The sequence below is a fragment of the Arthrobacter sp. KBS0702 genome, from assembly GCF_005937985.2.
GTDB lineage: Bacteria > Actinomycetota > Actinomycetes > Actinomycetales > Micrococcaceae > Arthrobacter.
In genome coordinates this window covers 1,079,456-1,192,703 of sequence record NZ_CP042172.1, presented here as the reverse complement: position 1 = coordinate 1,192,703, position 113,248 = coordinate 1,079,456, and the positions used below count along the sequence as shown (strand labels likewise).

Below are 113,248 nucleotides of genomic sequence, written 5' to 3'. Positions count from 1 at the left end.
CGCCTTCCTCGATGACAACCTCGGAGAGCGGCTTGCCGTCTACCTCGGTGGCCAGCAGGGTGTCGAGGTCGGCAGCGCCGGACTCGACAGCAACAGCGAGCACCTTGTCGGCGAGCTGGATGAACTTGTCAGCCTTGGCGACGAAGTCGGTCTCGCAGTTGACCTCGATCATCACGCCGACGCCGCCGTCGACCTTGGCAGCAACCAGGCCTTCTGCGGTGGAGCGGCCTTCGCGCTTGGTAGCGCCCTTGAGGCCCTTGATGCGGATGATTTCGATGGCCTTCTCGGCGTCACCGTTGGCTTCGTCAAGAGCCTTCTTGACATCCATCATGCCGGCGCCGGTGCGCTCGCGCAGAGCCTTGATATCAGCGGCAGTGTAGTTCGCCATGTGAACCCCTCTGTCTAGAAATTTGTGTGGTGTACGGACTGACAGGACGGCCGCTCACCTTCGGTGAGCCGCCATCCTGTCAGTACCCCGTCCGCTGCAGGCAACGGTTGGGGAGATCCAGATTTATTTGTCTGACTACTTGGCTTCGTCGGCGGCCGGAGCAGCCTCGGCAGCGTCAGCGGCCGGAGCCTCTTCAGCGGCGGGAGCCTTGGCGGCCTCCGGAGCAGCAGCTTCAGCGGCGGCCGGAGCGGCGGCCTCTTCGGCCTTGCTGCCTTCGAGGAGCTCGCGCTCCCACTCGGCCAGCGGCTCTTCCGGAGCTTCCGTGGTGCCGGTGGCGCGCTGGTTGCGGGCGATGAGGCCCTCAGCAACGGCGTCGGCGACAACGCGGGTCAGCAGGTTGACGGAGCGGATGGCGTCGTCGTTGCCCGGGATCGGGAAGTCGACTTCGTCCGGATCGCAGTTGGTGTCCAGGATGGCAACAACCGGGATGTTCAGCTTCTTGGCCTCGTCAACGGCGAGGTGTTCCTTCTTGGTGTCGACAACCCAGAGGAGCGAAGGCGCCTTGGTCAGGTTGCGGATACCGCCGAGGTTGGTCTCCAGCTTGGTCAGCTCACGGCGAAGGAGCAGCAGTTCCTTCTTGGTGTACGCGGAACCGGCGACGTCGTCGAAGTCGATCTCTTCGAGTTCCTTCATGCGCTGGATGCGCTTGGAGACCGTCTGGAAGTTGGTCAGCATACCGCCGAGCCAACGCTGGTTGACGTAGGGCTGGCCGACGCGGGTTGCCTGCTCGGCAATGGCTTCCTGTGCCTGCTTCTTGGTGCCGACGAAGAGGACGGTGCCGCCGTGCGCAACGGTAGCCTTCACGAACTCGTAGGCACGGTCGATGTAGGACAGCGACTGCTGCAGGTCAATGATGTAGATGCCGTTGCGCTCCGTGAAGATGAAACGCTTCATCTTCGGGTTCCAACGACGGGTCTGGTGTCCAAAGTGGACGCCGCTGTCAAGCAGCTGGCGCATAGTTACGACGGGCATGCCGACGCTCCTTCCGGCAGGTCATTCATGAGAGGGCCCAAAGGCTCTCTTACCCTGCCAATAGTTGACGGTTATTTAGCAACACCCGGTCGGGTGTTCCTCCTGGCATCCACCGCACCCCTCATCCGGACCCTGGGGGCCGGACCGTAAGAGGCGCAGTCCTCCGCACCCGGAAGCCGGGCTTCGGACAGGGAGGGCTGGATACGCGTAGTCAGCCACTGCTCCCGCACTCCTGAATGAGACGTGCTGCTTCTGCCCGCGTAAGCGGACGGGGCATGAGGGCACAGCAAACTGCTCCACCAAGTGTACTACAGCGGACCCGCCCGGAAGGACGGATTCCGGGCGGCCCCGGGGCCCGGAATCCACGGCGGAAATCCACATAGGCCGACCGGGATCTACTCCGTCACGGCCGGCCGGCCGAAGCTGGCGGCATGAGGGTTTCGATCGTCCCGGCAGCGCTGCTGCTTATGCTGGTCCCGGCGCAGGCGGTGGCGCCCGAATTCCCGGCCGGAGGCTGGAGCTGGCCGCTCTCCCCCAGGCCGGCCGTGCTCCGCTCCTTCGAGCCGCCGGACCGCCCGTGGCTCAGCGGCCACCGCGGCGTGGACCTGCGGGCGGCGTACGACGGCGCCCCGGTCACCGCTCCGGCGCCGGGCCGCGTCAGTTTCGTGGGCGTTGTGGTGGACCGCCCGGTGCTCACTATCGACCACGGCAACGGCCTGCGGAGCAGTTTCGAACCCGTGGAAAGCACCCTCCGGCCCGGCGACGCCGTGGCCGAGGGTGCGGTGTTGGGACGGGCGCTGCCCGGCCACTGCGGCGGAACACCGTGCATCCACTGGGGCGTCCGGGAGGCTGATGCGTACCTCAATCCGCTGGCCTTCGTGATGGACCTGCGGCCCTCCATCCTGCTTCCGCCCGTGGACCCCGGCTCGGGGCTGGGCGGCTCCGGATGAAGGTCCGCAAGGGTGTTGCGCGGAACGGCCGGCGTGGTCCGCCCGCCGCCGGCAGCTTAGACCATTGCCGCCTAGACGATGGCCGAGATACCGGTGATGGCCCGGCCGGTGACGAGGGTGTTGATCTCGTGCGTGCCTTCGTAGGAGTAGATCGCTTCGGCGTCGGAGAAGATCTTGGCCATCTCGTAGTCGGTGACGATGCCGTTGCCGCCGAGGAGGCTGCGGCCGATGGCGACGCTTTCGCGCATCCGCGCCGTGGTGAACGCCTTGGCCAGGGCGGACTGCTCGTCCTTGGCCTCGCCGGCGTCCTCGAGCTGGGAGAGGCGGACCATCATGCCCATCGAGCTGACGGCGTTGCCGAGCATTTGGACGAGCTGGTGCTGGACCAGCTGGAAGGAGGCGATCGGGCGGCCGAACTGGCTTCGTTCGACGGCGTAGCGGCGGGCGACGTCGAACGCGGCGAGCTGCTGGCCCACGGCCTGCCAGGCGACGGCCAGGCGGGTGACCTTCAGGACCTTGTTGGTGTCGCGGAAGCTGTTGGCGTTGGCCAGCTTGAAGAAGTCCGGCACCACGACGTTTTCCAGGGTGATGTCGGCGTTCTGGACCGTGCGCAGCGAGATCTTGTTTTCAATCTTGGTGGCGCTGTAGCCCTCGGTCTTGGTGTCCACGAGGAAGCCCTTGACCTGGTTGTCGGCAAGGTCTCGGGCGTAGATGACCACCCAGTCGGAGAAGGTGGCGTTGCCGATCCAGCGCTTGGCGCCGTTGAGGATCCAGCTGTCACCCTCGCGCCGGGCCGTGGTGCGGGTGCCGCCGGCGACGTCGGAGCCGCCGAGGGGTTCGGTCAGTCCGAAGGCTCCGATCTTCTTCAGCGAGTAGATGTCCGGCAGCCAGGCCTCCTGCTGCTCCTGCGAGGCGAGCGCCTCGATCGAACCGGTGAAGAGCCCGTCGTGCACACCCATGAAGGTGGCGATGGAGGTGTCGGCGCGGGTTGCTTCCGCGTGCAGGATCCCGGCGAAAAGGTTGGAGTAGCCCTGGCGCTTGACCGGGCTGACCAGGTCGATTTCCGCAAGCTTGGGAATCAGTTCCATTGGGAACTCGGCGCGGTTCCAGCAGTCCACGGCGATCGGCTTGACCTCACGGGCCAGGAATTCGCGGACCTCCGCCAGCCGGTCCTGCTCCTTGCCGCTGAGCAGCTGCTCGAACGCGAAGAAGTCGCCGTCCGCGTAGGGCAGGTTGTTGATGTCGATTGCAGCTTTGGACATGTCGTTCCTTCACTCGTGATCAGCAGCGATCAAAAGGGCGCGGGCAGCACGCCGCAGGTATGTTACTCGTGAGTAACTTACCGCAGTGTTCGGCCGGGTGGCAAGTGAAAGAGTGATGAGCCAGAGGCCAGAAGGGCCGCACTTCCACCGGAGTAGGTGAGGGCAGAATCTGCACCTCGCCTTGCAGCACCATTGTGACGCTGGTTGGGCGGGAGTACGCTGATGCTCCATTCAGCATCACGAACGGATACTGCGGCCGTATCAAGGTTCCGCGCCCGCTCGTTCAAGACTCTCGTCTGAGAGCAACAAACACCTGTGAGGGGCAGGCATAAGCCGCCAAGGCTCGTGCACGGAGAAATTCGAACCAATTGGGGCCTCGTGATGATCCTGCGTTCCTCATTTCGTGTCTACCCATGTTTCATTCGCGCCTTCAATGCCGAGGGTTGCCTCGCCAAAACGGACTGCGAACGTGGCACGCGAAAGGTGGGGCAGCCCGGTGACTACCTCACGCCGCTCTGATCCACACCGGACGTTCCCTTGTCCGGCAGACGGGAGAACCCACAATGAGACCTAAAATCACCGCAGCTTTGATGTCCCTGGCGCTCGCGTTGCTCGGGGCTGTTGCCATCGCACCCCCGGCAAATGCATCATCCGGAGGCACTTTTTGTTTCCACCAACAGGACGATTCCCCCTTCGCTAACAAACCCGTTTCCGTTGATCTGAGTTCCGATATGAACAACTGGTACACCGTGCTTGCTCTTCAGACCGATGAGAACGGGTGTAGCGGGTTCACGCTCTCGGGAAGCTACACCGAGTACTACGTCCGCGCGTCAGTGGACTGGTACTGGACGGGCGACGCAGGGGAAGTCTTCCAGCATTGGTTTGGAACCACAGGGTACTACCAACCGGGACAGCAAGCTGACTGGATGTACAGCAATGTCGTCTACTGCGCGAGCGTGGACCGTTCAACCCCCTGCCGCTAGCCGCTCGAATCCGCACCGGAGACACCCTCCGACAGAGAGAAGACCATCATGCTCCGCAAGATCATCACCGCGCTTTCCGCTTTCGCTTTGCTCGGGGCTGGCACAGTTGCTCTAGCCCCGGCAGCAAATGCAGCGACTTCCGGGGGCTACTGCTTCGCCTACGAGACAAACAACTACCCCTACGACACTCAGCCCGTCTATATCCAGGTGAGTGACGACGGCACCAACTGGGTGGAGGGGATCACTGTGCAGTCCGACACCTTCGGGTGCGGCGGGTTCACCCTGTGGGGTAGCTGGACGATGAAATACGTCCGTGCTGTCGCAAGGCAAGAAGTCCGCACCAGCCTCGGCGGGGTTGCCGCCGTCTGGTCAGGGCTGGCACCGATCATGGCAAACCCGGGAAATGGTTACGTGGACCTCGGAACCGGCGTGGTCAGGTGTGTATCCCGGTCCGTATTCCCCTGCCCATAAAGACCGCAGCAGAACCCAGGCAGAGTCAATTGCACGGTAGGGCTACTCGGACTTGAACCGAGGACCTTAGGATTATGAGTCCCGCGCTCTAACCAGCTGAGCTATAGCCCCGTAGGCCCGGACGGCCGACCCTGGCGGGCCGGTCCATCCCGGGCAAAAACACTTTAGCAATAGTAGTCACCCCACGGGCGCACGGGCGCACGGGCGCCGCGGGCGACGCGTCGGCCTGTGCCGCGAGTGCCGCGTGCCGCCTAGACGACGAGGTCGTCGTAGCTGGCCCCGCGGTAGATGTCCTCGAAGGTCTGCAGGGTGCGTTCGATGCTGTGGCTTTCCACCATGCTCCGGCTCGCCTTGCCCATGGCAGCACGCTCGTCGGCGGGCAGCGACAGCACACGTTCGATCTTGGCAGCCAGGTCGTCGCTGTCGTTCGGGGTGAACAGGAAGCCGTTCTCGCCGTCGTGCACCAAGTGGGGCAGGGCCATAGCGTCGGCCAGCACCACCGGGGTGGACGCGGACATGGCTTCCAGGGTCACGAGCGACTGGAGTTCAGCGGTGCCGGGCATGCAGAACAGGTCCGCGCTCAGGTAGGCGCGGCGCAGGTCCTCGTCGCTGGCCAGGCCAAGGAACTTCACACGGTCCTGCAGGCCGAGACGCTGGACCTGGGCCTCGAGGGCGGGCCGCACCTCGCCGCCGCCGACGATTTCCAGGTGGACGTCCAGCGCGGGCGGAGTCTTGGCCACGGCATCGATCAGCACATCGATGTGCTTCTCCTCGGCGAGGCGGCCGACAAACAACACGGTGGGGCTGGCGTGCGGCGCAGCTTCCTCGCCGGGCTGCAGTTCGTAGGCGGCGGCGTCGATGCCGTTGGAGAGCGGCAGCACCTTACGGAGGAAGGCGTGCTCGTGCATGGCCTTCGCCGCGAGCGGCGTGGGGGTCGTCACGACGTCGGCCTGGCCCATGACCTTGCCCATGTCGCGCCAGGACACCCGGCCCACGATGTCTTTGAACCACTGCGGGAACGGCAGGAACGGGTTCAGGTTCTCGGGCATGAAGTGGTTGGTCGCGACAATCCGGATTCCGCGCTTCACCGCTTCGTAGAGGACGTGCTCGCCGATCATGTAGTGGCTCTGGATGTGCACGACGTCGGGCTGGACGCGGTCGAACAGCAGGGCGATTTCCTTCTTGATCTCCCACGGGAAGGTGATCCGGAAGTAGTCGTGGGTGGGGACCGAGTGTGAGCGCAGGCGGTGCACGGTGGCCTCGTCGCGGAACTCGCTGTAGCTTTTGCCCTTGTCCGGCCGGCACGCGAGGACGTGGACGTCATGTCCGCGGCCGGTCATGCCCTTGGCCAGGCGGTAGCCGAACTGCGCGGCGCCGTTGACGTGGGGCGGGTAGGTGTCCGCGGCAATCAGGATGGTCAGTCGTTTGCCGGGTTTGTCGTTCTGGGGCATGGTCACGGGGATAGCTCCTGGTGGTCACGGTGCGGTCAGCGGGTCCTGTGGTGGCCGGCTGGCCGTGGGCGCAGGCGCCGGGCCTGCGCCTGAAGTCTGTGGCGCCGCCCTAGGACGGCCGTCCCGCGGCCTTCCGCGCATCCTTCTTGCGCTTGGTGACCTCGGGGTGGTGCCGGGAAAGGGCGATCACTCCCACGATAGCAAGGGAAGCGGCCGCGCCCATGGCAATCGCCGTCACGGCGTGGACGTCCGGGCGCAGTTCGCCCAGGATCACGATGCCGATTGCGATGCCGATGATCGGGTCGATCACGGTCAGCCCGGCGATCACGAGGTCGGGCGGGCCCCCCGAGTAGGCGCTCTGCACGAACCACGATCCCAACCCGCCGGCTGCTGCCATCGCCAGGAGCGTGTACCACTGCACATTAAGCAGGAACAGCCCGTTCGGGTCGAGCAGGTGCTTGCCGATGATGCGGGTCAGGACCGCAACGAAACCGAAGAGGACACCCGCCCCGAGGATGTAGACGAAGGCGCTCATCCGGTGTTTGAAGAGCAGCGCCAGCGTTCCGAAAAGGCTCACGGCCAGGGCGAGCAGCAGCACGATGGTCAGTTCGTCGGAGCCGCTGACATGGTGGTTTTCCTGCGTAACGGTCACGGCGAGGATCACGAAGAGGGCCGAGCCGGTGACGCAGGAACTGATGGCCACCACGGTGGCCCGGTTCATGCTGAGCCCCTGGTCCTTGGCGTTGATGATGGTGGTGATGACCAGGGCGATCGCGCCGATCGGTTGCACCACGGTGAGGGGGGCAGAGACGAGGGCGACGGCGTTCATCGCCGTCCCGACGGCCAGCAGCAGCAGGCCCAGGACCCAGCGGGGGTTCCGGATCAGGCGGAGCAGGCCATGGGAACTGAGCGCCAGGCCGCCGGTATCGGCCTTGACCGCGCTCCCCTGCCGCTGGGCGCCGAAGGCCAGGAAGAAGGCGCCCGACACCGCCAGCAGCACTGCGAACCAGACCATCAGCTGATGCCGCCGTCGTCGGTGTTCCGCGCCGTGGAGTCCGCCGCGGCCGGTCCGGCGGCAGTGGCGCCGGCCTTGCGCTCCCGGCCCTTGCGGATGATGGCCCAGAAGTAGTTGTAGGCCGCGATCCAGTGCCCGACCAGGCCCAGTCCCAAGCAGATCCAGGCGGCGACGAAGTAGGCGTCGGTCCCCGCGACCGGGAGCTTGGAGAGCACCAGCAGCGGCGTGCCGAGCAGCAGCAGGCCGGTACGGATCTTGCCGATCCGGCTGACCGGAAGGTCGGGGTGGCTGTGGAAGTAGAAAAGCGAAATGGAGAGCAGCACCAAGTCCGGGACAAGGAGGGCAGTCAGGTACCACCACTCGACGACGCCGGCGATCACCAGCGTGACCGCGACCGCAATCAGGGCCAGCCGGTCCGCGATGGGATCCATGATGCGGCCCAGGTTGGACATCTGGTTGAAGCGGCGGGCAATGTAGCCGTCCACCCAGTCGGTGCTGCCCATCACGGCCAACACGAGCGCGGCGGTGCCGTACTCCTGCTTGGCCAGGACGAGCCAGATGAAGAGCGGGACACCCAGGAAACGGACCACGGTCAGCAGGTTGGGAACCGTGAAAACGACGTCGTGATGTGTCTGGGGCTGCCCGGGGCGTGCCCCGGCGCCGATGAACTTCATCAGTTCCCCCTTTCCACGGCCGGCAACGGGTGATCGTTTGAGTTCAGGGTGTTGCCTAGCCCTTGAGCAGTCGGCGCAGCAGGAAGACGAGGGCGGCCGTCGAGGCGGCCAGGGCGGCCAGCGGCTTCCAGCGCTTGCCGAGTTCGGCCGCGGCACCGGATTCGCCCGGCGTGCCGGTCGCGCCGGCGGTCTTCGGCGCGGCCGAAGCGTCTCCGTGGCTGCGGAAGGCGGCGATACGGTCGTTCACAAGGTCCTTGCCTTCCTCCAGCCGGTGGGCGGTGGCGGCGAGCAGGGCCTGGGCCTGGGTCTTGAGGTCGAGTTCCTCGCCGAGTTCGTCGCGGACTCCGGTGAGGTGGCGGCGCCGCTGGTCGAGGCGGCGGCGCAGCTCGGCCTCGGTCGGGGCGGGGCCGAGGTCGGGCTGCTCGGCGGCCTTTTTGGCTTCCTTCTCGGCCTTGGCCTTGGCGGCGGCCTCTTCCTTGGCGGCCTTGGCAGCTTTGGCCTGCGGGGACTCGGGGTCCAGGACGGCGGCGTCGAACGAGGAGCCTTCCTTCGCGATGCCGAGATCGTACTTGAGGCCCCGGATCGTTTCCTCCGGCATCAGCGGCATGGCTTTCTTGAACCGGCCGTAGCCGATCAGGCCCACGATCAGGGCAATCACCAGGAAAGCCGCGCAGACCAGCAAGGCAGCGAGCCAGGCCGGCATGATGGTGGCCAGGCCCATGATGGCAGCCACGATGAGCCCGATCACGAGGAAAGCGACAAAGATCAGGGCGACGGCGAAGAAGGCGGCGGCGACGCCGAGCTCGATCCCCTTGCGCTTCAGTTCGGCCTTGGCGAAGGCAATCTCGTCATTGAGCTGCCGCGGTGCGAGCTTGAAGATCAGTTTCAGGGTCTTGGGCAACGCGGAAAGGCGCAGCCCTCCGTTTGTCCTGCCGGTGTGCCGTCCGCTCATCTGTGCCGCCTCACTGGTTCCATCTACGATTGCGCTGGATTGCCGGGCCTGCGCGGCCTCACGCATCCCCAAGGGTCAAAACTATCATTCAGGGTCCCGGCGGCGTCCCGCACGGGCCCGCGGCGGTCGTGGCGTGCCTGCCGGCTGTGCTGAGGGGTGGCTGCGGCGGGGTGGGCCGGGCGGGCCCTAGGATTGTCTCCTGTGCAGACACGCAGCAATCCCGGGGATTCCCTCAGCCGCCGCCGCAAGCTCCTCTACATTCTGATGCTGGGCGCCCTGACGGCCCTTGGGCCGTTCACGGTGGACCTCTACCTGCCGGCGTTTCCGGCCCTGGAGGCGAGCCTGGGCGTGAGCGAGGCCGCAGTGCAGCTGACTCTGACCGGCACTACGGTCGGTTTCGCGTTGGGCCAGCTGGTGGTAGGGCCGCTAAGTGACAAGTTCGGACGGCGCCTTCCGCTGATCCTGGCCACCGCCGTGCACATCGGGGCCTCACTCGGCGCCGCCTTGTCCACGGACATCGGCACGCTGGGCTTGTTCCGGGTGCTCATGGGTATCGGCGCGGCCGGCGGAGGCGTGGTGGCGATGGCGATGGTGCGGGACCTGTTCAGCGGCTACGCGATGGTCCGGATGTTCTCCCGGATGGCGCTCGTCAACGGCATGGCCCCGATCCTGGCGCCGCTGATCGGGTCCCAGCTGCTGCTGCTGATGCCATGGCCGGGGATCTTCTGGTTCCTGGCCGGCTACGGGAGCTGCGTGATCATCGCGGCCGTGTTCGTGGTGCGCGAGACCCTGCCGCGTGAGCTGCGCGGCACCTCCGGACTGACGGTCCGCCAGCGCTACGGTGTCCTCTTCGCGGACCGGATCTTCGTAGGCATGCTGCTGCTGGCAGGGATGAACTTCGGTGGCCTTTTCACCTACCTCTCCGCATCCCCGTTCCTGTTCCAAAACGTCTACGGCTTCTCGCCGCAGCAGTACGGCCTGCTGTTCGGGATCAACTCGCTGGGGATCGTCGCGGGCGTGCAGACCAGTTCCCGGCTCATCAAACGTGTCCCGCCGCAGTGGATCCTGGCCTGCTCGACGACGTGGATGGTCCTGATGGCCTCGCTGATCGTGGCCTTTGACCAACTCGGCTTCGGGCTGTGGGGCGTGATGGTGCCGCTCTGGCTTTACATCCTCGGGGCCGGGTTCACCTTCCCCTGTGTGCAGGTGCTGGCACTGGCCAAGCACGGCGCGCAGGCCGGGACCGCCGCTTCCCTGCTGGGCGCAGCCACGTTCCTGATGGCCGGCATCATCTCCCCCGTCGTCGGCTGGCTGGGCCTCGGCTCCGCAACGCCGATGGGCGCGGTCCAGGCCGGCTGCATCCTGCTCGCCGCCGCGGCGCTGTGGCTGGTGGTCCGGCCCCGTACCGTGCCGTCCATCCACTGACCCGGGCCCCTTCGGGGACACGCCCAACGCTCGGCGCGGGCGGTGGGCATGCTCGCCAGTCGAGACAACTGGGCGGGCATGCCCACTCCCCTCAGCCAGGAATGGACATAACGGGCATATGTCCACGCTTCGGCGCAGACAAAGGGCATGTCCGCCGCTGGCGGGCACCTAGGAGCATGTCCATCGGCCGGCTTGAGCGAGGGGCATGTCCGGCGGGGACCCGGACCGCGGGGCCGTGCTGCCCTGTTCGCAGCAGACGGCGGGCGATAAAGTTGTTCTGTGCCTGACTGGCAGGACCCTCCTCCCCTACCGGCCACGTGGCAGCGGTGCGACGACGGCATTCTGCCTCTGTGGTGGGAGCGGCTGTGCTCCCAGACGAGCCCGCAGTCGGCGGCACTCTTCGCGGCCGGGCTGTTCACCGAGGACCGGCGCAGGCCGATCGCCCAGTGGTACAACCCCGCCTACGACTCGGCGCTGCTGGTAGCCCCTGAGACCTCCGCGGAATGGCCGGTACAGCGCTTTGGCATCTTCTACGCTCCCCCGCGGGGCGGCTTCACCCGTGTGCACTCCTCCGCCCACGAGTGGCACCCCCGGGAGCCCCGGCAGTCCCCCACGGAGGATGAGGCGTTCCGGGCGGCTGTGGCGGAGGCAGAGCGCTTCCTGCAGGTCGAGATGTTCTTCGTCTAGGCGGGCAGGCACGCACTGGGAAACGCCGCCACCATCCAGGCAAGAAAAAAGGCCCCGCGGCCGGTAGATTACCGGCCGCGGGGCCTGTGCGCTCCTCCTGCTGGACTTGAACCAGCAACCCTTCGATTAACAGTCGAATGCTCTGCCAATTGAGCTAAGGAGGAATGAAGCAGGTACGACATTAGCAAAGGTTTTACCGCTAAGGAAATCGGCGGCCCGGGCCGCCCCGCACCCGCGCCGTGACCCCGCCGGATACCCCCGGCGGGTATACAAAAAGTCCCCGTTCCGGTGACCCGGAACGGGGACTGTGCGCTCCTCCTGCTGGACTTGAACCAGCAACCCTTCGATTAACAGTCGAATGCTCTGCCAATTGAGCTAAGGAGGAATGAAGCGGCTATAAGCCTAGCAAACACCGCGCCGGGAAGTGAAATTGGCCTCCGGCTGGACCCCGCGCGGGAGGCTCAGGAGTCCATCCGGAGCGAGCGCCGCTGCATCTCCAGTTCCATCAGCTCACGGTTCAGCCGCTGGAATTCCTCCGGGTCCGCCGCGGCGTCCAGGCGCTGCAGCTGGCCCATCTTGTCCGCCTTGACGCGGGTGATCTGCAGCTCGAACAGCCGCGCCAGAATGTCGCGGCAGTAGCGCTGGACAGCCTCGGCGGTGCTTGCGGGCAGCGGCACGACGGCGAGCTCGGACACCAGCGGCCGCAGCGGCTCCGGGACCTCCTGCAGCAGCTGCTCGACCCATCGGGCAGGGTCGCCGATGGAACCCTGTCCGGTGGCCCGGATCGCTTCGTGGATGGCGAGGTAGGCCGGGGTGGAGAACCGGGCCTCGGCGAAACGCTGCCAGGTGGCCCCTTCGAGGATTGCCGGCTCCTGCAGCACCACCTCAAGGGCCTGGCGTTCCATCGCGGCCACCGGGTCACGCGGGTCCGGCCGGTTGAAGGCGGGCAGCGCGGGCGACGCCGGCAGGGGCGCCACGCCGGGGGCGGACCCCTGGCCCGGTCCGGCGGAGCGGCCCGGGTTCTGGCCGGGGTTCTGGTTGTAGCCTTGTCCGGCGCCTCCGGACGGTGCCTGGGCGAGGCGTTTGGCTGCGGCGCCGACCGCGCGGCTGACTTCTTCGACCGGCATTCCCAGCCAGCCGGCGAGCTCCCGGGCATAGGCCGGCCGGATGCCGGCGTCCCGGATTTGCGCGACCACGGGGGCCGATTCGCGCAGTGCCGCGATCCTGCCCTCCACCGTGTCCAGGTTGTGCCGACGCAGGGTGGCGCGGATGGCGAATTCGAACAGCGGGCGGCGGGTTCCGATCAGGTCCCGGACGGCCGAGTCGCCCTTGGCCTGGCGCAGCTCGCAGGGGTCGGCTCCGCCGGGTTCCACCGCGACGTAGGTTTGCGCCACGAAGCGCTGGTCCTCTTCGAAGGCGCGCAGGGCGGCCTTCTGACCCGCGGCGTCGCCGTCGAAGGTGAAGATCACCTCTCCCCCGCTGCCGTCGTCGGAGAGCAGCCGGCGGGCGATCTTAATGTGCTCGGTGCCGAACGCGGTGCCGCACGTGGCCACCGCCGTCGTGACCCCGGCCAGGTGGCAGGCCATCACGTCGGTATAGCCCTCCACCACCACCAGCTGGCGTTCCTTGGCGATGTTCCGCTTGGCGAGGTCGATGCCGTAGAGGACCTGGGACTTCTTGTAGAGCGCGGTCTCGGGGGTGTTCAGGTATTTGGGGCCCTGGTCGTCCTCATAGAGTTTGCGGGCGCCGAAGCCGATGGTATCGCCGGCGATGTCGCGGATCGGCCAGATCAGCCGGCCGCGGAAGCGGTCGTAGATCCCCCGGCCGCCTTCCGAAAACATGCCGGTGAGTTTGAGCTCGGGGTCGGTGTAGCCGCGGCCGCGGAGGTGCTTGAGCAACGAGTCCCAGCCCTGCGGGGCGTAGCCAACGCCGAACTGCTCTGCCGCGGCCCGGTCGAAGCCGCGGCCGTAGAGGAAGTTCCGCCCTTCGGTGGCGCCCGGGGTCAGGAGCTGGGCGCGGAAGAATTCGTCGGCGATCTTGTGTGCGTCGAGCAGGCGCTGGCGGCGGCCGATTTCCTCGCGGTTGGGGCCGGATCCGCCGTCCTCGTAACGCAGTTCGTAGCCGATCCGGGCCGCGAGCTTTTCCACGGCTTCGTGGAAGGTGGTGTGGTCCAGTTTCTGCACGAAGGAGATGACGTCGCCATCCTCGCCGCAGCCGAAGCAGTGGTAGCGGCCCACCTGGGGGCGCACGGTGAACGAGGGCGAGCGCTCGTCGTGGAAGGGGCAGAGGCCCTTGAAGGACCCCAGCCCGGCGCCCTTGAGGGTCACATAGCCGTCGACGACTTCCTTGATGTCGGTGCGCTGGCGCACTTCGTCGATATCTTCACGTTTGATCAGGCCGGCCACAGAGCCATCCTAGTACCCGGGTACGACGCCGGACGGCGGCCTATGGCACCCGTCACCAGCGCCGTCACCACAGCGACGGCAGGCTGCCGACGAGCCGTTCGTACATGGCCAGCGCGGAGCCGTCCGTCAGCGAGGCGACCTGGTCGATGACAACGCGCAGCCGGGCGCCGTCGTCCGCCGCGGCGCGCCAGTCGGCGGCGAACATCGGCTCCAGGTGGCGGTCGCCGCTGGCGTTGAGCGCGGTCACCAGCGCGTGCAGGACCTCGCGCTGGCGTTCATAGATCGGCTGCCGGTGTTCGGTGGTCATCACGAAGGTGGTGGCCAGGCCCTTCATCACGGCGATCTCCATCACGGTCTCGTCCGGGACGATGAGTTCGGCGTTGTAGCGGGTGAGGTTCTCCGGACCGTAGACAGCCCGGGTGGTCTCCAGCGCGCTTTGGCAGAACCGGCCGATCAACTGGCTGGTCATGTCCTTCAGGGCCGCCATGGACCGGCGGCTGCCGTCGGCCTCCCGCACCCACACGCTGGTCGCCTCCAGCCGCGCGAGGGCGGCATCGATGGCGGCCGGGTCGTTGTGCGGCAGGTACCACTGCTTGGCGTAGCCCACCACCCGGGCGCGGTGGTCCGGGTTGTCCATCCAGCGCAACTGGAAGTGCCCTGCGACGATCGCGTCCTCGACGTCGTGCACCGAGTAGGAGATGTCGTCAGCGAGGTCCATGACCTGGGCTTCGAGGCAGGAGCGGCGCTCGGGCGCGCCTTCCCGGATCCAGTCGAAAATGGGCAGGTCATCCTGGTAGGCGCCGAACTTGCTGGTGCGCTGGCCATGGATCACCGGGGCGTTGTCCGCCGACCACGGATATTTCGCGGCGGCGTCGAGGCTGGCGCGGGTCAGGTTGAGGCCTGCTGGCGTGCCGTCCGCAGCGAGGACCTTGGGCTCGAGCCGGGTCAGCAGGCGCAGGGTCTGGGCGTTGCCCTCAAAGCCGCCGATCGCGTGGGCTACCTCGTTCAGGGCCGACTCGCCGTTGTGCCCGAACGGGGGGTGGCCAAGATCGTGGCTGAGGCAGGCCGTGTCCACAACGTCGGGGTCGCAGCCCAGGGCGCGGCCGAGTTCGCGGCCCACCTGGGCCACCTCGAGGCTGTGGGTCAGCCGGGTCCGGACGAAGTCGTCCGTGTCCGGGGCGACCACCTGGGTCTTGGCGCCGAGCCGGCGGAGCGCCGAGGAATGCAGCACGCGAGCGCGGTCGCGTTCGAAGTCGGAGCGGTAGGTGCTCTTGGGCGGTTCCTCCACCCAGCGGGCGCAGTCCCGGTCCACGTAGCCGTCCAGCACGGGCGCCGTCGTCCTGGTTTCAGCCACCGGAGACGTCCAGTTCCGCATGGCAGATTTCGCGTGACTGCTCGGCGTCCATGCTGCGGTCCAGCAGCCAGTCCTTGGGCAGGGCGGGCTTCTTGGGCGAGCCCGCGCGGCCGCGGGGGCCCTCGGCGTCGATGCCGGGGTACGGCGAGTCGAGGTCCAGCTGGTCCAGCGTCGCGCGGAGCACTTCGAGGCTGGTCACCATGGCCAGTTTGGTCCGCAGTTCGCTGCCGACCACGTAGCCCTTGAAGTACCAGGCCATGTGCTTGCGGATCTCCCGGAGGGCCTTGCCTTCGTCGTTGCCAAAGGTTTCCACCATCAGCTCGGCATGGCGGTATACGCCTTCGGCGACCTGTCCCAGGCTCGGCTTGTGCCGGACGTCGCTGCCCTCGAAGGCGGCCATCAGGTCGCCGAACAGCCACGGCCGACCCTGGCAGCCTCGTCCCACCACAACGCCGTCGACGCCGGTTTCGCGGACCATGCGGATGGCGTCCTCGGCGGACCAGATGTCGCCGTTGCCGAGGACCGGGATATCCGGGAGCGCTTCGCGCAGGCGGGCGATGGCGGACCAGTCGGCCTGGCCGGAGTAGAACTGCGCGGCGGTGCGGCCGTGCAGGGCGACGGCGGCGACGCCGGAGTCGCGGGCGATCCGTCCGGCGTCCAAGTAGGTGAGGTGGTCATCGTCGATGCCCTTGCGCATCTTGATGGTCAACGGGACGTTGCCCTTGGACGCTTCCTTGACCGCGGTCTGGACGATCGAGGTGAAGAGGTCGGTCTTCCAGGGCAGCGCCGAACCGCCGCCGCGCCGCGTCACCTTGGGCACCGGGCAGCCGAAGTTGAGGTCGATGTGGTCCGCACGGTCCTCCTCGACCAGCATCCGGACCGCCTGCCCGACGGTCACCGGGTCCACGCCGTAGAGCTGCACCGAACGGACTTTCTCGTCCTCGTCGTGCGAGATAATGCGCAGCGATTCCGGCGTGCGTTCGACCAGGGCGCGGGAGGTAACCATCTCCGCGACGTACAAGCCGCCACCGTATTCACGGCACAGCCTGCGGAACGCGGAGTTGGTAATGCCCGCCATCGGGGCCAGGATCACGGGGGTGTCCACCGTGAGGGGGCCCAGCTTCAGGGGCGGCAGTTCCAGCTTGGGGGCGGGAGGCGTTGCTACAACAGTCACCCGACCATTGTCTCAAAGCCGGGCAAATCGGCCGGATCGCGGCCGGCTATGTGGAAACCCCGGCGGGCCGGATGTGCCGGACCGGCCCGTCAGCCGGGGACGGCGGCCCGGCGCCCGCGGCGGCTCTCCGCCGCCGGGCCGGCACCCCCGTCGGAACTGCCGCCGTCGGAACTGCCGCCGTCGGAAGTGCCGCCATCGGAAGTGCCGCCATCGGAAGTGCCTGCGCCGGGCGCGTGCCGGGCGGCGGCCCCGTCAGAAGTGCCGTCGGCGGCCCGGACGACGTCGTCTGCCGTGGCCGCGTCGCCCCTGAGGCCCGTAGCCTTGACCACGAGCACGGCGATCAGCGTGGTGACCGGAATCGCCAGGACGAGCCCGATGGAGCCAACGAGCGTGCGGATGACTTCCTCGGAGAGTTCGGCGCTGGTGAGCGCGTCGCCCAGCGGGCGCTCGTAGAGCATCACGATGATCAGGATGGGCAGCGCCGCCCCTGCGTAGGCGAACGCGATGGTGTACACGGTCGAGGCGATGTGGTCCCGGCCGATCCGCATGGCCGAGGCGAAGAGCTTGCGCGCGGACGTCCCGGGGGCGAGCTCCCAGAGCTCCCACACCGCGGAGGCCTGGGTGATCGTGACGTCGTTCAGCACACCGAGGCCGGAAATGATGAGCCCGCACAGGATGATCCCCGAGATGGAAATGTGGTCCGAGACGTTGGCAAGGGTGGCGGCGTCGTGGTTGCCGACGCCGGCCAGGTTGGCCGCATCGGTGGCCCAGGCGGCGAGCGCAGCGGTGATGCCCAGGCCGAACATGGTGCCCAGCAGCGCCGTCGAGGTCCGGGCGGTGAAGCCGTGGGCGAAGTACAGCACGCCGATCATGATCACCGTGGAGCCGACAAGTGCCAGCAGCAGCGGCGGCTTGCCTTCCACCAGGCCGGGAAGCATAAAGGAGACCAGGACGGCGTAGGCGCCGGCCAGGCCGATGAGGGCGCGCAGCCCGCGCCAGCGGGCCACCGCGATCACCACGACGGCGTACAGGACCGCGAGCAGGATGATCGGCAGCGTCCGGACAAAGTCAACGAACACGTAGGCGGGTGTGCCGCCGGCGTTGGCGCCCTGGGCCTTCGAGAGGTTCAGGTAGCGGATGTTGTCGCCGACCTTGACGCCGTGGGACTTGGCGACGTCGGGGTTGATCACCACCTTCACCGGGTTACCGCCTTTGTCCGGCTCGGTGTAGGCAAAGGTGCACTGTGATCCCTGCCCGACCCCGGCCTCCGGCTGTGCACCGGTCTGGGCGCCCGGCTGCGCACCCGGCTGTGCACCGGGCTGCGCCCCTTGCTGCGGGGCGCCGTCCATGCAGTTTCCAACGACGACACGCTGGATCTTGCCGGTGTCGAAGGTGACGCCCGGGGCGGCCGCATAGGGGCTGGACAGCGTGATGCCTTCCTTGCTGCCCGAGGGCCACAACAGCACCATCGCGGCTATGGTCAGCAGGGTCAGCGGGACCAGGACAGCGGCCAGGATCCAGTTGGCCTTCCGCCGTGCCGCGAGCGCCCGGGGGGTGGGTTCGTGGTGCCCCTGGGGGGTGTGTGAATGTCCGGCGCCCATCAGCAGTTCAACCTCATGCCGAAGACTTTACGGTGTCCGGGCGGGCCGGCGCGCGCGGACGCCTCCGCGCCCGCCAGCCGCGCCCGCCGGCCGCGCACCCATCCGCGCGCGCCACCCGGTCACCCATCCGCCGGCCGCACGGCAGCGAATGCCGTGTGGGTATGCGCGCAGTCAGCACGGGCAGCAACCCGGCGGCAGAATCTGCCGGGAACGCCGGCGGGCAACTTATTGTTGGTAATTGCAGGGACAAGACGATGTTTTGGAGGACACCAGCCGTGGCCAGACGCAAGACCGACGACCGGGAGCACGGGATGGCCGGAGCCGGGCCCGCGGCCCGGGCCGAATTGAGCATCGCCGATGCCGCCGGGAAGACCCGCGGGGTGGCCCTGGTGCTGCACGGCGGACGCTCGGACAGCTTCGAGGCGGTGCGCGCCCGGCATCTCAGCCCGGCCCGGATGCTGCCCTTCGCCCAGTCGCTCCGCAACCAGGGCGGCCCGCACGGCCTGGCCGTCTGGACCCTCCGCAACCGCTACCGGGGCTGGAACGGGCCGGAGATGTCCCCCGTCCAGGACGCACGCTGGGCACTGTCCCAGATCAGCCTCGAGCACCCCGAAGTCCCCATCTACCTGCTGGGCCACTCGATGGGCGGCCTCACGGCTCTCTGCGTCGCGGACCACCCGCAGGTGGAGGCCATCGTCGCGCTGGCCCCGTGGCTGGACGGCTCCACCCCGGTGGACCGGGTCGCCGGACGCCGGATCCTGATTGTGCACGGCAGCGAGGACCGCTGGACCAGCCCGAAGAATTCCCTTGCCTACGCCCGCCGCGCCGAGGGCGTCGCGGCCTCGGTGGACTACGTCTCGCTCACCGGCGCCGGACACTTTATGTTCCGCCGGGTGCGGCTCTGGAACACGCTGGCCAATGGCTTCATCCTGGACGCCTTCGCCGGCAGCGCCGGCACCGAACTGCGCGGCACGGACACACTCCGGCAGGTCCTGCCCGCCGCGGCAGCCCTCCCGGTGGTGCTGTAATGGCCGGCTTCCCGTTGGACGCCTTCCTCGCCAGCCTGCCCTGGGTCGCCGTGGGACTCGTGGCGCTGCTGGCGGGGACGTTCGCCGTGGCCGTGCGGCAGCAACGCCACTCCGTCATCGACACCGTGTGGGGCCTGGGCTTCGTGGTGGCGGCCGCGGTCTCCTGGGCCCTGTCCGCCGGCCACGGCGACGCCGGCCGCCGCCTGCTGCTGCTCGCCCTCGTTGCGGTCTGGGGCATCCGGCTGGCCGTCCATATCGGCCTCCGGGCCCACGGCGGCCATGAGGATCCGCGCTACGTGGACATGCTCTCCTCGGCGCCCGGCTCGCGCAACACCTACGCGCTCCGCCGCGTGTACCTGCCGCAGGGCATCGTGATGTTCTTCGTCTCGCTCACCATCCAGGTCGGCATGTTCAGCACCGGCCCCCTGGGCTGGCTGGCGCTGCTCGGGGTGCTGCTGTGGCTCGTCGGCTTCGTCTTCGAAACCGTCGGCGACTGGCAGCTGGCCCGGTTCAAAGCGGACCCTGCCAAACGCGGCACCGTCCTGAACACCGGGCTCTGGCGCTACACCCGGCACCCGAACTACTTCGGCGATGCCGCCGTGTGGGCCGGTCTGTTCCTGGTCGCGGCCGACTCCTGGCCGGGCGTGCTGACCATCCTCTCCCCCGCCCTGATGATCTGGACGCTGGCGGGCAAAACCGGCAAGCCGCTGACGGAGAAGGCCATGTCGGCTAGGCCCGGATACAAGGAATACGTCGAATCCACCTCCGGTTTCCTTCCCTGGCCGCCCCGCCGGCCGGCGGGGCGCTGAGATGCGCGGTTGCGCATGAGCTGGCGGCCGGCGCCCAGCGACCGCTTCTACCGCGTCATCGTCAGGACCGGTCAGGCGCTCCGCTGGCTGTTCCGGATCCGCGTCATCGTCACCGGACGGGAGCACCTCCCCGCCGCGCTGCCGGAGAATACCCGCGACGGGGCCGCGCAATCTTCGCGGCGCGCCGCCGCGGGTGCCGGCGCCGTCGTGGCGATCACCCACTTCGGCTACCTTGATTTCGCGTTCGCGGAGCTGCTGCTGTGGTGTCACAACCGTGCCCAGATGCGCTTCCTGATCACCCAGGGCGCGGCCGACCACTGGTTCGCAGGTCCCGCCGTCAGCGCCGCCGGCCACGTCGTCGTCGGCTATGACACCGGCGCCCATGCCTATGACGCTGCCGTGCAGAAGCTCCGTGACGGCGAGTACATCGCGATCCTGCCCGAGGCCGGGGTGAGCCGCAGCTTCGAGGTCCGGGAATGCAAAACCGGCGCCGTGCGGATGGCCGCCGAGGCGGGTGTCCCCATCATCCCGGTCTCCGTATGGGGCGCGCACCGGATCATGACCCGGCACCACGGCTTCTCCCCGCGTCGGGCCTGGCGGGCACCGGTGCGCGTTCACGTGGGCGAACCCTTCAGCCCGGACCCCGGGCTGGACGTCCCGGCGGCCACCGAGGCCTTGCGGAGAGCCCTCCAGGCGGGGATCGACGCCGGCATCGCGGACTTCCCGCTGAAACCTGCGCCGGGCGCCTGGTGGATGCCGGCCGCTCTTGGCGGCGGGGCACCAACCGAGCAGGAGCGGCAACGGCTGGACGAAGCCGAGGGGCCGCGGCGCGCACGCGGCAGGCGCCGATAAGCACGACCCCCGCCGCCGTCGTGGCTAAACTCCATCGGGTAGAAAAACGCACTCAATGGAGAGGTACCCCTCTGTGGCAAACACAGTCCTGACTAAAAGCGGCGTCGGCGAAGAACGCGGCCTCGCCCGGATAGCCCAGCGAATGGCGGCGTGGACCGAGAAGTGGTTCCCGGACGCCTACATCTTCGCCCTCGCCGGCGTCATCATCATCGCCCTCGCGGCGCTGGCCATTGGCGCGTCGCCGCAGTCGATCGCCGATTCCTTTGGCAACGGCTTCTGGGACCTGACCGCCTTCACCCTGCAGATGGCCATGGTGGTGCTCACGGGCTACGTTGTGGCCACCTCGCCGCCCGTGGCCCGCCTGATCGGCCGGCTGGCCGTCGTTCCCGCGACCGCCCGCACGGCCGTGAGCTTCGTGGCGCTGATGTCCATGTCGGTGTCCTTCCTCAACTGGGGCCTCAGCCTGATCTTCGGCGGCCTGCTGGCCCGGGCCATCGCCCGCCGCAAGGACCTCACCGTGGACTACCGCGCCCTGGGCGCGGCCGCGTTTATGGGACTGGGCGCCGTCTGGGCGCTTGGCCTGTCCTCCTCCGCCGCGCAGCTGCAGGCGACGGCGGCCTCGCTGCCGCCTGCCCTGCTGAAGATCACCGGCATCCTGGACTTCGGGACCACCATCTTCACCTGGCAGTCGTTGCTGACCCTGGCCATCCTGATGCTGCTGACCACGGTGATCGCACACTTCTCGGCACCGCAGGGCGGCTCGATCCGCACCGCTGAGGACCTCGGCGTCGACCTCGACGACGAACCCAGCGAGCCGGCGCCGCGGTCGCGCCCGGGCGAGTGGCTCGAATACAGCAAGATCCTGCCGATCCTCGCCGGCCTCCTGACCCTGGGCTGGCTGGTTTCGCAGTTCCTCACCAAGCCGTTCTTGACCGTGGTGAGCAGCCTCAACGGCTACTTGCTGGTGTTCCTCATCCTGGGCCTGGTGCTGCACGGCACCCCCCGGAACTTCCTGCAGGCCGTCACGAAGGCCGTCCCGGCGACCGCCGGCATCCTCGTGCAGTTCCCGCTCTACGCGGCGATGGCCGCGATCCTGACCAAGGCCACAGGGCACGGAGGGATGACCATCTCGGCGCACCTGGCCGAGTTCTTCTCGGGCATCGGCAGCGGCGGTGGCTTCGCCGTCGTTATCGCGCTGTACACGGCCGTGCTGGGCTTGCTGGTTCCCTCCGGTGGCGGCAAGTGGCTGGTCGAGGCGCCGTACGTGATGCAGTCCGCCACCGATGTCCAGATGAACCTCGGCTGGACCGTGCAGATCTACAACATCGCCGAGGCGCTGCCGAACCTGGTCAACCCGTTCTTTATGCTCCCGCTGCTCGCGGTGCTGAAGCTGCGCGCCCGCGACCTGGTCGGATTCACCTTCCTGCAGTTCGTCTTCCACCTGCCGGTGGTGCTGCTGCTCGTCTGGCTGCTCGGCATGACGTTCGATTTTGTCCCGCCGGTGATGCCCGCGGGCAAGTAACCGCTTAAACCAACTGACCCGCAAGTTGTTGTCGTTATCACGCATGAAAACGACAACAACTTGCGGGTCACTTGCGTTGGTGGGCTAAGCGGCGTCGGAGACGATCAGGGTGTCCGCGCCGACTTGCCGGGCCTTGCCGCTCTCCAGCAGCGGCTCGACGACGGCGCGCAGCGCCGTCATCGAATCGTCCAGTTCCAGCAGGACCGGGTACTGGTACGCGATCAGCGCCAGCAGGTCCCGCACCGCGGCCCGCGCGTCCTCGGCGGACAGCTCCGGGTCGTGGCCGAGGAACACGTCCGACGGCTCGCCGGCCTTGGAGGCGTGGCCATCTTCCGGGCCGCCCATTTCCGGGCCGCCCTGGGCGTAGCTGACCGCAAACGCCTGCAACCGGCCCTTCTTGCTCGCCGGCACGCCCGCACCGAACGCGCTTGCTTTGGGCGCGCGCAACACAATGGCCCCGTGGGCGCCGCTGAGGTCGTCCAGGAAGAGCCGCTGCACGGTGGCGATGCTGAGTTCGCCGGGGCTGTCCCAGTCGTGCACGGCGGTGTAGTACCGGCCCACGACGTCGCTGAGCTCCACTGAACCGGTGGCCAGGTCCTCCACCTGCTCCGAGGCGGCAGCCTCCGAACCGTCGCCGAAAACCGGCAGCTTCAGGGCACCGGGTTCCACAACGACGAGGCGGGAACGCTGGATCGGGGCGAGTCCGGCGGCCTCGGCGAAGGCGGCGCCGGGTGTGCCCGGCTCCACCTTGGTCCGGAGCCGGGACACTCCCGACGGCGACTGTTCGGCTTCGTGCCGGAGCATGGCCAGCAGCGTGGAGCCGATGCCGGACCGGCGGTGGTCGCGGGAGACTTCGACGTACACCCAGAGGCGCTCCGGGTGCAGCGAGGCCTCATGGACCACACCGGCCGCGACGGGGATGGCGACGCCGTCCACGACGTCCTCGGCCACGATGCAGCGGCGCCACGGGGCGTTGCCCGAGGGGGCCAGGGTGCCGCGGAACTGCCGGGCCTGCTCGGTCTCCGGGCCGCCCCACATTTCCAGCAGCGCGAGGTCGTCGCCGTCGCGCCATTCACGGTATGCGATCGCCATGATCAGGCGCCGATCAGCCGTGCGGCCAGGTAGCCCTCCACCTTGTCCAGGGCGACGCGTTCCTGGCTCATGGTGTCGCGTTCGCGGATGGTCACGGCCTGGTCCTCGAGCGTGTCGAAGTCCACCGTGATGCAGAACGGCGTGCCGATCTCGTCCTGGCGACGGTAGCGGCGGCCGATCGCGCCGGCGTCGTCGAACTCGATGTTCCAGTTCTTGCGCAGCTGAGCGGCGAGGTCCTTGGCCTTGGGCGACAGGTCCTCGTTACGGCTCAGCGGGAGCACGGCAGCCTTGACCGGGGCCAGCCGCGGATCGAGCTTGAGCACGGTGCGGACGTCGACGCCGCCCTTGGCGTTGGGTGCCTCGTCCTCGGTGTAGGCGTCGATCATGAACGCCATGAAGGAGCGGGTGAGGCCGGCGGCGGGTTCGATCACATACGGGGTGTAGCGCTCGTTGGTGGCCTGGTTGAAGTAGCTCAGGTCCGCACCGGAGGCCTTCGAGTGCGTGGACAGGTCAAAGTCGGTGCGGTTGGCGATGCCCTCGAGCTCGCCCCACTCCGAACCGTGGAAGCCGAAGCGGTACTCGATGTCCGTGGTGCCCTTGGAGTAGTGGCTGAGCTTCTCCAGCGGGTGCTCGAAGAAGCGCAGGTTTTCCTCGCGGATGCCCAAGCCGGTGTACCAGGCCATGCGCTCCTTCATCCAGTACTGGTGCCACTGCTCGTCGGTGCCGGGCTCGACGAAGAACTCCATCTCCATCTGCTCGAACTCGCGGGTGCGGAAGATGAAGTTGCCCGGCGTGATCTCGTTGCGGAAGGACTTGCCGATCTGGCCGATGCCGAACGGCGGCTTCTTCCGCGAGGTGGTGAGCACGTTGGAGAAGTTAACGAAGATGCCCTGGGCGGTTTCGGGGCGCAGGTAGTGCAGGCCCTCTTCGCTGGCGACGGGACCCAGATAGGTCTTGAGCAGGCCGGAGAATTCCTGGGGCTCGGTCCATTCACCGCGGGTGCCGCAGTTGGCGCAGGCGATGTCCTTGAGGCCGTTCTCGGCGGGGCGGCCCTTCTTTTCCTCGTACTCCTCCTCGAGGTGGTCCGCGCGGTAGCGCTTGTGGCAGGAGAGGCACTCCACCAGCGGGTCGGAGAAGACCTCGACGTGGCCGGACGCTTCCCAGACCTGGCGCGGCAGGATCACCGAGGAATCCAGGCCGACGACGTCCTCGCGGCCGCGGACCACGGACTGCCACCACTGGCGCTTGATGTTTTCCTTCAGCTCGGCACCGAGGGGACCGTAGTCCCAGGCAGAACGGGAGCCACCGTAGATTTCACCGGCCTGGAAGACGAAACCCCGTCGCTTGGCGAGGGAAATGATCTGGTCGAGTACGGATTTTGCTGCCATGGGAACTCCAGTTTCTGCAGGGCCGCTGGGTGCGGTCCGTGCTGTCAGCCCCGTGCCACCGGCTGGTTGCCGGGCGGGGTGTTGGGGACGGTGTGATGCAAACTCCTAGCCTACCCGGGCTACCGCCGCTTGAGGGTCCCGCGGGACCAGGGCAGGCTGGCCAGGACGATGGCGGCCAGGGTCAGCAGCGTGCCCAACACGGTGGGCAGCGCGACGACGGTTCCCGGTGCGGGCAGCGCCAGGTCGAGGGCCAGGGATCCGAGCAGCTGCCCGGCGATCATGCCGAGCCCGGTGACCAGCACGCCCAGGCTGCGGACCAGGAAGGCGGCGACGGCGATGAACACGCAGCCCATCGGGCCCCCCAGGTAGTACCACCATTCGGCCGGAAGCGCGTGGCCTGGTCCGGCCAGGGCCAGCTTGATCAGCCAGGCGAGCCAGAGCACGATGCTGCCGGCGACGAAGTTGACCAGGGTGGCCGTAATGGGGGTGCGATAGTGCACCGTGGCGGTGCCGTTCATCGCCTGCTGGAAACTCATCAGGAATCCGGCGAGCACCGGGAGCAGCACAGGCAGCACCAGCGCCATGGGGTCGGACCCGCCCGAGCCGCCTGCACCGCCGGACGCGAAGCGCGGCGACACGGCCCACGCCACGGCGGCGACGGTCAGCACGCTGCCGAGGACCCGGATGCCGGTGATGGACCGCTTGCCAGCAGGGCCGATGCCCATCCGGTCCACCAGCAGTCCGCTGAGGGTTTGGCCGGTAACCGCGGCGACGGTGAACAGGGCGACGCCGAGCAGCCCGACGGTGAAGGACTGGGCAAAGACAAAGAGCGCGCCGATGCCGCCGGCCAGCACGTAGTAGCGCGGGAAGCGGCGTTCGCGCAGAGCCGGCAGGACCTCGGCCAGCCCGGCGCGCCCCTTGGGCAGGAGCAGCGAGATGGCGATCATCAGCGCCAGGCCGGTGCTGAAGCTCACCACGGCGGCGGCGAGGCCGTCGGCCAGGGTTGTTCCGAGGGCGCCGTTGATCCGGCCCTGGACGGGGACGAGTAGCCCGGCCGAAACGGCCAGGAGCAGTCCGACGGGCAATGGGAGCCGCGGTGCGTGGGTCATTGGTGCCACCTTTGGTCAGGCATTATTGCTTGTATGAGCAACCCGGAAATCGAAGACATCCCCATCCGCGACGACATGATCCGGCTGGGCCAGCTGCTGAAGCTGGCCAACCTCGTGGAGGACGGGGTGGAGGCTGCGGAACTGATCAACAACGGGCTCGTGAAGGTCAACGGCGAGATCGATGACCGCCGCGGCCGCCAGCTTCACCACGGCGACACCGTCACCGTGAACGGCCAGACCGTGCGGATCAGTACGCCCGCCGGCGGCGGGGCCTAGCGACGGCGGCCGGGGCGCCGCCGCCGTCGTCGGCCCTATTTGGCGAGCACCTCGTGGGTGAGGAACTCGCCGACGTGGCCGATCTCCTGCTGGTTGATGCCGTGCCACATGCCGGTGTAGAGCACCTTGGTGAGCTTCACGTGCTTGCGCACCCAGCCCATGGTGAACTCGATCTTGTCCGGCGTGATCACGGGGTCCTGCTGGTCGCGTCCCCAGAACATCGGCACGGTGCCGTCCAGTTCCGCGTCGCGGAAGCTCGGGTCACCGCCGGCGTCGACGGCAAAGCCTGAGAGCCCGACGACGGCGGCGTACCCGTCCGGCCGCTGCCGCAACAGGGTGGTGGCCATGGCCATGCCCATCGAGAAGCCCAGCAGGGTGACCGAGGGGTGGTTGGCCCGGACGGAGTCGATCCAGTCCTGCACATACGCCGCGGCGTGCTTGACGGCCTCGAGCGAATAATCGATGGATGCCGTCAGCGGGAACCAGGTGAACCCCGGTCCGGAGACGAGAGGTGCGCGCACCGAGGCCACCACAAATTCCTCCGGCAGCATGTCCGCCAGGCTCAGCAGATCCTGTTCGTTGGCCCCGTAGCCGTGCAGCAGCACCAGCAGGGGTTTGCCGGCTCGGGCCTCTTCGGGCCTGGACCAGAGGACGACGGGGTCGGGGAACGCAGCGGGATAGCGAGCGGCTTCAGTCATGGCTCCATTCTTGCAGTTACCAGCCGGTAACAAGCTACGGTGGCGTAGCTTTGCGGGGAGAGTGCAGGATATGAAGGTGAGCGAAACAGAAGCCATGGAGAATTTTCCGGACCGCACCGTCAACCACCCCTGGACCCGCTATGTCGCGATGGGCGACTCCTTCACCGAGGGGATCGGCGACCCGGAACCGGCGAGCCCCGGCGGACACCGCGGCTGGGCGGACCGGGTGGCCGAGGAATTGAGCCGGGGCCGCGACGACTTCGCCTACGCCAACCTCGCGGTCCGGGGCAGGCTCCTGCAGCAGATCGTGGACCAGCAACTGGCGCACTGCCTCTCCCTCAAGCCCGACCTGGTGACCCTGTCAGCCGGCGGGAATGACCTGATCCGGCCCGGCGGCGACCCCGATGTCCTTGCCGAACGGCTGGACTCGGTGGTGCAGATCCTGAGCCTGGGCGGCGCCACCGTGGTGCTCTTCAACGGCCCCGACACCGGCTCCACCGTGCTGGGCCGGATCCGCAGCAAGGTGGCGATCTACAACGAGAACCTGCGCACCGTGGCGGCCCGGCACGACGCCATCATCGCCGACATGTGGTCCCTGCGCCAGCTCAACGACCCGCAGATGTGGGACGTGGACCGGCTGCATTTCTCGCCGCTGGGCCACCACACCATCGCGGCCATGGTGCTGGATTCGCTGAATGTGCAGCACACCCTCGAGCCCCTCGCCCCCAAGCCGCTGCCCCAGCGCAACTGGCGGGAGGCCCGCACCGGGGACCTCATCTGGGCCCGCGAGCACTTCGTCCCGTGGGTGGTCCGCCGGCTCCGGCACCGTTCCTCCGGCGACGGCATCACTGCCAAACGCCCGCTGGCCGGTCCGGTGTTCGGTCCAGGGGTGCCGCTGGGCTCGGGCGAGGGACCTCCCGGCTCGGGCGAGGGCCTGCCCGGCGCCGAGGACGCCCTGCGCTCCTGAGCAAGCGGTCCGGTCCGGCACCCTTGGCGGTGCGTGCGCGTTAAGCTGGAAGATCATCTTCTGAGAGGCCCGGTACCGTGAGTATTTTCTTCTGGATCATCATCCTGTCCCTGCTGATTCCGGCCGCGATGCGCTACTACCGCCGCTCGGTGCAGAACAAGAGCCAGGGCCAGGATCCTTATCAGGGCACGCCGGGGGGTTTCCCGGGCATGTTCCCGGGCCAGGGTCCCGGGCAGCAGAGCAACCAGCCGCGGGACGGGTTCACCCAGCGGGACTACTATGGCGGGTTCGGCCAGCTGGGCGCCCCGCAGCCGCCGGCCAACCAGCAGTATCCCGTGCCGTACGAGGACAGCCCGGACTACTTGAAGAACCCGCCGCAGGCCGGTTCGCCGCAGCAGTGGCAACCGCAGCCAGCCGCGGCACCGGACGTTCCGCCGGTGCCGCCGGTTCCGTCCGGCCCGCAGGGCTACCGCGCGCGCAAGCTCGCCGAGCTGGACCAGAAGTACAGCAACGGCGAGCTCGCGATGGAGGACTACATGGCCCAGCGCGCGGAGATCATGAAGGGCTAGGCAGGCGGCAGCCTAGTCGACCTGCGGGAAACCGAGGTCGATCACCGAGGTGGACGGGTCCGGCCAGCGCGTCGTGACCACCTTGCCCCGGGTATAGAAGCGGATGCTCTCCGGGCCGTACATGTGGGTGTCTCCGAACAGCGAGTTCTTCCAGCCGCCGAAGGAGAAAGTTCCCACCGGCACCGGGATCGGCACGTTGACGCCCACCATGCCAGCCTCGACGTCGAACTCGAACTGCCGGGCGGCGCCGCCGTCGCGGGTGAAGATTGCCACGCCGTTGCCGAATTCATTGTCGTTGACGAGCTTGACGGCGTCGGCGTAGCTTTCGACCCGGACCACCGAGAGGACTGGCCCGAAGATCTCGTCGTCGTAGACCTTCATGCCGGGCTTGACGTGGTCGATCAGGCTGACGCCGATGAAGAAGCCGTTGGAGTCGAACTCCTGGTCCCGGCCGTCCACCACCACGGAAGCGCCCTCGTCCGCGGCGCCCGCCACGTAGGAGGCGACCTTGTCGCGGTGCTCGGCGGTGATCAGCGGCCCCATCTGGGAGGCCGGGTCGGTGCCGGGGCCGATCTTGAGGGTGGCCATCCGGGTCTTGATCGCGTCCACGAGTTCGTCCGCGATGTTCCCGACGGCGACCAGGACGCTGACGGCCATGCAGCGCTCCCCCGCGGAGCCGTATGCGGCGGAGACGGCTGCGTCGGCGGCCATGTCCAGGTCCGCGTCCGGCAGCACAACCATGTGGTTCTTGGCCCCGCCGAGCGCCTGGACCCGCTTGCCGTGGTCCGCGGCGCGCTTGTAGATCGACTGGGCGATCGGCGTCGAGCCGACGAAGCTGACGGCCTTGACGTCGGGGTGCTCCAGCAGCACGTCGACGGCTTCCTTGTCCCCGTGCACCACGTTGAGCACACCCGCGGGCAGGCCGGCCTCGGCGAAGACCTGGGCGATGAAGACCGCGGAGGACGGATCCTTCTCGCTCGGCTTGAGCAGCACGGTGTTGCCGCACGCCAGGGCGCTGCCGATCATCCACAGCGGCACCATGGCCGGGAAGTTGAACGGCGTGATGCAGGCGACGACGCCGACCGGCTGGCGGACGGAGTGGACGTCGACGCCGCCGGAGACCTGCTCGGACCGTTCGCCCTTGAGCGCGTGGGACAGGCCGGTGGCGAATTCGATGTTTTCCAGGCCGCGGGTGATCTCGCCCTCCGCGTCGGAGAGGACCTTGCCGTGTTCGCTGGTCAGCAGGGCCGCCAGTTCGGGCCGGCGCTGCATCAGCAGTTCGCGGACCTTGAAGAAGATGCTGGTGCGCTTGGCCAGGCTGGTGGCCCGCCAGCCGGGGAGGGCGGCGCGGGCGGCGGCGATGGCCTCCTCGACGCGGGCGGCGGAGGCGAGGGCCACCTCTTTTTCCTGCTCGCCGGTGGCCGGGTTGAAGACGGGGCCGTAGCGCTCGGCGTCGGAGACGAGGGCGCCGTTGATGAAGTGCGGAATGCGTTCCATGGGCAGAATCTCTCTCAAAAAAGTTGGGGCTAAAAAGATGGGGCTACTTGGCGGACTCGAACGAGCCGTCGACGAGCTTGACGATCGCGGAGCAGTCCGTGCCGGACTGGCCGCCGTCGATAAGCCGCTGGAAGAGCTGCTGGACGTGCTCGCCGATTTCGAGCGGGGTGCCGGTGTCCTTGGCGGCGCTGATGGCCAGGCCGATGTCCTTGTTGGCGAGCTCGGCCGTGAAGGTCGGCGCGAAGTCGTTGTTAGAGGCCGCAGTGGGCACGACGCCGGCCACCGGGTACCAGGTGCGCAGCGCCCAGCTGTCGCCGGAGGAGACGGAAGCGATGTCCCAGAAGACCTGCTTGTCCAGGCCCAGGCGGTCGGCGAGCACCGCGCCCTCGGCCGTGGAGGCCAGGTTGATGAACAGCATCAGGTTGTTGCAGATCTTGGCGGCCTGGCCGGTGGTGGCTCCGCCGGTGGGGATGATGTTGGCGGCCATCGGGCGGATGAATTCGGTGGCGTCGGCGACGGCGCCGGCCTCGCCGCCGATCATGAAGGTCAGCGTGGCGGCCTTGGCGCCGCTCATGCCGCCGGAGACGGGCGCGTCGACAAAGCGGAAGCCGGCCTCGGCTGCGGCGTCGTGCAGGGCCTGGGCGGAGGCGATGTCGATCGTGGAGGAGTCCACCAGCAGGGTCCTGGTGTCCGCGTGGGCCAGCACGCCGTCCTCGCCGAGGTAGACGGCGCGGGCGTGCTCGCCCTTGGGGAGCATGGTGAAGACGACGTCGGCGCCCTCAACCGCCTCGGCGATGCTGCCGGCGGGCTTGACTCCCCCGGCTTCGGCGGCCGCCACGGCCTCGGGGTTCAGGTCGAAGCCGCGAACCTCGTTTCCGGCTTTGGCGAGGTTCACCGACATGTACCCGCCCATGTTTCCCAGTCCGATCCAGGCGACAACTGCCATGGCATAAGCTCCTTTGCTTTGCATTGTGTCCGGCGAAAACTACCGGGTTCCGTGTCCAGCATCACACCCTGATACAGTGCAATCAAGGTAAAAAACTACAGACGGTATGTGCATGGATGCACATACCGTCGGCCCAAGGAGTCATCGTGGACTTGAAGCGGCTCCCCAGTCCGGACGACCTGCTGATCCTGCTGACCGTGGCCCGGCTGGGCAGGTTCAACGCCGTCGCGGAGACGTTGGGCACCACGCACACCACCATCTCCCGGAGGATTCTCGCCCTGGACAAGCAGCTCGGCGGCCGGACGCTCGAGCGCAGCCCGCACGGCTGGGAGCTCACCGAGCTGGGGTCCGAGGCGGTGGCGGCGGCGGAGGCCATCGAGGGGACGCTGGGCGCGTTGTCCGGCCGGATCGCCCGGTCGGAGGACGTGCTCTCCGGCCTGGTTCGGATCAGCACGCCGGACGGCTTCGGCGCGGAATTCGTCGCCCCTGCCCTGGTCCGGCTGCAGCAGGAACACCCGCACCTGAACGTGGAAATGCTCAGCGCCACCCGCAAGGTCAGCCAGAACCGGTCAGGGGTGGATTTGGAGGTGGTGGTCGGCAACCTCGACGTCAGTAATGCGCAGACCATTTTCCTGTCCAACTACTTCCTCCGGCTCTACGCGAGCCCACAGTACGCGCGCGAGCACGGCCTTCCGGAAACGCTCGACGACGTCGGGCGGCACGGCTTTGTCTCGTACGTCGAGTCGGCGCTGCAGGTCGCGGAACTGGGCCACCGCTCCACCCAGCTGCCGATGCCGCGCTCCAGTTTCCAGGCCACGAGTATCTTCGCCCAGCTTGAGGCCGTCCGGCGCGCAGCGGGGATCGGCCTGCTGCCCAACTTCCTGGTTGTTGGGAAGCCGGGGTTCGTGCCGGTCCTGCCGGACGACTTCCAGCGGCAGCTGCCCATCTGGGCGGCGGCCAGGGCGGAGTCGCTGCGTTCGGCCCCGGTGCAGGCCGTGCTGGCTGCCGTCCGGACCGAGATCGCCGAACGCCAGGACGTGCTGGCCGGCTGAGCCGGGCGCTGCTCAGAGCGGCTGCGTCCAGCCCGGTTGATGTCGTCAGGCAGCCGGCGCGGCCGCGGCCTTCTTCCCGAGGGCTTGGGCAGCTTTCTGGATCCGGGCGCCGTATCCGCCGTCCAGCGCGGTCTCCTTGATCTTGTTGGCCTGGGTGTCCAGATCGGCCGGCGCAGCCCCCTTGAGGGCCTTCAGGTCTGCCTGCAGGTTGGCCGGAAGCTTGGCGAACAGCTTCGGGTGGCTGATGACTTGGTCAGCGATCTTCTGCAGCCCTGCCCCCGGGTTGGCCGAGGTGAAGACCGTCCGCAGTTCCTGGCGCAGACCGGCGGCCTCGGTCGCGGTCTTCACCAGCTGCTCGGCGCGCTTCTGGACCTCAACGCCGTAGCCGCCTGACAGGGCCGTGGTCTTGATCTTGTAGGCATCCTGCACGCGTTCAGCCGGAGCGGCATCCTTGAGCGCCTTCACGTCGGTCTGCAGCGCCGGCGGGAGTTTGGCGAAAAGCTTCGGGTGGTTCACCAAGGCTGCCGCTGCCTTCGCGGCCCGGTCCCCGACTGCCTGCGGACTGTCCGCCTTGAGCTGCAGGAAAACCCCGAGCCAGCGCACACCTGCATGAGCGCCTGTCTTGGCTCCGGCAGGCGGGGCCGCCGTCGAGGTCGCCGCCGGGGAGGGGGAAGAGGGGGATGCAGAGGCGGCGGCGACGCCCACGGCGGCCATGGCGCCAGCGGCCAGAACCGCTGCTGCTCCCACACCTAGACGAGTCTTCAATGATGGAGTTGTCGGCATTGCTACCTGGTCCCTTCCGCTGGAATTTAGTGACCGGGTCGGCCTGCCCGGCCCAAAGTGTGGTTCCACTCTAGAAGCCGACGCTGGGGAGAAGCTGAATATCGGCCCAGAAATGAGACGCGCCGGCAGGCACCACGACAGCAGCCCCCGTCCCCGCACTGCGGGGACGGGGGCTGCCTGTTTCAGGGTTGTGCGACTGCCTGCCGGTTAGCGCTTGCTTGCGGCAAGGAGGTCGGCAGTGCCCTGGGCGTCGGCGGCGTCGACGTCGTGGAGCGAGATGCCGCGGGTTTCCTTGAGGAAGAACACGGCGACGGCCGTGATGGCGCAGGCGATCAGCAGGTAGATGGCCACCGGAACGGAGGACTTGTACTGGCCCAGCAGCGCAACGGCGATGATCGGCGCCAGCGAACCGGCCACGATCGAGGTCACCTGGTAGCCGAGGGAGACGCCGGAGTAGCGCATCCGAGTCGGGAACATCTCGGCCATGATGGCCGGCTGTCCGGCGTACATCAGGGCGTGGAACAGCAGGCCGATGATGACCGAAGCCAGGATGATGAAGTCGTTTCCGGTGTCCATCATCGGGAAGGCGAAGAAGCCCCAGGTGGCACCCAGGACGGCGCCGGCCATGTAGACGGGCTTGCGGCCGAACCGGTCCGAGAGACGGCCGACCACCGGAACCACGGCGAAGTGGATAGCGTGCGCCACGAGCAGCAGGAGCAGGATCTTGGCGGTGTCGGCGTGGACCACGGTCTTCAGGTAGGTGATCGAGAAGGTGACTACGAGGTAGTACAGGATGTTCTCCGCGAAGCGCAGGCCCATGGCAGTGAAGACGCCGCGGGGGTAGCGGCGGAAGACCTCGGCGACGCCGTAACCCTTGTGGCCCGCCTCGACTTCCTTGCGCGCCTCAAGGAAGATCGGGGCGTCGCTGACCTTGGTGCGGATGTAGTAGCCGATCAGGACGATCACGGCGGACAGCCAGAAGGCGACGCGCCAGCCCCAGCCCAGGAAGTCCGCGGAGGACAGCACCGAGGAGAGGATGAACAGCACGGCGGTGGCGAAGAGGTTGCCCAGCGGAACTGCGGACTGCGGCCAGCTGGCCCAGAAACCGCGGGACTTGCTGGGGCTGTGCTCGGCGACGAGCAGGACGGCGCCGCCCCATTCACCGCCGACGGCGAAGCCCTGGGCGAAGCGCAGGAAGACCAGGAGGGCCGGAGCCCAGTAGCCGATCTGCGCGAAGGTCGGGAGGCAGCCCATCAGGAAGGTGGAGACGCCAACCAGGATGATGCTGAGCTGCAGCAGCTGCTTGCGGCCGAACTTGTCGCCGAAGTGGCCGAAGACGATGCCGCCGATCGGGCGGGCCACGAAGCCCACCGCGTAGGTGAGGAACGCCGCGAGGATGCCGTCAAGCTCGGTCTGCGAATTGGGGAAGAAGGCCTTCCCGAAGACCAGGGTGGCGGCGGAAGCGTAGAGGAAGAATTCGTACCATTCCACCACGGTGCCGGCCATGGAGGCCGCCACTACCTTCTTAAGACCGGACGCCTTGACGTCGGTCTCGTCTGCGCGCCTTGCGGCGGCGTTTTCCGTGCTCATGAGAACTCCTTCGGTGTCGCCTTCGACACCCTGTGGACCATTAAGGTTGACAACGCGTGTGTGAGTTGGGACACACGGCGTCATTCTCCACGAGTATGGACGTCCCGCGGCGCAGGCTCAACGACTAATCGCGCAGAGCGTGTCTGCAAAAATGCACAAAGCGCGGTCGCGGCTAGGCGAAGAAGTTGCCCCGGAGTTGCTCGCTGAGCTGGCCGATTTCGGTGAGGAAACCGTCGTGGCCGATCGGGGCCTCGATGACGTGCACCGGGACCTCCCCCGGCAGGGCGTCGGCGAGTGCATGGGACTGGGCGGGGAAGTACAGCCGGTCCGAGTCCACGGCCGCGACGAAAAACTCCGCCGTTGCCCGCGAAACGGCCTGCTCAAGGCTGCCGCGGCCGCGGGTGACGTCGTGGCTCATCAGCGCCTCGGTGATCGCGATGTAGCTGTTGGCATCGAAGCGGCGGACCAGTTTATTGCCCTGATGGTCCAGGTAGCTCTCCACCTGGTAGCGGCCCCGTCCGGCCAGCGACCCTGCTTCCAGCGGGGCCTCGGCCGCCTGCGCGTTCCGTCCGAAGCGGCCGTCCAGCTCGGCGGCGGAGCGGTAGGTGATGTGCGCGATCCGGCGGGCCAGGGCCAGACCGGCGTCCGGCTCCGGGCCGCCGTAGTAGTCGCCGCCCTTGAAGTTTGGGTCCTGGCGGATGGCGAGCGTCTGGGCCTGGGCGAAGGCGATCTGCTCCGCGGTGCTGCTGGCACCCACGGAGATGACGGCGCAGCGCCGGACCCGGTCCGGGTAGCTGACTGCCCATTCCAGGGCGCGCGCTCCGCCAAGGGAGCCGCCGAGCACGGCGTACCAGCTCCCGATCCCCAGGGCATCGGCGAGACGGGCTTCTGCGGCGGTGCTGTCCCGGAGGGTCACCAGCGGGAAGCGCGAGCCCCAGGGCCGGCCGTCCGGGCCGGGCGTCGAGGGGCCGGTGGAGCCGTAGCAGCCGCCGAGGATGTTGATGGAGACGACGAAATACCTGTCCGTGTCCACCGGAGCGCCCGGTCCGGCCAGTTGCTCCCACCACCCGGGCTCCTCGCCGGCGCCCCGGGTGACGTGGGTGTCTCCCGTGAGGGCGTGTTCGATCAGCACGGCGTTGGAGGCGTCCGCGTTGAGGGTGCCCCAGGTCTCGTAGGCGAGGGTGACCTCCGGCAGGGTGGCGCCGGATTCCAGCGCCAGTGAACCGATCGGCAGGTACTGTACCGTCCCGTCGGGGACGGTGGAGGACTTGTTTTCGGGTACTCCCGTGCGGGAGACGGCAATCGTCATGTGTGGACCTAACCTCGCGCTTGCCCGCCGCCAGCTGACCGGCAGGCCAGGTCTTCACCCGGGGCACCCCGCCGCGGAAGGAGGGTTGCCGGCCAGCAAGCCGGGGCTGTCACTGGCACTCATGACCTGCGTCGATTCTACGAAACCCGGCGGCGCAATGGCGAAGATTGTGACGGCCGTGTGACAGCCGCATCCTTACTCACCGCAGTTTCCCCACGTTTGAAGGCCGTGTCCGGCGGGTCGCCCCTAAATGTCGGTGCGTCCCGCCGTCGTGCCCGCAAAGGTGGGGAAATTCGGCGCCGTGCGACCTCAGGCGTCCTTGGCCGCCCGGAAGCCGGCGTCGAGGTCGGCGATGATGTCGTCGATGTGTTCAAGTCCCACCGACAGCCGCACCAGTCCGGGATTGACGCCGGCCACCGCCTGCTGTTCCGGCGAGAGCTGGCTGTGGGTGGTCGACGCCGGGTGGATCACCAGCGAGCGCACGTCACCGATGTTCGCCACGTGCGAGTGCAGTTCGAGGGCGTCGACGAAGCGCTTGCCGGCCTCCGCTCCCCCGGCGAGGTTGAAGGAAACGACGGCGCCGGTCCCCTTCGGACCGTACTTGCGGCCGCGCTCGTACCACGGGCTGGACGGCAGCCCAGCGTAGGCAACGGATTCGACGTCGTCCCTGGCTTCCAGCCATTCGGCAACCTTGACGGCGTTGGCGACGTGCCGCTCCACCCGCAGGCTCAGCGTCTCGATGCCCTGGGCGATGAGGAAGGCGTTGAACGGGGAGACGGCGGAGCCGAGGTCGCGCAGCAGCTGGACCCGGGCTTTGAGGATGAAGGACAGGTTTGCCCCCAGCGCTCCGTCCGCCCCGAGGTCTCGGGCATAGACCAGGCCGTTGTAGGTGGGATCCGGGGTGTTGAAGCCGGGGAAGCGCTCCGGGTCCTTGCCGAAGTCGAAGTTGCCGGAATCCACAATCACGCCGGCGATCGCGGCGCCGTGGCCGCCCAGGTACTTGGTGGCCGAGTGGACCACGATGTCGGCGCCCCACTCGATCGGCCGGATCAGGTACGGGGTGGAGAGGGTGTTGTCCACGATCAGTGGCACCCCGGCCCGGTGCGCCACGTCCGCGACGCCCTCGATATCCAGCACGTCCTGGCGGGGGTTGGAGACCACCTCGCCGAAGAAGAGTTTGGTGTTCGGCTGCACGGCGTCGCGCCACTGCTGCAGGTTGTCCGGGTCTTCCACGAACGTCACGGAGATGCCGAACTTCTTCAGCGTGTGGGCCAGCAGGTTGTAGGTGCCGCCGTACAGGCTGGGGCTGGCGACGACGTGGTCTCCGGCCTCGGCGATGTTCAGGATCGCGAAGGTCTCGGCGGCCTGGCCGGAGCTCAGCAGGAGGGCCCCGAGGCCGCCCTCGAGGCTCGCCACCCGCTGCTCCACCGCGTCCTGGGTGGGGTTGCCGATCCGGGTGTAGATGGGGGCGAGTTCGGCGAGCGCGAACCGGTTGGCGGCGCTTTCGGCGCTGGGGAAGACGAACGACGTCGTCTGGTAGATCGGCAGCGACCGGGCGCCGGTGGCGGAGTCCGGCTGCTGGCCGGCGTGGATCTGACGGGTTTCAAAGGACCAGGCGTTGGACATTGGAGAGCTCCTGTGTGACTGGGCACAGGCCGCCCTGGCCTCCTGGGGCCGGACCGGCTCTGGCGCCGCGCTTGCCTTCCGGCGGTTGCCGGAGGGCCAGGTCTTCACCCGGGGCACCCCACCGCGCAAGGAGGGTTGCCGGCCAGCAAGCCGGGGCTTGATGCTGGCGCTCATGACCTGGCTTCAGTCTAGGAAGGCGCCCCGGCGGCTGGATAGCTTTGTGACGAATATGAATTTGTCCCCCCGGCCCGCCGCAGGGCGTTCGCGGGCAGGCGGCCGACCCCGGGAAACCGCCGCGTTTCCGGGCGGATTTGCCGCACGGCCGACAGGCAACCTGGACATCCTATGATGGTTAGGAGAGCCTAAGCTGAGAGCTCCATCACAAAGTGCCAAGATGAGGGCATGCGCATGGATCACGTCTCTTACGCCTGTGAACAAGATGGCCTCGCGGCCACCACCGAACGTATTGCGTCTGCCCTCGGCGTCGAAGCCGTCAAGGGCGGAGTACACCCCCGATTCGGGACCCGCAACATGATCATCCCGCTCGCCGGGCACAAGTACCTGGAGGTTGTGGAGGTCCTAGACCACCCCGCCTCGGACAAGGCGCCGTTTGGCCAGGCCGTGCGTGCCCGCTCGGCTGCCGGCGGCGGCTGGATGGGCTGGTGCGTCGAGGTGGACGACCTGGCTCCCTTCGAGGAGCGCCTGGGCCGGTCCGCCGTCAACGGCAACCGCAAGTTCCCGGACGGCCGCGAACTGGTCTGGAAGCAGATCGGGATCCTGGGCCTGATCGCGGACCCGCAGGTCCCCTACATGCTCAAGTGGGAGGGCGACCCGGCCCTGCACCCGTCCAACGCCTACGCGAGCAACGTCAAGATGTCCGCGCTCACCATCGCCGGCTCGGCCGAGCGCGTCACCGAGTGGCTGGGCGAACCGGTGGAGAAGCCGCTGGAGGATGTGGACGTGAACTGGCTGGCCCCGCACGGGACGCCGGGAATCCTGTCCGTCACCTTCGAAACCGATTCCGGAGCCGTCACCATCTGACGTTTCCGGTCCGAAAAACTTCGGCCGCCAGCAGCGGGTGCCAATGATGCCACCCACCGCTGGCGGCCGAATTTCGTTAAGCCGCCCATGGCTAAGACGGCAGCCGGGCCCCTGGGTCAGGGCGGCCGCCGTCAGCCCCCGAGCAGGTCCGGGTGGTGGGCTTCGACGACGTTGGGGTGGGCGCGCAGCCGGTAGCGCAGGGCGTTGTCCCCGTAGGTCTCCAGGATCGGGCTGTTGCTCGGGTCGACCGACAGCCCGCGGGCCTTGGCCTGGAACTCCGGGCTCACTGCGAGCCGGGGCATGGTCGCATCCAGCGCCGGGTTGTAGAAGAACGGAAGGGAAATCCGGTCCGTGCCGCGCAGGGGGGAGATCACCCGGTGCAGGGTCGCCTTCAGATAGCCGTCGGTGGCCAACTCAAGCATTTCGCCGATGTTGACCACGAAGGTCCCGGGTACCTGGGGCGCGTCGATCCATTTCCCCTGGTACTCGACCTGGAGTCCGCCCTTGCCGGGCTCGACCAGGAGAAGGGTCAGGACCCCGCCGTCACGGTGGGATCCGACGCCCTGCTTGGGTTCCGGATCGGACTCCCCCGGATACCGCACGATCTTGAGCAGCGGGAAGGCCCGCGCGGCGAACGCGGCATCGAAGGTGTCCTCGGGCGCCCCGAGGGACACGGCGAGGGCCCGCAGCAGGTCCAGGGAGATGGCGCTGAGCCGCTCAGTCCACTCGGAGACGATTCCCCGCATCTCGGGCAGCGCCTCCGGCCAGAGGTTAGGCCCCTCCAGCCGCCAGTAGTCGGCGACGCCGGGTCCGGGCTCCACGGCGGCGCGCTCGACGCCGATGTCGATCTGTTCGCGCCAGTCCACCGCGCCGTCCGTAATTTCGCCGCCTACGCGGGTGTAGCCGCGGAACTGCGGGCTATGGACGTTCTCGATCGCGAGCTTCTGGTCTTCGGGCAGTTCGAAGAAGCGGCGGGAGACGTCAAGCATGGCGTCGGTGAGCTCCTGCGGGATGCCGTGGCCAGCCAGGTAGATGAAGCCGACCTCCCGCATGGCGTCGCGCAACTCGGCCCGGAACCGGGAGGCCTCTTCAGGGCCTGCGCTCAGGCGGGAGAAATCCAACACGGGCAATGATTCGAGCGTCAACGTCGCATAGTCCTTCGCAGCGGGTTTGGCAAGCCGAGGCTTGTAATAGCTCCAATGTTACGGACCCGGCCGCGGTTGGGAGAGTCCCGTGTCGAAATAAGTCCTTCGGCTTGCAGCACCCCGGGCGGGGCCTGTTTTGGACCAACGCGTGCGGCGCTAGCCCAGGCCGATCGCCTTGCCGAACAGGCTGAAGCCGACGAACGCGACGATGTCCAGCAGCGCATGTGCGATCACCAGGGGCATCACCCGGCGCGTCCTGGTGTAGATAAGCGCGAAGATGACGCCCATGATGGCGTTGCCGATGAAGGGTCCGAAGCCCTGGTACAGGTGGTAGCTCCCGCGCAGCATGGAACTGGCGAAGATGGCCAGCGGCATGCCCCAGCCGAACTTGCCCAGCCGGTCCAGCAGGTAGCCCACCACAATCACTTCCTCCACGATCCCGTGCCGGATCGCGGACAGGATGAGGACCGGCACCGTCCACCAGTAGGAGTCCAGCGCGCTGGGGATGATCGCCGTCGTGATCCCCAGCGCCCGGCCGGCCGCGTAGAGGCCCAGCGACGGGATCCCGATCAGCGCGGCCAGGCCCAGGCCCTGGAGCAGGTCCTTGCCGGGCCGGGCGAAGTTGAAGCCCAGTTTCCGGAACGCCGAGGTGCCGGTGCTGCCCCTCAAAGCGCCGCCGGCCGGGCCGGCGGGCCGGTGTTCGGTGAGGAAGTAGATCACCAGCACCACGGGGACCAGGGCGAAAATGATGTCCAGCAGCTGGTAGGTCAGGTCAAAGTACTCGCGGCTGCTCTGCGAGCGGTTCAGCGTCGAGGTCCCCTGGGCCAGCGGGGCCCTGGTCATCTTGTCCAGCAGCTGAACCACCGAGTACACCGCCGACTGTCCGAGGGACAGCCCCAGGACAATCCAGACTTCAAGCCGCAGCCGACGGCGGGAGGGAACCAACATGCTTCTATCTTGCCTGCCGTTCCCGGAAGTTGGCTGCACGTGCCTATGCTGGGGCTGTGAGCGCGCCCGGGAGAATCTTCATGGTCCGGCATGGCCAGTCCGCAGCCAATGCCGACACTTCCATCTACAACCGGGTGCCCGACTACCGCATCCCGTTGACCCCGCTCGGCGTTGAGCAGGCCGCGGCCGCCGGCGAGCAGCTGCGGCGCCAGCTGGACGGCCAGCAGGTCTGCGTCTATGTCTCCCCCTACCTGCGTGCCTACCAGACCCTCGAGGCGCTGAAGCTGGGCCCGCTCACCGAGCGCGTGATCGAGGAGCCGCGGCTGCGCGAACAGGACTGGGCGAACTTCCAGATCGCCGGCGACATCGAGGACCAGAAGGAGCTCCGCAACGCCTACGGGCACTTCTTCTACCGCTTCCGCGAGGGCGAGTCCGGTTCCGACGTCTACGACCGGATTTCCTCGTTCATGGAGACCCTGTACCGCCACTGGTCCAAGCCGGACTACGCGCCGAACGCCCTGTTCGTAACCCACGGCCTGACCATGCGGCTGTTCTGCATGCGCTGGTTCCACTGGTCGGTGGAGTACTTCGAGTCCCTGAATAACCCGGACAACGCCGAGATCCGCACCCTGCTGCGCTCCGCCGAGGGCAAGTACGAGCTGGACAAGCCGTTCAGCCAGTGGGAACAGCGCGAGGTGGACGAGACCGTGCTGGATGCGCCGCCGATGGTCTTCTAGACCCAGGGCCGCCTAAGCGACGGGCGGCTCTTTCAGGGCGATCACCTGGTGGAACTTTCCGCTGGCGCCGCCCTGTTCCGGGGCTTCCTCCGCACGGACCAGCTCCACGTTCGCCAGGCCCTGGCCGGCCAGGAAGCCGGCCAGCTTCGCCGCAACGTCCTGCCACACCTCGTCCGCCGCGGCGCCGGGCTCCGGCTGGAGTCGGACCCGCAGTGTCGCTGGGCCGGTCTGGACCAGCTGGCAGCGGTGGACCCCCGGCGCATCGTCGACGGGGGCGGTGATGGCCAGCGGCAGCACGCTCACGGTGGCGCCGTGGCCGTTGTCCAGGTGGAGAACGTCGTCGTGCCGGCCGGCCACCCGGATGGCGGGCAGCGGGTTGCCGCATTCGCAGGGGCCGGGCTTGGCGACGACGGAGTCGCCGAGGTCGTAGCGGATCAGCGGCTGGACCCGGTTGGCGAGGTTGGTCAGCAGCACCGTGTGCGACGGTTGCCCGGCGGGCGTTGGACGGTAGTCCGCCTCGACCGGCTCGAGGATGACCCAGTCGCTGTTGACGTGCAGCCAGCCGCGGGGACAGTCCAGGGCGATCGGGGTGAACTCGGAGGCGGCGTAGACGTTGTGCACCGCGCCGCCCAGCGCCGCGGCCAGGCGCTCCCGGTCCCCGACGGATTCGCCGCTGGACTCCACGATCACCGGACGGATGTGCAGCCGGCCCTCGTCCTGTTCCTCGGCCAGCAGTTCGAGGGCGCTGGGGTAGCCCACCACAAGGGCCGGGTCGAAGGCGTTGAGCGCCTGCACCAGCCGGTCCAGCGGTTGCTGCACGGAGAACAGGCGGTAGGCGCGGCGGCGGCCCCGGCTGCGGCGCCGTTCGGACTCGAGCCAGACGACGCCGGCGAAGTGCCCGCCCGTGCCCACCACGACGGCGGCGCGGATTCCCCGCCGCAGCATCGCGAGCAGCCGGCGGGCATCGAGCACGGTCCCGACGATCCGTACGCCCTGGGCCCGGTAGCAGCTGACCGCGGCCTGGTCATGCACGAACAATCCGGGGTGGCCCGTGGTTCCGGAGCTGGTGCAGGCGAAATAGCGGCCCCGGTAGCGGGTGCCGACCAGGGAAGGGTCGGCGACGAAGGCCTCGAGGTCCGCGCGGGTGATGGCCGGATCGGTGACCCAGTCGTCAAAGTGCGCCATCAGCTGCGGCTTCGTGACCGGCGGCAGGTCCCGGAGCGGCACGTCCTCGGCCGGGAGGCCGCGGTAGAGCGCCCGGTAGAACGGCGAGCAGGCGCGGGCGTGGGCCACGAGGGCGGCCAGCCGGGCGTCCCGGCGCCAGGCCAAGGCCTGCGCCCCGCCGTGCTTGGCCCGCACCAGATCGATCATGATGGCGAGTTCCCTGGCAAAGCCGGCCATGGCGTTCCTCCCTGGTCTCCGGTGCGGGCGGGTCAGCGGGCGCGGACTCCTGCGCGCCAGACGGCGTGCGTGAGCGGCATCCCCGGCCGATACGCCAGGTGCGTGGCGGACGGGGCGTTGAGCAGGTGCAGGTCCGCCCGGTGACCCACCGCGATCGAGCCCACCGCCCGCCCGCCGTCCACGTCGTTCCCGGTCTCCCGGCCCAGCGCCAGGGCACCGCCGTAGGTCGCCGCGCGGACGGCTTCGTGCACGCTGAGCCGCATCTGCAGCACGGCAGTGGTGACGCAGAATGCCATCGAGCTGGTGTAGGAGGTGCCTGGGTTGCAGTTGGAGGCCAGGGCCAGCTGGACGCCGGCGTCGAGCAGTTCACGGCCGGGTGCCAGCGGCTGCCGGGTGGACAGGTCGCAGGCAGGCAGGCAGGTTGCCACCGTGCCCCGTTCGCCCGCGCCGGCCGCAGCCTCCCAGCCGGACCAGCTGTCGGCGAGGACGTGGACGTCCGCGCGGGAAAGGTAGTTGACGTGGTCCACGCTCGCCGCACCGAACTCCACCGCCAGCCGCACGCCCGGGCCCTCGCCCAACTGGTTGCCGTGCACGCGCAGGCCCAGTCCCGCATCCCGGCAGGCCTGGAGCACGCGGCGGGACTGTTCCTCGTTGAAAGCGCCCCGCTCGCAAAAAACGTCGGCCCAGCGGACGTACGGCCGGACGGCGGAAAGCATCGGTCCGCAGACCAGGTCCGTATAGTCCTCTGCGTCCAGGCCGTCCGGGACCACGTGCGCTCCGAGGTAGGTCACCTCGTCCGCGACGGTGGACGCGATCCGGGCGCTGCGGGCCTCGTTGTCCACGTCCAGGCCATAGCCGGTCTTGGTCTCCAGGTAGGTGGTGCCCTGCGCGACGGCCTCCGCGACACGGCCCAGCGCGAGCCTGGTCAGGTCGAAGTCGCCGGTGCTCCGGGTGGCGCCGGTGGTGACCGCGATGCCGCCTGCACCGTAGGCCTCCCCCGCCATCCGGGCCTCGAACTCCGCGGTCCGGTCGCCGGCGAAGATCAGGTGCGTATGCGAATCCACCCAGCCGGGCAGGAGCACGCGGCCAGCGGCGTCGACGGCGTCGTCGGCCGCCGGGGCATCGGCGGCGGCACCGATCCAGGCGATGCGTTCGCCCTCGATCACGATGGCCGCATCCTTGAGGACCCGGTGCTCCGTGTCCTGGGTCATCAGTTCGGCGATGTTGGTGATCAGGGTGCTCATGGGTCCATTCTTCAGCCCCGGATCGACATCCGCGTCGCGGCCAGCGCCGCGGCTGTCCGGGATGCCGGACTGTCGGCCGGGAACGGCGCGCCGGAGCCCTGCCCGGCGAGGATCAGTTCCGAGGCCAGCTCTGCGATGCCGGAGGAGGTCTGGAAGCCGTAGCCGCCTTGGCCGGCAAGCCAGAAGAAGCCGGCGGCCTCGGCGTCGAACCCCACCACGGGGATGCCGTCGGCGGCCTCGGTCCGCAGCCCGGTCCAGGCCCGGCTGACGCCGCGGATTCCCATCGTGGTGACGCTGTTGAGCCGGGTGATCAGGGCCTCGACGTCGCCGGGGTACGGCTGGGCGTCCTCGGGGCCGCTCGGCACGGTTTCGGACGGCGAAATAAGCACCTGCCGCCGCCCGTCCGGCCGGAAGTAGAAGCTGCTGGACGCCACCATCGGGCACCCCTGCGGGAGCGGGTGTTCGACGTCGACGATCGCCGCGGTGCGGCGGTAGGGCTGGAGTCCGAGCTTCTCGACGCCGCTAAGCACGGCGAACTCGTCGGCCCAGGCGCCCGCGGCATTGACCACGACGGCGGCCTCGAGGCCTTCCTGCCCGGCGCCGAGCTCCCAGCCGGAGCCGAGGCGCTGCGCCGAGTGGACCCGGGCGCCGGTGATAATGTCCACGCCGCCTTCGACGGCCCGTTCCCGGTGGTCTTCCAGCAGCAGGGACGCGTTGCAGGCAAAGGATCCGGAATCCAGGCCGGCCGCCGTGAAGGAGTCCGGCTTGAGCGCGGGGCAGATCGCCAGGGCCTCGGCGTGGCTGATGAGGTGCATAAAGCCGCTGGCCTGCTGCCGGACGGTTTCCTCGTCCCCGATCAGCATGAAGCGGCGCGGGGAGAGCACCGGTTCGGGCCGGGTGCCCTCGTGCGTTCCGATGAGTTCCAGGGTGCGCATGGTCAGCTCCTGGACCACGGGCGGGCCGTAACTGGGGATCAGCTGCCGGGCCGAGCGCGAGGAGGTGTGGTAGCCCAGCGACTGCTCGGCTTCGACCAGGGCCACGCTGCATTTGCCGGCGAGGGCGGAAGCAAGGGACAGGCCGGCAATGCCGCCGCCCACGATCACAACATCGTAATTAGCTGACATGCCTCCATCCTTGCACCCGGCAGGAGGTCACGTCAGTAGTTTCCGACCCCTAGCCGGCGGCGGCCACCGTCTCGCGGCTGCGGACAAAGGCCTGGACGCAGCGCTCGACGTCGTCCGTGCTGTGCGCGGCGGAGAGCTGGACGCGGATGCGGGCGGCGCCCTTGGGTACCACGGGGTAGCTGAAGGCCGTGACGAAGACGCCGTTGGCGAGCATCGCGTCCGCGACCTTGGCCGCCATCACGGCGTCGCCGAACATCACCGGGACGATCGCGTGTTCCCCGTCGAGCAGGTCGAAGCCTTCCTCGGCCATCCGGCGGCGGAAGAGTTCGGCGTTGGCGAAGAGCTTGCTGCGCAGTTCGCCCGAGTTCTCCACGAGGTCCAGGGCCTTGAGCGTGGCGGCGACGATGGCCGGTGCCAGCGAGTTGGAGAACAGGTAGGGGCGGGCCTTCTGCCGGAGCATGGCGATGACCTCGCGCCGGCCGGAGACGTAGCCGCCGGAGGCACCGCCGAGGGCCTTGCCGAAGGTGCCGGTATAGATGTCCACCCGGTCCGAGACTCCGGCGTGCTCCGGGGTGCCGGCTCCGGTAGCGCCCATAAATCCGACCGCGTGCGAGTCATCCACCATGACCATGGCGTCGTACTTCTCCGCGAGGTCGCAGATCGCCTCGAGCGGGGCCAGGAAGCCGTCCATCGAGAAGACACCGTCGGTGACGATGATCTTGCGGCGGGCCGGGTTTTCCTGTGTGGTGGCCTCGATCAGCCGGGCCTCGAGGTCGGCCATGTCCTGGTTGGCGTAGCGGAACCGCTGGGCCTTGCAGAGCCGGATGCCGTCGATGATCGACGCGTGGTTCAGGGCGTCGGAGATGACGGCGTCCTCCGGGCCGAAGAGTGACTCGAAGACGCCGCCGTTGGCGTCGAAGCAGCTGGAGAACAGGATGGTGTCCTCGGTGCCGAGGAACTTCGAGACGCGTTCTTCCAGGGCCAGGTGCAGGTCCTGGGTGCCGCAGATGAAGCGCACGCTGGCCATGCCGAAGCCGCGGGAGTCCATGGCGTCCTTGGCGGCGGCGATGATGTCCGGGTGGTCGGCGAGGCCCAGGTAGTTGTTGGCGCAGAAGTTCAGCACGTCCGCGCTGCCCTGGCCGAACTGGCCCGCCTTGATGTGGCTGGCCTGCGGCGAGTCGATGTGCCGCTCGGTCTTGAACAGGCCGGCGGCGCGGATCTCGTCGAGTTCGTGCTGCAGCTGGTCCTTGATGGCTGAATACATGTGCGTTGTGCTCCTCAGCTGGGGTGAATTTTTGTACGGTACCGGAAAACGGGCGGGGCCTAGAAACAGGTCCAGTCGAGCACGACCTTGCCGCCCACGCCGGCGCGGGCGATTTCGAAGCCCTTTTCCCAGTCCGAGGCGGGAAGGGTGTCCGTAACGACGGCGGAGATGTTGGCGTGCAGCACGGGGTTGGAGGACAGCATGGCGCTCATGGCGTACCAGGTCTCGAACATCTCGCGGCCGTAGATGCCCTTCATGGTCAGCATGTGCGTGACCACCTTGCCCCAGTCGATGTCGATGGACTGGCTGGGCAGCCCCAGCATCGCGATCCGGCCGCCGTGGTTCATGTTGTCGATCATCTCAGGCAGGGCGGTGGGGTGGCCGGACATTTCCATGCCGATGTCGAAGCCTTCGCGCATGCCAAGTTCGCGCTGGGCGTCCTTGACCCGCATCTTGGAGACGTCGATCGCGAGGTCGACGCCGAGGCTGCGGGCCAGTTCCAGGCGCGGGGCGGAGACGTCGGTGATGGCGATTTTCCGGGCACCGGCGTGGCGGGCGACGGCGATCGCCATCAGGCCGATGGGTCCGGCGCCGGTGATCAGCACGTCCTCGCCGACCAGCGGGAAGCTCAGGGCGGTGTGCACGGCGTTGCCGAACGGGTCGAAGATGGCGCCGAGCTCCGGGGTCACGGACGGGTCGTGGTGGACCCAGACGTTGGTTTCCGGGATGACGACGTACTCGGCGAACGCGCCGTCGCGCTGGACGCCGACGCTGACGGTGTTGATGCACATCTGCTTGCGGCCGGCCCGGCAGTTGCGGCAGATTCCGCAGACGATGTGGCCCTCGCCGGAAACCCGGTCGCCGACCTTGACGTCCAGGACGTCCTCGCCGATCTCCACGACTTCACCGAAGAATTCGTGGCCCGCGATCAGCGGGGCGTTGATGATCCCCTGGGCCCAGGCGTCCCACGACTGGATGTGCAGGTCCGTGCCGCAGATTCCGGTGGTGACCACGCGGATCTTGACGTCCCCGGCACCGGTCTCCGGCTCGGGGCGGTCGACGAGTTCGAATCCCGCGTGGGCGCCGGACTTGTAGAGAGCCTTCATGGGCCTGCCTAACTGTGTGGGTTGCTATGGTGTGGGTCGCACCAGTGCGGGGCGATTGTGTGGGGCAACTCACCTCATTAGACCGGGCGGAAAGCATTAGCACAACCGAGTTTTTCTCAATCGACGATTTAGGAATGTCTTACCTCTAGGATGAGGGACATGGAAATCCACCAGCTCGAAATGCTCCGCGAACTCGGGGCCCTGGGCAGCGTCAAGGCCGTCGCGGAGACGCTGCTAGTCACCCCGTCGGCGGTGTCGCAGCAGCTGGCCGCCCTGCAGCGGTCCGTCGAGGTCCCGCTGACCCGGAAGGAGGGCCGCAACCTGGTCCTCACCGAGGCGGGCCAGGTGCTCGCGGATGCCGGGGCCGCCGTCGTGAGCGCAATGGCGGATGCGCGGACGGCGATCGGCGCGTACCACGGCTCGCCGGTGGCGCCCGTGACCCTGAGCGGGTTCCACAGCGCCGGCCAGGCGTTGTTCGCGCCGCTCGCCCGGCTGCTGGCGCAACCCGGGCAGCCGCGGATCCAGCTCTCCGACGAGGACGTGGCCCAGCAGGACTTCCCGGCGCTGACCGCGCGCTATGACCTGGTCCTCGCGCACCGGATGGATCACAGCCCGCGGTGGCCGGTGGAACGGGTGGCCGTGGTCCCGCTGGCGCACGAACCACTGGACGTGGCGCTGCCGGCCGGGCACCGGCTCGCCGGCCAGCGGGCGGTGACCGCGGACGACGTCGTCGGCGAGCCCTGGGTGACCAGCCACACCGGCTATTCCCCCGCGGACGTGCTCTCCGCCGTGGCCGCAGTGGCCAGCCGCGAGCTGAACATCGTGCACCGGATCAACGACTACTCCACGGTGGCGGCCCTCGTCGCCACCGGCAGTGTGATCGGGCTGCTGCCGCGGCACACCGCGCGGCCCGTGCTGAACCCGTCGATTGTGCTGAAGCCGCTGGAGGGGATCAGTACCCGGCGCCGGATCGACATCCTGGCCCGGCCGGAGAACCTTAAACGCACATCGGTCATGATGGTCTGCGAGGCGCTGCAGACCATCATGACCGATTTGGTGGGTGGCTAGGGCTAGCCTTCGACGCCGAGGCGCTCCAGGATCAGCTCCTTGACGCGGCCGGCGTCGGCCTGGCCGCGGGTGGCCTTCATCACGCCGCCGACGATCGCGCCGATCGCCTGCAGCTTGCCGCCGCGGATCTTGTCCGCGACGCCGGGCTGCGCGGCGAGGGCCGCGTCGATGGCTTCGAGCAGCGGGCCGTCGTCGGAGACCACGGCGAGGCCGCGCTTCTCGACGATTTCCGCCGGGGTGCCCTCGCCGGCGAGCACGCCGTCCAGGACCTCGGAGGCCATCTTGTTGTTGATCTTGCCGTCCTCGACCATCTGGTTCAGTTCCACGATGGTCGCCGGGGCGACGCCGAGCTGGCCGGGGTCGACGTCGGCGTTCTTGGCGCGTCCGACGATCTCGCCCATCCACCACTTGCGGGCCACCGTGGCGGTGGCGCCGGCGGCGATGGTTTCCTCGATCTCGTCCATCACGCCGGCGTTGACGACGTCGCGGAACTCAAGGTCCGAGTAGCCCCAGTCGGCCTGCAGGCGCTTGCGGCGGGCGGCCGGCGGCTCGGGCAGCGTGGCCCGGAGCTCTTCGACCCACTCGCGCGAGGCGACCACGGGGACCAGGTCCGGTTCCGGGAAGTAGCGGTAGTCGTCCGCGTCGGACTTCGGCCGGCCCGAGGTGGTGGAGCGGGTGTCCTCGTGCCAGTGCCGGGTCTCCTGGATGACCGGCTGGCCGGACTCCAGCACGGCGGCGTGCCGCTGGATTTCGTAGCGGACGGCGTGTTCGACGGCGCGCAGCGAGTTGACGTTCTTGGTCTCGGAGCGGATGCCGAAGCGTTCGCGGCCGTGCGGGCGCAGCGAGACGTTGGCGTCGCAGCGGACGTTGCCGCGTTCCATCTTGGCGTCGGAGACGCCGAGGTTCTTGACGATCTCGCGGACCGCGGCCACGTAGGCCTTGGCCAGTTCAGGCGCGCGGCTGCCGGCGCCCTCGATCGGCTTGGTGACGATCTCGACCAGCGGTACGCCGGAACGGTTGTAGTCCACGAGCGAGTAGTCCGCGCCCTGGATGCGGCCGGCGGCGCCGCCCATGTGGGTGAGCTTGCCGGCGTCCTCCTCCATGTGGGCGCGTTCGATCTCGACGCGGAACACGGTGCCGTCGGAGAGCTCGATGTCCAGGTAGCCGTCATACGCGATCGGCTCGTCGTACTGGGAGGTCTGGAAGTTCTTCGGGGTGTCCGGGTAGAAGTAGTTCTTCCGGGCGAAGCGGCAGGTCTCGGCGATCTTGCAGTTCAGCGCCAGGCCGATCTTGATCGAGGACTCAATCGCGGTCTTGTTCACCACGGGCAGCACGCCGGGCATACCGAGGTCCACCTCGTTGACGTTGGTGTTCGGCTCGTCGCCGAAGACGTTCGGCGCGGAGGAGAACATCTTGGTATTGGTGTTGAGCTCCACGTGGACCTCGAAGCCCAGGACGGGATCGTACTTCTCCATCGCTTCTTCGAAGCTGAGGGTTGCGTCAGTCATTAGTGTGAACCTCCGTGGCTCGAAGCGGCAGCCTCAACCGCCGGTGCGGAATCGGTCAAAGAAGGAGCCGTCAATGAAGGAGCCTTGTCCAGCAGCGGTCCGCCCCACTGCGCCTCGAGCAGGGATTCGAGCACGGCGCCGACCCGGTAGAGCCGGGCGTCCTGGCGGGCCGGGGCCAGCAGCTGGACGCCGACGGGCAGGCCATCCTCATCGGCGAGGCCGCCGGGCAGCGACAGCCCCGGGACCCCTGCCATGTTGGCCGGGATGGTGGCGACGTCGTTGAGGTACATCGCCAGCGGGTCGTTCAGCTTCTCGCCGAGCTTGAACGCCGTGGTCGGCGCCGTCGGGGAGATCAGCACGTCGGCCTGGGCGAACGCGGCGTCGAAGTCGCGCTGGATCAGGGTGCGCACCTTCTGGGCCGAGCCGTAGTAGGCGTCGTAGTAGCCCGCGCTCAGGGCGTACGTGCCCAGGATGATGCGGCGCTTGACCTCGTCGCCGAAGCCCGCGGCGCGGGTGGCGCCCATCACGCGTTCGATCGTCAGCGGACCCTCTTCGGGCAGCACCCGCAGGCCGAACCGGACGCCGTCGAACTTGGCCAGGTTGGAGGAGGCCTCCGAGGGCATGATCAGGTAGTACGCGCCGAGGGCGTACTTGAAGTTGGGGCAGGAGACCTCGACGATCTCGGCGCCGGCGCCCTTGAGCAGTTCCAGGGCCTCGTTGAAGCGGTTTTCGACGCCGGCCTGGTAGCCCTCGCCGTGGAGCTCCTTGATGATGCCGATCTTCATGCCCTCGACGTTGCCGGTCCGGGCCGCGGCCACGAGGTCCTCGAGCGGGTCCGGCAGCGAGGTGGAGTCACGCGGGTCGTGGCCGCCGATCACCTGGTGCAGCAGGGCCGAGTCCAGCACGGTGCGGGAGACCGGGCCGATCTGGTCCAGCGAGGAGGCCATTGCGATGGCGCCGTAGCGGGAGACGCCGCCGTAGGTGGGCTTGACGCCGACCGTGCCGGTGACGGCGCCGGGCTGGCGGATGGAACCGCCGGTGTCCGTCCCGAGGGCCAGCGGGGCCTCGAAGGCCGCGACGGCGGCAGCCGAGCCGCCGCCCGAGCCGCCGGGGATGCGGTCGAGGTCCCACGGGTTGTGGGTGGGCCCGAACGCGGAGTGCTCGGTGGAGGAGCCCATGGCGAACTCGTCCAGGTTGGTCTTGCCCAGGATCGGCATCTTGGCGGCGCGGAGGCGCTCCACCACGGTGGCGTCGTAGGGGCTGTGCCAGCCTTCGAGGATCTTGGAGCCGGCCGTGGTCGGCTGGCCGATCGTGACGATGAGGTCCTTGACGGCGATCGGGACGCCGGCGAGTACGTGGAGTTCCTCGGCGGCGGCGCCTCCCGCTGCGCGGATGGCATCCACCTCCGCGGCGACGGCGAGGGCTTCCTCGGCGTTGACGTGCAGGAAGGCGTTGACCTTGCCGTCGACGGCGGCAATCCGGTCCAGGTACGCCTGGGTAACCTCGACGGCGGTGACCTCGCGCGCGGCGAGCTTCTCGGCGAGCGCGGCGGCGGAGAGGCGGATCAGCTCTGTGTTCTCAGTCATGGGTCTTAGTCCTCATCCAGGATTGCCGGGACCTTGAAGCGGCCCTCATATGCGTCGGGGGCTCCGGAGAGTGCCTGCTCGGCCGTGAAGGTGTGGCCCACCACGTCCTCGCGGAACACGTTCGTCAGCGGGATCGGGTGCGACGTGGCCGGGACGTCATCACCGGCGGCTTCACTAACGGACTTAACCGACTCCACGATGACGGCGAGTTCGCCGGCCATCCTGTCCAGCTCTTCAGCACTCATCTCGATGTGCGCGAGACGCGCGAGGTGCGCGACGTCGTCGCGGTTGATCGCAGCCATGGATCTCCCCTGCAAGGTACGGATTATTTTCCGTCCCAGTCTACGTGTCTACACGGCCTGCCGCCGTCCGACGCCAGGCCGGCGGTGGTCGCCTTTCGGCGGCGGGCCGGACGATCCTCCGCGTGCTCGCTCGTCCCTCGCTTAGACGCACGCTTCCGGATGTCCGTCCCGTCGCCGATGTGCCTCCGTCACCCCTCGCCGTCGTCCCTTAAACCAACCGAGACTGTCGGGTCCGGAAAATCTCCGAACCCGACAGTCTCGTTGTTTTGTTCTTGTGGTGTCTGTTGGTTTCTTAGCCGATGCCGATGGCTCCGGTGAGGACTCCTACGGCGAGCATAACCAGGGAGATGACGGCGGTGCGCCAGAGGACCTTCTTGTGGTGGTCGCCCAGTTCCACCTTGGCGAGGGAGACCAGGAGCAGGATGGCCGGGACCAGCGGGCTCTGCAGGTGGAAGGGCTGGCCGGTGATGGAGGCGCGGGCCATGTCCGCGGCGCTGACGCCGTAGTGGCCTGCGGTTTCGCTGAGCACCGGCAGGACGCCGAAGTAGAAGGCGTCGTTGCTCATGAAGAACGTCATCGGGATGCTCAGCACGCCGGTGATGACGGCCATGAAGGGTCCCATGTCCGCCGGGATGATCTGGACCAGCCACTCCGACATCGCCTTGACCATGCCGGTGCCGTTGAGGACACCGGTCAGGACGGCCGCCGCCATGACCATGCTGACGACGGCGACGATCGACGGTGCGTGGGCGATCAGCTGGGCGCCCTGGTCCTTGACCTTCGGGAAGTTGACCAGCAGGGCGATCGCGGAGGCGACCATAAAGACGAACGGGAGCGGGATGATGTTGGCGACCAGCGTCACCATGACGGCAACCGTCAGGCCCAGGTTGAACCAGAACAGCTTCGGACGGAGGGTCCTGCGGTTCGGGTCCAGGGCGGTGTCCGCCATCGCGGAGTCACGGTCGTCGACAAGGTCCTCGGTGCGCTCCAGGACGGCGACGGAGGACCCTCCGCCGACGGGGCCGGGGCCCTTGCGTCCGAAGCCGAAGCGGCCGGTGCCGCCGGTTCCCCCGGTGGAGGATCCGCCGTCGAACTCTTCGACTGAACCCGGGGCGGCCCAGATTTCGGGGGCCACGGTGCGCAGCCGGTTGCGTTCCTGCAGGCCCAGCAGCCAGGCGAAGACAAACACGACGACGAGGCCGGCGATCAGCGAGGGGACCATCGGGACGAAGACATCGTTGACATCGATTTTGAGTGCGGAGGCGGCGCGGGCGGTGGGGCCGCCCCAGGGCAGGATGTTCATGGTGCCGTTGGCGAGGCCGGCCACGCAGGTCAGGACCACGGGGCTCATTTTCAGCCGCAGGTAGACCGGGAGCATGGCGGCGGTGGTGAGGATGAAGGTGGTGGAGCCGTCGCCGTCGAGCGAAACGGCGGCGGCCAGGATGGCGGTGCCCAGGACAACCTTGGCGGGGTCGTTGCCGAGCTTGCGCAGGATGAACCGGACCAGCGGGTCAAAGAGTCCGACGTCGATCATCAGGCCGAAGTAGATGATGGCGAACATCAGCAAAGCGGCGGTGGAGGTCATCGACTTCATCGAGTCGAGCACCATGGGCCCGATGCCCAGGCCCGCACCGGCAAAAAGTCCGAAGACGGTGGGGACGATGATGAGCGCCAGCACCGGCGTCAGCTTCTTCGTCATGATCAGCACCATGAAGACCGCAATCATGGCGAATCCAAGTAATACCAGCACGGCCGGCTCCTTCTTCTGTGTTCCGCACCACTCCACTGTGATGCGCACTACAGACGTTAGGGTGGGCTGCGTCACGGGAGTGCCTTTGCCTCAATTGATTGGCATACTGCTTGTTGGACGCATTTTGCGCATTTAGCTCACCGGCCGCTGCTGCCGCCGGATCACCGAAGGAGGGCCGCCGTGGGAGCCCTCGCACGCCGTACTCCGTTGAGGTTCACGACGCAGACGCTGCTGCTGCAGCTCGGGGTGGTGGCGCTCGTGGTGTTGCTCAGCAGCGCCGTCCACGCCTGGCTGACGTACGAGCGGCTGGGGCGCGAGGCGGAGAACCAGGCGCTGACCTTGGCCCGCACGGTGGCCTCGGACCCGGCGGTCCGGGCCGAAGTCCAGCAGATCAGCGCGCAGCCCGGCACTCCCCCGCCGGCGGAGCTGCTTGCGGGCCCGCTGATGGCCGCCGCGGAGGGCGCCAGGGCCCGCACGGGTGCGTTGTTCGTCGTCGTCACCGATGAGACCGGACTGCGGCTGGCCCACCCCGACGCCGACCGGCTGGGCGAGCGGGTCAGCACCGATCCCTCCGAAGCCCTCTCCGGCCGGGAAGTCACCACGAGGAATACCGGAACCCTGGGCCCCTCGGCCGGCGCCAAGGTCCCGGTGTTCGCGCCGGGGTCCTCGACCGTGGTGGGCGAGGTCAGCGTGGGCTACTCCACCGAATCCATCGGCCAGAGCCTCGCCCGGGACATCGTTCCGATCGCCCTGACCGCAGCCGGCGCGCTGTTGGCCGGCGTCCTGGTCTCCTTCCTGCTGCGGCACCGCCTCCGGCGCCTGACCCTGGGCTTGGAGCCGGAAGAGATCAGCACCCTGGTGCACGACCAGGTGGCGGTGCTGCAGGGCGTGGACGACGGCGTGATCGGCGTTTCCGCCGACGGCCGGATCAGCGTCTTCAACGCCGCGGCCCGGCGGATGCTGGATCAGCCGGACCTGGCCGGCACTGCCTGGGCAGCGGCGCCGGTGCCGGCGCCGCTGCGGGACCTGACCCGGCCGGACGCCACCGAGGGGGACGCCGTGGAGTTCCTGGCCGGCGGCCGCGTTCTGGTGGCGAGCGCCCGCAAGGCCCTGCACGGCCGGGATGACCTGGGCTGGGTGGTCATGCTCCGGGACCGTACCGAGCTCCAACAGCTCACCCGCCAGCTCGACGCCGTGGGCACCATGTCCACCGCCCTGCGCGCCCAGCGCCACGAGTTCGCCAACCAGCTGCATACCATCGCCGGCTTCATGAGCATCGGGCAGCACCAGCAGGCACGCGACTACCTGGCCAGGCTGGCGGCGACGGGGCCGTTGAAGTTCCCGGTGGACCAGGCTGAGCTGTTGCAGGATCCCTACCTCCAGGCCTTCCTCGGCGCCAAGGGCGTAGAGGCCGACGAACGCGGTGTCAGCCTGCGGCTCGGTCCCGAAACCCTGGTCCGCGGCGTCGTCATCGAACCGCACGAGGTGACCACGGTGCTGGGAAACCTGATCGACAACGCCGTCAACGCCGCCGTCGCCGGCTCCGCGCCGGACCGCTGGGTGGAGGTCGAGGTGCTCGACGAACCGGGCGCCGTGGGCGACGCCGGCACCCTGCACATCCTGGTGGGCGACTCCGGCGACGGCCTGCCGGCCGGAGCCGGCGGGGATGAACCCGGCGGCACGGAGGGTGTCTTCGCGGAGGGGTTCACCACCGGCGGGCCCCCGCCGTCCCCGGGCCCCGCCCGGGCCGGTGCCGGTCAGGGCCTGGGGCTGGCGCTGGCCCGGCAACTCGCGCGCCGCCGGGGCGGCGACGTGAGGGTGCTGGAGCGGGGCACGCCGGGCGGCCCGGGCGCGGTATTCATGGCGACCCTCCCCGGAACCATCGCCGGCGCCACAGAAGACGCCACTGACAACCCCACAGAAGACAAGTCCGAGAACTTGGCAGAAGGAGACAACGTTGTCTGACGATTTCCGGGTCCTGATCGTGGACGACGATTTCCACGTCGCCAAGCTGCATGCGGCCTATGTGGACTCCGTGGCCGGCTTCCTGGCACTCGCTCCCGCCGGCTCGGCGTCGCAGGCCCTGCAGTCCATCCACAGCCTCCGGCCGGACCTGGTGCTGCTGGACGTGTACCTGCCGGACGCCTCCGGACTTGACCTGCTGCGCCAGCTGGACGTGGACACCATGATCCTCAGCGCCGCCTCGGATGCGGCGTCCGTCCGGTTGGCCTTCCGCCGCGGGGCCCTGGGCTACCTGCTCAAACCCTTTACCGCCGAGTCCCTATCCCAGCAACTGCGCTCCTACGCCCGCTACCGGCGGATCCTGGCCCAGGCCGGGAACCTCACGCAGGACACGGTGGAACGGGCCAAGCGCGCCCTGATCCCCGGCGACGTCGCGTCCTCGGCGCGTCCGCGGTCCGCGACCGAGGCTGCGGTGCTGGAGTCGCTCGAGCCGGGCGAACAGTACTCGGCGGCGGAAGTCGCCACCCGGGTGGGTGTTTCCCGGGCCACCGCGCAGCGCTACTTGTCCTCGCTCGCGGACGACGGCGCCGTCGACATCCAGCTGCGCTATGGCACCACCGGCCGGCCCGAACACCGCTACGGCGTGCCCCCGGACGCCCGAAGTTAGGCGGTTCCGGCTCGTCGACCCCGCCGCAACGCATCGCGGGGTCACCAACGGCCCATTCGGGGCCCCGGGACGGACCGTAAGTGACCCCGCGTTGGTGTTAGCTGACGCTCTTCTGCGCGACGAGTTCGACCTCGACCAGCATCTTGGGATCCAGGAACGGGAGCACGTGGACCAGGGCCAGCGTGGGGCGGATCTCGCCGAAGACTTCGCCGTGGGCGCGCCCGGCTTCCTCCCACTGGCTGATGTCCGTCAGGTACAGCTTGGACTGCACCACGTCCGCGTAGCCGAAGCCGGCGTCGGCCAGGACGCTGCCGAGCTTGTCCAGGATGAAGCGGGTCTGAGTGTAGAAGTCCTCGCCCACGATCCCGTCCTCGCCGCTGGCGGCGGTGGCGGAGATGTAGAGGGTGTTGTCCACCTGGACCGCCCGGGAGTAGCCGACCTTCTGTTCCCAGACGGAACCGGTGCCGAATGTCTTGCGCATGGAAGTGCCTTTCACCGTGGGGCGTGGAGTCGGCACCACTTTAGGGCGGCATAAGCCAGGGCGGGTAAACCGGTGGAAATGTGTCGGGCGGGCGGGTTTTTGCCGGGCTGCGTGCCGGCCGCCGAGGCTTTCCCCGCCCTGGGGCTGCGCTCCGGGGGCACTTTGGCACGGACACGCCGTCAACTAGGGCGCCGACGTCGAACATCGCGCCCAAAGTGCCCCCGGACGGTTGCTGCACGGCATCAAGCGGCCTGGTGTTACAACTCCAGGCGGTAGACCAGGAGTTTGATGTCGGTGTCCGGCACGAACCAGTCGCGTTCGGGGACGCGCTGGAAGCCGGTCTTCCGGTACAGGCCGTGGGCGCTTTCCCAGGTCATCCCGGTGGTCAGGGCCACGCCCGTGATGCCGGGCAGCGACCTTGCGTGTTCGATGATGGCGTGCACCATGGCCTTGCCGGCGCCGCTGCGCTGGACCGCCGGGTCCACCACGAGCATCCGGAATTCCAGCTCGTCGGGCCGGGCGATGTCCGCGTACGGCTCCCCCGCGACGGCGAGGGTCACGGAACCCACAACCTGGCCGGCGCGTTCGGCCACCCAGATGGTCGCGTTCTCGTGCCGCCGGGCGACCTGCTGGATTTGCTGCATATAGGGGTGGTCCGCGTCCTCGAAGTGGCCGGCGGCCAGGTAGGCGTCCCGGGTGATGCGGGCGACGGCGTCGTAGTCGGCCGGGACGGCGGGACGAATGAGGATCTGCGAATGCACTTGTCTATGTTACGGGCGCACGGGCGGGCCCGGACGCCAGCGGGCGGTTTCCGTGATGGAACTATCAGAGCGGGAACTTCCCGGAGAGCTCCAGGGGTCCCGCACAGGTCCAGGCCGCGAGCCGCTCCTCGTCGGAGGGGCCGCCGTCGAGCACGCTGGTGAGCCGGGGACGCCGCACCCAGCAGCCGGCCTCCTCCGCGATCAGGGCGCCGGCGGCGAAGTCGTGTTCGTTCAGGCCGCGTTCGCCGTAGGCGTCGTGGGTGCCGTCGGCCACGAGGCAGAGGTCCAGCGCTGCCGATCCGAGCCGGCGGACGTCCGCGAACCCCTCCATCAGTCCGGCCAGCCCGGACGCCTGCTCGGCCCGGACGGACGGGTCGTAGCTGAAGCCCGTCGCCAGGATCTGCCCGGTCCGGCCGGGCACCGGCCCGTTGAGCGGCGTGCGCCGCCCGTTGTCCTCGACCCAGGCGCCGTGGCCGCGCGAGGCGTAGTAGACCCGTCCCAGCGCCGGGGCGTGGACGACGCCGGCCAGCCACGCGCCGTCCGGGCCGGCCACCGCCACCGATGTGCCGTAGTAGACGATGTTGCGGATGAAGTTGGTGGTGCCGTCGAGCGGGTCAACCGACCAGCGGAAGCCGCTGACGGTCTCGGGCAGCACGGTGCCGCCCTCCTCCCCGGTGATCGTGTCCTCGGGCCGGGTGCGGGTGATGACCTCGCGGACGGCGGCCTCCGCTGCAAGATCGAAGGCCGTCACCCAGTCCCCCGAATCGCCCTTGTTGCTGACGTCCAGGGCGCCGGCGCTCCGGCCGGCCAACACCGCGGCACCGGCGGCGGCGGCCTCCCGGGCCAGCTCCAGGAACGCGGACGCCTCCGGGAACTCGGCCGGTCCGGAGGTCACTCGGCCGCCTCCTGGTGGTCCTCGCCGTCCTCGGCGTCGGCGGCGTCAGCGTCGCCGTCGGCGGCTCCGACTCCGGCGTTGTCGAGGCCGGCCGGCCCGTACGCGAGCAGCGCGCGGAAGCCGTCCTCATCCAGCACCGGCAGGCCCAATTGCTCGGCTTTGTCCAGCTTGGTGCCCGCGTTTTCGCCGGCCACCACGTAACTCGTGTTCTTGGAAACGGAGCCGGCCGCCTTGCCGCCGCGGACCAGGATCGCTTCCTTGGCTTCGTCCCTGCTGAAACCTTCAAGGCTGCCGGTAACCACCACGGTGAGGCCCTCGAGGGTGCGCGGGGTGGACTCATCGCGTTCGTCCTCCATCCGGACGCCGTCGGCCGCCCAGCTGTCCACGATGTCGCGGTGCCAGTCCTCGGCGAACCATTCCTTGAGCGCCACGGCAATCACCGGGCCCACCCCGTCGACGCCGGCGAGCTCCTCCTCCGAGGCCTGCCGGATGGCGTCCATGGTCCCGAAAGCGGTGGCCAGGGCGCGCGACGCCCGCGGCCCCACGTGCCGGATGGATAGGGCCACAAGGACGCGCCAGAGCGGCTGGGTCTTGGCCTTTTCAAGCTCACTGAAGAGCTTCTCCGTGGTGGCCGTCGGCTTGGACGGGACCTTGGCGGTGCCCTTGGTGTAGAAGTAGGGCACGAGTTCGAACTCGCCGGTCGGCACGCCCTTGGAGCGCTTTTCGCGGCGGATCCGGACGTCGGCCAGGTCCTCGGGCGTGAGCCGGAACAGGTTCGCCTCGGTGGTGAGCGGGGCGACCTTGGGCTCGGCCGGCTGGGTCAGGGCGATGGCCGCTTCCCAGCCGAGCGCCTCGATGTCGAAGGCGCCGCGGCCGGCGAGGTGGAAGACGCGTTCGCGCAGCTGCGCCGGGCAGGACCGGGCGTTGGGGCAGCGGATGTCGACGTCGCCCTCCTTGGCCGGCGCCAGCGGGGTGCCGCAGGCGGGGCATTCGGTGGGCATCACGAAGTCGCGCACCGGCGGATCCTGGGCGTCCCGGAGGGCCAGCACGGGTCCGACGATTTCCGGGATGACGTCCCCCGCCTTGCGCAGCACCACGATGTCCCCGATCTTGACGCCCTTGGCCTTGACGACCTCCTGGTTGTGCAGGGTGGCCATCTCCACCGTGGATCCGGCGACCTTGACCGGCACCATCACGCCGTACGGGGTGACGCGGCCGGTGCGGCCGACGTTGACGGCGATGTCCAGCAGCTTGGTGTTGACCTCCTCCGGCGGGTACTTGTAGGCCACGGCCCAGCGCGGCACGCGGGAGGTGTAGCCGAGGGCCCGCTGGGTGGCGAAGTCGTCCACCTTGACCACGATGCCGTCAATCTCGTGGCTGAGGCTGTGCCGCTTGTCACCGTAGCGCCGGATGAAGTCCAGCACCTCTTTCAGGCCCGGGAGTACCTCAAAGTAGGGGCTCGTGGGCAGGCCCCAGTCGGCGAGCTGGCGGTAGGTGTCCGACTGGCTGCCGGTCTCCAGGCCTTCGCGGGCGCCGATGCCGTGCACGTACATCTTCAGCGGCCGCTTGGCGGTCTCCGCCGGGTCCTTCTGGCGCAGCGAGCCCGCGGCGGCGTTGCGCGGGTTGGCCAGCGGCGCCTTGCCGGCCGCGATCAGCGCCTCGTTGAACTCCGCGAACGCCCTGGACGGGATAAAGACCTCGCCGCGGATTTCCATCTCGGCCGGGAAGTTGCCGCCTTTGAGCTGCTGCGGTATTTCCTTGATGGTCAGGACGTTGTGGGTGATGTCCTCCCCGGTGAAGCCGTCGCCGCGGGTGGCCGCCCGCACCAGGACGCCGTCGCGGTAGAGCAGGTTCACGGCCAGTCCGTCGATCTTGAGTTCGGTGAGCCACGACGGCGGGGTGCCGCCGTTGCCGAGCTTGGCGATGCCGGCCTCGGCTTTGAGGATCCAGGCCTCCAGTTCCTCGAGCGAGAACACGTCCTCCAGGCTGTACATCCGGGTCAGGTGCTCGACGGCGGCGAAGGCGGCCGACACTTCACCGCCGACCTCCTGGGTGGGGGAATCGTTGGCCACCAGTTCGGGGTGCATGGCCTCGATGGTCTCCAGCCGCCGGAAGAGCTCGTCGAACTCGGCGTCGGAGATGATCGGGGCGTCCTCCTGGTAGTACGCGAAGCGGTGCTTGCGGACTTGCTCGACCAGTTCCTCGTACTCTTCGCGCACGGCCGCGGACGGGACCAGTTCCCCGTCAGGGCTGTGGGTGTCGGTTTCTGTTGCAGTCTTCCCTGTACTCACAGACCTATCCTGCCCTAGATCACCGGCGTTGTCCGGTCATCGGCGTGACTGTCCGGCAGCGCTATCAGCGTCGGCCGCGTTGCTCGCGTCCACCACGATGCAGGTCACGTTGTCGCGGCCGCCGCTGCGCAGGGCGGCCTGGATCAGCTGGTCCACGGCGGCCTGCGGGTCCGGTTCGGCGCCCAGGACCCGGGCGATGTGCTCGTCGTCGAGCTCGCCGTTGAGGCCGTCCGAGCAGACCAGGATCCGGTCGCCGTCCTCGACGGGCATCAGCCAGTAGTCGGCTTCCGTCTCGTCGCCGGTGCCGAGGGCACGGGTGACCACGTGGCGGCGCGGGTGCACCGCAGCCTCGGCCGTGGTGATCTCGCCGGCGTTCACCAGTTCCTGCACCTCGGAGTGGTCCACGCTGACCTGGCTGAGCTGGCCCTGGCTGAGGCGGTAGGTGCGCGAATCGCCGATGTTCATCACCAGCCAGTTCGGGATGCCCATTTGCTCCACAACGACGACGCCGGAAAGAGTGGTGCCCGCACGGGACCCGGTCGCCTCGCGGATGTCGGCGTCGGCCTTCAGCAGGGCCTGCTGGACGATCGCCGCGGTGGCGCCCCGTTCCCCCGTGGCGAGCTGGGGAACCTCGGCGAGGGTGCGCACGCAAATGCCGCTAGCGATCTCGCCGGCCTCGTGGCCACCCATGCCGTCGGCGACAGCGAAGACCGGGTCTACGGCGATGAAGGAATCCTCGTTCATCTCACGGCGCAGGCCGCGGTCAGTGCCGTAGCCGGAGTTGAGCCGGAGGCTGGGGGCACCCTTGGGCGCGGTTCCGGATGGAGCTGCAGAAGCCCCGGCTGGAGGAACGGAAGACGGTTGGGATGTCATACCTGTCCTAGGTCGAAGGAACGGCCACCGAAATGCACGGTGAATCCGGGGCGCACGGGGGTGGGTTCCCCGTGCGCCGGTGCGGCGCGGAGGGCCTCCACGCGGAACGCGCTACCGGGATAGTACCGGGTTCAGAGCCTCCACGGCGGGTTGCGCGCCGCAGGGTCACCACGGTGTGGAACCGCCCTAGTCCAGGACCAGGCCCTTTCCGCTGCCGCGCTGCAGCTCCACGGGGTGGATCTCGCCGAATCCGCGCACGTTCTCGGCGTCCCGCGGAAGCAGCACAAAGCGTTCGTCGTGTTCCAGCGCGGAGGCCGTCATGGAGTCCACCAGCACCGTGCCGGGGTCGGCCAGCGCCGTGAGCCTGGCGGCCAGGTTCACGGTGGGACCGTAGATATCGCCCAGCCGGGAGAGGATGCGGCCCCAGACCATCGCGACGCGGGCCTGCGGCAGGATCTCGTCCTCGTTGAACGCCTGGGCGAGGGCCAGCGAGATCTCGGCCCCGGCCGCGGGAGTCTCGGCAATGTAGAGCACTTCGTCGCCCACCGTCTTCACCAGGCGCCCACCGCCGACGGAGATGATTTCGGCGCACTTGTTTTCGAAGCGCTGCACCAGCTGGGCGAGTGTCTTTTCGTTCATCCGGCGGGAGAGGCTGGTGTAGGAGACCAGGTCCGCGAAGCCCACGGCGCGGGCGAGCGGCAGCGGCGCGTCGTCCTCGTCCCCTTCGCGGCCCTCCTCGCTGGAGGCGAGGCCCGCCTCGGCACGAACGGCGAGCCGCTGCACGCCGGCGTTGAGCTGGCGGCGCCAGGAGTAGACCAGCATTTCCTCGAGCGCGTCCACGAGGGACGGCAGCTCGGCGACCAGCCGCTTGCGGGCCACGGCGTCGGTGACCCCCTGCTGGTGGACCATGTCCTCGACCAGGGCCTCGATCTGCCAGACCACCATGCGGTCCGTCATCTGGCCGATGGCGCGGGTGACCGAGATGGCCGCTTCCTCGGTGAGCTTGCCGGCGCGGACCAGGTCCACCACCGTGCTCAGGGCTGCCTGGTCCCTTTCGGTGAACGCCACGTCCTCGTCACCCAGGTTGGGGAAGCCCAGGGCGCGCCAGAGTTTCCGGGCGGACAGCAGCGACAGTCCGGCGCCGGCGGCCACCTCGCGGCGGCGCAGCTTGCGTTCGCCGCCCAGCAGCCGTTGCTCCAGGGCCTTGGTGGCGAGGCGTTCGGCGGACATGGTGCCGGTGGCGGGCGCCGCGGCTGCGGCGCCGTCGGGGGCGGATTCGGCGGCGTCGGGGGCGGCGTCGGCGTCGTCGGCGGACAGGGAGGAGTCGTCTGCTGCGGCTGCCTCGGCGGCTGCGGAGTCCAGCACGGCCACTTCGAGGGCGGAGACGTCGACGACAGCTTCGGGGACGTCCGACGGCTCGGGGGCCAGGAGTCCGGTGTCCGGGTGCGCGTTCTCAGCGTTCATCTCTTCCACCTTCCCTCATGTCCCGTGGCCAATCGCCGGTGTCGCGCATCGTGTCGTCGGCCTCAATCAGTTCACCCTCCGGAATTTCGTCAATCGCGTCGAGGATGAAGTTCCGGAACGTCATGACCTCGGGGACATCCGGAATCACCGTGCGTGCGGGGTACCCGGTTTCCAAGGATATATTCCCCGAGCGCAATGACCGCTGGAGCAGGGTCTGTTCGATGACCACATTACGGACTGCGGCCAGCGGAACCTGCTGGTCGCGCCGTCGCAACATGCCGTAACGGGCAATCAGGCGGCGGCTGGTCAGGGTGTAGCGGCTGGCGTGCCAGGTCACCACCTTGGGCAGGCAGTAGGCAACCAGGACCCATGCTCCCAGTGCGAGGCTGGCGCCGAGCAGCCATGGCGTCCAGGCCGGGGTGACGAGCGGGACGAGCTTGGCCGGCCCGCCCTTCACGATCCAGGCGCAGGCGAAGGCGGTGAGGGCGCAGACCAGAATGAACACCAGGGCCGGACCAATCAGCATCCGGGGCTGGGGGCGGGTAACAACAATCACTTGCTCGCCCGGGAGGAGCTCCTTACGCATAGCCGCTTTCGCCGCGGGCCTCGCCGGGAGGGGTCCAGGGGCGCAGGTGCACAACGTCGCCGGCGGTCACCAGGTGCTCGTGTCCACCGGCATCGACCACCAGCAGGGAACCGTAGTCGTCCAGCCGGGAGGCGTGGCCGATGATCTCGTGGTCACCGGGGAGCTGGGCCCGGACCTGCTTGCCGAGCGTGGTCAGCACGTGCTCCACCCGCTTGTGCAGCGAAGGTCCGCCCGCCATTCCCGCGGCGGGGTCGCCGTCGGCGTTGCAGAAGCTGCGGTAGAGCGTGGCGAAACGGGAGAGGTAGCTCTTGAGCAGCGCGGTCCGGTCCACAGTGGCGGGCTGTTCCAGCAGCACCGACGTGGCGGTGGGCACGGGCAGCTCGGACGCGGTGAGAGTGACGTTCAGGCCGGTTCCCAGCACCACGGGGGGCACGGCGCCGTCGCCCAGCGGGCCCAGTTGCGCGAGGATGCCGGCGATCTTCTTGCCGCGGACCAGCACGTCGTTGGGCCACTTGAGCTCGGCCGGGATCCCTGCCGTCTCCAGCAGGGCCTCCCGCAGTGCCAGGGCGGCCAACAGCGAGAGCCAGGAGTAGCTCTGGGTGGGCAGCGGCCGGCCCTCGGCGTTGACCGGCCGGAGCACGATCGAGACGGACACGGAACTGCGGGCGGGTGCTTCCCAGTGCCGGTCGAGGCGGCCGCGGGCGGCGCTCTGGTACTCGGCGGCGAGCACGGAGAGGTCGGGCCACGCTTGGGGATCCACGGTCACGCCGTGCAGCAGATCCGCGTTGGTGGAGCCGGTGGACTCCACCACGCTCAGCTGCGGAATGCCATTGGCCGAGAGGAACGCGGCGTCGCCGAGGGCGCCCCGGTCCAGGGGTGGACGGTCCGGTGTCTCCTGAGCGGCTTCCATGCTTGAATCCTACCGAGTTACCGCTCCGCCGGCGCCGGGCCAGTCACCGCGGAACGTCCCCATGTTTGGACGCCGCCGCCGGCGGGTTGGGCCGAAACGCCGCGGACTTACGGCGTCGAACCCGCAAAGATGGGGAGTTTCGGCGGCCGCGGTCCACGCCCGGGCCGTGGGAAACCGCCGGAAACTCAGAGGAAAATGTCAGGGACCAGCCGGTCTTCAGGCGCACCCAGGCTGTACGGCGCGAAGTCGGTCACGCCGGCCGCGGCCAGGACCTGTTCGTCGGTGTAGAAGTTGCCGCTCCAGCTGCCGGATTCGGGGACCGCGTTGCTGGCAGTCAGCACCGCGTGCGCCGCGTCGGCCATGATCTGCGGGCCGCGGGCACCGCGGACGATCTGCTCGCCGCCGGGCATGTTGCGGATGGCTGCCGTGTCAATCAGGGTGCAGGGCCACAGCGAGTTCACGCTGATGCCGTCCACCTTGAGCTCCTCGGCCAGGCCCAGGGTGGTCAGGCTCATGCCATACTTCGCCATGGTGTAGGCCAGGTGCATCCCGGCCCACTTGGGATCCAGGTTCAGCGGCGGTGAAAGCGTCAGGATCTGCCCGGCGTCGGAGTCGCGCAGCGCGGGCAGGGCGAGCTTGCTGAGCAGGAACGTGCCGCGGACGTTGATGTCCTGCATCAGGTCGTAGCGCTTCATGTCCAAGGCATCGGTCTTGGACAGGTCGATCGCCGAGGCGTTGTTGATCACGATGTCGATCCCGCCGAAGCGTTCGACCGCGGCGGCGACGGCGCCGGCGACGTCGGCGTCGTTGCGCACATCGCCGACCAGCGGCAGCGCCTGCCCCCCGGCCGCCTCAATCTGCTCGGCGGCGGAGTACACGGTGCCCTCGAGCTTGGCGTGCGGCTGGCCCGTCTTGGCCAGCAGCACGATGTTGGCGCCGTCCCGGGCGGCCCGGGTGGCGATCGCCAGGCCGATCCCGCGGCTGCCGCCGGACATCACGATGGTGCGGCCCTGGAGGGAACCCGAGGCCTGATAGGGGCTCTGCTGCTGCGGGGAGGTGCCGGAAGCGTCGTTGCTTGAAGTCATAGGGACACTTTAGCCGATGTTACTGACCAGTAACATCCCCATTTGCGGGCCGGGCGCGACGCTCCCGCCCGGTTACTCCCGCCGTGGCGGCCGAAATGCGGCGCGCGCCCGCGGCATTCCGGGGACCCGCCCCGGTGCAACTCCGGACAACTGGGCTGGAACGGAGCGGGCGGCAGTGAGGGGTTGAAGTGAGGGGTTGGAACGAAAATTGTAGGTTTTCTACAGCGGCGTGCGCGAATACCGTCACTAGACTTGCCAGCACGGCCATGTTTTTGTGTGGAATCCACTTAAGCGCCACACGGGCCAGCTACTGCAAAGACCAACAGAGCCGGAGACACTTGATGAGCCACGATCTGACCACGACCGCGGGAAAGATTGCCGATTTCCGCGACCGCCAGGCCCGTGCCGAGCAGCCCTCCGGCCCGGAAGCGATCGAGAAGCAGCACGCCCGTGGCAAGAACACCGCCCGCGAGCGCATCGACCTGCTGCTCGACGCCGGTTCCTTCGTGGAGTTCGACGCCCTCGCCGTGCACCGCTCCACCGCGTTCGGCATGGAAAAGAAGAAGCCGCTGGGCGACGGCCTGGTCTCCGGCTACGGCACCGTGGACGGCCGCCCCGTGGCTGTCTACAGCCAGGACTTCTCCGTCTACGGCGGCTCGCTCAGCCAGGTCAACGGCGAGAAGATCGTCAAGGTCCAGGAGTTCGCGCTGCGGAACGGCTGCCCCGTCGTCGGCATCCTCGACGGCGGCGGCGCCCGCATCCAGGAAGGCGTCGCCTCGCTGGCCATGTTCGCGGACATCTTCCGCAACAACGTGCACGCTTCCGGCGTCGTCCCGCAGATCTCGCTCATCATGGGCCCGTCCGCCGGCGGCGCCGCCTACTCCCCCGCCCTGACCGACTACGTGGTGATGGTGGACAAGACCTCGCACATGTTCATCACCGGCCCGGACGTGATCAAGACCGTCACCGGCGAAGACGTGGACATGGAAACCCTGGGCGGGGCGCGGCAGCACAACGCGAACACCGGCACCTCCACCTACCTCGCCGCCGACGAGGCGGACGCGGTGGAGTTCGTCCGCGAACTCCTGGACTTCCTGCCCTCCAACAACCTCGCCGAGGCCCCGGTGCTGGAGCACTCCCAGGAGCTGGAGCTCGACGACGACGACCTCGCCCTCGACGTGCTGATCCCGGACTCCGCCAATCAGCCCTACGACATGCGCAAGGTGATCGAGCAGATCGTCGACGACGCGCACTTCCTGGAGATGCAGTCGCTTTACGCGCCGAACGTCATCATCGGCTACGGCCGCGTTGAGGGCCACACCGTGGGCATCGTTGCCAACCAGCCGATGCAGTTCGCCGGCACCCTGGACATCGCCGCCTCGGAGAAGGCCGCCCGCTTCGTCCGGCACTGCGACGCCTTCAACATCCCGATCATCACGCTGGTGGACGTGCCGGGCTTCCTGCCGGGCAAGGACCAGGAGTTCCAGGGCATCATCCGCCGCGGCGCCAAGCTGCTCTACGCCTACGCGGAGGCCACCGTGCCGAAGCTGACCGTGATCACCCGCAAGGCCTACGGCGGGGCGTACATCGTGATGGGCTCCAAGAAGCTCGGCGCCGACCTCAACCTGGCCTGGCCCACCGCGCAGATCGGCGTGATGGGCGCCCAGGGCGCGGTGAACATCCTGTACCGCCGCGAACTCGCCGCGGTCGCGGAGGCCGGGGGCGACGTCGAAGCCAAGCGCGCCGAGGTCATCCGGCAGTACGAGGAGGAACTGCTCAACCCGTACCAGGCCGCCCAGCTGGGCTACGTTGACGCGGTCATTGCCCCGTCCGAGACGCGCCTGCAGATCATCAAGGGCCTGCGCGCGCTGCGGGACAAGCGGGCCAGCCTGCCCGCCAAGAAGCACGGGAACATCCCGCTGTGACCGGGTCCGAGCCTGTGGAACCCGCCGAGCAGCCGGCCCCGGCCGAAAGCCTGCTGTCCGTCGTGAAGGGCGAGCCGACGGCGGAGGAACTGGCGGCGCTGACCGCTGTCGTCCTCTCCCTGGGCAGCGGCGAGCCGGCCGCGCCGGAGAAGCCCGGCGCACGGCACTGGATCCGGCGGCAGCAGCTGCAGCTGGCGCCCAAGCCCGGCCCCGGTTCGTGGAAGCGCAGCCGCGGCTAATAAAAGTTCAGTAACCCTTTCATAACTGGCGCTGCCCGGCTAGTCTCGTTCGGGTGACTACCGAAACGACTGAGAACACCACGCCCGACAACCCGGTGCCGCCGCGCCCGCAGACCGCGATCGACGCCGTCGCCGACGCCTTCACGGACACCCTGATCCGGCTTAATCCGAGCTTCGCCACCGAACTTGGCCTGCCCGGCCACGAAACCGAGTACCCGGACTTCTCGCCGGCCGGGCACGACGAGTTCGCCGCGGCCGCGCGGGAGGCCCTCGCCGCGCTGGAGGGGCTCGAGCCCGCGGACGACGTCGACGCTGTCACCCTGGACGCCATGCGGGAGCGCCTCGGCCTGCAGCTGGAAATCCACGAATCCGGCTGGGACCTCGCCGAGCTGAACAACATCGCGTCCCCGCCCCAGGAGATCCGCGCGATCTTCGACCTGATGCCGACCGACACCGCCGCGCAGTGGGACCACATCGCGGGCCGGGCGCACAATGTCCCCGCCGCCCTGGACGGCTACATCGTGTCCCTGCGCGCCGCCAAGGAGGCCGGCAGGGTCGCCGCCGCCCGGCAGGTGCGGATCGTGATCGAGCAGGCCACCAAGCACACCGCGGAGGACGGATTCTTCGCGAAACTGGCCGCCGAGGCAAAGACCGCCGAGGGCGCGCTGCCCGCGGACGTGCAGGCCAAGCTCGATGCCGGTGCCGCCGCCGCCCGCGCCGCCTACGCCCGGCTGTCCGGCTTCCTCGAATCCGAGCTGCTCCCGGCCGCCCCGGAGAAGGACGCCGTGGGCCGCGAGCGCTACGCCCTGGCCTCACGCTCCTTCCTCGGCGCCACGGTGGACCTCGAGGAGACCTACGCCTGGGGCGTGCAGGAACTCGACCGACTGATCGCCGAACAGGAGCGCGTGGCCAACCAGATCCGCCCCGGCGCCACGGTGGAGGAGGCCAAGGAGATCCTGAACAGCGATCCGGCCCGCCAGCTCAAGGGCACCGACGCCCTCCGGGCCTGGATGCAGGAGCTCTCCGACAAGGCCGTGGCCGACCTCGCCGGCGTGCACTTCGACATCCCAGACCCCATGAAGACCCTCGAATGCAAGATTGCCCCCACCCAGGAAGGCGGCATCTACTACACCGGCCCCTCGGACGACTTCAGCCGCCCGGGCCGGATGTGGTGGTCCGTGCCGCCGGGTGAGGACACCTTCACCACCTGGGCCGAAACCACCACGGTCTACCACGAGGGCGTTCCGGGCCACCACCTGCAGGTCGCCACCGCCACCTACCGGCGCGAACTGCTGAACAAGTGGCGGCGCAATGTCTGCTGGACCTCGGGCCACGGCGAGGGCTGGGCCCTGTATGCGGAAAAGCTCATGCAGGAGCTGGGCTATCTGAAGGATCCGGGCGACCACATGGGCATGCTCGACATGCAGCGCATGCGGGCGGCCCGGGTGGTGTTCGACATTGGCGTACATCTGGAGTTGGAGGTGCCCGAGCGTTGGGGGTCGGGCACCTGGACTCCGGACACGGGGTACGAGTTCCTGAAGCAGAACCTTGCGATCAGCGAGGGCCAGCTGAAGTTCGAGTTCACCCGCTACCTCGGCTGGCCGGGGCAGGCGCCGTCGTACAAGGTGGGCCAGCGGCTCTGGGAGCAGATCCGTGCCGAGCTCGAGTCCCGGCCGGGCTTCGACCTCAAGGCCTTCCACACCAAGGCGCTCAACATGGGGTCCGTGGGGCTGGACACGCTGAAGCGGGCGCTGCTGGGGTAGATCTCGCTGCCCGGGAAGGCGGCCGTGCAGCGGCACGGCCGCCTTCCCACCCGATCCACGCGCGAACGGACACTTGAGGCCCCGCGCCAACGCGCGAACGGACAGTTGAGGCCCCGCGACGGTCCGACGGGGAGAGACAATCGCCACACTGTGCGCTGGAATATCTTCACAAACGGGTGGTCTTTCGGCGTCTTTGCGGGGATCTTGTGGGCGCCGACAAAACGGCGCCGCGTAATATTTCTCAACGTTCGTTCGTCGTGTTATGGGCGGCGGTCCTAGCGTGTTCGAGTGACCACTCAGACAAGCACCCCCGCAACCGCAGGAAAGCCCGGTTTCCAGCTGCCCAAATGGGCCGGCTCTTTTGGCTTCCAAATCATCGCCGCGCTGATCGTCGGACTGGGCCTCGGCCTGCTCGCAAAGTACACGGGCAGCACCAAGACCAACCCGAACGCCCTCGGCGCCACGCTGCAGACCATCGGCTCGAGCTACGTCTCGCTCCTGCAGACCGCCGTCGTGCCCCTCATCTTCACCGCCGTCGTCAGCTCCATCTCCAACCTGCGCGCCGTCTCCAACGCGGCCCGGCTGGCTTGGAACACGCTGCTCTGGTTCGCGATCACCTCGCTGATCGCCGTGCTGATCGGCATCGGCCTGGGCGTGCTGCTGCAGCCGGGCGCCGGCACCGGCATCACCCAGCAGGCCAAGTACGCCGGCAAGTCCGGTGACTGGTGGGCCTTCCTGATCGGCCTGTTCCCGAAGAACTTCCTGGGCCTCGGGGCGAGCACCACCGTCACCGACGGCGTCGCCACCACCGCCGTAAGCTTCAACGTCCTGCAGATCCTCGTGATCGCGATCGCCGTCGGCATCGCCGCGCTGAAGGTAGGCAAGGCCGCCGAGCCGTTCCTGAACCTCAACGCCTCCGCCCTGGCCGTGATCCAGAAGGTTCTCTGGTGGATCATCCGGATTGCCCCGCTCGGCACCGTGGGCCTGATCGGCAACGCCGTGGCCGTCTACGGCTGGGACACCATCGGCTCCCTGGGCAAATTCGCCTTTGCCATCTACGTGGGCCTGGCCCTCGTGCTGTTCGTGGTCTACCCGATCCTGGTCCGCAGCCACGGCCTCTCCATCAAGCAGTACTTCTCCGGCGTTTGGCCCGCCGTGCAGCTGGCCTTCGTGTCCCGTTCCTCGGTGGGCACCCTGCCGCTGACCCAGCGCGTGACCGAGCGCTCCCTGGGTGTACCCCGCGCCTACGCCTCCTTCGCCGTGCCGCTGGGCGCCACCACCAAGATGGACGGCTGCGCCGCAATCTACCCGGCCGTCTCCGCAATCTTCGTGGCGCAGTTCTTCGGCATCCAGCTGGACATCACCCAGTACCTGCTGATCGCCCTCGTCTCCGTGCTGGGCTCCGCCGCGACTGCCGGCACCACGGGCGCTGTCGTGATGCTGACCCTGACGCTCTCCACGCTGGGACTGCCCCTGGCCGGCGTCGGGCTCCTGCTGGCGATCGACCCGATCCTGGACATGGGCCGCACCGCGGTCAACGTGGCCGGCCAGGCTCTGGTCCCCACCATCGTGGCCAAGCGCCAGGGCATCCTGGACGAGGCGCTCTACAACGCCCCGCGCAACGGCGACCCGTTCAGCGACGACGTCGTTGACGCCCCGGCCGCCGCCGCTCCGGTTGACGCCGACGCCAACGCCCCGGCTGCCGACGGGCGCGAACTGGCCGGCGCGAAGGCCTAGGCAAAAAGGCCCGGGCATTTGCCCAGGCACCGAACACAAAAGTAGTCCCCGGGAATTCCCGGGGACTACTTTTTTGCCTCTGGCCGGGCGGGGCTAGTGGCCGCCTCCGCCGATGACGCCCTTCTCCACGGCCTTGGTGACCGCGTCGGCCTCGGCCTGGGTCAGGGTGCCGTCGCTGACAGCCTTGTCCAGCCGGGTCTTCAGCGCCGCAGCGTGCTCCGACTGTTCGGCGGTCCGGAGCTCCTCGAGGGCCGCGGTGACCTTGGCCTCGTCGATGCCGAGCGACGCGGCGAGGGACTTCGCCAGCTCCGCCTCCATCGCGGCGCGGTCCGGCTTGGTGCCTTCGGCCGGCGGGGTGGTCGGTTTGTGCGCGTCGCGGAAGGCCTTCAGGGCCGCGGTGACCTTGGCCTCGTCGACGCCGAGCTTGGTGGCCAGCTCGGAGGCCTTCGCACCGCCGAAGCCGCCGCGTTCGCCGCGTTCGCCGCCGTGGCCGTGGCCGCCACGCATGCCCACGCCGTCACCGGGCATGGTGCTGCCGTCCGTCGGGGCGCTGGAGCTGGCACTGGGGGCGGGGGTCGGCGTCGTGGTGGCGGAAGCCATCCCGGCCAGTCCGAGGCCGGCGCCCAGGGCGATGGCCGTGGCCGAAACGCCGAGCGTGATTCTCTTGGTACGTGACATCTGATGTCTCCTGGATCTGCCGCGCGGTGACGGCTCGGTTCTGTTTTGCTGCGCTGTCTTTTTCAAGACGTGAGTTCATTCTGCTCCGGCGGCCTCGGCTGGAGCTGTCCGCAACCTTTCATCTTCCTGTGAAAGATTCCGGCCGGACTTTTTCGTTGCCTCGGCCGGCAAAGTGGCTAGGCTCAGGACATGCTGATTGTCACCTCGAATGACATCCCCGGCCACCGGATCGACGCCGTCTTCGGCGAGGTCATGGGGCTCACCGTCCGCGCGCGGGACATCGGCGGCCAGGTGGCGGCGGGGCTGCGGTCGCTGGCCGGCGGCGAGCTCCGGGAATTGACCCAGGTCCTCTACGAGAGCCGGCAGGAGGTCATGGCGCGGATGGTCGCAGAGGCGGCACAGCGCGGCGCCAACGCCATCGTCGCAATGCGGTTCGACACGGCGCGCATGGCCAATAACTGGACGGAAATCTGCGCCTACGGCACGGCCGTGTTCGCGATCCCCCTGGGTGAGGGCGAGGCCGGCGCCACCGGCCAGTCCCTGCAGTTGGCCCGGCGATCCGACGGCGGCTCCGTCGTCAGCGAATAAAGTTGCCCGGAGTGCAAACATGCACATAGTGTAAGTGCATGCCCACCCCTGCCCTTTCCGAGCCCGACGTCGCTGCCGGGTCCGCTGCTCCCGGGTCCGCTGCTGCCGGACCGGCCGCCCCGTCGCGGCGCGAGCTCAACAAGGCGGCCACCCGCCATGCCATCACGGAGGCGGCCCTCGGCCTGCTCCGCTCCAACGGCCCGGGCAACTTCACCGTGGAGGACATCGCCGACGCCGCCGGCATCTCCCGGAGGACCTTCTTCAACTACTTCAGCAGCACCGAGGCGGTCATCGCCTCGGTGACCCACGGCTTCCTGGACACGGCGCTACAGCAGTTCCGGCTACGTCCGGCCGACGAGCCGATCCTGGAATCCGCCCGCGCCGCACTGGTTGAACTCGCGGACCCGATGACGGTGGCGCCGCTGGCCGAGCTCTACAGTCTGGGCCAGTCCAACCCGCAGCTGAACCGCTCCGAGCTGGAAGCCTGGGACCACTGCACGGCGGAAATCATTGACGCCGCCCGGGTGCGCTTCGCCCAGGGCGCCGGCGTCGAGGTCGACGAACTGTACCTCAGGGCCCTCGCCGGCTCGGTGATCTCCTGCGGCAAAGCCGCCATGGATCTCTGGTTCGCCCGCTGCGAGGGTTCCCTCTCCCCCGCCTCGCTCTCTACCCTGCGCCAACTCCTGATCGACTCCATGAGCCTGCTCGGCTCCGGATTCTCCTCTCCGGCAGCCGCTCCCGCCGCCACCGCCGCCCCTTCCCCAGATCGGTTCTGACATGGCACTTCTGCTGTACCGCCTCGGCAAATTCTCCTACCGCCACCGCTGGCTCGTCATCTCGCTGTGGCTCGCCGTCATGGTCGCCGTCGGCGGTGCCGCGGCCGCCTTCCACGGCACCCTGTCCAACAACTTCCAGATCCCGGGCACCGAAACCCAGCAGATGGCGGACAAGCTCAAGAAGGAGCTCCCGGCGTCCTCGGGCGGCTCGGCGAGCATCGTCTTCGAGGCCAACGACGCGCGGTTCAGCCAGGCCGGCCAGGAGGCCGTGTCCGCCGCCCTGGCGAAGCTGAAGACCATACCCGACGTGCAGGGGACCGTTGACCCGTTCGCAACCCAGGCGCAGCTGGACAAAGCCGCCACGGACCTCGCCGCCGGCGAGCAGCAGGCGGCGGCCGGCAAGGCCCAGCTGGACAAGGCCGCCGCTGAGCTCGCCGCCGGAAAGGGCCAGCTGGCAGCTGCCGAACAGCAGATGACGGCCGCCGGTCTGCCGCCGGCTGCCATCGACGCCCAGCTCGGCCAGCAGAAGGCAGCCCTCGCGGCAGGCCAGGCCAAGCTCGACGCGGGGACCAAGGACCTTGAAGCCGGCGACGCCAAGCTGGCCCTCGGAAAGCGCCAGCTGGAGGCTTCCCGCGGCCTGCGCTTCGTCTCCGAGGACGGCAGGGCTGCCATTGCCCAGGTCCAGTTCAAGACCTCGATCAACGGCCTGAAGCCCGAGGTGCGGCAGGAAGTCCAGGACATCGTCAAAGAGGTGTCCGACGCCAACGTGACCGCGCTGCCCAGCAAGGAGATCAGCGAGGACATCTCGGAGATCTTCGGCACCGCAGAGATCATCGGCATCGCCGTCGCGGCTCTGGTCCTGGTGGTGATGCTCGGCACGCTGATTGCCGCCGGGCTTCCCCTGCTGATGGCAATCGTCGGAGTGGCTGTCGGCGTCGGCGGAACCATCGCACTCAGCGGTGCCGTGGACATGAGCTCCATCTCCCCGATGCTCGCCCTGATGCTCGGCCTCGCCGTCGGGATCGACTACTCCCTGTTCATCGTCAACCGGCACCGCGGCCAGCTGCTCGCCGGGATGGACCCCGAGGAGTCGGTGGCACTGGCCACCGGCACCTCCGGCAATGCCGTGCTCTTCGCCGGCCTCACCGTGATCATCGCCCTCGCCGCCCTCGTGGTGCCGGGCCTACCCTTCCTGGCGGTGATGGGCCTCTCGGCCGCCGCCACGGTGGCTGTCGCCGTCGTCGTCGCCCTGACGCTGACGCCCGCGATCCTGTCGCTGGTGGGCCGCAGGCTCGTGTCCAGGCGGGCATGGGCCAAGGCGGAGCGGCGCAACGCCGCGCCGGACCATGCCACCGCGGACCTGGCCAAGGACGAGTACCGCAGCAGCCACGGCTGGGGCGGCGTCGTCACCCGACATCCCTGGCTGGCCCTGCTGGCCGGTGTGGCGCTGCTGGGCGTGGTGGCGCTGCCCGCCAGCCAGCTCCGGCTCGCCCTGCCCGACGCCAGCTCCGAGCCCGTGGCCTCGCAGGCCTTCCAGGCCTACGACGTCACCAAGCGCAGCTTCGGTGAGGGCATGACCGGGCCGATCATCGTCGTCGGCGACCTGCCTGCGGGGTTGAGCGAGGCCGACGCCAAGGCCAAGCAGTTCGATGTGGCGGACATCCTGCGCAGCACGAACAACGTTGCCGCCGCCGTGCCGCTGGCCCTCAGCGAGGACCGCCGCACCGCCGTCTTCCAGGTCCTCCCGAAGGAGGGCCCGGCCAGCGCCAGCACAGTCAAGGTGGTGGCCGAGCTGCGCGCCGAGAAGGCCCAGATCAAGGACTCCACCGGGGTCGGCATCGGGCTCACCGGACAGACCGCCGGGAACGTGGACGTGTCCACCAAGCTCGGCGACGCGCTGCCGCCGTACCTGGCGATTGTCGTCGGGCTCTCGCTGATCCTGCTGCTACTGGTGTTCCGCTCCATCGTGGTCCCGCTGCTGGCCACCGGCGGCTTCCTGCTCTCGCTCGCCGCAGCCTTCGGCGGCGTCGTCGCGGTGTACCAGTGGGGCTGGCTGGGTAGCGTGTTCGGCGTCGAGAACCCGGGCGCGGTGCTGAGCTTCCTGCCGATCATCCTGATCGGCGTGCTGTTCGGCCTGGCCATGGACTACCAGGTGTTCATCGCCTCCGGCATGCGCGAGTCCTACATGCACGGCGAAACCGCCAAGCACGCGGTCCGCTCCGGCTTCAGCCATGCGGCCGCCGTAGTCGCCGCCGCCGCGATCATCATGGTCAGCGTGTTCTCCGGCTTCATCTTCTCGCACCTGAACATGGTGCGGCCGCTGGGCTTCGCAATGGCCTTCGGTGTGCTGGTCGACGCGTTCGTGGTCCGGATGACGATCGTCCCGGCCGTGATGTACCTGCTGGGCAGCAAGGCCTGGTGGCTGCCGCGCTGGCTGGACCGCATCCTGCCTGACGTCGACGTCGAGGGCGCCAAGCTCCGCAAGCCGGCGGCGGACGCTGCAGCCGACTCAGCTGCCGAGCCCGAAGGTGAGCCGGAGCAGGTGGGCGCCCGCTGACGTCACCCGTCCCACGGACGCCGCCACTTAGGCCGCGAGCGCCCGGAAGTAACGGGTGCGTTTAACGGTCTTGGCGTGATGCCGTAGTTCGCGGCGGTGATGGCCTGCGTCCGTGGCCGGTCCGGCTGCGTTGGGCAACGGCGCGCCAGTGGGACAGGTGCCCGGCAGCGGCGGTGCCATCGAACGGTACCTGTAACCGACAGGGGTTGTGGTTTCGATTGTGTGCCGGGGGCCGGGTCGGGGCCTAACGCTCCAGCCCGGTGTTTCTTTCGTGTGGTTGCACGCTTCGCAGAGCCCGGCGCCGTTGCCGGAGGTAGTCGCCCCTCCGCTGCGCCAGGGGATGATGTGGTCCAGGTGCCGGATCGGGGCGTCGCAGTACGGCGTGCGGCAGGTTTCGTCGCGGACTTGTATGAACCGGCGCAGCCCGGCCGGGAAGAGCCGGGCGCGGGAGTCCGTCGAGAGGAGTTCCCCGGTGGCGGGGTCGGTGAAGAGCCGGCGGAGCCAGATCCTGAACGCGGGGCTTGCGTCAGTGTCGCTGCCCGCATCCGTTCCTTGGCCGGCGCCGGTCGTGTCTCCGGCCCCGACCAACAGCTGCCGCGCCCAGCCTGCCGGGACGACGCCATAGCCCGGGAGCCGAGCGGGTTCGCTGTCGCCCTGCAATAAGCTGCGGTCGGTCATGACCAGCTGGATCTCGACGCCGCTGATCCCGCCAGCCTTCCCGGTGGTGCGTTCGACCAGGGCGTCGGCCATTAGCTGGCCACGGGAGCGGGGATCACCGGAGCTGCGGACCGAATCGGCATGCCGGGTCAGGGCCGCCTGCACGGCGACACCGGCCGCGACCGGCAGCAGTGCGGTGAGGTAGCACATGGTGTCCGGCGCCGGGCGGAGACTGACGTGGCATTCGGTCGCGGCATGAGCCGCGCGCTGGGTGACCGATCGCGGGTCCCGGCGGTACGCTGCGGCCCGGGCGGCGGAGATGATGCGGCGGTCTCCGGCGCCGTCGAACGTCCCGGTATCGGCCGCGAGTTCCTCGTCGACGGCAGCCCGGTCCTCCGCGGACAGGCATGCCGTTTCCCGCACCAGCAGCGTGGCGCGCCATTCGTTGAGCTGCCCGGTCTCGAGCGCGGCGAGGGTGTGGGGCATCTCCGTCACCAAGGCCTTCGCCAAGCCTAAAAGCCGGCCGCCCTTGGCCGGTGATTCCCGCCGGGCCAGTGCGATCTGCGCCGCAACCCCGACGCCCAACTCGTCGACCGGGAGACCGGCAAGGGACTGATCACGGCGCTGGGACAGGTCGAAGGCGACGGCATTCCGTGCCTGCCGGGCCGCCAGGGCGGACTTCAGGTCCTCCAGCTCGCGAGTCTCACCGATGAGCGCGGCTGCGCCGGCCGGGGCCGGGAGGCCGGCCACGATCCGGACCAGGTCCGCGACCGTCATGCCTGCCATCTGAACCACTTCGGGCCTCTGATTGCCGTCCATGGAAGAAGCCTACAGAGCACCCCTGACATTCATTGCCGAGCCATCTGCCGCTCCCAGATGCCGCCGCCACCAGGGTCGGCCGAAGCAACGCCGGGCCACGTTTTGCCGATAAATCCGCTCAGCGGTTCCGATAGTAGTCCTTCCAGATCAGGCGATGAACGGGGAGCCTCCGGGGCAGCGACCGCAGACCGGGGATGAACGGCAGCAGCGTCAGCAACGCGGTCAACACCACCATTGTGAACACCGCAAGGGCGTCGACGCTGGGTGAGGACTTGAACGGCTCCACCTGGTAGAGGAGCGAGAAGAGCCACAGCCAGGACTGCCCGGGGGTGTCGCCGGTCTCATTCATCACGCCCCATTGGTCTCCGGAGAGATGTTGGCTTGCCGCAAGGTCCGGAAAATAGCTGCCGTCGCCGAGGAACAGGAGGCTGCGGGTGTAGTCCATGCTGTAGAAATTTCCGCCGCCCTGGAGCACTCCGTCCAGGGCTCCGCTGCGTGCAGCCGCCCTGGAGCACGCCGTCCAGGGCTCCGCTGCGTGCCATCTCCAACAATGAGCCGGTGAGCCCGGGGACCGGGCCATACGCCCCGGCTGCCACCTTGGTCGGGTCATTGTCGGGGGCTGCGGCGAGGGCGTCGGAGTAGGCGGCGGCCCAGTCGGAGCGCTGTTGGTCGGTAGCGGCCTTCCACTCGGCCAATGCGGCCGGTGGCGACGGCAGGGCCTCCAGCGGGCCGACCACGAAGTCGTTGGCGGTATCGACCGGGAGCCGGACGCCGGCGAGACTTTGGAGATCCACCGGGCCGATTTTCTGTGACGCGTCCGGAGTGGCGTTATAGGGCGGCCCGTACCCCGCGGTGTCCGATGTTCCGGCGAGCTCCTTGGCCGCCGTTGCGACGAAATCTGCCGGGGCGGCGCTGGCCCACGTCTTGAGACTCACGCTGGGCTCGTCCGGGGAGCCGAAGACGGCGGACAAACCGAGTACCAGCAGGCCCACCACCACGATGCCAATGGTGAGCTCCTTGAGGAGGTCGTATTCGCGGACCCGGCCTGTCCACGGCCGGCCGGCAAGGTCGTCCGCCTTCCGCCACGACGTGCTGCTGCGTTCCCGGCCGGCCTTCACGCTGCGCCGCCGCCTTTGGTGGATTCCTGGGCAGTAGCGGGCGGCAAAGTGCCGCCGGGCGCCGGGCCACTGTCATGCAACTGGGCATCACTCCCGGCGGCCTCCAGCGGCGGCACCACACCGTGGACCCGGACCAGCAGGACATGCAGGACCACTCCCGCGCCGACGGCCAAGGGCAGCAGGGTGATGTGCCAAACGAAGATCTGTCCGACGTTTGCCACGTTGAACCAGCCGCCCACTCCCACGGCGTTCAGGGCGTCCTTGGCCTCGAAGGCAATCCACTGGGAATCGAAGTTCGTCTGGAGCAGGTACCCGGTGAATGCCGCCACGATGGAAACGACGAAGGAGACCATTCCCGTGATCCAGGTCAGTGCCCGGCCACCGCGCCAGGCCGCCATCCAGAATTTGAGCCAGAGGTGCACCACCATGAACATGAAGAAGAGTTCGACGCTCCACAAGTGAGTGCTGTTGATGAAGCTGCCAAGGGCGGAAACGTGATACCACAGCGGTCCGTTCAGCCCCAGCACGGCCCCGGAAACGATGATCCAGAGCAGCGAAGCGATAGCGCCCATGCCGAAGACATAGGCCCAGGACATGACATAGCTTGGCTGGTCTTCGGGCAGGAGCTTGTCCGGAGGCAGCTTCGCCAGCATCCACCGCCGGGCTTTGCCGGTCCAGGTGTGGGCGTCATCGTCCTGCGTTTGCACGCCGTACGCCGGTTTCGTCCGGGCGGTCATTTCCGCCCCTTTCCGCCGGGAAAGGGCAGGACGAGGGCCAGGACAAAGAGGACGAGCATCGCGACGATCACCATCAGGTTTCCCAATTGAATGGTGAAGCCGTCCCAGCCAAGATACGTTCCGGCGCCCACCGTGGCGACGCCTGCTACGAGCCAACCAGCCATGGAATCCTCGCTTCCCTATGGGATTCTGGCTCCACCACACCACGGCAAAAAATCCGCAGCCAGAGGCTTTCGCCCCGCCAGGTGAGCGCCCCGCGGCGCACGCAAGGGCAACGCGGGGTCAACTAGGCTGGTTCCGTGACCCGCCTCATTCTTGCTTCCCAGTCCCCCGCCCGCACCAAGCTGCTCAGCAACGCCGGCATCGCCCACGAAGTCCTCGTCTCCGACGTCGATGAGGACGCCGTCCAGGCCCGCTACGGCGTAACCGACCCGCATGACACCGCCCTGCTGCTGGCCCGCGCCAAGGCCGAGGCGGTCGCGTCGCTGCCGGAAGCCGAGGGCGCCCTGGTGATCGGCTGCGACTCGGTCTTCGAGTTCGACGGCGAGGCCCACGGCAAGCCGTACACCGCCGAGGTCGCCAAGGAGCGGATGCTCCGGATGAGCGGCGGGATGGGCGTGCTGCACACCGGCCACTGGCTGGTGGACTGCCGCGACACCGACCCGGACAGCGACGGCGGCACCGGCGCGACGCTCGGCTCCGTGAACTCCGCGGAGGTGCACTTCCTGGAGATGAGCGAGGACGAAATCGACAGCTACATCGCCACCGGCGAACCGCTGCAGTGTGCCGGCTCCTTCACCATCGACGGCTACGGCGGGGCGTTCATCCGCAAGGTCGACGGCGACCCGCACACCGTCGTCGGGCTCTCCATCTCCACCCTCCGGGCCCTGCTGGGCCAGGCCAGGGTGGGCGTCACCGAGCTCTGGACGGGCGGGGCCGCCAACCCCGCCGACATCCGCGCCGAGTGAGCCATTTCGCACGGCCTTGTAGGAACCCCACAAAGGATGGGCCGTTTACGCGCGGGATCCGCAAGTAATATCGGCGGAACCCACAAAACCGCGCTAGGCTCCCTGAAGGAAAGAAGGAGACGCCTTGTCAGCAAATTCGGAGCAGTCCGCAACGCCAGTGCCCGCCACCACCACGCCGGGCACCCGCCCCCTGAGCAAGGTGCTGATCGCCAACCGCGGCGAAATCGCTGTGCGCATCATCCGCGCCGCCCGCGATGAAGGCATCGCCTCCGTGGCCGTCTACGCGGATCCGGACCGCGACGCACTGCACGTCAAGCTCGCCGACGAGGCGTACGCCCTGGGCGGCAACACCGCCGCCGAGTCCTACCTCGTGATGGACAAACTGATCGAGGTGGCCCAGCGTGCGGGCGCCGACGCCGTCCACCCCGGCTACGGCTTCCTCGCCGAGAACGCCGAATTCGCCGCCAAGGTGATCGAGGCCGGCATCACCTGGATCGGCCCCTCCCCCGAGGCCATCTCCGCCCTCGGCGACAAGGTCCAGGCCCGCCACATCGCCGAGAAGGTCGGCGCCCCGCAGGTCCCCGGCACCGCCGACCCGGTCGAATCCGCCGAGGAAATCCTCGAATTCGTGGACAAGTTCGGCCTGCCGGTCGCCATCAAGGCAGCCTTCGGCGGCGGCGGACGCGGCATCAAGGTGGCCCGCACCCGCGAGGAAATCCCCGAGCTCTTCGAATCCGCCGTGCGCGAGGCCACCGCCGCCTTCGGCCGTGGCGAATGCTTCATCGAGCGCTTCCTGGACGCCCCCCGCCACGTCGAGACCCAGTGCCTCGCCGACGCGCACGGCAACGTCGTCGTGGTCTCCACCCGCGACTGCTCGCTGCAGCGCCGCAACCAGAAGCTCGTCGAAGAGGCCCCCGCCCCGTTCCTCACCGCAGAACAGAACCAGCGGCTCTACGACTCCTCCAAGGCCATCCTGAAGGAAGCCGGCTACCTCGGCGCCGGCACCTGCGAGTTCCTCGTCGGCCAGGACGGCACCATCTCCTTCCTCGAGGTCAACACCCGCCTCCAGGTGGAGCACTGCGTCTCCGAGGAAGTCACCGGAATCGACCTGGTCCGCGAGCAGTTCCGGCTGGCCCGCGGCGAGGAGCTCGGCTACGGCGACCCGGAGGTCCGCGGCCACTCGATCGAGTTCCGCATCACCGGCGAGGATCCGGGCCGCAACTTCATGCCCGCCCCCGGCACCATCACCAAACTGTTGAACCCCACCGGCCCCGGCGTTCGGATCGACTCCGGCGTGGAACAGGGGGACGTCATCAGCGGCAACTTCGACTCGATGCTCTCCAAGCTGATTGTCACCGGCGCCACCCGCACCCAGGCCCTGCAGCGCTCCCGCCGGGCCCTCGAGGAAATGGTGGTGGAGGGCATCCCCACCGTCATCCCGTTCGACCTCGCCGTCGTCACCAACCCCGACTTCGCTCCCGCCGAAGGCCCGTTCAAGGTGCACACCCGCTGGATCGAGACCTCCTTCGTTAACGACATCCCCGCCTGGACGCCGACCGGTGCGGGGGCCGAAACGCCCGACGCCGGCGACCGCCAGCGCGTCGTCGTCGAGGTTGGCGGCAAGCGGCTCGAGGTGGTGCTGCCGGCGTCCCTGGGCACCGTCTCCGGCGGCGGCAAGCCGGCGAAGGTCAAGAAGCGCTCCCGCAGCGCCGGCACGGCGGCTCCGGCCGGCGGCAACGCCCTGACCTCCCCCATGCAGGGCACCATCGTGAAGGTGGCGGTCGCCGAGGGCGAGCGGGTTTCCGAGGGTGACCTCGTCGTCGTGCTGGAGGCCATGAAGATGGAACAGCCGCTCACCGCGCACCGAGCCGGCATCGTGATTGGGCTCTCCGCGTCGGCCGGGGAAACCGTCTCCGCGGGCGCCGTCATCGCGATGATCGAGGACGGCGAGACGGCCGAATAGCGGCAGCGGGCGGCGGGAGGCAGACTTAGTTACGTGAAGCCCTTCCTGCTGCTCGCCTCCCGCGCCGAGGACGCCGCCGCCGACGACGAATACCTCGCCTACCTGCGCTACACCGGGCTGGCCGAGGCCCAGCTGCACCGGATCAGGATGGAGGCCGCGCCGCTGCCCCAGCTGGAGCTCAGCGAGTACTCCGGCGTGATCGTGGGCGGCAGCCCCTTCACTTCCAGCGACCCTGCAGAGCACAAGAGCGAGGTCCAGCACCGGGTGGAGCGCGAGCTGTTCGCCTTGCTGGACCGGATCGTGGCCGAGGACTTCCCGTTCCTGGGCGCCTGCTACGGCGTCGGCACGCTGGGCCTGCACCAGGGCGCCGTGATCGACCGGACCTACGGCGAAGGGCTCGGCGGCGTCACCGTCAGCATGACCAACGCCGGGCAGCAGGACCCGCTCCTGCGCGGGCTGCCGGAACGGTTCACGGCGTTTGTGGGCCACAAGGAGGCGTGCACCGTGTTGCCCGGCGGCGCGGTGCTGCTGGCCAGCTCCGAGACCTGCCCGGTGCAGATGTTCCGGATCCGTACCAACCTCTACGCCACCCAGTTCCACCCGGAGCTCGACGTCGAGGGCCTGACGACCCGGATCGACATCTACCGCCATGCCGGGTACTTCCCGCCCGACTCGGCCGAGGAGCTGATGGCCCAGGCCCGCCAGCACAACGTCACCGAGCCGATGGCCATCCTGCGCAACTTCGTGGAGCGCTACGCGCGGTAACCCCGCCGCGCCGGTGCGGGCGGCCGCCGTCGCGGGGCCGCCGCCGTCGCCTTCCCGCCCAGTTACTCAGCCGCCACCGCCCCGCGACACGGAAATGCCCGGCGTGTTCACCGAACACACCGGGCATTTCAGCCAGTAACCGGGCTGGAGCGTCAGGCGACGTTGTTCTCGTAATCCAGGTCGCGGGTTTCCTTGCTCACGAACAGGGCGATCAGCGTTAGCACTGCCATGGACGTGAGGTACACGCCCACCAGCACCGGGCTGCCCTTCGCCATTTCCCAGAGCCAGACGGCGATGAACGGTGCCACGGCCGCGCCCAGGATCGACGAGACGTTGTAGCTGATGGCCGACCCGGTGTACCGGACGTTGGTCGGGAACAGCTCGGGCAGCAGCGCACCCATCGGACCGAAGGTCAGGCCCATCAGCGAGAAGCCGATGATCAGCAGGCCCATGGTGCCTGCGAAGCCGGCGCTGAAGAGCGGGACGAAAAGCAGGCCGAAGACGAAGATGCCGGCGGTGACCGCGATCAGCATCTTGCGGCGGCCGTACTTCTCGGCCAGCGGGCCGGAGACCAGGGTGAAGATGCCGAAGAACACGACGCCGGCAATCAGCATCCAGAGGAAGTCGTTGCGGGTGTAGCCCAGGCCCGGGACAAACGCGGCGGCTGCGGCTTCGCTCATCGGCTTGCCGGCCTTCTCGGCGGCGGCCTGCGCGCCGGCCAGCGTCGGCTTGGTGCCGTAGGTCAGCGTGAACGTGGTCATCAGGTAGAACAGCACGTAGGTGGCCAGCATGATGAAGGTGCCCAGGATCAGCGGGCGCCAGCTGGTCTTGAAGACGCGGCCCAGCGGCAGCTTGGCAACCTCGTTGGACTCCAGGACCTTGGTGAAGGCGGGGGTTTCGATCAGCTTGAGCCGGACGTAGAGACCGATGATGACCATCACGGCGCTGACCAGGAACGGCACGCGCCAGCCCCACTCGGCGAAGGCCTGGGGAGCCAGCGTGTAGCTGAAGACCAGGAACAGCACGTTGGCGATGATGAAGCCGATGGGGGCGCCCAGCTGCGGGAACGTGCCATAGATGGCGCGCTTGTTGGCAGGCGCGTTCTCGGTGGCCAGCAGGGCCGCGCCGCTCCACTCGCCGCCGAGGGCCAGACCCTGGGCGAAGCGCATGACGACGAGCAGGGCCGGCGCCCAGAACTCCCAGCCCGGGACCAGGGCGGTGGGGAGGCAGCCGATCAGGAAGGTGGCGATACCCATGGTCAGCAGCGACGCCACGAGGGTGCCCTTGCGGCCGAACTTGTCACCGAAGTGGCCGAAGACGATCGAGCCGAGCGGGCGGGCGATAAACGCGACGCCGAAGACAGCGAAGGAGCTCAGCAGCTGGGTGGTCTCGTTCTGGCCCGGGAAGAAGAGCTTCGGGAAGACGAGGACGGCGGCCGTGGCGTAGACATAGAAGTCGTAGAACTCAACGGTGGTGCCGATCAGGCTGGCGACGATCACGCGGCCGCGCGAGTTCACCTGCTGGGCAGACCCTTGCTCCGCTGAAGTGGCAGTGGATGACATGTAGTAACGCTTTCATGAAGACCGGACCGCCCTGCGGAGGGAGGCCGGCTAAGGAATGTATATAAGTCCGATAATAGTTCCTCGCGTCCACCCAATGGACAAATGTTCCACTATTTGGACGCTGTGTGTCGGTCCGACTTGCGTCTCGCGTCGGCGGCTAAAAGCCCAGCGGGGAACGCAACTGAAGACAAATTGCCTGAAGACAAAATTGCCTGAATACATGCACGGATGTACTTTGGGCAGATGGATACCCTGACACATGCCCCGGTGTTGGCCCGGTTCGGCTACGCGGTCTCCGACCCCACCCGGGCGCGGATTCTGCTGGCTTTGGCGGAGGCGGCCGCGTACCCCTCGGAGCTCGCTGATTCCCTGGGGGTCTCCCGGCAGAGCATGTCCAACCATCTGACGTGCCTTCGTGGCTGCGGCCTGGTGGTGGCCGCCCCGGACGGCCGGCGGACGCGGTATGAGCTGGCCGACGACCGGCTGGGCGACGCGCTCAGGGACCTGCTCGGCGTCGTTCTGGCCGTTGACCCGGCCTGCTGCGCCCCTGACGGGACGTGCCTGGCATGACCACGACAAGGCAGTCCGCCCCTACCGCCGCCCGCCGCGCCGCGCTGAGCCGGCGCATCCGGCTGTTCGCGGCCGCGACCATCAGTTACAACATCGTTGAGGCCGTCGTCGCGCTCTGGGCCGGCAACGTCGCGGACTCCTCCGCCCTCATCGGCTTTGGACTTGATTCGGTGATCGAGGTCGCCTCCGCGGTCGCCCTGTCTTGGCAGTTTTCCGCGAAAGACCCGGAACGGCGCGAGCACCTGACCCTGCGGATCATCTCGATCTCCTTCTTTGCCCTGGCACTGTTCGTCTCCGTGGACTCCGTCCGCTCGCTGACCGGAGGCGGCGAGGCGCAGCATTCCACCCCGGGAATCGTCCTCGCTGCCCTGAGCCTGGCTGTCATGCCGGTCCTGTCGTGGCTGCAACGCCGGGCCGGCCGGGAACTCGGCTCCAGGACCGCGGTGGCCGATTCCAAACAGACGCTGCTGTGCACCTACCTCTCCGCGGTCCTGCTGCTCGGTCTCGTCCTGAACAGCACGCTGGGATGGTGGTGGGCTGACGCCGGCGCGGCACTGGTCATCGCCGGGATCGCCGTCCGCGAAGGCATCAACGCCTGGAAGGGCGACGTCTGCTGCGCCGTCCCCCATGCCGCAGTTCCCCACCCCGTCGTAGGCGAAGACGACGGCGACACCTCAGGCGGCGCCGACGGCGGTGCTACGGGCTGCAGCGAGGGTTGCGGATGCGGTCCCGGACCGGAAGTTATCACCCTCTCCATACCGCCACGGCACGGCTGAGCATGAAAATTGAACTGCTCCACATCGCTGACTGCCCCAACACGGTGCGTGCGCTCGAAAGGGTCGAAGCGGCCCTGGCCGCCCTGGGGCGTGACGACGTCGCGGTCCATTTGCGGCTGATCGAGTCTGCGGCAGACACCGCCGGAACCGGATTCGCCGGTTCGCCCACGATCACGGCAGACGGCGCCGATCTCTTCCCCGGCGGGGCGCCCAGCGTCGAACTCGCCTGCCGGATCTACCCCACGCCCGGCGGCCACGCGGGCGCGCCCACCGTCGAGCAGGTCATCGAAGCGCTGAAGAGCCGCGGCCTCACGCCGTCACAAAGGCGCCGATAGGCAAACGTCACAGCACGTTAACAAAGCACGAGGGTCCCGGAAACGCGGCGTCCCTAGTTTTGAGGGACACCCCGAAGGAGGTCCCCGTGACTGAACGCATTGCCGACGCCATTACCGGCGTTTCCCCGAACCACGACGCCGACACCGCACCCACGGCGCCCGACCGCACAGCACCCGTCGCTCGCACCGCCGTCGGCGGCCCGGCGTTGGAATACCGCCCGGGCCGCTGGATCGCCAACTGGGACGCCGAGAACAAGGAACAGTGGGAGTCCCTGGGCCGCGGCATCGCCCGCCGGAACCTGAACTGGTCCATCTTCGCGGAGTTCCTGGGCTTTGTGGTCTGGCAGCTCTGGTCGATTGTGGTGGTCCAGCTCCCCTCGGCCGGCTTCCGCTTCTCCACGAACGAGATCTTCTGGCTGATCTCGATGCCCAGCCTGGTCGGCGCGACGCTCCGGATCCCCTACACCTTTATGGTCCCGCGCTTCGGCGGCCGGAACTGGACCATCGTCTCGGCCCTGCTGCTGCTGGTCCCCTCGACCGGGCTGGCCCTGTGCGTGGGGAACCCCGGCACCCCGTTCGGCGTCATGCTGCTCGTGGCCGCCCTGGCCGGCTTCGGCGGCGGCAACTTCGCCAGCTCGATGGCCAACATCACCTTCTTCTACCCGGCCCGCGAAAAGGGCTGGGCGCTGGGACTGAACGCCGCCGGCGGGAACCTCGGCGCCGCCGTCGCCCAGCTCGCCGTCCCGATCGCCGTCACGCTGCTCGCCGCGGGTGCCGTTAACCTGCCCGTGGCCGGCCTGATGTGGATCCCCCTGATCCTGCTGGCCGCATTCGGTGCTTGGAAGTACATGGACAACCTCACCAGCGCCAAGGGCGACGTCGCCGGCTCGCTCGCCGCCGTCAAGGAACCCCATCTGTGGGTCATGGCGCTGCTCTACATCGGCACCTTCGGCTCCTTCATCGGCTTCGCCGGCGTGTTCCCGAAGCTGATCAAGGACTACTTCCCGGCGTTCTCCTCGATCGGCGTCGGCACCGTGGCGTTGTCGCTGGCGTTCCTGGGCCCGCTGGTCGGCTCGCTGGCCCGGCCCTTCGGCGGCAGGATGGCGGACCTGCTCGGCGGGGCGCGGATGACCGTCACCGCGTTCGCCGCAATGGCCGTGATCACCCTGACCATGGTCTGGACGCTGCCACTGGGGAACTTCTGGCTCTTCCTCACCCTCTTCCTGGCGCTGTTCACGGCCAGCGGCTTCGGCAACGGGGCCACCTACCGGATGATCCCGGTGATCTTCGCCCTGCACAGCCGCGCGGCCCGTTCCGGTGCCAGCACCGTGGCCACCCAGCGTCTGGCGTCCTCCGCGCTGGGCCTGATTTCCGCGATCGGTGCCTACGGCGGCTTCGTCATCCCGCAGGTCCTCAACGCCTCCAACACCGCCAGCGGCTCCTACACCCCGGCCTTCTACGGTTTCGTCGCCGCCTACCTCGTGATGCTGGCCGTCTGCTGGGCCTGCTACCTGCGCCCCGCCACCCGCCACGGAAAAGGACACGTCTAAATGACCGACGGCGCCGCCACGCACTGCCCCTACTGCGCGCTCCAGTGCGCCATGACGCTGACCGCTCCGGCAAGGGCTGCCGCTCCGCTGGAAGCGGCCCCGTTGGAGGTGGCCGGCCGCGACTTCCCCACCAACCGCGGCGGGCTGTGCCGCAAGGGCTGGACCTCGGCGTCGTTGCTGGAGCACCCGGGGCGCGTCACCGAGCCGCTGCTCAGGGGCGCCGACGGCGTGCACCGCCCGGTTAGCTGGGACGAGGCCCTGGAACGCATCGTCACCGCGGTGAAGGCCACCCGCGCCCGCTACGGCCCGGACGCCGTCGGCGTGTTCGGCGGCGGCGGGCTCACCAACGAGAAGGCCTACCAGCTGGGCAAATTCGCCCGGCTGGCCCTCGGCACCTCACGGATCGACTACAACGGCCGGTTCTGCATGTCCTCCGCCGCCGCGGCCGGCATGCGCGCCTTCGGCTTGGACCGCGGCCTCCCCTTCCCGCTCGCGGACCTCGACGCCGCCAGCACCATCCTGCTGCTGGGGTCCAACGTGGCCGAGACCATGCCGCCGTTTGTCCAGCACCTGCAGGGCGCACGCGACGCCGGCGGCCTGATCGTCGTCGACCCCCGCCGCTCCGCCACCGCGGCGTTCACCGCCGACGGCGGCGGCCTGCACCTGCAGCCACTGCCCGGCACCGACCTGGCCCTGCTGCTGGGCCTGGCGCACGTGGTCATCCACGAAGGGCTGGCGGACAGCGGCTACATCGCGGAGCGCACCACCGGCTACGCGGCGCTGGCCCGCAGCGCCGCCGGCTACTGGCCCGAGCGGGTGCAGACCCTCACCGGCGTCCCGGCCGGGCTGATCCGTGACACCGCCCGCCGGCTGGCCGACGGTGCCCGCCGGGGCGGCAGCTACATCCTGACCGGCCGCGGCGTCGAACAGCATGTGGACGGCACGGACACCGCCACCGCCGCCATCAACCTCGCCCTGCTGCTGGGCCTGCCGGGCTCGGCACGCAGCGGCTACGGCACCCTCACCGGCCAGGGCAACGGTCAGGGCGGCCGCGAACACGGCCAGAAGGCGGACCAGCTCCCCGGCTACCGCAAGATCACCGACCCCGCCGCCCGCGCCCACGTCGCATCCGTCTGGGGCGTGCCGGAGTCCTCGATCCCCGGCCCCGGCCTCCCCGCCGTCGAACTGCTCAGGTCGCTGGGACAGCCCGACGGCGTCCGCTGCCTGTTCGTGCACGGCGCCAACGTGGCGGTCTCCGCACCGGACGCGAACGCCGTGATCGCCGGGCTGCGCAGCCTGGACTTCCTGGTGGTCTGCGACTTCTTCGTATCCGAGACGGCGGCCGAGGCGGACCTGATCCTGCCGGTCACCCAGTGGGCCGAGGAAGAAGGCACGCTGACCAACCTCGAAGGCCGGGTGCTCCGCCGGCGCCGGGCCATCGCTCCCCCGCCCGGGGTGCGCAGCGAACTGTGGATCATGGCCCGGCTGGCCAGGCTGCTGGATGCGCCGTCGACCTTCAGCGAAGATCCGGAGACGGTGTTCGAGGAACTCCGCCGCGCCTCCGCCGGCGGGCTCGCCGACTACTCGGGAATCGACTACGCCCTGCTGGACCGCGGCGAGGAAGCCTACTGGCCCTACCCGGCCGGCAGCACCGGGACGCCGCGGCTGTTCCGGGACTCCTTTGCCCATCCGGACGGCCGGGCGGTGTTCACCCCGGTGACGCCCCGCGGCCGGACATTTGCCGCGGTTCCGGAGGCCGCGGGCACGCCGATGACCCTGGTCACCGGGCGCCTGCTGGAGCACTACCAGTCCGGTACCCAGACCCGCCGGGTGGCCGCCCTTTCCGCGGCACGCCCCGAGGCCCGGCTGCAGCTGCACCCGGCGTCCGCCGCGGCGCAGGGCATCGCCGAGGGCGACGTCGTCGCCGTCGCGAACGGGCGCGGCGAGGTCCTCTGCCGGGCCGAGCTCAGCGCGGCGATCCGGCCGGAGACCGTGTTCCTGCCGTTCCACTTCCCCGGGCTGGAGAGCGCCAACCGGCTCACCGAGGCGGCCACGGACCCGCTCTCCGGGATGCCCGAGTTCAAGACCAGCAAGGTGTGGGTAAGGCCGGCTTCGGCCGGCGCCCGCGCGGAGGTACTGCAGATGGAGAGTGCGCCATGACGGAGCGGATTGTGGTGGTGGGCTTCGGCCCGGTGGCAGCGCGGCTGATCGACGAGCTGCTGCCGGCGGTGCGGAGCGGGCTGGTACACCTGACCGTCGTCGGTGAGGAAGCGGAGGCAGCGTACAACCGCGTGCTGGTGGCCGACCTCGGCGTCGGCCGGACTACGGCGGGCGCCCTGGCGCTGGCCGACGCGGCCGCACTGGTTGCCGACGGCGTGGACGTCCGGCTGGGGGTCCGGGTCCGCCGGGTGGACCGGGCCCGGCAGCGGGTCCTGCTGGGCGACGGCAGCTCCCCCGGCTACGACCGGCTGGTCTTCGCCACCGGGTCACGCCCGGTGATCCCCAACCTCACCGGGCTGAACCCGGATCCGGCCGCCCCGGTGCTGCCCGCCGGTGTGACGGCGCTGCGGGACCTGGCGGACGCTTCGGCGTTGCAGGCGGCGGTGGCGGGCGGTAAGCGCGTGGTGGTCCTGGGCGGCGGCGTGCTGGGCCTGGAGACGGCGCTGGCCGCGGCCGAGGAGGGCGCCACCGTGACCGTGGTACACAATGGCCCGCACCCGTTGGGCCGCAATATCGACCGCGGTGGCGGTGCCGTGCTCGCGGCGTCCCTGCGGAACTGCGGTGTGCGGGTGGCCGGCAACGCCCGCTCGGTCGCCGTGGAGACCGGGGACGACGGCGGCTTCACCGCGCTGCTGCTGGACGACGGTTCCGCGATCGACGGCGAGCTGCTGGTGCTCTCCTGCGGTGTGCGGCCGCGGACGGAGCTGGCGGAGGGCTGCGGACTGTCGACGGCGGCAGGAATCCTCGTGGACCACCGTTTGAGGGCGCACCACGAACCCCACATTTTCGCGATCGGCGACTGCGCCGAGGTCCGCTGCCCCGACCCGGACTGCCTGGCCTGCCGGAGCGCCCGTGGGCCGGCCGGGCTGGTAGGCCCGGGCTGGCGGCAAGCCGAATGGCTGGCCGGGTACCTGACCCTGCTGGCGTCCCGCTCTGATGCCGAGGCTGAAGCCGTGCCGCCGCTGCCGGCGGAACAGCCGAGTGTCTTGGTGCTCAAGGCCCGCGGCCTGACTATGGCCGTGGCCGGCGATGTGTCCGCCGAGCCCTGGGACGAGGAGGCTTTGACCGCCGGGGCCGTGGGTGGGCGGGCGCGGCTGCAGGTGGCCCAGTGGTCCGACCCCGAGCACGGCCGCTACGTCAAGATGACCACCCGGGCCGGCGTGCTCGAGGGCCTGGTGGCGGTGGGCATGCCCCGCACCGGGGCCGAACTGGTGCAGCTCTTCGAACGCGGCGCCGAGCTGCCGGCGGACCGGTCGCTGCTGCTGCGGCTGGACGGCCCGGACCAGGCTCCTTCTACTGCCGCTGATCCCGAGCGGACCGTGTGCCGCTGCGCCGGGGTCAGCGGAACCGCCATTGCCGCCGCGGTGACCGGCGGCTGCGGGACGGTGGCCGAGGTCTCCAGGGAGACCCGCGCCGGCACCGGCTGCGGCGGCTGCCACGAGGACATCAAGGGGCTCATCGAGAGGCACTACCAGGGGGCGGGGGTTTGAGGACTTGGCGGCAGTGCGTTGCTAGACCACGCTGTCGAAGCGCTTCTGCCAGTCGTCATGCTCGCGATCAGAGTGAAACCGGCGGGCGGCGGTCCATCTGGGCAGGTAGTCCGGTGACGGCAACTCACGGGCCGGAGTGGTCTTGGGCCTGACCGGCGCGTCCGCGACACCCTTGGCTACTGGCCTGGTCCGGACGGGCTGGGGCCTCTGTGGCCGTTGCTTCTTTTGCGTCCCATACGGGTGGGCGTCCTTGCTGATGTAGACCCACAGTATCCGGAAGAATGCGCAGAGGATGATTCCGAACACGATCCACTGCCAGAAGGCGACCACCAGCGAGACGACGATCAGCGCGAAGACAAGGCCGCCGGACGCTCCGTGATTTTTGCGGGACTTCCCCATGGCGGACACTATGCCAAATGTACCGCCGCCGGAGGTAGGGGACTTTATCCCTGATCGCCCACCCCTTCCGAGGGACGGCGGGGCCTTTCTCCCCTTGGCCCGCCCACTCTCACAGACTTCAATGGACACAGGTTCTCACCGTCTCCAGGAGGCAACTGTGTCCGTCCCCATCATCCTGGCGGTGGCCGCCGTCGTCGTGGTCGCCGTCGTGCTGGGGGTTGTCACTAAACGGCAGACGGACCCGCAGCGGCGGTCCGCGGCCCTGGTAAAAACTGGCGCGGCACTGATGGCGGTCTTCACCGTGTTCGGCGGGGCGTTCATCGGCGGTTACGCCATGGACGAGCCGGGCGGCACCGCCGGGGTGCTGATGATCCTGGCCTGGGCGGCGCCGATGCTGATCCTCGCGGCCCTCGCCTGGTTCTGGCCGGCCGGGACCGCTCCCCTGCTGCTGGCGCTGACCGCGGCATTCGTCGCCATCTGTGTGTGGTTCGCCCTCGACCCGGCCACGGCGCGCAGCTTCCAGGACGCCAACGGGCCGGTGCTCGCCGTCGGCGTCGTGGCACTGGCGTTCCCGGCGGCCGTCCTCGGGCTGAAGCGCACCGGGCTGGCCGGCTGGCTGCTCCTGGCCCTGGGTGCGCTGCCGCTCCTGATCACGATCGTCGGCAGGTCCGGCCCGGCGGCCTCGCTGGCCGCGGCAAGCGTGGTCCCGTTGATCACCGGGGCCGTCTACCTGGTGGCGGCCCGGATGGCCCGCGGGAGTTCGACGCCGGACAACGTGCGGGCCGCAGCGGCCTAAGTGTCCGCGGCGGGCAAACCGGCCAGGAAATCCTCGGCGAAACGGCGGACGCCGTCCCACTCGGTGTAGACGTAGTCGCGGGACAGGTCCGTGTCCGGTGAGCCTTTGCTGCTGGTGATTCTCTTCATCATGTGCCGTTTGAGGAAGCCGTACTGGGTGTAGGGCAGCGCGCCGGCGAAGAGGCCGACGTGCGCCGGCCGCCAGCCGGTTTCCTCCTCGAACTTCTCCACATAGCCTTCCGCGCTCTCCTCGTCCCCATGGGCGGCGAGGCTGACCGAGAACAGCGCCGAGGGCAGCCGCTCCAGCGCCGCCCTGTTCGCGCGGACGAAATCCGTGACAAACCCCTCGTGCTTGCCCATGTGGACCGAGGCGCCGACGATGACGCCGTCGCAGTCGTCCGGGAGGTCATCGCCGGCGCTCTGCAGGTCGACCGCCCGGGCCTCGTGGCCGTGCTCGCGAATCACGTAGGCGATGTACTCGGCGATCCGGGCCGTCTGGCCCTCGACGGTCCCGAAGGGAATGTAAATGTTGGCCATGGTCCACCGTGCCCGCCACCCGCGGCCCGGGGCTAGGGTCCAATGTCACCGGACGGGGTTGAAAATGGGCGGGTCTTGACGGCGACGGCGGCGCGGCATGTGATGGACGGGGCCGCACCCTTCGCATTCGGGTGTGGACAGACGCCGCACGCCCAAGGCAGCACCACGATGAAAGGACAGGACATGTCCCTGCTCGACTCCGCCCTCTGGGAGGGCAAGATCTACCTCAACGGCTGGCGCGCCGGCGGCGGCGGAACCGGCACCAGCGTCGAGCCTGCCACCGGCGAGACCCTGGGCAGCTACGGCGTCGCCTCCGTAGCGGACGTCCGCGAAGCTTCCACCACCGCCGCGAAAGCGCAGAAGGAGTGGGCCGCCCGCAATCCCGAGGAACGGGCCGCTGTGCTACGCCGCGCCGGCCAGCTCTGGGAGGAGCACGGCGCTGAAGTCCAGGACTGGATCGTCCGTGAATCCGGCGGCATCCCGCCCAAGGCCGGGCTGGAGACGCACATCGCCGCCAACGAATGCTATGACGCCTCCGCGCTGCCCTCGCTGCCGGCCGGGGACGTGCTCACCTCGAACGAGAACCGCTGGTCCTTCGCCCGGCGCCGGCCGGTGGGCGTGGTCTCCGTGATCGCGCCGTTCAACTTCCCGCTGATCCTCTCCATCCGCGCGGTCGCCCCGGCCCTGGCCCTCGGCAACGCCGTACTGCTCAAGCCGGACCCCCGCACAGCGGTGTGCGGCGGCGTAAGCGTGATGCGGATCTTCGAGGAGGCCGGACTCCCGCCGGGGCTGCTCTCGCTGCTGCCCGGCGGCGCGGACGTCGGCGCCGCCGTCGTCGAAGCCCCCGAAGTCCGCGTGATTGCTTTTACCGGCTCGACGGCGGCCGGCCGGAAGGTCGGCGAAGCGGCCGGGCGGCTGCTCAAGCGCGCCCACCTGGAACTCGGCGGCAACAACGCGCTGATCGTGCTGCCCGGCGCGGACCTGGCCAAGGCGGCGTCCGCGGCGGCGTTTGGATCGTTTATGCACCAGGGCCAGATCTGCATGGCGGCCGGTCGGCACATTGTGCACGAGGACATCTACGAGGACTACGTCGCCGCCCTGTCCGAGAAAGCCGGTCATCTTCCGGTGGGAGATCCGAAGAGCGGCACCGTGGCGCTGGGCCCGGTGATCGATGAACGGCAGCTGCAGCGGGTGGACGGCATCGTGCAGGACGCGGTGCAGGCCGGGGCCCGGCTGGCCGCCGGCGGCACCCACGACGGCCGCTTCTACCAGCCCACGGTGCTGGTGGACCTGGCCCAGGACAGCCCGGCCTGGAAGGACGAGATCTTCGGCCCGGTGGCGCCCGTGATGAAGTTCTCCACCCTCGATGAGGCGGTGGCGCTGGCCAACGACAACGAATACGGCCTCTCCATCGGCATATTGGGCGACGTCGGCATGGCCATGACCATCGCGGACCGGCTGGACTCCGGCAAGGTCCACATCAACGAACAGACCGTCTCCGACGAGGCGAACTCACCCTTTGGCGGGGTGAAGAACTCCGGCAACGGCTCACGGATCGGCGGGCACCACGCCAACATGGAGTCCTTCACCGAGATCCAGTGGCTCACGATGCGCCCGGACATCGCGCCCTACCCGTTCTAGGACCGGGGCGCCCGCGATCCGGCGGTCTGCACGAGGGCCTCCAACCAGTGCTGGTGCTGCTTTTCGATGCTGCGCTTCACCAGCGGTCCCAGCAGCCGCGCGATGATTCCGCCTTGGACCTCCTCGGTGACGATCAGGGTGCCGCCGTCGGCCGTGCGCTGCAGATCCCAGCGGTGGTAACCGGTGGACCCGCGCCCGGCGCCTTCCCAGCCCAGCCGTCTGCACGGCTCGAATTCGCGGACTGTGCTGGCGACCCGCAGGCCGAAGGTGGTCCAGCTGAAACGGGACGCACCGTCCAGCCGGGATCCGCCGCCGTCGAGCACCACGTCCCGGGCGTTGCGGTACCAGCTGGGCCACGCCTCCGCTTCGATGAGTACCGGCCAGAGCTGTTCGGGCGAAAGCTGGGTGTGGAGTTCGTTGTAGGCATAGACCCGGGCCGTGGCGGGCTCGAAGCCCGCGGGCCAGTCGGTGGTTTGCTTCACTTGGTGCTCCTGAACTGTAGGCGGAGGTAGGCGTCGAAAAGGCCCGACCCCAGGAACCGGCGGGACTGGACGATGGCCTTGGCGGCAGGGGTGACCGTGTACCGGGTGCGGGGGCGCCGGGCCGTTGCGGCGTGTTCGACGGCGACGGCGACGGCGTCGGGCTCTGCAGCCAGGACGGGCGAGGCGTAGGAGACGGCCATCTGTTCATCCGCCGCCGCCCGCAGTGCCGCGTACGGACCCGCCGCCTGTCCGGAGGACGCGAGGGTCCGGGCGGCGGTGGCGCCGAAACCGGTGCGGATCAGGCCCGGTGCGATCAGGGAGGTGTGGATCCCGAAGGGCGCGGTTTCGAAGCGGAGCGCGTCGGTGATGGCCTCCACGGCGTATTTGGTGGCGTGGTAGTAGCCGCCGACCGGGAAGGTGACCCGGCCGCCCATCGAACCGATGTTGATGATGCGGCCGGCCCCGGCCGCGCGCATGCCCGGAAGAACCAGCTGGATCATCCGGGAGAAACCGAAGACATTCGTCTCGAACTGGCGCCGGACGGCATCCAGATCAGCCTCCTCGATGGTTCCGTACTCGCCATAACCGGCGTTGTTGATAAGCACACCGACGCTGCCGTGACGCTCCTCCACGGTGCGAACAGCCGCGGCCATCGAGGCTTCGTCCGTGACGTCGAGGGCCAGGACGGTCGCCCCGGCGTCAGCCAGGCCGGTGAGGGCGTCGGTTCGCCGCGCGGTGGCGTACACGGTGAACCCGGGGCGCTTGAGCAGGCGTTCGGCGGTGGCCCTGCCAATGCCGGAGGAGGCGCCCGTAATCAGGACTGCAGTGGTCATGGTTGTTCCTTCTCGGAGGTGAGGTGGGTGAAACCGGCGACGAAGATGTCGACGCCGCGGCGTAGGCGGTCGGGCAAGTCGGAGGGGTCGGACACTCCCGCTTCCAGGCCACGGGTGAAGGCCAGCAGCATCTCGGCGGCGTCCCTGGCATCGGCTCCCGGGTAGGACTCCTGGATCGTCCGCGTCAGCAGGCTGAGCATCGCCTCGTCGTAGCGGCCCAGCACGTCCGGAGACAGGCGGGTGTCCACGCCCAGGAGCTCGGCCGCGTGCGCCGGGCTGTCCCGCCAGATCTGCAGCACCAAGGCCAGTTTTGCCAGCAGGATTCCTGCCAGCCGGTCCCCCGGGTCCGCGCCGGCGGCAGCTGCGCCCTCGGAGGCTTTAAGGGCATCCGCCAGCAGTCGTTCCACCAGCGCACGGAACACGTCCTCCTTGCTGCGGAAGTACTGGTACAGCGCGGGACGGGAAATACCGGCCTGCTCCGCCAGGTCGTTCATCGTCGTCCGCCGCGCACCGTGCCGGGTGAAGCACACGTAGGCTGCATCGACGATTTCGTCGGCTCGATCACTCATGCTGACAATATATGCATAAAGTGTCAGAATGTAAACGCAGGGTTGGACTGCTGCCTACGGAAGCTGGTCCGCAGCGCGGTCCAGCATCTGGGAAGCGGCGCGGAGATCGGCGTCGCTGAGGCTTCGGGCCGTGACCTGCGCGGTCAGCAGAACGTCGGCCCGCAAAGCATTGATGAGGACGGTCTCCTGCGTCTCCCCGGAAGGGAAAACATGGTGCACCCGGACGGCGAGGACTCCCGTTGTCCGGGCCGGAACGCTGATGCGCCGCCCGGCCGACTGAATGGTGCCGTCTTTACCGCCCGACAGCGCCACCTCCGGGCAGCGGTCGACCAGGTCGGCCAGCGCGTCCCTGGCCCGTCCCATGGCCTGCGGGTCCAGCCCCGACATTGCACTCATCGACAAGGCGCTCATCGACTCAACGTCCCGTGAATCCCCCGGCAGCACCGAGATCGCGGCGGCCGTTGCGCCCTTCGTGACGTCCAATGCGTTGGCGAATGCCAGCCCGGCGCAGCCCGCCGGATTGGCAGTGTAGCGGTCGCTGGATTCCCTGAATTCGCTGAGTTCGTCGCGGATCTGGCGGGAGGACAGTGTTCCGACGACGTGGTCAGCGGGAGCGGGAGCGGACTCCAGCAGGTGCAGAAGCTCGGCCTCTGTCCGCGCCGCCTGTGCCGCCGTCGACGGCGGCGAAGTCTCCGGTGCCGCAGTCGACGCCGAAGCCGACGGCGCCGTCGCCGTCGCCGCACCGCCGCAGGCGGTCAGCAAAGCGGCGCCGAGGCCGAGGGCCGCCAGGCCGCACACCGCCGTGAGTTTCACAGTCCCCCAACCGTCCGAGGCTCCCGCCGTCGGACGCCTGGAGGCAGACTAGCCCGGCCGGCGCTCCCGGAAAAGGGCCTGCTGTCCGCGGCTTACGCATCCCGTCTGGACGCCAACGAAGTCTAACCGCCCAAGTAGTTGCCTCAGGAAACAAGTAGTCTTCCCCGGCTCCGGCCAGTGGTTTTTGCCATGACGCCCAGCAGAGGCACTTGTGAAGGTGCCTAACAAGTTTAGTAGCCCCTACTCGGGTCCAGTCTTGGGTCTCCCAAATATGTTTTGAAGGTCGCAGCGAAGCTACTCAGAGCCGCCGCCATCCGAGGGGGATTCAAAGCATATGCATACTTTCCGAGGCACCTTTATGCCCGCTTCCGATTTCGTTTCCATGCCCATCTGTCCTTCCCGCCGGGATGTGCCGTGATGGGCCTCAACCTTTCGCAGTGGCATGAATACCTGCCCATCGCATTGGCTGGCCTGGTCGTCTGGGGCCTCTGGCTTTACCGGGTGATTCTCTCCAAGCGCTCCCGGCCTGTGGTCAACAACTTCAGCACCACCACGTCCGTGATCGTCCCGTCCTTTCACGAGGATCCCGACATCCTTCTGCGCTGCCTCGACACGTGGCTGGCCCAGAACCCCACGGAGATCATCATTGTCCTGGACGTCCGGGACACCGAGGCCTACGAGCGCATCAGCGCCTTGGGGATCCCGTCGGTGCGGCCGATCCTCTTCAGGCACGCCGGCAAGCGGTCGGCGCTGAGCCGGGGAATCAGGGATGCCACGGGTGAAGTGCTCGTGCTCGTCGACTCGGACACGTCCTGGCAGCCCGGGCTGCTCGCCTCCGTCCAGATGCCGTTTGCGGATCCGCTGGTCGGCGGGGTGGGAACCCAGCAGAACGTTTTCCAACGAGAATCGAGCATCTGGCGCCGGATCGCCGACTGGATGATCAACCTGCGCTACTACAACTACGTGCCGGCCATGGGCGCAGCCGGCGCCGTGGCTTGCCTCTCGGGCCGGACCGCTGCCTACCGCAGGTCCGTGGTGGTTCCGTTGCTGCCCAACTTGGAGGACGAGTTCTTTCTGGGCCGTCGCTGCATCGCCGGCGACGACGGTCGGCTCACCTGGCTGGTCTTGGGCGCCGGCTTCAAAACCGTGCACCAATCCAGCGCCCGGGCGCTGTCGATGTTCCCGAACACCCTCAGCGCCTTCATCAAGCAGCGCGTGCGCTGGAGCCGGAACTCCTACCGGTGCTACCTCACCGCCATCCACAAGGGCTGGCTATGGCAGGTACCGTTCGTTACCAAAGTGACCGTGCTGCAGATCCTGCTGACGCCGGTCACGATGGGGGTCACCATGGGCTACCTGCTCCTGAGCCGCCTCGAGCTCACCAGCACCGGCGTTGCCTTCGCCATCGGGTGGATGCTTCTTGGCCGCGGCATCCGCGGCATCTCGCACCTGAAACGGCACCCTGGGGAAATCTTCCTGCTGCCCCTGGTAGCGGTGATGGTCATCATCGTTGCCCTGCCGGTCAAGACCTACGCCCTGCTCACGATGAACAAGCAGGGATGGCTGACACGCAGCGAAAACCAGATCGGCGGCGCAGGCCAGAATGCCTCGACCCTGAGCACCGCGGAGGCTGCGGCATGAAAAAGCACACAGCACTGGCAGCCCTTGCGGCAGCCCTCTTGCTCACCGGCTCCCCTGCCGCTACTGCCGCGGTCCGCGCGACCACCCCCACTCCTGCGCCTTCCCCCAGCGGGCCCTCCGCCGGCGCCTCCGACCTGGACCCGGTGGTTACCGACGGCAGCAACTACAAGGGCAACCCCGACAACGAGGCGGCCCTGGTCGCCAGCGAGGACAAGCGCCTGATCCAGGTCAAGACGGAATCCTCCATCGCGCGCTGGACCGGCACCAACCTGGACGTGCCCTACCGCGTCGCATCGGGCACCGGCTACACGCTGGTCCTCACGGCCCGTGTCAAGGACTACACCATTGACGACCTTCTCTCCCTGGCCCCGAAAACCTTTGTCCGGCAAATCGACGGCAGTTACCTGCTCAGCGAAAATCTCGTCGTCGAGTCAGGTGCGACACTGACGCTCGGCAGTGGGACCGTGCTGAACCTTGAGATGCTCAGCACGTCGCAGAAGTTCGTGTCGATCATCAACTACGGCGGACGACTGAATATCGCCGGCACTGCCTCCGCCCCCGTCAAAGTCACCAGCTGGGACACCGACCACGGGTCCGCCCGCAAGATCACCGACAACGGCCGCGCCTACATCCGCTCCATCGGGGGAACGGTCGCCATCGACCATGCGGCTTTCGCGGACCTCGGGTTCTGGAGCGGCAGGACCGGCGGCTTGTCCATGACCGGATCTGACCGGCCAATCACGGGAGCCATCCGGGGAGCCGGGGCGCCGGCGTTCAAACAGGCCAAGAGCCATAAGCACCCGCACCCCAGCTCCACACCGGCCGTCCCCACGGCACCGGACCCCGCGGCTCCGGTCCCCGGCGCCGTCCTGCCCGGCGGTCTTATGCCGGACCAGGCTGCCGGAGCGGGCTCGACCGACTTCAGCTACGTCACCGCGTCTGTGGTCGATACAACAGTCACCGGCAACGTCTACGGGCTGTTCCTGGCAAACGCAGTCGGGGTCAGCGTGCACAACGTCGACGTCGAAAACAGCATGATGGACGGGATCGTGCTGCACCGCAACGTCTCCAACGCGACCCTGGTGGATTCGATCGTCCGGCACAGTGCCCTGAACGGATTCCGGCTTTCCCGCGCCATCCGGGCGGTTCGGCTGGATACCGACAAAGCCGAAGACAACGGCCGCGACGGCGTGTACATCGACGGCCGGCCATTGGCCACCGGCCCCTCGGCCACCGGCACCCCGATCAGTTCCTCCGGAAACGACGTCGTCCTCATCAACAGCACCCTGGCGGACAATCCGCACTACGGACTGGAGGTCCGCGGAGGCAGGAATACGACCATCCGGTCCAACACCGTCTCCGGCAGCGAGATGGGCATCGTCGTCCAGGACGCCGCCGCCGGGGTCACCGTCGACGGGAACCGGCTCAGCAGCCTGGGCAGCCAGGCGATCGCCCTGCGGGACGGCGTGACCGGGGCCAGGGTCACCGACAACACGGTGTCGGGCGGAATCGTGGGCATCTACCTGCGCGACGCCGCGGCCGACGTCGTCAGTAACAGCGTCAGTGGCGTCACCAGCCACGGGATCTCCGCCCAGGGCGCCGCCGCCGTCAACATCAAGGCGAACAAGATCGCCGGCTACGGACCGAGCGCCGTTGATCTGAAGCGGGCCGGAAACGCCACTGTCGCCAACAACAGCACGAACGACTGGACGCTGACCAAGTCGTTCTGGCAGCTGCTGGTCTCCTTCTTCCAGCCGCTGACGATCATGTGGACGGTCCTGGCCCTGGTCCTGATGTTCACCGCCCTGCGCGGCCGGCGTAGGCAGCGCACCATCCGGCACCCGTACGCGGCCCAAGCGCCGATGAGCATGTTCGCCGACTTGGATCCGTTGCTGGTCAGGCCAGACTCACTCGGTCCGGTCGCTCGCGAAACGGACGAGTCCAGGCGGAGCCGCCGCCGCGCGGCCCCGGCCCACGCCCACGAGCCCAGGTACGGCACTGCATCCGGGCCCGCGTCCGTGGAAGCGGCCGGCACATGATCGGCCGCTGGGCTGCGGTCGTTCGGCGGGTGTCCCTACCCTGGATGCTGGTCGTCGGCCTGAGCGTGCTGCTGCTCGCCGCCGTCGCCAGCCTCGCAGTCCTAACCACCTCGCTGCGGGCGCCGACAGCCGCTCCCGTCCCGGCGTCCGACACCCCGACGGCACCCGCATCACCGCCAGCATCCCAGCCGCGTCCGGACACGGCGACAGCCGACCCGGCGCCCTCAGCGGAGAAGACGCCGTCGGCGAAGAAACGCAAACCTGAGAAGACTCCGATGAGCCAAGTGGCCCTGGACGCCCGCCCCGGGCAGGGCCCCCTGCCCTCAGACCAAGGGGTCGACTGCCCGGCGCCGACCGTGCCCGTCGCGACCTCCGAACAGCTGAACGCGGCCCTGGACTCCGCCAAACCCGGCGACGTCATCGGACTCGCCGACGGCACCTACACCGGGAACTTCACCACCAAGGCTTCCGGCACAGCCGAGAACAGGATCTTCCTCTGCGGGTCGCGGAACGCCGTCCTGGACGCCGGGGATACGGGCACCGGCTACGTCTTCCACCTCGACGGCACCAGCTACTGGGTCCTCTCCGGATTCACCGCCCAAAACGGGCAGAAGGGCATCGTCGCCGACTCCAGCAACGGCTCGGTCATCGAACACCTCACGGTGACGAACATCGGCGACGAAGGCATCCACCTGCGCAAGAACTCCAGTAGCAACCTCGTCATCGGGAACACGGTCAGCCACACCGGCAGCAACAGCGAAAAGTTCGGCGAAGGCATCTACGTAGGAACCGCCGTCAGCAACTGGTGCACCTACAGCGACTGCCAGGCCGATGAAAGCAACTACAACATGATCGCCGGCAACAACATCTCCAACACCACCGCCGAGAACATCGACATCAAAGAAGGAACCGTCGGCGGCGTCATCAAGAACAACCGCTTCGACGGAACCGGCATGACCGCCGCCACGGCATGGATCAACGTAAAGGGCAACGCCTGGACCATCGAAGCAAACGAGGGCCACCACTCCCCGCAGGACGGCTACCAAACCCACAACATCCTCGACCAATGGGGCGATCACAACCTGTTCAGCCGCAATACCGGTTCGGTGGACGGCGCCGGCTACGCATTCGCCCTCCGGCCAGCCATGAACAACGCCGTCGCATGCTCCAACACGGTCGGCGGTGCCGGCAGCGGCCTCAGCAACATTCCCTGCACCACCACCTGAAACGCTGCCCCGCCGCACACCATCCCGCCGTGCACTGTCCCGCCACACACTGTCCAGTTTCCGAAGGAAAGGTCTCAGCCATGTCCCAGATCCCCGCCCAGATGACCACGCCGCCCATCGTCGAACACCCGCGCATCACCGTCGTGGGCACCGGTTACCTCGGTGCCACCCACGCCGTGTGCATGGCACTGCTCGGCTACGACGTCGTTGGACTCGATGTCGACCAGGCCAAGATCGACCAGCTGGCGGCCGGCGTCCTGCCAATCTTCGAGCCGGACCTCGAAGAGAAGATGCAGGAGGCCCTGGCTTCCGGCCGGCTCCGCTTCAGCACTGATGTCGCCCTGGCCGCCGCCCACGGGGACGTCCACTTCATCTGCGTCGGGACGCCACAGTCGAAGGGCTCGGACGCCGCGGACCTGAGCTACGTCGACGCCGCGGTCACGTCCCTGGCCCGGGAGTTGAGCCGGAAGTGCCTCATCGTCGGGAAGTCCACGGTGCCGATCGGGACCGCTCGGCGACTGACCGCGCTTGTCCGCAGCACGGCTCCGGCCGGGGATCTGGTGGAGCTTGCCTGGAATCCGGAGTTCCTGCGGGAGGGCTACGCCATCAAGGACACCCTCGAACCCGACCGGCTGGTCTTCGGCGCGGAGTCCGACTGGGCACGCGCCCAGCTGGCCGCCTGCTACGCCTCCATCATCGCGGCAGGAACCCCGGTGGTGTCTACCGACCTCTCCACCGCTGAGCTGGTCAAGGTCGCCGCGAACTCTTTCCTGGCCACCAAAATCTCCTACATCAACGCGATGGCGGAAGTTTGCGAGGCCACCGGCGCCGACGTCAGCCATCTGGCCCTGGCCCTGTCCTATGACAGCCGGATCGGGGGAAGATTCCTCAAGCCCGGCCTGGGCTTCGGCGGGGGGTGCCTGCCCAAGGACATCCGGGCGTTCGCGCACCGGGCCGAAACGCTGGGCGTTGGACAGGCCGTTTCTTTCCTGCGCCACGTTGACGCCATCAACCAGCGCAGGCGCCAGCGCACGGTCGATCTCGTCTGCGAACTCGTCGGCGGCCAACTGTCGGGAGCGCGGATCGCCGCCCTTGGCGCCGCTTTCAAACCGAATTCCGACGACGTCCGGGACGCGCCGGCCCTCGACGTGGCACGCATGCTGCACGAGGCGGGGGCCGTCGTGACCGTCTACGATCCGGCGGCCATGGCGAACGCCCGCCGCCGCTACCCGGACCTCAGTTACGCCCAGTCACTCGATGAGGCCGTTATGGGAGCCCAGGTGGTCGTCCTGCTCACGGAGTGGGACGAATTCCGGAAAGCGGATCCGCTCCGGCTGGGTGAACTCGTGCAGACCAGGTTCATCGTGGACGGACGGCATGCCCTCGACGCAAACCGCTACCAAGCCGCCGGCTGGGATTACCGCGCCCTGGGCCGGCCGGTGCGGGCAGGCTCCGTCACGGTGATCGAGTTCGAAACCGCCGAACGAACGGCTCAACTCGGCGCGCGGTAGTTACATGTGGACGTGAAGCCGCCGTGCCGCTTCGGAGATGGAGCCGCTCAGCGACGGGTACACGGTAAAGGTGCTGGCGACGTCGTCGACGTGCAGTTTCTGCGTGACCGCGAGGGAGATCGCGAAGATCAGCTCTGAGGCGTTGGGTCCCACGACGACGCCGCCGATCACGGTGCCCGAGCCCTTGCGGGCGAAGATCTTGATGAAGCCGTCCTTGTGGTTGCGCATCTTGGCGCGGGCGTTGCTCTTCAGCGAGAGCTTGATGACGTCGCCCTGGTAATTGCCGGAGTCGATCTCGGCCTCGGAGACGCCGACGTTGGCGATCTCCGGCGAGGTGAAGATGTTCGACGCGACCTGGTGCAGTTTCAGCGGGGTGACGCTGTCGCCCAGGAAGTGCGCGATCGCGATGCGTCCCTGCATGGCCGCGACGGAGGCGAGGGCCAGCACGCCGGTGCAGTCGCCCGCGGCGTAGATGTTCGGCGCGGTGGTGCGCGAGACGCCGTCGACCTTGATGTGGCCGCTTTCGGTGAGCGCGACGCCGGCCTCCTCAAGGCCGATCCCGGCGGTGTTGGGGATGGACCCGACGGCGACCAGGCAGTGGCTGCCGGTCACCTTGGAGCCGTCGCCGAGGGTGACCACAACGCCGTCGTCGGTCCGCTCCACTGTCTCGGCGCGCGCCCTGGAGAGCACCTTGACGCCGCGGCGTTCGAAGACGCCCTCGAGCACCTCGGCGGCGTCCGTGTCCGAGCCTGGCAGCACGCGGTCGCGGGAGGAAATCAGGGTGACCTTGGAGCCGAGGCCGTTGTAGGCGGAGGCGAACTCGGCGCCGGTGACGCCGGAACCCACCACGATCAGTTCCTCGGGGAGCTCGTCCATGTTGTAGATCTGCGCCCAGTTCAGGATGCGATCGCCGTCCGGGCGGGCCGTGGGCAGCTCGCGCGGGTGGGCGCCGACCGCGAGCAGGATGGCGTCGGCTTCAATGGTCTCGGTGCCCTCGGCGGTGAGGACCTCGATCGTGTGGTTGTCCAGCATCTTGCCGGAGCCGAGCAGGATGCGGACGCCCTGGCCCTCCAGGCCCTTCTGGATGTCGGCGGACTGCTGCCGGGCCAGGCCCAGCAGGCGGTCGTTGATGTGCTTGAGGTCGGCGCGCATCGTCGGCGTGCAGTCGCCGCCGTCGAGGTCGAACTTCACTCCCAGCTCGCCGGCCTCGCCCACGCGGGTCATCAGGTCCGCCGTCGCGATCAGGGTCTTGGACGGTACGACGTCGGTCAGCACGGCGGATCCGCCGAGTCCGGCGCGTTCAATGATGGTGACCTGCGCCCCCAGGGAGGCTGCGACCATGGCGGCTTCGTAGCCGCCGGGCCCTCCGCCGAGAATCGCGATACGGGGTGCGCTGAAATCGGGATGCGTAGTCACAATCATCCATTGTCCATCATCCGGTCCGGCGCCACCAATAAGGATGCTGGGCAGCGCGGTGCCGGCACGGTAGCTTGTACCAGTGAGTAATACAGAATTCCTGAACACGGACCCCTTCGACGCCGCCCGCGCCGCCGCCGACTACATCGCCGAAGAGACCGGCGTTGACAGCCACGACGTGGCGCTGGTGCTCGGCTCGGGCTGGGGCGACGCCGCCGAACTGATCGGCGAGACCACCGCGACGCTCTCCGCGGACGAGGTCCCCGGGTTCTCCTCACCCTCCGTGGTGGGCCACGTCGGCACCATCCGCTCCGTGCTGACCCGCGAGGGCAAGCGCGCCCTGGTCCTGGGCGCCCGCACGCACTACTACGAAGGCAAGGGCGTCCGCGCCGTTGTGCACGGCGTACGCACCGCGGCCGCCGCCGGCTGCAAGACACTGGTCCTGACCAACGGCTGCGGCGGGCTGAACGAGGAGTGGGCGCCGGGCACCCCGGTGCTGATCAGCGACCACATCAACCTCACCGCCACGTCCCCGCTTGAGGGGGCCACCTTCGTGGACCTCACCGACCTCTACTCCTCGCGGATCCGCGGCCTGGCCCGCGAAGTGGACCCCAGCCTCGATGAGGGGGTGTACGCCCAGTTCACCGGCCCGCACTACGAGACCCCGGCCGAGGTGCAGTACGCCAAGCGGATCGGCGCGTCCCTGGTGGGCATGTCCACCGCGCTTGAAGCCATCGCCGGACGCCACGCGGGCATGGAGGTCTTCGGCATCTCGCTCGTGACCAACCTCGCCGCCGGCATCAGCCCGGTGCCGCTGAGCCACGCGGAGGTCCTCGAAGCCGGCCAGGCCGCGGGCCCGCGCATCTCCAAGCTGCTCGCGGAGATCATCGCCAAGCTCTGACCCGGGGCGTCAGCCCCGTTGACCGGGGGCCGCTGACCGGGGCCCGGGTGTCAGCCGGAGGCGGCGCTGAGGTGCCGGACGGCTTTCTCCCGGTCCCCGGGGAACCGGCGCTCCATGGAGTCGGCGATCCCGGCGATGGTCTGCCGCGCCAGCGCCTGCCGCCACACCAGTTCCGCCTGCCGCATGGTTTGCGAGATCAGGCAGGTCCGCACGAAGTTCTCCTGCCGGTCCGCTTCCGGGACGCTGCCCAGGATGCCTTCACAGCGGAACGCCGGTTCCTGTCCCTCCAGGGCCAGGACCACATCCAGCACCGTGATGTTCTCCGGCCTGCGCGCGAGGTGGAAGCCGCCGCGGGGGCCGGAGACCGAAGTCAGGATGCCGGCCCGGACCAAGGCCTGGAGCTGCTTGTTCAGGTACGCCGCGGGTAGCCGGTATAGGGCCGCGAGCCGGGCACTGTTCACGGCCTCCCCCGGCGGCGTCCAGGACATGTTGACGCAGGAGTGCAAGGCCCATTCCACCCCACGGCCCATTTTCATATTCAAGACGTTACGTGTCCGGAAAAATCGGTGTCAATGACCCGCCGCTGCGCCGGCCGCGGTCTTGAGCGGATCCTTCGGAAGTCCTGCGCCGGGCCCGAGTGTGACGGAACTGTAAGACCTGACCGCGCTTGTCGGGGCGCGCCGGGCCGAAGTTTGGCACTAGTTTGGTACCCATGACGTCTTCCGATGCCGCATTCACCCAACTGTTGAGCGATGCCCGCACCTGGGCCGCCCAGGACCCGGATCCCGCGACCGCCGCCGCGCTGGCCGAACTGGTCCGCCTCGCCGACGACGGCGTCGCCGGAGCCCGGCAGGAACTGGCCGACTGCTTCAGCGGCACACTCCAGTTCGGCACCGCGGGACTGCGGGCGGCCCTCGGCGCCGGCCCGAACCGGATGAACCGTGTGGTGGTGCGCCGCGCCGCCGCGGGCCTCGCCGCCTTCCTGGTCGGCACCGTCGGTCAGGCGGCACCGGGAACCCGGCCGCGCGCCGTCGTCGGCTATGACGCCCGCTACAACTCGGATATTTTCGCCGAAGAGACGGCCGCGATCCTTACCGCCGCCGGCATCGAGACGTTCCTGATGCCCTCCGCACTGCCCACCCCGCTGCTCGCCTACGCGGTCCGCGCCCTGGACTGCGACGGCGGCGTGATGGTCACGGCCAGCCACAACCCGCCGCAGGACAACGGCTACAAGGTCTACCTGGGCCGGCACGCCGTCGAGGAGAGCGGACGGGGCGCCCAGATCGTCGCACCGTATGACGCCCTGATCGCCGCGGAAATCGACGCCGTCGGCGCGCTGGACTCGATCACGCTGGCCGGCGACGGCTGGACGGTGCTGGACCCGTCGATCGCGGCCGACTACGAGGCCGCCGTCGCCGCCCTCGCCGCCCCGGACCGCTTCCCCGCCCGGGACCTGAGGATCGTCCTGACCCCCATGCACGGTGTGGGCGGCGAGACGGCCGTGGCGGTGCTCAACGCAGCGGGCTTCGCGGACGTCACGCTGGTCGCCGAGCAGGCGGAACCGGACCCCGACTTCCCCACCGTGAACTTCCCGAACCCCGAGGAGCCCGGCGCCCTGGACCTCGCGCTGGAAACCGCAGCCCGGGTGGGCGCGGACATTGTGATCGCCAACGACCCCGACGCCGACCGCGCCGCCGTAGCCGCCCAGGACCCGGACACCGGCGCCTGGCGGATGCTCCGCGGCGACGAGGTGGGCGCCCTGCTGGGAGCGCACGTCGTGGCCCGGCTGGCTTCCGGGGCCGGCAGCGCGGAAACCACCGCCGGTGTCTTCGCCAATTCGATTGTCTCCTCACGGCTGCTGGCGCGGATCGCCGCCACTGCGGGCTACGCCCACGAGGAAACCCTCACCGGCTTCAAGTGGATCGCCCGCGTGCCGGGCCTGCTCTACGGCTACGAGGAGGCGCTGGGTTACTGCGTCGCTCCGTCGCTGGTGCGGGACAAGGACGGGATTTCGGCCGCCGTGCTGATCGCCGAACTCGCCGCCGCGGCGAAGGCCGAGGGCAAGACCATCTTCGACACCCTGGACGAGCTGTACCTGGTGCACGGGCTGCACGCCAGCGACCAGCTCAGCATCCGGGTGGCGGACCTGGGCCTGCTGGACGCCATGATGAACCGGCTGCGGGTCAGCCCGCCGGACTCCTTCGGCGGCTCCGCCGTCGAAACCGCGGCGGACCTGGCGGCGGGCAGCGAACAACTGCCGCCCACCGACGGACTGCTGTATCTGACCAAGGACAGCACCCGCGTCATCATCCGCCCCAGCGGCACCGAACCGAAGCTCAAGTGCTACCTCGAGGTGATCCGCAGCGTGGGATCCGCTGCCGAACTGCCGCAGGCGCGGCTCGAGGCGCGGGCGGCCCTGGACGGTGTCCTGGCCGACGTGCGCGAGGCGCTGGGGCTCTAGAGCTCCACCTCGATGTAGCCCTCTGCGATCCGGGCGGCGAAGGTGCCAAGACGCAGCTCCGGGTTGCCCAGGCACTCCCCCGTCCCGAGGTCGTAGACCTCCTTGTGCAACGGGGACGCCAGGGTCGGCCGGGGGCCGCGGGAGCCCGTGATACCGCGGGCCATCACGTGCGCCCCGGTCGCCGGATCGGCCTGCTCGACCGCGAAAACCTCACCGGCGGCGGTGCGGAACAAAGCCACCTGGCGCCCCGCAACCAGCGCGGCTTCGCCCCAGCCGGGCTCCAGGTCCTCGACGGCGCACACCCGGTGCCAGGCGGTTCCGGCTCCCGCGATGCGCTGAACAAAGCTGCGGGCTGCGCTTTCCAGTACGGCAGTCATGTTGGCCCCTCTCAAAGTTGCCTGACTCAAGGTTTTCCAAATCAAGGTTTTCCTGGCCACTGCTGCGGCCACAATCCCACGCTAGGACCGCGGTGTTTCAACGGTGTGCGGCCAATGTGTCCGGCCGGTAAAAGAGACCTCACGCCGCCGGAAACGCGTCCGTGATGCAGAAGTTAAGATCACGAAACAAAAGGGAAACTGAAGCGAAACTGCCGGTCCCTAGGCTGAACGGACCAGCTGATCCACCGGGCTTATGAACCGAACTAATGAACCGGGCGGATCACCACAGCTGGATCGACCCGTTGCAGAGCACCGCCTGCGGCCCAACGAAAGGCCACCCGTGACCGGACAGACCGCCAGCCCCGAAAACGCCACTCCCCGCACGCCCTCCGGGCAGGACGCCCGCCGCGTCGTCGTCGCCGGCGGCGGACCCGCAGCGCACCGCTTCGCCGAGGCCATGCACGCCCGCGGCCTCGACGGCTGGCACGTCACCGTCCTCACCGAGGAAGCCCACCTGCCCTACGACCGCGTCGCGCTCAGCAAGGCCCTCACGGACGCCGACGTCGACCTCACGCTCGGCAGCGCCGCCATGTGGGAGCACGAGGCCCTCACCCTCAGGACCGGCGAGCGCGTCACCGGCCTCGACGCCGCCGCGAAAACCGTGCACACCGCGGCCGGCACCGCCTACCCGTACGACGAACTGGTCGTCGCCACCGGCTCGGACGCCGCCCGCCTGCCCATTCCCGGCGCCGAACTCACCCACGTCTACCGCACGCTGGAGGATGTCCGGGCCATCAACCAGGCAATCGCGGAGCTCACCGAGAAGCTGGGCCGCAAGGTCAACGCCGTCACTATCGGCGGCGGGCTGCTGGGCCTGGAATCCGCGGCCGGCACCGAGCAGCTCGGAGCCACCCCGATCGTGATCAACGGCTCCCCCTGGCTCATGAACACCCAGCTGGACGAGGGCGCCGGGCAGGCCCTGGGCCGGCTGATCGAGGCCAAGGGCTTCACCGTCCACGGCGGCGTCTTCCCCGCCGAAGTCCTCGCCGACGACGACGGCCAGGTCACCGGCGTGCTGATGGCCGACGGCCGGATCATTGACGCCGACCTGGTGATCGTCGCGATCGGCGTGAAGCCCCGCGACGAGCTGTTCCGCACCGCCAACGAGGCCGGGCCGGCCGGGGGCCAGCTCTTCGAGCTCGGCCCGCGCGGCGGCGTCGTGATCTCCGACGATTGCTCCACCGAGGTCCCTGGCATCTGGGCCATCGGCGAGGTCGCCAATTTCGGCGGCATGTGCCTGGGACTCGTGGCACCGGCCAACACCATGGCGGAGATCGTCGCGGACCGGCTGCACGGCGGCGCGGCGACCTTCCCGGGGTTCGACACCGCCACCAAGCTCAAGCTCTCCGGCGTCGACGTCGCCAGCTTCGGCGACGCCTTCGCCCGGACGGAACACGCCCTGGAAATCGTCTACGCCGACCCCGCCCGCGGCGTCTACCAGAAGATCGTCACCACGGACGACGCCAAAACCCTGCTCGGCGGAATCTTCGTCGGCGACGCGGCCCCCTACACGTCCCTGCGCCCCCTGCTGGGCCGCGAACTGGCCGCCGAACCGGGCGCCTACCTCACCGCGGCCGGCGGCGGGGACGAAGTCCTGGAGGCCAGTCTCCCGGACGACGCCATCCTGTGTTCCTGCAACAACGTGACGGCCGGATCCATCCGCGACGCCGTCAACGGCTGCGGCGCCTGCGACGGCCAGGCCCCGGTCCGGGAACTTGGCGAGCTCAAGGGCTGCACCCGCGCCGGAACCAGCTGCGGATCCTGTGTCCCGATGCTCAAGAAGCTGCTCGAAACCGAGCTGACCAAATCCGGCGTCGAGGTCTCCAAGGCACTCTGCGAACACATCGAACTCTCCCGGCAGGAACTCTTCGAGACCATCCGGGTCCTGGAACTGGCCTCTTTCGAGGAGGTCATGGCCAGGTGCGGCACCGGGGACGGCTGCGACATCTGCAAGCCGACGATCGCCAACATCCTGGCCAGCCAGAACAGCGCCTATGTCCTGGACGCCGGCCGCGGCACGCTGCAGGACACCAACGACCGTGCCCTGGCCAACATGCAGAAGGACGGCAGCTACTCCGTGGTGCCGCGCATCGCCGGCGGCGAGATCACCCCGAAGAAACTGGGTGTGATCGCCGCGGTGGCCGAAAAGTATGGTCTCTACACCAAGATCACCGGCGGCCAGCGGATCGACATGTTCGGTGCCCGGCTGGAGCAGCTGCCGGAGATCTGGAAGGAACTGGTGGACGCCGGGTTCGAATCCGGCCAGGCCTACGGCAAGAGCCTGCGCACCGTGAAGTCCTGCGTCGGCTCCACCTGGTGCCGCTTCGGGGTGCAGGACTCGGTGGCCATGGCCATCGCGCTGGAACTGCGCTACCGCGGCCTCCGCAGCCCGCACAAGCTGAAGATGGGCGTCTCAGGCTGCGCCCGCGAATGCGCCGAGGCCCGTGGCAAGGACGTGGGCGTGATCGCCACCGCCGACGGCTGGAACCTGTACGTCGGCGGCAACGGCGGCGCCACCCCGGCGCACGCGCAGCTGCTGGCCAAGGACCTCGACGACGAAACCCTGATCAAGTACATCGACCGCTACTTCATGTACTACATCCGCACCGCCGACCGCCTGCAGCGCACCGCGCGCTGGCAGGAGGAACTCGACGGCGGCATCAAGCATGTCGAGGACGTGGTGGTGCACGACACCCTCGGCATCGCCGCGGACCTTGAGGCCGCCATGGCCAAGCACGTGGACACCTATATCGACGAATGGGCCGACACCCTGAAGGATCCCGAGCGCCTGCGCCGCTTCCGTTCCTTCGTCAACGCCCCGGACCAGAAGGACGATTCCATCACCTTCGTCCCAGACGAGCGCGGCCAGATGCGCCCGGCCACCGCAGAAGAAAAGGCCCGGGCCGGCGAGCAACCGGTCCTCATCGGCGCCAGCATTCCGGTCCGGTCCAGCAACGAGAACGAGGTTTAGCCATGCAGCTCACCATCGACCTCACCGGCCGGGAAGTCCTGGTCACCGGCGCAGCCACCGCCGCCCGCCAGGCCGTCCGCCGCTACCGGGCCGCCGGGGCCGTCGTCTCGCGGCTCAGCTCCCCGGCAGGCTCACGGCACGACGGCCCGCTGCCGGAGCGCCCCTTCCTGGTCGCCGCCGTCGAGGACGGCCAGCCCGGCTGGGCGGCCCTGCTCGAGCGCTGCCGCGAAACCGGAATCCCGGTCGCAGTGGAGCCCGCCGCGGGCCCCGCCGGCCACGTCACCCTGGTGGGCGGCGGACCCGGCACCGCCGAACTGCTCACAGTCGCCGCCGTGGCGGCCCTGCGCGACGCCGACGTCGTTTTCTACGACCGACTGGCCCCGTACCAGGACCTGCCGTCGCTGACCTCGGCGGAGCTGGTCGACGTGGGCAAGCAGCCCGGCCACCACAAGGTGGCCCAGTCCGACATCGAGACCCTGATGGTGGACGCCGCGCTCGCGGGCAACAACGTGGTCCGGCTCAAGGGCGGCGACCCGTACGTGTTCGGCCGGGGCGGCGAGGAAGTGGCCGCCTGCGTGAAAGCCGGCGTCCCGGTCCGCGTCGTCTCCGGCGTCACCAGCGCCATCTCCGTGCCGGCCGCGGCCGGGATCCCGGTCACGCACCGCGAGGTCAGCCACCTTTTCACCGTGGTCTCCGGCCACGCCCCGCTGACCGAGAAGGAACACCTGCACCTGGCCGGCCTGGGCGGAACTATCGTGGTCCTGATGGGCATCGGCACGCTGCACCAGCTGGCGGCCGGGCTGCGCCGGGCCGGGATGCGCGCGGACATGCCGATGGCCGTCGTCGAACGCGGCTACCGGCCCGGCCAGCGGACCACCATCGCGGACCTCGGCACCATCACGACGGCGGCCGCGGGCTGCAGCAACCCCGCCGTGCTGGTGATTGGCGAGGTGGTCCGGGTGGCCGAAGCCAACCGGGGCTGCGCGGAAGCCGAAGCCGAACTCGGCCGCCTGGCCGCGTCCCTGATGGGGGCGTGAGGGCCGTGAGCGCACTCAACACCGTCGCCCCGGCGGCGACCCCGGAGACCGCCACCGGGCCCGTCCCGGACGCGGTGGAGCTCCCGCTGGAAGGGTTCCGGATCGGGGTCACCTCGCACCGCCGCTCCCAGGACCTGATCGAGGCCTTGGAACGGCGCGGCGCCGAGGTGCTGCACGCCCCGGCACTGAAGATCGCCCCGGTCCAGGAGGACCTGCGGCTGATCGAGGACACCCGTGCCATCATCGAGGCGCGGCCGGAACTCTGCGTCGCGACCACCGCCTACGGCATGCGCCGCTGGTGCGAGGCGGCGGACACCTTCGGCATCGGCGAGCAGCTGCTGGACACCCTGGGTGCCACCCGGATGTTCGTCCGGGGCCCGAAGGCCCGCGGCGCCGTGCGCGCCGCGGGGCTGGCCGACGTCGGGATCAGCAGCGACGAGACGACAGCGACCCTGGTGGACATGCTGCTGGCCGAGGGGGTACGCGGCAAGACTGTCGCGGTGCAGCTGCACGGCTACACCGACGTGCGCCAGCTGGAGCGCCTCCGGATGTCCGGCGCCACGGTCATGACAGTCACGCCGTACCGCTGGGTCAAGCCCGACGGCGCGGA

General features: G+C 68.8%; 102 protein-coding genes, 3 tRNA genes and 2 riboswitches (2 of these 107 cut by a window edge). Of the genes, 45 read left to right on the top strand and 60 right to left on the bottom strand.

Going from position 1 to position 113,248, the window contains the following annotated elements; genetic code table 11:
- Together tsf and rpsB are read right to left on the bottom strand one after the other, a co-directional pair.
- Window positions 1-388, bottom strand: partial view of a translation elongation factor Ts gene (gene tsf, locus FFF93_RS05420; protein WP_138769832.1) — the 5' portion only. It extends 449 nt beyond the left edge of the window; 388 of the gene's 837 nt are visible here — the first part of the coding sequence; the start codon lies at window positions 386-388; its stop codon lies off the left edge, out of view.
- 135 nt (window positions 389-523) lie between these two features.
- Window positions 524-1,420, bottom strand: coding sequence for a 30S ribosomal protein S2 (rpsB, locus tag FFF93_RS05415; protein ID WP_138769833.1), 897 nt, complete (start codon window positions 1,418-1,420; stop codon window positions 524-526).
- Between the two features lie 431 nt (window positions 1,421-1,851).
- On the opposite strand from rpsB, the gene FFF93_RS05410 reads away from it, so the two are divergent.
- Window positions 1,852-2,370 carry a murein hydrolase activator EnvC gene (locus tag FFF93_RS05410; protein WP_138769834.1) on the top strand — a complete coding sequence of 173 codons (519 nt, stop codon included), beginning with the start codon at window positions 1,852-1,854 and terminating at the stop codon, window positions 2,368-2,370.
- A gap of 71 nt (window positions 2,371-2,441) precedes the next feature.
- Here the strand turns inward: FFF93_RS05410 and FFF93_RS05405 are convergent, their stop codons facing one another.
- Window positions 2,442-3,632 carry an acyl-CoA dehydrogenase family protein gene (locus tag FFF93_RS05405; protein ID WP_138769835.1) on the bottom strand — a complete coding sequence of 397 codons (1,191 nt, stop codon included), beginning with the start codon at window positions 3,630-3,632 and terminating at the stop codon, window positions 2,442-2,444.
- Window positions 3,633-4,195: 563 nt separating this feature from the next.
- Here FFF93_RS05405 and FFF93_RS17030 point away from each other — a divergent pair.
- Window positions 4,196-4,615 carry a hypothetical protein gene (locus FFF93_RS17030; RefSeq protein ID WP_222424649.1) on the top strand — a complete coding sequence of 140 codons (420 nt, stop codon included), beginning with the start codon at window positions 4,196-4,198 and terminating at the stop codon, window positions 4,613-4,615.
- Between the two features lie 48 nt (window positions 4,616-4,663).
- On the top strand, window positions 4,664-5,086 hold the full coding sequence (locus FFF93_RS05400; protein ID WP_138769836.1) for a hypothetical protein: 423 nt from the start codon (window positions 4,664-4,666) through the stop codon (window positions 5,084-5,086).
- A gap of 37 nt (window positions 5,087-5,123) precedes the next feature.
- On the opposite strand, the gene FFF93_RS05395 is transcribed toward FFF93_RS05400, so the two are convergent.
- From FFF93_RS05395 to FFF93_RS05375, 5 genes are all read right to left on the bottom strand, one after another.
- Window positions 5,124-5,197 (bottom strand) — tRNA-Ile (locus FFF93_RS05395).
- 140 nt (window positions 5,198-5,337) lie between these two features.
- On the bottom strand, window positions 5,338-6,537 hold the full coding sequence (locus tag FFF93_RS05390) for a glycosyltransferase (protein ID WP_395858433.1): 1,200 nt from the start codon (window positions 6,535-6,537) through the stop codon (window positions 5,338-5,340).
- A gap of 109 nt (window positions 6,538-6,646) precedes the next feature.
- Entirely contained in the window at window positions 6,647-7,552 is a 906-nt protein-coding gene (locus tag FFF93_RS05385) for a DMT family transporter (RefSeq protein ID WP_138769838.1), read from the bottom strand.
- Window positions 7,552-8,226 (bottom strand): CDP-alcohol phosphatidyltransferase family protein, encoded by a 675-nt coding sequence (locus FFF93_RS05380; RefSeq protein WP_138769839.1) that lies wholly within the window; start codon window positions 8,224-8,226, stop codon window positions 7,552-7,554. The genes FFF93_RS05385 and FFF93_RS05380 overlap by 1 nt, the downstream gene beginning before the upstream one ends.
- A gap of 55 nt (window positions 8,227-8,281) precedes the next feature.
- Window positions 8,282-9,178, bottom strand: coding sequence for a phage holin family protein (locus FFF93_RS05375; RefSeq protein ID WP_138769840.1), 897 nt, complete (start codon window positions 9,176-9,178; stop codon window positions 8,282-8,284).
- 201 nt (window positions 9,179-9,379) lie between these two features.
- On the opposite strand from FFF93_RS05375, the gene FFF93_RS05370 reads away from it, so the two are divergent.
- Both FFF93_RS05370 and FFF93_RS05365 read left to right on the top strand, forming a co-directional pair.
- On the top strand, window positions 9,380-10,603 hold the full coding sequence (locus tag FFF93_RS05370; protein WP_261375311.1) for a multidrug effflux MFS transporter: 1,224 nt from the start codon (window positions 9,380-9,382) through the stop codon (window positions 10,601-10,603).
- A 279-nt stretch (window positions 10,604-10,882) separates the two neighbouring features.
- Entirely contained in the window at window positions 10,883-11,290 is a 408-nt protein-coding gene (locus FFF93_RS05365) for a hypothetical protein (RefSeq protein WP_138769841.1), read from the top strand.
- A gap of 91 nt (window positions 11,291-11,381) precedes the next feature.
- On the opposite strand, the gene FFF93_RS05360 is transcribed toward FFF93_RS05365, so the two are convergent.
- From FFF93_RS05360 to FFF93_RS05335, 6 genes are all read right to left on the bottom strand, one after another.
- Window positions 11,382-11,454, bottom strand: a tRNA-Asn gene (locus FFF93_RS05360).
- A gap of 148 nt (window positions 11,455-11,602) precedes the next feature.
- Window positions 11,603-11,675, bottom strand: a tRNA-Asn gene (locus tag FFF93_RS05355).
- Window positions 11,676-11,751: 76 nt separating this feature from the next.
- A complete protein-coding gene (dnaG, locus tag FFF93_RS05350; RefSeq protein ID WP_138769842.1) occupies window positions 11,752-13,695 on the bottom strand; it encodes a DNA primase in 1,944 nt (647 codons plus the stop codon).
- A gap of 64 nt (window positions 13,696-13,759) precedes the next feature.
- Window positions 13,760-15,049: a deoxyguanosinetriphosphate triphosphohydrolase gene (locus FFF93_RS05345; RefSeq protein WP_138769843.1), complete on the bottom strand. Its 1,290-nt coding sequence runs from the start codon at window positions 15,047-15,049 to the stop codon at window positions 13,760-13,762.
- Window positions 15,042-16,223: a tRNA dihydrouridine synthase DusB gene (gene dusB / locus FFF93_RS05340; RefSeq protein WP_138769844.1), complete on the bottom strand. Its 1,182-nt coding sequence runs from the start codon at window positions 16,221-16,223 to the stop codon at window positions 15,042-15,044. Before dusB ends, FFF93_RS05345 begins: the two co-directional genes overlap by 8 nt.
- An 89-nt stretch (window positions 16,224-16,312) precedes the next feature.
- Window positions 16,313-17,824 carry a YibE/F family protein gene (locus tag FFF93_RS05335; RefSeq protein ID WP_138769845.1) on the bottom strand — a complete coding sequence of 504 codons (1,512 nt, stop codon included), beginning with the start codon at window positions 17,822-17,824 and terminating at the stop codon, window positions 16,313-16,315.
- A 275-nt stretch (window positions 17,825-18,099) separates the two neighbouring features.
- Here FFF93_RS05335 and FFF93_RS05330 point away from each other — a divergent pair, with 275 nt between their 5' ends.
- From FFF93_RS05330 to FFF93_RS05315, 4 genes are all read left to right on the top strand, one after another.
- Entirely contained in the window at window positions 18,100-18,852 is a 753-nt protein-coding gene (locus tag FFF93_RS05330; protein ID WP_395858422.1) for an alpha/beta hydrolase, read from the top strand.
- On the top strand, window positions 18,852-19,661 hold the full coding sequence (locus tag FFF93_RS05325; protein WP_138769846.1) for a DUF1295 domain-containing protein: 810 nt from the start codon (window positions 18,852-18,854) through the stop codon (window positions 19,659-19,661). The genes FFF93_RS05330 and FFF93_RS05325 overlap by 1 nt, the downstream gene beginning before the upstream one ends.
- Before the next feature lie 15 nt (window positions 19,662-19,676).
- Window positions 19,677-20,513: a 1-acyl-sn-glycerol-3-phosphate acyltransferase gene (locus FFF93_RS05320; RefSeq protein WP_138769847.1), complete on the top strand. Its 837-nt coding sequence runs from the start codon at window positions 19,677-19,679 to the stop codon at window positions 20,511-20,513.
- A 73-nt stretch (window positions 20,514-20,586) separates the two neighbouring features.
- Entirely contained in the window at window positions 20,587-22,035 is a 1,449-nt protein-coding gene (locus tag FFF93_RS05315) for a short-chain fatty acid transporter (protein WP_261375309.1), read from the top strand.
- An 84-nt stretch (window positions 22,036-22,119) separates the two neighbouring features.
- Here the strand turns inward: FFF93_RS05315 and FFF93_RS05310 are convergent, their stop codons facing one another.
- The 3 genes from FFF93_RS05310 to FFF93_RS05300 form a co-directional block, all read right to left on the bottom strand.
- The gene (locus FFF93_RS05310; RefSeq protein WP_138769849.1) at window positions 22,120-23,127 is read right to left on the bottom strand and encodes a GNAT family N-acetyltransferase; all 1,008 of its coding nucleotides are present in this window, start codon (window positions 23,125-23,127) and stop codon (window positions 22,120-22,122) included.
- Window positions 23,128-23,129: 2 nt separating this feature from the next.
- Entirely contained in the window at window positions 23,130-24,515 is a 1,386-nt protein-coding gene (locus FFF93_RS05305; RefSeq protein WP_138769850.1) for a glycine--tRNA ligase, read from the bottom strand.
- A gap of 119 nt (window positions 24,516-24,634) precedes the next feature.
- Complete coding sequence (locus FFF93_RS05300; protein ID WP_138769851.1) at window positions 24,635-25,624, bottom strand: DMT family transporter; 990 nt, start codon at window positions 25,622-25,624, stop codon at window positions 24,635-24,637.
- 33 nt (window positions 25,625-25,657) lie between these two features.
- Between FFF93_RS05300 and FFF93_RS05295 the strand changes: the two genes are divergently transcribed.
- Window positions 25,658-25,900: an RNA-binding S4 domain-containing protein gene (locus FFF93_RS05295; RefSeq protein WP_138769852.1), complete on the top strand. Its 243-nt coding sequence runs from the start codon at window positions 25,658-25,660 to the stop codon at window positions 25,898-25,900.
- A gap of 35 nt (window positions 25,901-25,935) precedes the next feature.
- Here the strand turns inward: FFF93_RS05295 and FFF93_RS05290 are convergent, their stop codons facing one another.
- Window positions 25,936-26,598: an alpha/beta hydrolase gene (locus tag FFF93_RS05290; RefSeq protein WP_138769853.1), complete on the bottom strand. Its 663-nt coding sequence runs from the start codon at window positions 26,596-26,598 to the stop codon at window positions 25,936-25,938.
- Window positions 26,599-26,668: 70 nt separating this feature from the next.
- On the opposite strand from FFF93_RS05290, the gene FFF93_RS05285 reads away from it, so the two are divergent.
- Both FFF93_RS05285 and FFF93_RS05280 read left to right on the top strand, forming a co-directional pair.
- A complete protein-coding gene (locus tag FFF93_RS05285; RefSeq protein ID WP_395858421.1) occupies window positions 26,669-27,565 on the top strand; it encodes an SGNH/GDSL hydrolase family protein in 897 nt (298 codons plus the stop codon).
- A 77-nt stretch (window positions 27,566-27,642) separates the two neighbouring features.
- Window positions 27,643-28,134 (top strand): hypothetical protein, encoded by a 492-nt coding sequence (locus FFF93_RS05280; protein ID WP_261375308.1) that lies wholly within the window; start codon window positions 27,643-27,645, stop codon window positions 28,132-28,134.
- Window positions 28,135-28,146: 12 nt separating this feature from the next.
- On the opposite strand, the gene FFF93_RS05275 is transcribed toward FFF93_RS05280, so the two are convergent.
- Window positions 28,147-29,631: a CoA-acylating methylmalonate-semialdehyde dehydrogenase gene (locus tag FFF93_RS05275; protein WP_138769854.1), complete on the bottom strand. Its 1,485-nt coding sequence runs from the start codon at window positions 29,629-29,631 to the stop codon at window positions 28,147-28,149.
- A 43-nt stretch (window positions 29,632-29,674) separates the two neighbouring features.
- On the bottom strand, window positions 29,675-30,577 hold the full coding sequence (gene mmsB, locus FFF93_RS05270) for a 3-hydroxyisobutyrate dehydrogenase (RefSeq protein ID WP_138769855.1): 903 nt from the start codon (window positions 30,575-30,577) through the stop codon (window positions 29,675-29,677).
- Window positions 30,578-30,729: 152 nt separating this feature from the next.
- On the opposite strand from mmsB, the gene FFF93_RS05265 reads away from it, so the two are divergent.
- Complete coding sequence (locus FFF93_RS05265) at window positions 30,730-31,629, top strand: LysR family transcriptional regulator (RefSeq protein WP_138770524.1); 900 nt, start codon at window positions 30,730-30,732, stop codon at window positions 31,627-31,629.
- 45 nt (window positions 31,630-31,674) lie between these two features.
- Here the strand turns inward: FFF93_RS05265 and FFF93_RS16910 are convergent, their stop codons facing one another.
- The 4 genes from FFF93_RS16910 to FFF93_RS05245 form a co-directional block, all read right to left on the bottom strand.
- Window positions 31,675-32,376, bottom strand: a complete 702-nt coding sequence (locus FFF93_RS16910) for a hypothetical protein (protein WP_186372240.1) — start codon at window positions 32,374-32,376, stop codon at window positions 31,675-31,677.
- A gap of 243 nt (window positions 32,377-32,619) precedes the next feature.
- Window positions 32,620-34,002 (bottom strand): MFS transporter, encoded by a 1,383-nt coding sequence (locus FFF93_RS05255; protein WP_138769856.1) that lies wholly within the window; start codon window positions 34,000-34,002, stop codon window positions 32,620-32,622.
- A 172-nt stretch (window positions 34,003-34,174) separates the two neighbouring features.
- A complete protein-coding gene (locus FFF93_RS05250; protein WP_138769857.1) occupies window positions 34,175-35,311 on the bottom strand; it encodes a homoserine O-acetyltransferase in 1,137 nt (378 codons plus the stop codon).
- An 11-nt stretch (window positions 35,312-35,322) separates the two neighbouring features.
- Window positions 35,323-35,438, bottom strand: a riboswitch (SAM riboswitch).
- Window positions 35,439-35,620: 182 nt separating this feature from the next.
- On the bottom strand, window positions 35,621-36,937 hold the full coding sequence (locus FFF93_RS05245) for a bifunctional o-acetylhomoserine/o-acetylserine sulfhydrylase (RefSeq protein ID WP_138769858.1): 1,317 nt from the start codon (window positions 36,935-36,937) through the stop codon (window positions 35,621-35,623).
- Between the two features lie 62 nt (window positions 36,938-36,999).
- A riboswitch (SAM riboswitch) is annotated at window positions 37,000-37,115 on the bottom strand.
- Between the two features lie 224 nt (window positions 37,116-37,339).
- On the opposite strand from FFF93_RS05245, the gene FFF93_RS05240 reads away from it, so the two are divergent.
- On the top strand, window positions 37,340-37,978 hold the full coding sequence (locus FFF93_RS05240) for a VOC family protein (protein WP_138769859.1): 639 nt from the start codon (window positions 37,340-37,342) through the stop codon (window positions 37,976-37,978).
- Between the two features lie 131 nt (window positions 37,979-38,109).
- Here FFF93_RS05240 and FFF93_RS05235 read toward each other — a convergent pair whose 3' ends face one another.
- Entirely contained in the window at window positions 38,110-39,123 is a 1,014-nt protein-coding gene (locus tag FFF93_RS05235) for an isopenicillin N synthase family oxygenase (protein ID WP_138769860.1), read from the bottom strand.
- A gap of 156 nt (window positions 39,124-39,279) precedes the next feature.
- Entirely contained in the window at window positions 39,280-40,071 is a 792-nt protein-coding gene (locus tag FFF93_RS05230) for a CPBP family intramembrane glutamic endopeptidase (protein ID WP_138769861.1), read from the bottom strand.
- Between the two features lie 80 nt (window positions 40,072-40,151).
- Between FFF93_RS05230 and FFF93_RS05225 the strand changes: the two genes are divergently transcribed.
- Window positions 40,152-40,808: a histidine phosphatase family protein gene (locus FFF93_RS05225; RefSeq protein ID WP_138770525.1), complete on the top strand. Its 657-nt coding sequence runs from the start codon at window positions 40,152-40,154 to the stop codon at window positions 40,806-40,808.
- Between the two features lie 12 nt (window positions 40,809-40,820).
- On the opposite strand, the gene FFF93_RS05220 is transcribed toward FFF93_RS05225, so the two are convergent.
- The 5 genes from FFF93_RS05220 to tdh are packed head-to-tail and all read right to left on the bottom strand — an operon-like array spanning window position 40,821 to window position 46,947.
- The gene (locus tag FFF93_RS05220; protein ID WP_186372239.1) at window positions 40,821-42,209 is read right to left on the bottom strand and encodes a phenylacetate--CoA ligase family protein; all 1,389 of its coding nucleotides are present in this window, start codon (window positions 42,207-42,209) and stop codon (window positions 40,821-40,823) included.
- 32 nt (window positions 42,210-42,241) lie between these two features.
- Entirely contained in the window at window positions 42,242-43,453 is a 1,212-nt protein-coding gene (gene hutI / locus FFF93_RS05215; protein WP_138769862.1) for an imidazolonepropionase, read from the bottom strand.
- A gap of 11 nt (window positions 43,454-43,464) precedes the next feature.
- Window positions 43,465-44,577, bottom strand: coding sequence for an FAD-binding oxidoreductase (locus FFF93_RS05210; RefSeq protein ID WP_138769863.1), 1,113 nt, complete (start codon window positions 44,575-44,577; stop codon window positions 43,465-43,467).
- A 49-nt stretch (window positions 44,578-44,626) separates the two neighbouring features.
- Window positions 44,627-45,841, bottom strand: coding sequence for a glycine C-acetyltransferase (locus FFF93_RS05205; protein WP_138769864.1), 1,215 nt, complete (start codon window positions 45,839-45,841; stop codon window positions 44,627-44,629).
- 59 nt (window positions 45,842-45,900) lie between these two features.
- A complete protein-coding gene (tdh, locus tag FFF93_RS05200; RefSeq protein WP_138769865.1) occupies window positions 45,901-46,947 on the bottom strand; it encodes an L-threonine 3-dehydrogenase in 1,047 nt (348 codons plus the stop codon).
- A 159-nt stretch (window positions 46,948-47,106) separates the two neighbouring features.
- Between tdh and FFF93_RS05195 the strand changes: the two genes are divergently transcribed.
- Window positions 47,107-48,015: a LysR family transcriptional regulator gene (locus tag FFF93_RS05195; RefSeq protein WP_138769866.1), complete on the top strand. Its 909-nt coding sequence runs from the start codon at window positions 47,107-47,109 to the stop codon at window positions 48,013-48,015.
- Between the two features lie 2 nt (window positions 48,016-48,017).
- On the opposite strand, the gene gatB is transcribed toward FFF93_RS05195, so the two are convergent.
- From gatB to FFF93_RS05175, 4 genes are all read right to left on the bottom strand, one after another.
- Entirely contained in the window at window positions 48,018-49,523 is a 1,506-nt protein-coding gene (gene gatB, locus FFF93_RS05190) for an Asp-tRNA(Asn)/Glu-tRNA(Gln) amidotransferase subunit GatB (protein WP_138769867.1), read from the bottom strand.
- A complete protein-coding gene (gene gatA / locus FFF93_RS05185) occupies window positions 49,523-51,109 on the bottom strand; it encodes an Asp-tRNA(Asn)/Glu-tRNA(Gln) amidotransferase subunit GatA (RefSeq protein ID WP_138769868.1) in 1,587 nt (528 codons plus the stop codon). Before gatA ends, gatB begins: the two co-directional genes overlap by 1 nt.
- 5 nt (window positions 51,110-51,114) lie before the next feature.
- The gene (gatC, locus tag FFF93_RS05180) at window positions 51,115-51,411 is read right to left on the bottom strand and encodes an Asp-tRNA(Asn)/Glu-tRNA(Gln) amidotransferase subunit GatC (protein ID WP_138769869.1); all 297 of its coding nucleotides are present in this window, start codon (window positions 51,409-51,411) and stop codon (window positions 51,115-51,117) included.
- Window positions 51,412-51,703: 292 nt separating this feature from the next.
- Window positions 51,704-53,161 (bottom strand): CitMHS family transporter, encoded by a 1,458-nt coding sequence (locus tag FFF93_RS05175; protein ID WP_138769870.1) that lies wholly within the window; start codon window positions 53,159-53,161, stop codon window positions 51,704-51,706.
- 180 nt (window positions 53,162-53,341) lie between these two features.
- Between FFF93_RS05175 and FFF93_RS05170 the strand changes: the two genes are divergently transcribed.
- Together FFF93_RS05170 and FFF93_RS05165 are read left to right on the top strand one after the other, a co-directional pair.
- Window positions 53,342-55,126 (top strand): ATP-binding protein, encoded by a 1,785-nt coding sequence (locus FFF93_RS05170; protein ID WP_261375305.1) that lies wholly within the window; start codon window positions 53,342-53,344, stop codon window positions 55,124-55,126.
- Window positions 55,119-55,790: a response regulator gene (locus FFF93_RS05165; protein ID WP_138769871.1), complete on the top strand. Its 672-nt coding sequence runs from the start codon at window positions 55,119-55,121 to the stop codon at window positions 55,788-55,790. Before FFF93_RS05170 ends, FFF93_RS05165 begins: the two co-directional genes overlap by 8 nt.
- Window positions 55,791-55,887: 97 nt before the next feature.
- Here the strand turns inward: FFF93_RS05165 and FFF93_RS05160 are convergent, their stop codons facing one another.
- From FFF93_RS05160 to FFF93_RS05120, 9 genes are all read right to left on the bottom strand, one after another.
- Entirely contained in the window at window positions 55,888-56,271 is a 384-nt protein-coding gene (locus tag FFF93_RS05160; RefSeq protein ID WP_138769872.1) for a RidA family protein, read from the bottom strand.
- 257 nt (window positions 56,272-56,528) lie between these two features.
- The gene (locus FFF93_RS05155; protein WP_138769873.1) at window positions 56,529-57,032 is read right to left on the bottom strand and encodes a GNAT family N-acetyltransferase; all 504 of its coding nucleotides are present in this window, start codon (window positions 57,030-57,032) and stop codon (window positions 56,529-56,531) included.
- Between the two features lie 64 nt (window positions 57,033-57,096).
- A complete protein-coding gene (locus FFF93_RS05150) occupies window positions 57,097-57,927 on the bottom strand; it encodes an inositol monophosphatase family protein (protein WP_138769874.1) in 831 nt (276 codons plus the stop codon).
- The gene (gene ligA, locus FFF93_RS05145; RefSeq protein ID WP_138769875.1) at window positions 57,924-60,218 is read right to left on the bottom strand and encodes an NAD-dependent DNA ligase LigA; all 2,295 of its coding nucleotides are present in this window, start codon (window positions 60,216-60,218) and stop codon (window positions 57,924-57,926) included. Before ligA ends, FFF93_RS05150 begins: the two co-directional genes overlap by 4 nt.
- A gap of 36 nt (window positions 60,219-60,254) precedes the next feature.
- Window positions 60,255-61,091, bottom strand: coding sequence for a PP2C family serine/threonine-protein phosphatase (locus FFF93_RS05140; RefSeq protein ID WP_138769876.1), 837 nt, complete (start codon window positions 61,089-61,091; stop codon window positions 60,255-60,257).
- A 186-nt stretch (window positions 61,092-61,277) separates the two neighbouring features.
- Window positions 61,278-62,555: an adenylate/guanylate cyclase domain-containing protein gene (locus FFF93_RS05135; RefSeq protein WP_138769877.1), complete on the bottom strand. Its 1,278-nt coding sequence runs from the start codon at window positions 62,553-62,555 to the stop codon at window positions 61,278-61,280.
- On the bottom strand, window positions 62,545-63,141 hold the full coding sequence (locus FFF93_RS05130; protein WP_138769878.1) for a PH domain-containing protein: 597 nt from the start codon (window positions 63,139-63,141) through the stop codon (window positions 62,545-62,547). The genes FFF93_RS05135 and FFF93_RS05130 overlap by 11 nt, the downstream gene beginning before the upstream one ends.
- On the bottom strand, window positions 63,134-64,051 hold the full coding sequence (locus FFF93_RS05125; protein ID WP_138769879.1) for a biotin--[acetyl-CoA-carboxylase] ligase: 918 nt from the start codon (window positions 64,049-64,051) through the stop codon (window positions 63,134-63,136). The genes FFF93_RS05130 and FFF93_RS05125 overlap by 8 nt, the downstream gene beginning before the upstream one ends.
- Window positions 64,052-64,236: 185 nt before the next feature.
- Window positions 64,237-65,136 carry an NAD(P)-dependent oxidoreductase gene (locus FFF93_RS05120; protein WP_138769880.1) on the bottom strand — a complete coding sequence of 300 codons (900 nt, stop codon included), beginning with the start codon at window positions 65,134-65,136 and terminating at the stop codon, window positions 64,237-64,239.
- A 341-nt stretch (window positions 65,137-65,477) separates the two neighbouring features.
- Between FFF93_RS05120 and FFF93_RS05115 the strand changes: the two genes are divergently transcribed.
- The 4 genes from FFF93_RS05115 (at window position 65,478) to FFF93_RS05100 (ending at window position 70,800) form a co-directional block, all read left to right on the top strand.
- Window positions 65,478-67,061 (top strand): acyl-CoA carboxylase subunit beta, encoded by a 1,584-nt coding sequence (locus FFF93_RS05115; protein ID WP_138769881.1) that lies wholly within the window; start codon window positions 65,478-65,480, stop codon window positions 67,059-67,061.
- Window positions 67,058-67,300, top strand: coding sequence for an acyl-CoA carboxylase subunit epsilon (locus tag FFF93_RS05110; RefSeq protein ID WP_261375304.1), 243 nt, complete (start codon window positions 67,058-67,060; stop codon window positions 67,298-67,300). Before FFF93_RS05115 ends, FFF93_RS05110 begins: the two co-directional genes overlap by 4 nt.
- Before the next feature lie 53 nt (window positions 67,301-67,353).
- A complete protein-coding gene (locus FFF93_RS05105; protein ID WP_186372238.1) occupies window positions 67,354-69,063 on the top strand; it encodes a DUF885 domain-containing protein in 1,710 nt (569 codons plus the stop codon).
- Between the two features lie 288 nt (window positions 69,064-69,351).
- Window positions 69,352-70,800: a dicarboxylate/amino acid:cation symporter gene (locus FFF93_RS05100; protein ID WP_138769882.1), complete on the top strand. Its 1,449-nt coding sequence runs from the start codon at window positions 69,352-69,354 to the stop codon at window positions 70,798-70,800.
- Between the two features lie 93 nt (window positions 70,801-70,893).
- On the opposite strand, the gene FFF93_RS05095 is transcribed toward FFF93_RS05100, so the two are convergent.
- Window positions 70,894-71,478: a hypothetical protein gene (locus FFF93_RS05095; RefSeq protein WP_138769883.1), complete on the bottom strand. Its 585-nt coding sequence runs from the start codon at window positions 71,476-71,478 to the stop codon at window positions 70,894-70,896.
- Between the two features lie 189 nt (window positions 71,479-71,667).
- Between FFF93_RS05095 and FFF93_RS05090 the strand changes: the two genes are divergently transcribed.
- The 3 genes from FFF93_RS05090 to FFF93_RS05080 are packed head-to-tail and all read left to right on the top strand — an operon-like array spanning window position 71,668 to window position 75,399.
- Window positions 71,668-72,066: a YbjQ family protein gene (locus tag FFF93_RS05090; protein WP_138769884.1), complete on the top strand. Its 399-nt coding sequence runs from the start codon at window positions 71,668-71,670 to the stop codon at window positions 72,064-72,066.
- Between the two features lie 38 nt (window positions 72,067-72,104).
- Window positions 72,105-72,842, top strand: a complete 738-nt coding sequence (locus FFF93_RS05085) for a TetR/AcrR family transcriptional regulator (protein ID WP_138769885.1) — start codon at window positions 72,105-72,107, stop codon at window positions 72,840-72,842.
- A 1-nt stretch (window position 72,843) separates the two neighbouring features.
- The gene (locus FFF93_RS05080; RefSeq protein WP_138769886.1) at window positions 72,844-75,399 is read left to right on the top strand and encodes an MMPL family transporter; all 2,556 of its coding nucleotides are present in this window, start codon (window positions 72,844-72,846) and stop codon (window positions 75,397-75,399) included.
- Between the two features lie 27 nt (window positions 75,400-75,426).
- On the opposite strand, the gene FFF93_RS05075 is transcribed toward FFF93_RS05080, so the two are convergent.
- The 5 genes from FFF93_RS05075 to FFF93_RS16905 form a co-directional block, all read right to left on the bottom strand.
- Entirely contained in the window at window positions 75,427-76,833 is a 1,407-nt protein-coding gene (locus FFF93_RS05075) for an HNH endonuclease signature motif containing protein (protein WP_261375397.1), read from the bottom strand.
- 160 nt (window positions 76,834-76,993) lie between these two features.
- Entirely contained in the window at window positions 76,994-77,227 is a 234-nt protein-coding gene (locus tag FFF93_RS05070; protein ID WP_138769888.1) for a hypothetical protein, read from the bottom strand.
- A complete protein-coding gene (locus FFF93_RS05065; protein WP_138769889.1) occupies window positions 77,217-77,993 on the bottom strand; it encodes a hypothetical protein in 777 nt (258 codons plus the stop codon). Before FFF93_RS05065 ends, FFF93_RS05070 begins: the two co-directional genes overlap by 11 nt.
- Window positions 77,990-78,730 carry a cytochrome b N-terminal domain-containing protein gene (locus FFF93_RS05060; protein WP_138769890.1) on the bottom strand — a complete coding sequence of 247 codons (741 nt, stop codon included), beginning with the start codon at window positions 78,728-78,730 and terminating at the stop codon, window positions 77,990-77,992. Before FFF93_RS05060 ends, FFF93_RS05065 begins: the two co-directional genes overlap by 4 nt.
- Window positions 78,727-78,894, bottom strand: a complete 168-nt coding sequence (locus FFF93_RS16905; RefSeq protein WP_186372237.1) for a hypothetical protein — start codon at window positions 78,892-78,894, stop codon at window positions 78,727-78,729. The genes FFF93_RS05060 and FFF93_RS16905 overlap by 4 nt, the downstream gene beginning before the upstream one ends.
- Window positions 78,895-79,029: 135 nt before the next feature.
- Between FFF93_RS16905 and FFF93_RS05055 the strand changes: the two genes are divergently transcribed.
- The 3 genes from FFF93_RS05055 to FFF93_RS05045 all read left to right on the top strand — a co-directional run bounded on the left by FFF93_RS05055 (window position 79,030) and on the right by FFF93_RS05045 (window position 82,426).
- Window positions 79,030-79,698 carry a nucleoside triphosphate pyrophosphatase gene (locus FFF93_RS05055; protein WP_138769891.1) on the top strand — a complete coding sequence of 223 codons (669 nt, stop codon included), beginning with the start codon at window positions 79,030-79,032 and terminating at the stop codon, window positions 79,696-79,698.
- Between the two features lie 124 nt (window positions 79,699-79,822).
- Window positions 79,823-81,661, top strand: a complete 1,839-nt coding sequence (locus FFF93_RS05050) for an acetyl/propionyl/methylcrotonyl-CoA carboxylase subunit alpha (RefSeq protein ID WP_395858420.1) — start codon at window positions 79,823-79,825, stop codon at window positions 81,659-81,661.
- 33 nt (window positions 81,662-81,694) lie between these two features.
- Window positions 81,695-82,426 carry a glutamine amidotransferase gene (locus FFF93_RS05045; RefSeq protein ID WP_138769892.1) on the top strand — a complete coding sequence of 244 codons (732 nt, stop codon included), beginning with the start codon at window positions 81,695-81,697 and terminating at the stop codon, window positions 82,424-82,426.
- Between the two features lie 152 nt (window positions 82,427-82,578).
- Here FFF93_RS05045 and FFF93_RS05040 read toward each other — a convergent pair whose 3' ends face one another.
- The gene (locus FFF93_RS05040) at window positions 82,579-83,988 is read right to left on the bottom strand and encodes an MFS transporter (RefSeq protein ID WP_138769893.1); all 1,410 of its coding nucleotides are present in this window, start codon (window positions 83,986-83,988) and stop codon (window positions 82,579-82,581) included.
- 243 nt (window positions 83,989-84,231) lie between these two features.
- Here FFF93_RS05040 and FFF93_RS05035 point away from each other — a divergent pair, with 243 nt between their 5' ends.
- The 6 genes from FFF93_RS05035 to FFF93_RS05010 all read left to right on the top strand — a co-directional run bounded on the left by FFF93_RS05035 (window position 84,232) and on the right by FFF93_RS05010 (window position 90,929).
- Window positions 84,232-84,558 (top strand): helix-turn-helix transcriptional regulator, encoded by a 327-nt coding sequence (locus tag FFF93_RS05035; RefSeq protein ID WP_138769894.1) that lies wholly within the window; start codon window positions 84,232-84,234, stop codon window positions 84,556-84,558.
- Entirely contained in the window at window positions 84,555-85,334 is a 780-nt protein-coding gene (locus tag FFF93_RS05030) for a cation diffusion facilitator family transporter (protein WP_138769895.1), read from the top strand. Before FFF93_RS05035 ends, FFF93_RS05030 begins: the two co-directional genes overlap by 4 nt.
- A gap of 2 nt (window positions 85,335-85,336) precedes the next feature.
- The gene (locus FFF93_RS05025) at window positions 85,337-85,669 is read left to right on the top strand and encodes a thioredoxin family protein (protein WP_138769896.1); all 333 of its coding nucleotides are present in this window, start codon (window positions 85,337-85,339) and stop codon (window positions 85,667-85,669) included.
- Between the two features lie 206 nt (window positions 85,670-85,875).
- Window positions 85,876-87,219: an MFS transporter gene (locus FFF93_RS05020; RefSeq protein ID WP_261375396.1), complete on the top strand. Its 1,344-nt coding sequence runs from the start codon at window positions 85,876-85,878 to the stop codon at window positions 87,217-87,219.
- A complete protein-coding gene (locus tag FFF93_RS05015) occupies window positions 87,220-89,379 on the top strand; it encodes a molybdopterin oxidoreductase family protein (RefSeq protein WP_138769898.1) in 2,160 nt (719 codons plus the stop codon).
- Window positions 89,376-90,929: an FAD-dependent oxidoreductase gene (locus FFF93_RS05010; protein WP_138769899.1), complete on the top strand. Its 1,554-nt coding sequence runs from the start codon at window positions 89,376-89,378 to the stop codon at window positions 90,927-90,929. Before FFF93_RS05015 ends, FFF93_RS05010 begins: the two co-directional genes overlap by 4 nt.
- A gap of 21 nt (window positions 90,930-90,950) precedes the next feature.
- Here FFF93_RS05010 and FFF93_RS05005 read toward each other — a convergent pair whose 3' ends face one another.
- A complete protein-coding gene (locus tag FFF93_RS05005; RefSeq protein WP_138769900.1) occupies window positions 90,951-91,328 on the bottom strand; it encodes a hypothetical protein in 378 nt (125 codons plus the stop codon).
- 157 nt (window positions 91,329-91,485) lie between these two features.
- Here FFF93_RS05005 and FFF93_RS05000 point away from each other — a divergent pair, with 157 nt between their 5' ends.
- Entirely contained in the window at window positions 91,486-92,124 is a 639-nt protein-coding gene (locus FFF93_RS05000) for a hypothetical protein (RefSeq protein ID WP_138769901.1), read from the top strand.
- Here the strand turns inward: FFF93_RS05000 and FFF93_RS04995 are convergent.
- Window positions 92,121-92,660 (bottom strand): flavodoxin domain-containing protein, encoded by a 540-nt coding sequence (locus tag FFF93_RS04995; RefSeq protein ID WP_138769902.1) that lies wholly within the window; start codon window positions 92,658-92,660, stop codon window positions 92,121-92,123. The two genes, FFF93_RS05000 and FFF93_RS04995, sit on opposite strands and share 4 nt — an antisense overlap.
- A 183-nt stretch (window positions 92,661-92,843) precedes the next feature.
- On the opposite strand from FFF93_RS04995, the gene FFF93_RS04990 reads away from it, so the two are divergent.
- The gene (locus FFF93_RS04990) at window positions 92,844-94,301 is read left to right on the top strand and encodes a benzaldehyde dehydrogenase (RefSeq protein WP_138770530.1); all 1,458 of its coding nucleotides are present in this window, start codon (window positions 92,844-92,846) and stop codon (window positions 94,299-94,301) included.
- On the opposite strand, the gene FFF93_RS04985 is transcribed toward FFF93_RS04990, so the two are convergent.
- From FFF93_RS04985 to FFF93_RS16900, 4 genes are read right to left on the bottom strand one after another with little or no spacing between them, the layout of a single operon-like run.
- Window positions 94,298-94,783 carry an SRPBCC family protein gene (locus FFF93_RS04985; protein ID WP_138769903.1) on the bottom strand — a complete coding sequence of 162 codons (486 nt, stop codon included), beginning with the start codon at window positions 94,781-94,783 and terminating at the stop codon, window positions 94,298-94,300. The genes FFF93_RS04990 and FFF93_RS04985 overlap by 4 nt on opposite strands.
- The gene (locus FFF93_RS04980; RefSeq protein ID WP_138769904.1) at window positions 94,780-95,616 is read right to left on the bottom strand and encodes an oxidoreductase; all 837 of its coding nucleotides are present in this window, start codon (window positions 95,614-95,616) and stop codon (window positions 94,780-94,782) included. Before FFF93_RS04980 ends, FFF93_RS04985 begins: the two co-directional genes overlap by 4 nt.
- On the bottom strand, window positions 95,613-96,185 hold the full coding sequence (locus FFF93_RS04975) for a TetR/AcrR family transcriptional regulator (RefSeq protein ID WP_138769905.1): 573 nt from the start codon (window positions 96,183-96,185) through the stop codon (window positions 95,613-95,615). The genes FFF93_RS04980 and FFF93_RS04975 overlap by 4 nt, the downstream gene beginning before the upstream one ends.
- A gap of 54 nt (window positions 96,186-96,239) precedes the next feature.
- Window positions 96,240-96,998, bottom strand: coding sequence for a hypothetical protein (locus FFF93_RS16900; protein WP_186372236.1), 759 nt, complete (start codon window positions 96,996-96,998; stop codon window positions 96,240-96,242).
- Window positions 96,999-97,415: 417 nt separating this feature from the next.
- On the opposite strand from FFF93_RS16900, the gene FFF93_RS04960 reads away from it, so the two are divergent.
- The 4 genes from FFF93_RS04960 to FFF93_RS04945 all read left to right on the top strand — a co-directional run bounded on the left by FFF93_RS04960 (window position 97,416) and on the right by FFF93_RS04945 (window position 103,415).
- Window positions 97,416-98,639 carry a glycosyltransferase gene (locus FFF93_RS04960; protein ID WP_138770531.1) on the top strand — a complete coding sequence of 408 codons (1,224 nt, stop codon included), beginning with the start codon at window positions 97,416-97,418 and terminating at the stop codon, window positions 98,637-98,639.
- Window positions 98,636-100,678: a right-handed parallel beta-helix repeat-containing protein gene (locus FFF93_RS04955; protein WP_186372235.1), complete on the top strand. Its 2,043-nt coding sequence runs from the start codon at window positions 98,636-98,638 to the stop codon at window positions 100,676-100,678. The genes FFF93_RS04960 and FFF93_RS04955 overlap by 4 nt, the downstream gene beginning before the upstream one ends.
- Before the next feature lie 29 nt (window positions 100,679-100,707).
- A complete protein-coding gene (locus tag FFF93_RS04950; protein WP_222424648.1) occupies window positions 100,708-101,904 on the top strand; it encodes a nitrous oxide reductase family maturation protein NosD in 1,197 nt (398 codons plus the stop codon).
- A gap of 80 nt (window positions 101,905-101,984) precedes the next feature.
- Window positions 101,985-103,415, top strand: a complete 1,431-nt coding sequence (locus FFF93_RS04945; protein ID WP_261375303.1) for a UDP-glucose/GDP-mannose dehydrogenase family protein — start codon at window positions 101,985-101,987, stop codon at window positions 103,413-103,415.
- On the opposite strand, the gene FFF93_RS04940 is transcribed toward FFF93_RS04945, so the two are convergent.
- Complete coding sequence (locus tag FFF93_RS04940; protein WP_138769908.1) at window positions 103,416-104,831, bottom strand: NAD(P)H-quinone dehydrogenase; 1,416 nt, start codon at window positions 104,829-104,831, stop codon at window positions 103,416-103,418.
- An 82-nt stretch (window positions 104,832-104,913) separates the two neighbouring features.
- On the opposite strand from FFF93_RS04940, the gene FFF93_RS04935 reads away from it, so the two are divergent.
- On the top strand, window positions 104,914-105,732 hold the full coding sequence (locus FFF93_RS04935) for a purine-nucleoside phosphorylase (RefSeq protein ID WP_138769909.1): 819 nt from the start codon (window positions 104,914-104,916) through the stop codon (window positions 105,730-105,732).
- A gap of 50 nt (window positions 105,733-105,782) precedes the next feature.
- Here FFF93_RS04935 and FFF93_RS04930 read toward each other — a convergent pair whose 3' ends face one another.
- Window positions 105,783-106,250 carry an Rrf2 family transcriptional regulator gene (locus FFF93_RS04930; RefSeq protein ID WP_261375301.1) on the bottom strand — a complete coding sequence of 156 codons (468 nt, stop codon included), beginning with the start codon at window positions 106,248-106,250 and terminating at the stop codon, window positions 105,783-105,785.
- 194 nt (window positions 106,251-106,444) lie between these two features.
- Here FFF93_RS04930 and FFF93_RS04925 point away from each other — a divergent pair, with 194 nt between their 5' ends.
- Window positions 106,445-108,193, top strand: a complete 1,749-nt coding sequence (locus tag FFF93_RS04925) for a phospho-sugar mutase (RefSeq protein ID WP_138769911.1) — start codon at window positions 106,445-106,447, stop codon at window positions 108,191-108,193.
- Here the strand turns inward: FFF93_RS04925 and nirD are convergent.
- Window positions 108,190-108,570, bottom strand: coding sequence for a nitrite reductase small subunit NirD (gene nirD, locus FFF93_RS04920; protein ID WP_138769912.1), 381 nt, complete (start codon window positions 108,568-108,570; stop codon window positions 108,190-108,192). The genes FFF93_RS04925 and nirD overlap by 4 nt on opposite strands.
- Window positions 108,571-109,027: 457 nt before the next feature.
- Here nirD and nirB point away from each other — a divergent pair, with 457 nt between their 5' ends.
- From nirB to FFF93_RS04905, 3 genes are all read left to right on the top strand, one after another.
- Window positions 109,028-111,601, top strand: coding sequence for a nitrite reductase large subunit NirB (nirB, locus tag FFF93_RS04915; protein ID WP_261375395.1), 2,574 nt, complete (start codon window positions 109,028-109,030; stop codon window positions 111,599-111,601).
- Between the two features lie 2 nt (window positions 111,602-111,603).
- Complete coding sequence (gene cobA / locus FFF93_RS04910; protein ID WP_138769913.1) at window positions 111,604-112,638, top strand: uroporphyrinogen-III C-methyltransferase; 1,035 nt, start codon at window positions 111,604-111,606, stop codon at window positions 112,636-112,638.
- A gap of 74 nt (window positions 112,639-112,712) precedes the next feature.
- Window positions 112,713-113,248, top strand: the 5' portion of a protein-coding gene (locus tag FFF93_RS04905) for a uroporphyrinogen-III synthase (protein WP_261375394.1). Its footprint extends 559 nt past the window's final position; only the first 536 of its 1,095 coding nucleotides appear in the window; its start codon is at window positions 112,713-112,715; the stop codon falls past the right edge of the window.

Excerpts from the sequence above, each read along its gene's own strand:
- rpsB (WP_138769833.1), bottom strand. The coding sequence starts at position 1,420 with ATGCCCGTCGTAACTATGCGCCAGCTGCTTGACAGCGGCGTCCACTTT.
- FFF93_RS05410 (WP_138769834.1), top strand. The coding sequence starts at position 1,852 with ATGAGGGTTTCGATCGTCCCGGCAGCGCTGCTGCTTATGCTGGTCCCG.
- FFF93_RS05405 (WP_138769835.1), bottom strand. The coding sequence starts at position 3,632 with ATGTCCAAAGCTGCAATCGACATCAACAACCTGCCCTACGCGGACGGC.
- FFF93_RS17030 (WP_222424649.1), top strand. The coding sequence starts at position 4,196 with ATGAGACCTAAAATCACCGCAGCTTTGATGTCCCTGGCGCTCGCGTTG.
- FFF93_RS05400 (WP_138769836.1), top strand. The coding sequence starts at position 4,664 with ATGCTCCGCAAGATCATCACCGCGCTTTCCGCTTTCGCTTTGCTCGGG.
- FFF93_RS05390 (WP_395858433.1), bottom strand. The coding sequence starts at position 6,537 with ATGCCCCAGAACGACAAACCCGGCAAACGACTGACCATCCTGATTGCC.
- FFF93_RS05385 (WP_138769838.1), bottom strand. The coding sequence starts at position 7,552 with ATGGTCTGGTTCGCAGTGCTGCTGGCGGTGTCGGGCGCCTTCTTCCTG.
- FFF93_RS05380 (WP_138769839.1), bottom strand. The coding sequence starts at position 8,226 with ATGAAGTTCATCGGCGCCGGGGCACGCCCCGGGCAGCCCCAGACACAT.
- FFF93_RS05375 (WP_138769840.1), bottom strand. The coding sequence starts at position 9,178 with ATGAGCGGACGGCACACCGGCAGGACAAACGGAGGGCTGCGCCTTTCC.
- FFF93_RS05335 (WP_138769845.1), bottom strand. The coding sequence starts at position 17,824 with ATGGGCGCCGGACATTCACACACCCCCCAGGGGCACCACGAACCCACC.
- FFF93_RS05325 (WP_138769846.1), top strand. The coding sequence starts at position 18,852 with ATGGCCGGCTTCCCGTTGGACGCCTTCCTCGCCAGCCTGCCCTGGGTC.
- FFF93_RS05320 (WP_138769847.1), top strand. The coding sequence starts at position 19,677 with ATGAGCTGGCGGCCGGCGCCCAGCGACCGCTTCTACCGCGTCATCGTC.
- FFF93_RS05310 (WP_138769849.1), bottom strand. The coding sequence starts at position 23,127 with ATGGCGATCGCATACCGTGAATGGCGCGACGGCGACGACCTCGCGCTG.
- FFF93_RS05305 (WP_138769850.1), bottom strand. The coding sequence starts at position 24,515 with ATGGCAGCAAAATCCGTACTCGACCAGATCATTTCCCTCGCCAAGCGA.
- FFF93_RS05300 (WP_138769851.1), bottom strand. The coding sequence starts at position 25,624 with ATGACCCACGCACCGCGGCTCCCATTGCCCGTCGGACTGCTCCTGGCC.
- FFF93_RS05295 (WP_138769852.1), top strand. The coding sequence starts at position 25,658 with ATGAGCAACCCGGAAATCGAAGACATCCCCATCCGCGACGACATGATC.
- FFF93_RS05290 (WP_138769853.1), bottom strand. The coding sequence starts at position 26,598 with ATGACTGAAGCCGCTCGCTATCCCGCTGCGTTCCCCGACCCCGTCGTC.
- FFF93_RS05285 (WP_395858421.1), top strand. The coding sequence starts at position 26,669 with ATGAAGGTGAGCGAAACAGAAGCCATGGAGAATTTTCCGGACCGCACC.
- FFF93_RS05275 (WP_138769854.1), bottom strand. The coding sequence starts at position 29,631 with ATGGAACGCATTCCGCACTTCATCAACGGCGCCCTCGTCTCCGACGCC.
- mmsB (WP_138769855.1), bottom strand. The coding sequence starts at position 30,577 with ATGGCAGTTGTCGCCTGGATCGGACTGGGAAACATGGGCGGGTACATG.
- FFF93_RS05255 (WP_138769856.1), bottom strand. The coding sequence starts at position 34,002 with ATGAGCACGGAAAACGCCGCCGCAAGGCGCGCAGACGAGACCGACGTC.
- FFF93_RS05250 (WP_138769857.1), bottom strand. The coding sequence starts at position 35,311 with ATGACGATTGCCGTCTCCCGCACGGGAGTACCCGAAAACAAGTCCTCC.
- FFF93_RS05245 (WP_138769858.1), bottom strand. The coding sequence starts at position 36,937 with ATGTCCAACGCCTGGTCCTTTGAAACCCGTCAGATCCACGCCGGCCAG.
- FFF93_RS05240 (WP_138769859.1), top strand. The coding sequence starts at position 37,340 with ATGCGCATGGATCACGTCTCTTACGCCTGTGAACAAGATGGCCTCGCG.
- FFF93_RS05230 (WP_138769861.1), bottom strand. The coding sequence starts at position 40,071 with ATGTTGGTTCCCTCCCGCCGTCGGCTGCGGCTTGAAGTCTGGATTGTC.
- FFF93_RS05225 (WP_138770525.1), top strand. The coding sequence starts at position 40,152 with ATGGTCCGGCATGGCCAGTCCGCAGCCAATGCCGACACTTCCATCTAC.
- FFF93_RS05220 (WP_186372239.1), bottom strand. The coding sequence starts at position 42,209 with ATGGCCGGCTTTGCCAGGGAACTCGCCATCATGATCGATCTGGTGCGG.
- hutI (WP_138769862.1), bottom strand. The coding sequence starts at position 43,453 with ATGAGCACCCTGATCACCAACATCGCCGAACTGATGACCCAGGACACG.
- FFF93_RS05210 (WP_138769863.1), bottom strand. The coding sequence starts at position 44,577 with ATGTCAGCTAATTACGATGTTGTGATCGTGGGCGGCGGCATTGCCGGC.
- FFF93_RS05205 (WP_138769864.1), bottom strand. The coding sequence starts at position 45,841 with ATGTATTCAGCCATCAAGGACCAGCTGCAGCACGAACTCGACGAGATC.
- tdh (WP_138769865.1), bottom strand. The coding sequence starts at position 46,947 with ATGAAGGCTCTCTACAAGTCCGGCGCCCACGCGGGATTCGAACTCGTC.
- FFF93_RS05195 (WP_138769866.1), top strand. The coding sequence starts at position 47,107 with ATGGAAATCCACCAGCTCGAAATGCTCCGCGAACTCGGGGCCCTGGGC.
- gatB (WP_138769867.1), bottom strand. The coding sequence starts at position 49,523 with ATGACTGACGCAACCCTCAGCTTCGAAGAAGCGATGGAGAAGTACGAT.
- gatA (WP_138769868.1), bottom strand. The coding sequence starts at position 51,109 with ATGACTGAGAACACAGAGCTGATCCGCCTCTCCGCCGCCGCGCTCGCC.
- gatC (WP_138769869.1), bottom strand. The coding sequence starts at position 51,411 with ATGGCTGCGATCAACCGCGACGACGTCGCGCACCTCGCGCGTCTCGCG.
- FFF93_RS05160 (WP_138769872.1), bottom strand. The coding sequence starts at position 56,271 with ATGCGCAAGACATTCGGCACCGGTTCCGTCTGGGAACAGAAGGTCGGC.
- FFF93_RS05140 (WP_138769876.1), bottom strand. The coding sequence starts at position 61,091 with ATGACATCCCAACCGTCTTCCGTTCCTCCAGCCGGGGCTTCTGCAGCT.
- FFF93_RS05135 (WP_138769877.1), bottom strand. The coding sequence starts at position 62,555 with ATGAACGCTGAGAACGCGCACCCGGACACCGGACTCCTGGCCCCCGAG.
- FFF93_RS05130 (WP_138769878.1), bottom strand. The coding sequence starts at position 63,141 with ATGCGTAAGGAGCTCCTCCCGGGCGAGCAAGTGATTGTTGTTACCCGC.
- FFF93_RS05125 (WP_138769879.1), bottom strand. The coding sequence starts at position 64,051 with ATGGAAGCCGCTCAGGAGACACCGGACCGTCCACCCCTGGACCGGGGC.
- FFF93_RS05120 (WP_138769880.1), bottom strand. The coding sequence starts at position 65,136 with ATGACTTCAAGCAACGACGCTTCCGGCACCTCCCCGCAGCAGCAGAGC.
- FFF93_RS05115 (WP_138769881.1), top strand. The coding sequence starts at position 65,478 with ATGAGCCACGATCTGACCACGACCGCGGGAAAGATTGCCGATTTCCGC.
- FFF93_RS05095 (WP_138769883.1), bottom strand. The coding sequence starts at position 71,478 with ATGTCACGTACCAAGAGAATCACGCTCGGCGTTTCGGCCACGGCCATC.
- FFF93_RS05090 (WP_138769884.1), top strand. The coding sequence starts at position 71,668 with ATGCTGATTGTCACCTCGAATGACATCCCCGGCCACCGGATCGACGCC.
- FFF93_RS05085 (WP_138769885.1), top strand. The coding sequence starts at position 72,105 with ATGCCCACCCCTGCCCTTTCCGAGCCCGACGTCGCTGCCGGGTCCGCT.
- FFF93_RS05080 (WP_138769886.1), top strand. The coding sequence starts at position 72,844 with ATGGCACTTCTGCTGTACCGCCTCGGCAAATTCTCCTACCGCCACCGC.
- FFF93_RS05075 (WP_261375397.1), bottom strand. The coding sequence starts at position 76,833 with ATGACGGTCGCGGACCTGGTCCGGATCGTGGCCGGCCTCCCGGCCCCG.
- FFF93_RS05060 (WP_138769890.1), bottom strand. The coding sequence starts at position 78,730 with ATGACCGCCCGGACGAAACCGGCGTACGGCGTGCAAACGCAGGACGAT.
- FFF93_RS16905 (WP_186372237.1), bottom strand. The coding sequence starts at position 78,894 with ATGGCTGGTTGGCTCGTAGCAGGCGTCGCCACGGTGGGCGCCGGAACG.
- FFF93_RS05040 (WP_138769893.1), bottom strand. The coding sequence starts at position 83,988 with ATGTCATCCACTGCCACTTCAGCGGAGCAAGGGTCTGCCCAGCAGGTG.
- FFF93_RS05035 (WP_138769894.1), top strand. The coding sequence starts at position 84,232 with ATGGATACCCTGACACATGCCCCGGTGTTGGCCCGGTTCGGCTACGCG.
- FFF93_RS05030 (WP_138769895.1), top strand. The coding sequence starts at position 84,555 with ATGACCACGACAAGGCAGTCCGCCCCTACCGCCGCCCGCCGCGCCGCG.
- FFF93_RS05025 (WP_138769896.1), top strand. The coding sequence starts at position 85,337 with ATGAAAATTGAACTGCTCCACATCGCTGACTGCCCCAACACGGTGCGT.
- FFF93_RS05015 (WP_138769898.1), top strand. The coding sequence starts at position 87,220 with ATGACCGACGGCGCCGCCACGCACTGCCCCTACTGCGCGCTCCAGTGC.
- FFF93_RS05010 (WP_138769899.1), top strand. The coding sequence starts at position 89,376 with ATGACGGAGCGGATTGTGGTGGTGGGCTTCGGCCCGGTGGCAGCGCGG.
- FFF93_RS05005 (WP_138769900.1), bottom strand. The coding sequence starts at position 91,328 with ATGGGGAAGTCCCGCAAAAATCACGGAGCGTCCGGCGGCCTTGTCTTC.
- FFF93_RS04995 (WP_138769902.1), bottom strand. The coding sequence starts at position 92,660 with ATGGCCAACATTTACATTCCCTTCGGGACCGTCGAGGGCCAGACGGCC.
- FFF93_RS04990 (WP_138770530.1), top strand. The coding sequence starts at position 92,844 with ATGTCCCTGCTCGACTCCGCCCTCTGGGAGGGCAAGATCTACCTCAAC.
- FFF93_RS04980 (WP_138769904.1), bottom strand. The coding sequence starts at position 95,616 with ATGACCACTGCAGTCCTGATTACGGGCGCCTCCTCCGGCATTGGCAGG.
- FFF93_RS04975 (WP_138769905.1), bottom strand. The coding sequence starts at position 96,185 with ATGAGTGATCGAGCCGACGAAATCGTCGATGCAGCCTACGTGTGCTTC.
- FFF93_RS04960 (WP_138770531.1), top strand. The coding sequence starts at position 97,416 with ATGGGCCTCAACCTTTCGCAGTGGCATGAATACCTGCCCATCGCATTG.
- FFF93_RS04955 (WP_186372235.1), top strand. The coding sequence starts at position 98,636 with ATGAAAAAGCACACAGCACTGGCAGCCCTTGCGGCAGCCCTCTTGCTC.
- FFF93_RS04945 (WP_261375303.1), top strand. The coding sequence starts at position 101,985 with ATGTCCCAGATCCCCGCCCAGATGACCACGCCGCCCATCGTCGAACAC.
- FFF93_RS04925 (WP_138769911.1), top strand. The coding sequence starts at position 106,445 with ATGACGTCTTCCGATGCCGCATTCACCCAACTGTTGAGCGATGCCCGC.
- nirD (WP_138769912.1), bottom strand. The coding sequence starts at position 108,570 with ATGACTGCCGTACTGGAAAGCGCAGCCCGCAGCTTTGTTCAGCGCATC.
- nirB (WP_261375395.1), top strand. The coding sequence starts at position 109,028 with ATGCACGCCCGCGGCCTCGACGGCTGGCACGTCACCGTCCTCACCGAG.
- cobA (WP_138769913.1), top strand. The coding sequence starts at position 111,604 with ATGCAGCTCACCATCGACCTCACCGGCCGGGAAGTCCTGGTCACCGGC.